Source organism: Pseudoalteromonas sp. SG43-8 (assembly GCF_014164245.1).
In the GTDB taxonomy this organism is placed as follows: Bacteria; Pseudomonadota; Gammaproteobacteria; order Enterobacterales; family Alteromonadaceae; genus Pseudoalteromonas; species Pseudoalteromonas distincta.
The window spans coordinates 118,746-227,317 of record NZ_JACJEX010000006.1; the positions used below are offsets into that span (position 1 = coordinate 118,746).

The 108,572-nt window shown below is 39.4% G+C and carries 98 protein-coding genes, 5 tRNA genes and 1 riboswitch; of the genes, 41 read left to right on the forward strand and 62 right to left on the reverse strand.

Going from position 1 to position 108,572, the window contains the following annotated elements:
* Positions 1 to 111: 111 nt before the first annotated feature.
* From H5122_RS12930 to xerD, 11 genes are all read right to left on the reverse strand, one after another.
* Positions 112 to 188: transfer RNA gene (locus tag H5122_RS12930), tRNA-Arg, on the reverse strand.
* A 115-nt stretch (positions 189 to 303) separates the two neighbouring features.
* Positions 304 to 380 (reverse strand) — tRNA-Arg (locus H5122_RS12935).
* Positions 381 to 458: 78 nt separating this feature from the next.
* A tRNA-Arg gene (locus tag H5122_RS12940) sits at positions 459 to 535 on the reverse strand.
* 45 nt (positions 536 to 580) lie between these two features.
* Positions 581 to 657: transfer RNA gene (locus H5122_RS12945), tRNA-Arg, on the reverse strand.
* Positions 658 to 694: 37 nt separating this feature from the next.
* Positions 695 to 787, reverse strand: a tRNA-Ser gene (locus tag H5122_RS12950).
* A 128-nt stretch (positions 788 to 915) separates the two neighbouring features.
* Complete coding sequence (locus H5122_RS12955) at positions 916 to 1,098, reverse strand: hypothetical protein (protein ID WP_010553261.1); 183 nt, start codon at positions 1,096 to 1,098, stop codon at positions 916 to 918.
* 322 nt (positions 1,099 to 1,420) lie between these two features.
* Complete coding sequence (gene lysS / locus H5122_RS12960) at positions 1,421 to 2,956, reverse strand: lysine--tRNA ligase (RefSeq protein WP_002961420.1); 1,536 nt, start codon at positions 2,954 to 2,956, stop codon at positions 1,421 to 1,423.
* A 26-nt stretch (positions 2,957 to 2,982) separates the two neighbouring features.
* A protein-coding gene (prfB, locus tag H5122_RS12965; protein WP_100218355.1) for a peptide chain release factor 2 occupies positions 2,983 to 4,081 on the reverse strand; the annotation gives its coding sequence in 2 pieces (ribosomal slippage) (positions 2,983 to 4,005 and positions 4,007 to 4,081; 1,098 coding nt in all).
* A gap of 144 nt (positions 4,082 to 4,225) precedes the next feature.
* The gene (gene recJ / locus H5122_RS12970; RefSeq protein WP_182682365.1) at positions 4,226 to 5,947 is read right to left on the reverse strand and encodes a single-stranded-DNA-specific exonuclease RecJ; all 1,722 of its coding nucleotides are present in this window, start codon (positions 5,945 to 5,947) and stop codon (positions 4,226 to 4,228) included.
* Positions 5,948 to 6,025: 78 nt separating this feature from the next.
* On the reverse strand, positions 6,026 to 6,754 hold the full coding sequence (gene dsbC, locus H5122_RS12975; protein WP_002961417.1) for a bifunctional protein-disulfide isomerase/oxidoreductase DsbC: 729 nt from the start codon (positions 6,752 to 6,754) through the stop codon (positions 6,026 to 6,028).
* Positions 6,755 to 6,817: 63 nt separating this feature from the next.
* Positions 6,818 to 7,744, reverse strand: coding sequence for a site-specific tyrosine recombinase XerD (xerD, locus tag H5122_RS12980; protein WP_002961416.1), 927 nt, complete (start codon positions 7,742 to 7,744; stop codon positions 6,818 to 6,820).
* Positions 7,745 to 7,838: 94 nt separating this feature from the next.
* On the opposite strand from xerD, the gene fldB reads away from it, so the two are divergent.
* Positions 7,839 to 8,360 carry a flavodoxin FldB gene (fldB, locus tag H5122_RS12985; protein ID WP_007583764.1) on the forward strand — a complete coding sequence of 174 codons (522 nt, stop codon included), beginning with the start codon at positions 7,839 to 7,841 and terminating at the stop codon, positions 8,358 to 8,360.
* 344 nt (positions 8,361 to 8,704) lie between these two features.
* Here the strand turns inward: fldB and H5122_RS12990 are convergent, their stop codons facing one another.
* The 4 genes from H5122_RS12990 to H5122_RS13005 form a co-directional block, all read right to left on the reverse strand.
* Positions 8,705 to 9,172 (reverse strand): YHS domain-containing (seleno)protein, encoded by a 468-nt coding sequence (locus H5122_RS12990; RefSeq protein WP_182682364.1) that lies wholly within the window; start codon positions 9,170 to 9,172, stop codon positions 8,705 to 8,707.
* 137 nt (positions 9,173 to 9,309) lie between these two features.
* Entirely contained in the window at positions 9,310 to 9,756 is a 447-nt protein-coding gene (locus H5122_RS12995) for a DUF2147 domain-containing protein (protein WP_182682363.1), read from the reverse strand.
* A gap of 164 nt (positions 9,757 to 9,920) precedes the next feature.
* Positions 9,921 to 11,630, reverse strand: coding sequence for a DUF4153 domain-containing protein (locus tag H5122_RS13000; protein WP_182682362.1), 1,710 nt, complete (start codon positions 11,628 to 11,630; stop codon positions 9,921 to 9,923).
* 60 nt (positions 11,631 to 11,690) lie between these two features.
* Positions 11,691 to 12,389: a tRNA1(Val) (adenine(37)-N6)-methyltransferase gene (locus H5122_RS13005; RefSeq protein ID WP_182682361.1), complete on the reverse strand. Its 699-nt coding sequence runs from the start codon at positions 12,387 to 12,389 to the stop codon at positions 11,691 to 11,693.
* Positions 12,390 to 12,464: 75 nt separating this feature from the next.
* On the opposite strand from H5122_RS13005, the gene srmB reads away from it, so the two are divergent.
* Together srmB and H5122_RS13015 are read left to right on the forward strand one after the other, a co-directional pair.
* The gene (srmB, locus tag H5122_RS13010; protein ID WP_002961405.1) at positions 12,465 to 13,691 is read left to right on the forward strand and encodes an ATP-dependent RNA helicase SrmB; all 1,227 of its coding nucleotides are present in this window, start codon (positions 12,465 to 12,467) and stop codon (positions 13,689 to 13,691) included.
* A gap of 273 nt (positions 13,692 to 13,964) precedes the next feature.
* Complete coding sequence (locus tag H5122_RS13015) at positions 13,965 to 14,285, forward strand: BON domain-containing protein (protein ID WP_002961403.1); 321 nt, start codon at positions 13,965 to 13,967, stop codon at positions 14,283 to 14,285.
* 575 nt (positions 14,286 to 14,860) lie between these two features.
* Here H5122_RS13015 and H5122_RS13020 read toward each other — a convergent pair.
* Positions 14,861 to 15,817, reverse strand: coding sequence for a mechanosensitive ion channel family protein (locus tag H5122_RS13020; protein ID WP_182682360.1), 957 nt, complete (start codon positions 15,815 to 15,817; stop codon positions 14,861 to 14,863).
* A gap of 120 nt (positions 15,818 to 15,937) precedes the next feature.
* The gene (gene yaaA, locus H5122_RS13025; protein ID WP_182682359.1) at positions 15,938 to 16,717 is read right to left on the reverse strand and encodes a peroxide stress protein YaaA; all 780 of its coding nucleotides are present in this window, start codon (positions 16,715 to 16,717) and stop codon (positions 15,938 to 15,940) included.
* 225 nt (positions 16,718 to 16,942) lie between these two features.
* Here yaaA and tal point away from each other — a divergent pair, with 225 nt between their 5' ends.
* Entirely contained in the window at positions 16,943 to 17,893 is a 951-nt protein-coding gene (tal, locus tag H5122_RS13030) for a transaldolase (protein ID WP_002961397.1), read from the forward strand.
* A 223-nt stretch (positions 17,894 to 18,116) separates the two neighbouring features.
* Positions 18,117 to 18,305 (forward strand): DUF3545 family protein, encoded by a 189-nt coding sequence (locus H5122_RS13035; protein WP_007583746.1) that lies wholly within the window; start codon positions 18,117 to 18,119, stop codon positions 18,303 to 18,305.
* 107 nt (positions 18,306 to 18,412) lie between these two features.
* On the opposite strand, the gene ung is transcribed toward H5122_RS13035, so the two are convergent.
* From ung to H5122_RS13075, 8 genes are all read right to left on the reverse strand, one after another.
* Positions 18,413 to 19,075, reverse strand: a complete 663-nt coding sequence (gene ung / locus H5122_RS13040; protein WP_182682358.1) for a uracil-DNA glycosylase — start codon at positions 19,073 to 19,075, stop codon at positions 18,413 to 18,415.
* Positions 19,072 to 19,932, reverse strand: a complete 861-nt coding sequence (locus tag H5122_RS13045; protein ID WP_182682357.1) for a cobalamin-binding protein — start codon at positions 19,930 to 19,932, stop codon at positions 19,072 to 19,074. The genes ung and H5122_RS13045 overlap by 4 nt, the downstream gene beginning before the upstream one ends.
* On the reverse strand, positions 19,932 to 20,531 hold the full coding sequence (cobO, locus tag H5122_RS13050; protein ID WP_007376484.1) for a cob(I)yrinic acid a,c-diamide adenosyltransferase: 600 nt from the start codon (positions 20,529 to 20,531) through the stop codon (positions 19,932 to 19,934). The genes H5122_RS13045 and cobO overlap by 1 nt, the downstream gene beginning before the upstream one ends.
* The gene (locus H5122_RS13055; protein WP_182682356.1) at positions 20,524 to 22,008 is read right to left on the reverse strand and encodes a cobyric acid synthase; all 1,485 of its coding nucleotides are present in this window, start codon (positions 22,006 to 22,008) and stop codon (positions 20,524 to 20,526) included. The genes cobO and H5122_RS13055 overlap by 8 nt, the downstream gene beginning before the upstream one ends.
* A gap of 4 nt (positions 22,009 to 22,012) precedes the next feature.
* Positions 22,013 to 23,017, reverse strand: coding sequence for an iron ABC transporter permease (locus H5122_RS13060; protein WP_182682355.1), 1,005 nt, complete (start codon positions 23,015 to 23,017; stop codon positions 22,013 to 22,015).
* 1 nt (position 23,018) lies between these two features.
* On the reverse strand, positions 23,019 to 23,831 hold the full coding sequence (locus H5122_RS13065) for an ABC transporter ATP-binding protein (protein ID WP_182682354.1): 813 nt from the start codon (positions 23,829 to 23,831) through the stop codon (positions 23,019 to 23,021).
* A gap of 246 nt (positions 23,832 to 24,077) precedes the next feature.
* Positions 24,078 to 24,210: riboswitch (cobalamin riboswitch) on the reverse strand.
* Positions 24,211 to 24,271: 61 nt separating this feature from the next.
* Positions 24,272 to 25,204 carry a porin gene (locus H5122_RS13070; protein ID WP_002961381.1) on the reverse strand — a complete coding sequence of 311 codons (933 nt, stop codon included), beginning with the start codon at positions 25,202 to 25,204 and terminating at the stop codon, positions 24,272 to 24,274.
* Positions 25,205 to 25,370: 166 nt separating this feature from the next.
* Complete coding sequence (locus H5122_RS13075; RefSeq protein WP_024596245.1) at positions 25,371 to 26,243, reverse strand: LysR family transcriptional regulator; 873 nt, start codon at positions 26,241 to 26,243, stop codon at positions 25,371 to 25,373.
* A 91-nt stretch (positions 26,244 to 26,334) separates the two neighbouring features.
* Between H5122_RS13075 and H5122_RS13080 the strand changes: the two genes are divergently transcribed.
* Together H5122_RS13080 and H5122_RS13085 are read left to right on the forward strand one after the other, a co-directional pair.
* The gene (locus H5122_RS13080) at positions 26,335 to 26,709 is read left to right on the forward strand and encodes a DUF413 domain-containing protein (protein WP_024596244.1); all 375 of its coding nucleotides are present in this window, start codon (positions 26,335 to 26,337) and stop codon (positions 26,707 to 26,709) included.
* A gap of 86 nt (positions 26,710 to 26,795) precedes the next feature.
* Positions 26,796 to 28,031 carry a response regulator gene (locus H5122_RS13085; protein WP_154903702.1) on the forward strand — a complete coding sequence of 412 codons (1,236 nt, stop codon included), beginning with the start codon at positions 26,796 to 26,798 and terminating at the stop codon, positions 28,029 to 28,031.
* Positions 28,032 to 28,047: 16 nt separating this feature from the next.
* Here the strand turns inward: H5122_RS13085 and rarD are convergent, their stop codons facing one another.
* Positions 28,048 to 28,965: an EamA family transporter RarD gene (rarD, locus tag H5122_RS13090; protein WP_039488332.1), complete on the reverse strand. Its 918-nt coding sequence runs from the start codon at positions 28,963 to 28,965 to the stop codon at positions 28,048 to 28,050.
* Positions 28,966 to 29,016: 51 nt separating this feature from the next.
* A complete protein-coding gene (locus H5122_RS13095) occupies positions 29,017 to 29,472 on the reverse strand; it encodes a thioesterase family protein (RefSeq protein WP_024596241.1) in 456 nt (151 codons plus the stop codon).
* 133 nt (positions 29,473 to 29,605) lie between these two features.
* Between H5122_RS13095 and recQ the strand changes: the two genes are divergently transcribed.
* The 4 genes from recQ to H5122_RS13115 all read left to right on the forward strand — a co-directional run bounded on the left by recQ (position 29,606) and on the right by H5122_RS13115 (position 34,241).
* Positions 29,606 to 31,429 carry a DNA helicase RecQ gene (gene recQ / locus H5122_RS13100; protein ID WP_024603604.1) on the forward strand — a complete coding sequence of 608 codons (1,824 nt, stop codon included), beginning with the start codon at positions 29,606 to 29,608 and terminating at the stop codon, positions 31,427 to 31,429.
* Between the two features lie 7 nt (positions 31,430 to 31,436).
* Positions 31,437 to 31,721 (forward strand): DUF3630 family protein, encoded by a 285-nt coding sequence (locus H5122_RS13105; protein ID WP_002961372.1) that lies wholly within the window; start codon positions 31,437 to 31,439, stop codon positions 31,719 to 31,721.
* A gap of 173 nt (positions 31,722 to 31,894) precedes the next feature.
* Positions 31,895 to 33,604, forward strand: coding sequence for a BamA/TamA family outer membrane protein (locus tag H5122_RS13110; protein ID WP_182682353.1), 1,710 nt, complete (start codon positions 31,895 to 31,897; stop codon positions 33,602 to 33,604).
* A 64-nt stretch (positions 33,605 to 33,668) separates the two neighbouring features.
* A complete protein-coding gene (locus H5122_RS13115) occupies positions 33,669 to 34,241 on the forward strand; it encodes a mechanosensitive ion channel domain-containing protein (RefSeq protein ID WP_182671484.1) in 573 nt (190 codons plus the stop codon).
* 90 nt (positions 34,242 to 34,331) lie between these two features.
* Here the strand turns inward: H5122_RS13115 and H5122_RS13120 are convergent, their stop codons facing one another.
* The 3 genes from H5122_RS13120 to H5122_RS13130 are packed head-to-tail and all read right to left on the reverse strand — an operon-like array spanning position 34,332 to position 36,719.
* The gene (locus H5122_RS13120) at positions 34,332 to 35,390 is read right to left on the reverse strand and encodes a succinylglutamate desuccinylase/aspartoacylase family protein (protein ID WP_182674025.1); all 1,059 of its coding nucleotides are present in this window, start codon (positions 35,388 to 35,390) and stop codon (positions 34,332 to 34,334) included.
* Positions 35,377 to 36,282 (reverse strand): 30S ribosomal protein S6--L-glutamate ligase, encoded by a 906-nt coding sequence (gene rimK / locus H5122_RS13125; protein WP_002961977.1) that lies wholly within the window; start codon positions 36,280 to 36,282, stop codon positions 35,377 to 35,379. The genes H5122_RS13120 and rimK overlap by 14 nt, the downstream gene beginning before the upstream one ends.
* Positions 36,283 to 36,284: 2 nt before the next feature.
* The gene (locus tag H5122_RS13130) at positions 36,285 to 36,719 is read right to left on the reverse strand and encodes an ATP-dependent zinc protease (protein WP_002961974.1); all 435 of its coding nucleotides are present in this window, start codon (positions 36,717 to 36,719) and stop codon (positions 36,285 to 36,287) included.
* Positions 36,720 to 37,006: 287 nt separating this feature from the next.
* Between H5122_RS13130 and H5122_RS13135 the strand changes: the two genes are divergently transcribed.
* Complete coding sequence (locus H5122_RS13135) at positions 37,007 to 37,978, forward strand: zinc transporter ZntB (protein WP_024605062.1); 972 nt, start codon at positions 37,007 to 37,009, stop codon at positions 37,976 to 37,978.
* Positions 37,979 to 38,035: 57 nt separating this feature from the next.
* Here the strand turns inward: H5122_RS13135 and H5122_RS13140 are convergent, their stop codons facing one another.
* The 10 genes from H5122_RS13140 to H5122_RS13185 form a co-directional block, all read right to left on the reverse strand.
* Entirely contained in the window at positions 38,036 to 39,208 is a 1,173-nt protein-coding gene (locus H5122_RS13140) for a polysaccharide lyase family 7 protein (protein WP_024605063.1), read from the reverse strand.
* Positions 39,209 to 39,816: 608 nt separating this feature from the next.
* Positions 39,817 to 40,152 (reverse strand): ribonuclease E inhibitor RraB, encoded by a 336-nt coding sequence (gene rraB, locus H5122_RS13145; RefSeq protein ID WP_002961968.1) that lies wholly within the window; start codon positions 40,150 to 40,152, stop codon positions 39,817 to 39,819.
* A complete protein-coding gene (locus H5122_RS13150; protein ID WP_182671483.1) occupies positions 40,152 to 40,865 on the reverse strand; it encodes a 1-acylglycerol-3-phosphate O-acyltransferase in 714 nt (237 codons plus the stop codon). Before H5122_RS13150 ends, rraB begins: the two co-directional genes overlap by 1 nt.
* A gap of 162 nt (positions 40,866 to 41,027) precedes the next feature.
* Positions 41,028 to 43,322 (reverse strand): DNA topoisomerase IV subunit A, encoded by a 2,295-nt coding sequence (gene parC / locus H5122_RS13155; protein ID WP_002961963.1) that lies wholly within the window; start codon positions 43,320 to 43,322, stop codon positions 41,028 to 41,030.
* A 10-nt stretch (positions 43,323 to 43,332) separates the two neighbouring features.
* Positions 43,333 to 44,427 (reverse strand): sorbosone dehydrogenase family protein, encoded by a 1,095-nt coding sequence (locus tag H5122_RS13160; protein WP_024605067.1) that lies wholly within the window; start codon positions 44,425 to 44,427, stop codon positions 43,333 to 43,335.
* 29 nt (positions 44,428 to 44,456) lie between these two features.
* Positions 44,457 to 46,346, reverse strand: coding sequence for a DNA topoisomerase IV subunit B (parE, locus tag H5122_RS13165; RefSeq protein WP_002961961.1), 1,890 nt, complete (start codon positions 46,344 to 46,346; stop codon positions 44,457 to 44,459).
* A gap of 107 nt (positions 46,347 to 46,453) precedes the next feature.
* Positions 46,454 to 47,014: a YqiA/YcfP family alpha/beta fold hydrolase gene (locus H5122_RS13170; RefSeq protein WP_002961960.1), complete on the reverse strand. Its 561-nt coding sequence runs from the start codon at positions 47,012 to 47,014 to the stop codon at positions 46,454 to 46,456.
* The gene (locus tag H5122_RS13175; protein WP_182675680.1) at positions 46,999 to 47,784 is read right to left on the reverse strand and encodes a metallophosphoesterase; all 786 of its coding nucleotides are present in this window, start codon (positions 47,782 to 47,784) and stop codon (positions 46,999 to 47,001) included. The genes H5122_RS13170 and H5122_RS13175 overlap by 16 nt, the downstream gene beginning before the upstream one ends.
* Positions 47,771 to 48,229 carry a DUF1249 domain-containing protein gene (locus H5122_RS13180; RefSeq protein WP_039488324.1) on the reverse strand — a complete coding sequence of 153 codons (459 nt, stop codon included), beginning with the start codon at positions 48,227 to 48,229 and terminating at the stop codon, positions 47,771 to 47,773. The genes H5122_RS13175 and H5122_RS13180 overlap by 14 nt, the downstream gene beginning before the upstream one ends.
* 26 nt (positions 48,230 to 48,255) lie before the next feature.
* The gene (locus H5122_RS13185; RefSeq protein ID WP_002961957.1) at positions 48,256 to 48,882 is read right to left on the reverse strand and encodes an NUDIX domain-containing protein; all 627 of its coding nucleotides are present in this window, start codon (positions 48,880 to 48,882) and stop codon (positions 48,256 to 48,258) included.
* 151 nt (positions 48,883 to 49,033) lie between these two features.
* Between H5122_RS13185 and tolC the strand changes: the two genes are divergently transcribed.
* From tolC to H5122_RS13200, 3 genes are all read left to right on the forward strand, one after another.
* The gene (tolC, locus tag H5122_RS13190; RefSeq protein WP_182682352.1) at positions 49,034 to 50,389 is read left to right on the forward strand and encodes an outer membrane channel protein TolC; all 1,356 of its coding nucleotides are present in this window, start codon (positions 49,034 to 49,036) and stop codon (positions 50,387 to 50,389) included.
* Between the two features lie 111 nt (positions 50,390 to 50,500).
* Positions 50,501 to 51,430 carry an LpxL/LpxP family Kdo(2)-lipid IV(A) lauroyl/palmitoleoyl acyltransferase gene (lpxL, locus tag H5122_RS13195; protein ID WP_002961955.1) on the forward strand — a complete coding sequence of 310 codons (930 nt, stop codon included), beginning with the start codon at positions 50,501 to 50,503 and terminating at the stop codon, positions 51,428 to 51,430.
* Positions 51,431 to 51,471: 41 nt separating this feature from the next.
* Positions 51,472 to 52,044: a toxin co-regulated pilus biosynthesis Q family protein gene (locus H5122_RS13200; RefSeq protein WP_024596226.1), complete on the forward strand. Its 573-nt coding sequence runs from the start codon at positions 51,472 to 51,474 to the stop codon at positions 52,042 to 52,044.
* A gap of 110 nt (positions 52,045 to 52,154) precedes the next feature.
* Here H5122_RS13200 and glnE read toward each other — a convergent pair whose 3' ends face one another.
* On the reverse strand, positions 52,155 to 54,926 hold the full coding sequence (glnE, locus tag H5122_RS13205) for a bifunctional [glutamate--ammonia ligase]-adenylyl-L-tyrosine phosphorylase/[glutamate--ammonia-ligase] adenylyltransferase (RefSeq protein WP_182712996.1): 2,772 nt from the start codon (positions 54,924 to 54,926) through the stop codon (positions 52,155 to 52,157).
* A 77-nt stretch (positions 54,927 to 55,003) separates the two neighbouring features.
* Between glnE and H5122_RS13210 the strand changes: the two genes are divergently transcribed.
* The 6 genes from H5122_RS13210 to ruvX all read left to right on the forward strand — a co-directional run bounded on the left by H5122_RS13210 (position 55,004) and on the right by ruvX (position 59,432).
* Complete coding sequence (locus H5122_RS13210; RefSeq protein ID WP_002961952.1) at positions 55,004 to 55,897, forward strand: hypothetical protein; 894 nt, start codon at positions 55,004 to 55,006, stop codon at positions 55,895 to 55,897.
* Positions 55,898 to 55,962: 65 nt separating this feature from the next.
* The gene (locus H5122_RS13215; protein ID WP_182682835.1) at positions 55,963 to 56,463 is read left to right on the forward strand and encodes a hypothetical protein; all 501 of its coding nucleotides are present in this window, start codon (positions 55,963 to 55,965) and stop codon (positions 56,461 to 56,463) included.
* A 69-nt stretch (positions 56,464 to 56,532) separates the two neighbouring features.
* The gene (gene rsmE, locus H5122_RS13220; protein WP_002961950.1) at positions 56,533 to 57,267 is read left to right on the forward strand and encodes a 16S rRNA (uracil(1498)-N(3))-methyltransferase; all 735 of its coding nucleotides are present in this window, start codon (positions 56,533 to 56,535) and stop codon (positions 57,265 to 57,267) included.
* A gap of 54 nt (positions 57,268 to 57,321) precedes the next feature.
* Entirely contained in the window at positions 57,322 to 58,272 is a 951-nt protein-coding gene (gene gshB, locus H5122_RS13225; protein ID WP_154903711.1) for a glutathione synthase, read from the forward strand.
* A 115-nt stretch (positions 58,273 to 58,387) separates the two neighbouring features.
* The gene (locus tag H5122_RS13230) at positions 58,388 to 58,945 is read left to right on the forward strand and encodes a YqgE/AlgH family protein (RefSeq protein ID WP_002961948.1); all 558 of its coding nucleotides are present in this window, start codon (positions 58,388 to 58,390) and stop codon (positions 58,943 to 58,945) included.
* A 37-nt stretch (positions 58,946 to 58,982) separates the two neighbouring features.
* Positions 58,983 to 59,432 carry a Holliday junction resolvase RuvX gene (gene ruvX / locus H5122_RS13235; RefSeq protein WP_182682836.1) on the forward strand — a complete coding sequence of 150 codons (450 nt, stop codon included), beginning with the start codon at positions 58,983 to 58,985 and terminating at the stop codon, positions 59,430 to 59,432.
* 74 nt (positions 59,433 to 59,506) lie between these two features.
* On the opposite strand, the gene H5122_RS13240 is transcribed toward ruvX, so the two are convergent.
* Complete coding sequence (locus H5122_RS13240) at positions 59,507 to 60,643, reverse strand: PilT/PilU family type 4a pilus ATPase (protein ID WP_182682837.1); 1,137 nt, start codon at positions 60,641 to 60,643, stop codon at positions 59,507 to 59,509.
* 9 nt (positions 60,644 to 60,652) lie between these two features.
* The gene (locus H5122_RS13245; protein WP_039488318.1) at positions 60,653 to 61,693 is read right to left on the reverse strand and encodes a type IV pilus twitching motility protein PilT; all 1,041 of its coding nucleotides are present in this window, start codon (positions 61,691 to 61,693) and stop codon (positions 60,653 to 60,655) included.
* Positions 61,694 to 61,695: 2 nt separating this feature from the next.
* Here H5122_RS13245 and H5122_RS13250 point away from each other — a divergent pair, with 2 nt between their 5' ends.
* From H5122_RS13250 to H5122_RS13285, 8 genes are all read left to right on the forward strand, one after another.
* Complete coding sequence (locus H5122_RS13250; RefSeq protein WP_182682838.1) at positions 61,696 to 62,409, forward strand: YggS family pyridoxal phosphate-dependent enzyme; 714 nt, start codon at positions 61,696 to 61,698, stop codon at positions 62,407 to 62,409.
* 17 nt (positions 62,410 to 62,426) lie between these two features.
* Positions 62,427 to 63,248, forward strand: a complete 822-nt coding sequence (proC, locus tag H5122_RS13255; RefSeq protein WP_169044305.1) for a pyrroline-5-carboxylate reductase — start codon at positions 62,427 to 62,429, stop codon at positions 63,246 to 63,248.
* A 26-nt stretch (positions 63,249 to 63,274) separates the two neighbouring features.
* Positions 63,275 to 63,808 carry a YggT family protein gene (locus tag H5122_RS13260; protein WP_002962568.1) on the forward strand — a complete coding sequence of 178 codons (534 nt, stop codon included), beginning with the start codon at positions 63,275 to 63,277 and terminating at the stop codon, positions 63,806 to 63,808.
* A 60-nt stretch (positions 63,809 to 63,868) separates the two neighbouring features.
* Positions 63,869 to 64,312, forward strand: a complete 444-nt coding sequence (locus H5122_RS13265; protein WP_165723835.1) for a DUF4426 domain-containing protein — start codon at positions 63,869 to 63,871, stop codon at positions 64,310 to 64,312.
* A 4-nt stretch (positions 64,313 to 64,316) separates the two neighbouring features.
* Positions 64,317 to 64,916 (forward strand): XTP/dITP diphosphatase, encoded by a 600-nt coding sequence (locus H5122_RS13270; RefSeq protein ID WP_002962573.1) that lies wholly within the window; start codon positions 64,317 to 64,319, stop codon positions 64,914 to 64,916.
* On the forward strand, positions 64,913 to 66,049 hold the full coding sequence (hemW, locus tag H5122_RS13275; RefSeq protein ID WP_002962575.1) for a radical SAM family heme chaperone HemW: 1,137 nt from the start codon (positions 64,913 to 64,915) through the stop codon (positions 66,047 to 66,049). Before H5122_RS13270 ends, hemW begins: the two co-directional genes overlap by 4 nt.
* Before the next feature lie 79 nt (positions 66,050 to 66,128).
* Positions 66,129 to 67,964, forward strand: a complete 1,836-nt coding sequence (locus H5122_RS13280) for a DUF885 family protein (RefSeq protein WP_182682839.1) — start codon at positions 66,129 to 66,131, stop codon at positions 67,962 to 67,964.
* Positions 67,965 to 68,054: 90 nt separating this feature from the next.
* On the forward strand, positions 68,055 to 68,723 hold the full coding sequence (locus tag H5122_RS13285; RefSeq protein WP_002962577.1) for a hypothetical protein: 669 nt from the start codon (positions 68,055 to 68,057) through the stop codon (positions 68,721 to 68,723).
* On the opposite strand, the gene H5122_RS13290 is transcribed toward H5122_RS13285, so the two are convergent.
* A complete protein-coding gene (locus H5122_RS13290) occupies positions 68,706 to 69,143 on the reverse strand; it encodes a hypothetical protein (RefSeq protein ID WP_182682840.1) in 438 nt (145 codons plus the stop codon). The genes H5122_RS13285 and H5122_RS13290 overlap by 18 nt on opposite strands.
* An 8-nt stretch (positions 69,144 to 69,151) precedes the next feature.
* Positions 69,152 to 69,868, reverse strand: coding sequence for an SIMPL domain-containing protein (locus H5122_RS13295; protein ID WP_182671393.1), 717 nt, complete (start codon positions 69,866 to 69,868; stop codon positions 69,152 to 69,154).
* Between the two features lie 114 nt (positions 69,869 to 69,982).
* Between H5122_RS13295 and H5122_RS13300 the strand changes: the two genes are divergently transcribed.
* Positions 69,983 to 72,652, forward strand: coding sequence for a bifunctional acetate--CoA ligase family protein/GNAT family N-acetyltransferase (locus tag H5122_RS13300; protein WP_182682841.1), 2,670 nt, complete (start codon positions 69,983 to 69,985; stop codon positions 72,650 to 72,652).
* Complete coding sequence (locus H5122_RS13305; protein WP_182682842.1) at positions 72,652 to 73,605, forward strand: ion transporter; 954 nt, start codon at positions 72,652 to 72,654, stop codon at positions 73,603 to 73,605. The genes H5122_RS13300 and H5122_RS13305 overlap by 1 nt, the downstream gene beginning before the upstream one ends.
* A gap of 16 nt (positions 73,606 to 73,621) precedes the next feature.
* Here the strand turns inward: H5122_RS13305 and H5122_RS13310 are convergent, their stop codons facing one another.
* Genes H5122_RS13310 through H5122_RS13320 form a run of 3 tightly spaced genes read right to left on the reverse strand, consistent with a single transcriptional unit; the run spans position 73,622 to position 78,769 of the window.
* Positions 73,622 to 78,124, reverse strand: a complete 4,503-nt coding sequence (locus H5122_RS13310) for an EAL domain-containing protein (protein WP_182682843.1) — start codon at positions 78,122 to 78,124, stop codon at positions 73,622 to 73,624.
* Between the two features lie 25 nt (positions 78,125 to 78,149).
* A complete protein-coding gene (locus tag H5122_RS13315; RefSeq protein WP_024596205.1) occupies positions 78,150 to 78,551 on the reverse strand; it encodes a GNAT family N-acetyltransferase in 402 nt (133 codons plus the stop codon).
* Positions 78,552 to 78,565: 14 nt separating this feature from the next.
* Positions 78,566 to 78,769, reverse strand: a complete 204-nt coding sequence (locus H5122_RS13320) for a DUF3283 family protein (RefSeq protein ID WP_002962585.1) — start codon at positions 78,767 to 78,769, stop codon at positions 78,566 to 78,568.
* Between the two features lie 119 nt (positions 78,770 to 78,888).
* On the opposite strand from H5122_RS13320, the gene H5122_RS13325 reads away from it, so the two are divergent.
* Entirely contained in the window at positions 78,889 to 79,587 is a 699-nt protein-coding gene (locus H5122_RS13325; protein ID WP_182682844.1) for an ABC transporter substrate-binding protein, read from the forward strand.
* Here the strand turns inward: H5122_RS13325 and H5122_RS13330 are convergent.
* Together H5122_RS13330 and H5122_RS13335 are read right to left on the reverse strand one after the other, a co-directional pair.
* Positions 79,584 to 79,829, reverse strand: coding sequence for a DUF1289 domain-containing protein (locus H5122_RS13330; protein ID WP_008170756.1), 246 nt, complete (start codon positions 79,827 to 79,829; stop codon positions 79,584 to 79,586). The genes H5122_RS13325 and H5122_RS13330 overlap by 4 nt on opposite strands.
* Before the next feature lie 104 nt (positions 79,830 to 79,933).
* Positions 79,934 to 81,067 carry a 1-acyl-sn-glycerol-3-phosphate acyltransferase gene (locus tag H5122_RS13335; RefSeq protein ID WP_154903727.1) on the reverse strand — a complete coding sequence of 378 codons (1,134 nt, stop codon included), beginning with the start codon at positions 81,065 to 81,067 and terminating at the stop codon, positions 79,934 to 79,936.
* Between the two features lie 389 nt (positions 81,068 to 81,456).
* Between H5122_RS13335 and H5122_RS13340 the strand changes: the two genes are divergently transcribed.
* Entirely contained in the window at positions 81,457 to 82,401 is a 945-nt protein-coding gene (locus tag H5122_RS13340; protein ID WP_154903722.1) for a D-2-hydroxyacid dehydrogenase, read from the forward strand.
* A gap of 185 nt (positions 82,402 to 82,586) precedes the next feature.
* Entirely contained in the window at positions 82,587 to 82,967 is a 381-nt protein-coding gene (locus tag H5122_RS13345; RefSeq protein WP_024596200.1) for a DUF3192 domain-containing protein, read from the forward strand.
* A 67-nt stretch (positions 82,968 to 83,034) separates the two neighbouring features.
* Here the strand turns inward: H5122_RS13345 and H5122_RS13350 are convergent, their stop codons facing one another.
* Genes H5122_RS13350 through H5122_RS13360 form a run of 3 tightly spaced genes read right to left on the reverse strand, consistent with a single transcriptional unit; the run spans position 83,035 to position 89,176 of the window.
* Positions 83,035 to 83,934 (reverse strand): diguanylate cyclase, encoded by a 900-nt coding sequence (locus tag H5122_RS13350; protein WP_024605076.1) that lies wholly within the window; start codon positions 83,932 to 83,934, stop codon positions 83,035 to 83,037.
* The gene (locus H5122_RS13355; RefSeq protein ID WP_182682845.1) at positions 83,918 to 87,727 is read right to left on the reverse strand and encodes a PAS domain-containing hybrid sensor histidine kinase/response regulator; all 3,810 of its coding nucleotides are present in this window, start codon (positions 87,725 to 87,727) and stop codon (positions 83,918 to 83,920) included. Before H5122_RS13355 ends, H5122_RS13350 begins: the two co-directional genes overlap by 17 nt.
* Positions 87,728 to 87,778: 51 nt before the next feature.
* The gene (locus H5122_RS13360; RefSeq protein WP_182682846.1) at positions 87,779 to 89,176 is read right to left on the reverse strand and encodes a PhoH family protein; all 1,398 of its coding nucleotides are present in this window, start codon (positions 89,174 to 89,176) and stop codon (positions 87,779 to 87,781) included.
* Between the two features lie 305 nt (positions 89,177 to 89,481).
* On the opposite strand from H5122_RS13360, the gene rapA reads away from it, so the two are divergent.
* Together rapA and H5122_RS13370 are read left to right on the forward strand one after the other, a co-directional pair.
* Positions 89,482 to 92,376: an RNA polymerase-associated protein RapA gene (gene rapA / locus H5122_RS13365; RefSeq protein WP_182682847.1), complete on the forward strand. Its 2,895-nt coding sequence runs from the start codon at positions 89,482 to 89,484 to the stop codon at positions 92,374 to 92,376.
* Between the two features lie 319 nt (positions 92,377 to 92,695).
* Positions 92,696 to 93,469 carry a YggN family protein gene (locus tag H5122_RS13370; RefSeq protein ID WP_024595182.1) on the forward strand — a complete coding sequence of 258 codons (774 nt, stop codon included), beginning with the start codon at positions 92,696 to 92,698 and terminating at the stop codon, positions 93,467 to 93,469.
* Between the two features lie 98 nt (positions 93,470 to 93,567).
* On the opposite strand, the gene H5122_RS13375 is transcribed toward H5122_RS13370, so the two are convergent.
* Complete coding sequence (locus tag H5122_RS13375) at positions 93,568 to 95,997, reverse strand: zinc-dependent metalloprotease (RefSeq protein ID WP_182682848.1); 2,430 nt, start codon at positions 95,995 to 95,997, stop codon at positions 93,568 to 93,570.
* 154 nt (positions 95,998 to 96,151) lie between these two features.
* On the opposite strand from H5122_RS13375, the gene H5122_RS13380 reads away from it, so the two are divergent.
* The gene (locus H5122_RS13380; protein ID WP_182675695.1) at positions 96,152 to 97,120 is read left to right on the forward strand and encodes a class 1 fructose-bisphosphatase; all 969 of its coding nucleotides are present in this window, start codon (positions 96,152 to 96,154) and stop codon (positions 97,118 to 97,120) included.
* A 94-nt stretch (positions 97,121 to 97,214) separates the two neighbouring features.
* On the opposite strand, the gene H5122_RS13385 is transcribed toward H5122_RS13380, so the two are convergent.
* Complete coding sequence (locus H5122_RS13385) at positions 97,215 to 97,541, reverse strand: hypothetical protein (RefSeq protein WP_007581969.1); 327 nt, start codon at positions 97,539 to 97,541, stop codon at positions 97,215 to 97,217.
* 43 nt (positions 97,542 to 97,584) lie between these two features.
* Between H5122_RS13385 and H5122_RS13390 the strand changes: the two genes are divergently transcribed.
* Positions 97,585 to 97,944 (forward strand): DUF5522 domain-containing protein, encoded by a 360-nt coding sequence (locus H5122_RS13390; protein ID WP_182682849.1) that lies wholly within the window; start codon positions 97,585 to 97,587, stop codon positions 97,942 to 97,944.
* A 449-nt stretch (positions 97,945 to 98,393) separates the two neighbouring features.
* On the opposite strand, the gene H5122_RS13395 is transcribed toward H5122_RS13390, so the two are convergent.
* The 7 genes from H5122_RS13395 to H5122_RS13425 all read right to left on the reverse strand — a co-directional run bounded on the left by H5122_RS13395 (position 98,394) and on the right by H5122_RS13425 (position 105,934).
* Complete coding sequence (locus H5122_RS13395) at positions 98,394 to 99,227, reverse strand: sulfurtransferase (protein ID WP_182682850.1); 834 nt, start codon at positions 99,225 to 99,227, stop codon at positions 98,394 to 98,396.
* The gene (locus tag H5122_RS13400; RefSeq protein WP_259395791.1) at positions 99,227 to 100,321 is read right to left on the reverse strand and encodes a capsular biosynthesis protein; all 1,095 of its coding nucleotides are present in this window, start codon (positions 100,319 to 100,321) and stop codon (positions 99,227 to 99,229) included. The genes H5122_RS13395 and H5122_RS13400 overlap by 1 nt, the downstream gene beginning before the upstream one ends.
* A gap of 177 nt (positions 100,322 to 100,498) precedes the next feature.
* The gene (locus H5122_RS13405) at positions 100,499 to 100,918 is read right to left on the reverse strand and encodes a group 1 truncated hemoglobin (protein WP_007581961.1); all 420 of its coding nucleotides are present in this window, start codon (positions 100,916 to 100,918) and stop codon (positions 100,499 to 100,501) included.
* Entirely contained in the window at positions 100,918 to 101,751 is an 834-nt protein-coding gene (locus tag H5122_RS13410; RefSeq protein ID WP_007581959.1) for a DUF3034 family protein, read from the reverse strand. The genes H5122_RS13405 and H5122_RS13410 overlap by 1 nt, the downstream gene beginning before the upstream one ends.
* Positions 101,738 to 104,053, reverse strand: coding sequence for an EAL domain-containing protein (locus H5122_RS13415; protein WP_182682852.1), 2,316 nt, complete (start codon positions 104,051 to 104,053; stop codon positions 101,738 to 101,740). Before H5122_RS13415 ends, H5122_RS13410 begins: the two co-directional genes overlap by 14 nt.
* Positions 104,046 to 104,708, reverse strand: a complete 663-nt coding sequence (locus H5122_RS13420) for a methylamine utilization protein (protein ID WP_004335512.1) — start codon at positions 104,706 to 104,708, stop codon at positions 104,046 to 104,048. Before H5122_RS13420 ends, H5122_RS13415 begins: the two co-directional genes overlap by 8 nt.
* 122 nt (positions 104,709 to 104,830) lie before the next feature.
* Positions 104,831 to 105,934, reverse strand: a complete 1,104-nt coding sequence (locus H5122_RS13425) for a phosphoribosylaminoimidazolesuccinocarboxamide synthase (protein WP_004335513.1) — start codon at positions 105,932 to 105,934, stop codon at positions 104,831 to 104,833.
* Between the two features lie 178 nt (positions 105,935 to 106,112).
* Between H5122_RS13425 and H5122_RS13430 the strand changes: the two genes are divergently transcribed.
* The 3 genes from H5122_RS13430 to H5122_RS13440 form a co-directional block, all read left to right on the forward strand.
* Positions 106,113 to 107,183 (forward strand): CDP-glycerol glycerophosphotransferase family protein, encoded by a 1,071-nt coding sequence (locus H5122_RS13430; RefSeq protein ID WP_182682853.1) that lies wholly within the window; start codon positions 106,113 to 106,115, stop codon positions 107,181 to 107,183.
* A 7-nt stretch (positions 107,184 to 107,190) separates the two neighbouring features.
* The gene (locus tag H5122_RS13435; protein WP_182682854.1) at positions 107,191 to 107,889 is read left to right on the forward strand and encodes an ABC transporter ATP-binding protein; all 699 of its coding nucleotides are present in this window, start codon (positions 107,191 to 107,193) and stop codon (positions 107,887 to 107,889) included.
* The coding region (locus tag H5122_RS13440) for an ABC transporter permease (protein ID WP_182682855.1) at positions 107,886 to 108,572 on the forward strand (687 nt) is incomplete at its 3' end. The genes H5122_RS13435 and H5122_RS13440, both read left to right, overlap by 4 nt.

Consider the following 108,572-nt stretch of genomic DNA (forward strand, 5'->3'; position numbering starts at 1 on the left):
TGTAAGAGTGAACCTCCGACTGCTTGGTTCTCAATTCACCTAAACCTACACTTCACTTCACTTTATTTTAGGCACAAAAAAACCGACTTAATGTCGGCTTGTTTATGAAAGTGGTGGGCGCAGGAGGATTCGAACCTCCGACCGCTCGGTTCGTAGCCGAGTACTCTATCCAGCTGAGCTATGCACCCACTTTCATAGATTGCTTATTTAAACTCTAAGCAGAGCGTATTAATTCAGGCATAAAAAAACCGATTTCCATCGGCTTATTTTTCTTACACTTAAAAGTGTATGAAAACATGAAAGTGGTGGGCGCAGGAGGATTCGAACCTCCGACCGCTCGGTTCGTAGCCGAGTACTCTATCCAGCTGAGCTATGCACCCACTTTCATTTTTACTATTACTTGTTTTTACTCTAAGTGAGAGTTTTACTTATTTATACTCTAAGTAGAGTTTATAAAGTGGTGGGCGCAGGAGGATTCGAACCTCCGACCGCTCGGTTCGTAGCCGAGTACTCTATCCAGCTGAGCTATGCACCCACTTTATAGTTTGCTTATTTAGACTCTAAGCGAGTTATTAAAGTATGGTGGGCGCAGGAGGATTCGAACCTCCGACCGCTCGGTTCGTAGCCGAGTACTCTATCCAGCTGAGCTATGCACCCATACTTTAAAATTTACAAAACACGCCATTAAAAGAAATGGTGGAGAGGGAGGGATTCGAACCCTCGATAGAGCTACAAACTCTATACTCCCTTAGCAGGGGAGCTCCTTCGGCCACTCGGACACCTCTCCGTCTTGTGGGGCGTATAATAAAGATTTCAGAAAATATGTCAAACACTTTTCTACCAAAAACGACTATATGGTTATAGATTGCACATATGCTTGGTTTAAAAGTGTAATTAGTTTGAAATTTAAGCGGGTTACGTATTTTTATTTGAAGGATTAACACCTAGCACGGGAACTAAGTCATCAGTTAACTGAGCCAAATACTGTTCTTGGTAACCTAATTGTTGAAATTCAGCGATACAAGCACGGTAGTAAGCGTTTCGTTCTTGCTCTGATGTGCATTCTTCTGATAAATCATCTACTCGTTTGTCTTTCATACTATTATTCTAAGTCCTTTAAGAATCTATATTTAACTGCTAAATACCAGCAGTGTAAATTTCGTGCGTATTTTAGCTAAAACCTTTGTACAAACACAACATATGTTTAAAAAACAATCATACTAAAAAGTTATAGCACTGTTAGTTTTAATATTAAAAACTTCCAATAACAATAAGTTAGTGAAGCTGAATTGTACATTAATCAGCACTAATAATTACCTTTAATTTTTAGTGTAGTACTTATTAATTAAAACACTAATTATAAGTAAAAAAAACGCCGCTATTAAGCGGCGTTTATTAACTTACTTTGTTTTACTAAAGCTTAGTCAGCTTGTGGACGCATATGTGGGAACAAAATAACGTCTTTAATTGTTGATGAATCAGTAAACAACATAACTAAACGGTCAATACCAATACCTTCACCAGCCGTTGGCGGTAAACCATACTCTAGTGCGCGTATGTAGTCTTCGTCGTAGTGCATTGCTTCATCATCGCCTGCGTCTTTCTCTTCAACTTGACGAGTAAAGCGCTCAGCTTGGTCCTGTGCATCATTAAGCTCAGAGAAACCATTTGCAAGTTCACGGCCGCCAACAAAAAACTCAAAACGGTCGGTAACAAATGGGTTTTCGTCGTTACGGCGTGCAAGTGGTGATACTTCCCACGGGTAACCAGTAATAAACGTAGGTTGAATAAGCATGTGCTCTGCTGTTTCTTCAAATATTTCACAAAGAAACTTACCTGGACCCCAAACACAGTTTTCAGGAATTTTAACGTGCACTTGTTTAGCGTACGCTTTTAACTCTTCAAAGTGGTTTTCTGGGTCGTTAAATACCGCAGCATCAAACTCAGGGTTATATTTTAAGATAGCATCCGCCATACTTAAACGTGTAAACGGTTGGCCAAAGTCGTATTCAACTGAATCGATAACTTCGCCGTTTTCGTCCTTAGTTGTATTAACTACAATTGCACTACCTAGTACGTTTTCTGCAACAGTACGTAGCATATCTTCGGTAATGTTCATCAGGTCGATGTAATCAGCGTATGCTTGGTAAAATTCAATCATTGTAAATTCTGGGTTGTGACGTGTAGATAACCCTTCGTTACGGAAGTTACGGTTAATTTCAAATACACGATCAAAACCACCTACCACTAAGCGCTTTAAGTAAAGCTCTGGCGCAATACGTAAGTACATGTCGATATCAAGCGCGTTATGGTGAGTTACAAACGGACGCGCAGATGCACCGCCAGGTATAACCTGTAGCATAGGTGTTTCTACTTCCATAAAGTCACGGTCTGCTAAAAAGCGACGAATACCTTCAACTACTTGTGAGCGAATGCGGAATGTTTCGCGCGTTGCTTCGTTAGTAATTAAGTCAACATAACGTTGTCGGTACTTTGTTTCTTGATCTGATAAGCCATGGAATTTTTCAGGTAACGGGCGAAGTGACTTAGTTAGTAATTGATACTCAGTCATTTCTACGTATAAATCGCCTTTACCCGATTTATTTAACGCGCCTTTAACACCTATAATATCGCCAGTGTCTAGCTGACCATATTTTTCTTTAAGGTCTTTTTGAACATCTTTAGATGCATACGCTTGTACGCGACCTTTCATGTCTTGAATTACAAAAAACGGTCCACGCTTTGCTAAAATACGTCCAGCAATAGACACAACTTCTTGTAGTTCAACTAATTCTTCTTTGCTCTTATCACCAAACTGGGCTTGCAAATCAGCCGTGTAATGCTCACGACGGAATTGGTTTGGATGACCGTTGGCTGGGCAATTTTCGCGTATCGCGTCTAACTTGCCGCGACGCTCAGCGATTAACTTGTTTTCGTCTTGGATTTTATCAGTCATTTTTTAGCTCTTTATTAGCTTGGTGGTTATAGGCCAGATTTAAGGCTGGCTTCAATAAATTTATCTAAGTTACCGTCAAGTACCGATTGGGTATTGCGGTTTTCAACGCCTGTACGTAAATCTTTAATACGTGCGTCATCAAGTACGTATGAACGTATTTGGCTACCCCAACCTATATCAGATTTAGCGTCTTCTTGCGTTTGTTTTTCAGCATTTTGCTGCTGTAGCTCAAGCTCAAATAATTTAGCTTTTAACTGCTTCATCGCTTGGGCTTTATTTTTATGCTGTGAACGCTCGTTTTGACACTGCACTACGGTATTTGTTGGTACGTGAGTAATACGAACCGCCGATTCGGTGGTGTTAACGTGCTGACCACCCGCGCCTGATGCACGGTAAACGTCTATACGTAGGTCTGACGGATTAATATCAATTTCAATATTATCGTCAATCTCTGGGTATACAAACGCAGAAGCAAATGAGGTATGACGACGACCACTTGAGTCAAACGGGCTTTTACGCACTAAACGGTGAACGCCTGTTTCTGTACGTAACCAACCGTAAGCGTATTCGCCAACAAAGCGAACTGTTGCGCCTTTAATACCGGCAACATCACCGTCGGTTGCTTCAACTAGCTCAACTTTAAAGCCTTTAGCCTCGCCCCAACGTAAATACATACGAAGTAAAATGTTACACCAGTCTTGTGCTTCAGTGCCGCCAGAACCCGATTGTAAATCAAGGTACGCATCGTTTGAGTCATGAGGACCTGAAAACATACGACGAAACTCTAAACCTTCTAACTGCTCGTTTAGATCGCTAAGCTCGCTTTGTGCTTCATCAAAGGTATCTTGATCTTCGGCTTCTACAGCAAGTTCAAGTAGACCTTCAACGTCGTCAGTACCGGCTACAAGGTTGTCGATTGTTTCAACAACAGCCTCTAATGCTGATTTTTCACGGCCAAGCGCTTGTGCGCGTTCAGGCTCATTCCATACGGCTGAATCTTCAAGTTCGGCGTTAACTTCTTCTAGGCGTTCTTGTTTAAGAGCGTAGTCAAAGGTACCCCCGAAGCAATTCAGTACGTTCGCGAATTTCCTTGATTTGGTTAATCACAGGATTCACTTCAAACATGTACATCACTCCAAAATGGCTAGGTAATTGCGCCCCTTTACATGGGATTTTCGCAACAAATTATCGTCAAATGATAAAAACGCCCGATTTTAACAAAAAACCGCGCGCTTTATTAGCCTTTTATGCATGATTTGTGCATATTTTTTAGTGCACTTTTTCAAGCTCTCTAACTATTAATTGCAGCGTAAATTTACCTCTAAACTCATTTATATCGAGTTGGTAGGCTACTTTTACAAACTTCGCTTCTGTGTCGGGCCATTCTTTTACATCAATACCAAAGGCAATGGCGTCAACTAATCGCCCTGATTGATGCTTTAATACAAGTTTTAAGTGCTTTTCGCCGACTATGCGCTGCTGTATTACTTCAAATGTGTGCTCAAACACCGGCTCAGGAAATTGCTGCCCCCACGGGCCCGATTGCTTTAATAGCTGAGCAAACTCCATCGTAAAGCAGTCGTTTGGCAGCTCACCGTCGGTAAATACAATACAGCGCTTACTTTCTTCACTCAGTTGCGCACTCACTGCAGCATCAAATGCCTTTTTAAAGTCGTTAAAGTGTTGCTCATTAATACTTAAACCAGCGGCCATTGCGTGGCCACCAAATTTATTAATTAAGTGTGGCTCAGCAGTATTAAGCCCTTCGAGTAAGTCGCGCATGTGCAACCCTTCTATAGAGCGGCACGAACCTTTTATTTCACCATTTTCGCCACCAGCAAATATAACGGTTGGTCGGTGGTACTTTTCTTTTAAGCGACCAGCCAAAATACCAATAACACCTTGGTGCCAATCGTCTTGAAACAAGCAGATTGCATCAGGGACGTTATCGTCGCTAAATGCGAGTCTATCAAGCACGGCTTGCGCCTCGGCTTGCATGCCTTGTTCTATTTCGCGCCTTGCAAAGTTTAAGCTATCGAGCTCGCTGGCAATACTACGTGCTTGGTTTATATCGGTGCTAAGTAAGCATGCTATACCCAAACTCATGTCGTCTAATCGCCCTGCTGCATTTAAACGCGGGGCAAGTGAAAAGCCAAAGTCGCTTGCGCTTAAGCGCGCAGCATTGCGGTTAGCCACCTCAATAAGCGCGGTAATGCCTGGGCGTGTTTTACCACTGCGAATACGTGCTAAACCTTGATGTACTAAGGTACGATTATTTGCATCAAGTGCGACCACGTCAGCAACCGTACCAAGCGCTACAATGTCGAGCAAGTTAGCTAAATTAGGCGGCGGTTGCTGTTCAAAATAACCAAGGTCTCGCATTACGCTTCTCAGCGCGATTAATAAGTAAAAAGCAACGCCAACGCCTGCTATAGATTTAGACGGGAAGTTACATTCGTGCCTATTTGGATTTACTATTGCATCGGCATTTGGCAGCTGATCACCTTGTAAGTGATGATCTGTTACCAGCACTTTAATACCAACCGCTTTTAAAATATCAATACCAGCAATACACGATATGCCGTTATCTACGGTGATCACTAAATCAGGCTTTATTTGTACTATTTGCTCTGCAAGCGCGGGGCTTAAGCCATAACCTAAACTAAACCGGTCAGGAATTAAGTAATCTAAATGCTTAAAGCCAAACATCTCAAGGCCCTGCATTAATGTTGCAGTGCTTGTTGCACCATCAGCATCAAAATCACCGACTATTAATATTTGGCTTTGCGCCTTTAATGCTTCAATTAGTAAATCGCTGGCTTTGTCGATATCTTTAAACAATTTAAAGTCGTGAAGCGTAGCTACGCTGTTATTTAGCTCGTCGGCATTAAATACATTGCGGTTAGCATAAATTTGTTTAATTACAGGGTGTAAATTACTCGGTAGATGCGAGTCGTCAACGTTTTCACGCGCAATGATTAGTTTTTTCATGCAGAGTTTTAACTTATTGGGTCGTATTAAAAAGACAAAAAAAGGCCATTAAGGCCTTTTTATTAGCTATAAAACGTATTACGACGCTTTGTTAGCATCTAATGCTGCTTTTAGTGCTGCTGCTGGCTGATAACCTGGGATCATCGTACCATCTTCTAAAATAATGGCAGGTGTGCCGCTAATACCAAAGCTTTGACCAAGCTGATAATGCTCTGCAACCGGTGCGCTACAGCCTGCAACTACTTTAGTGCTTGTACCCGACTTAGCTTCTGTTAGTGCTTCTTGCTGATCGCGTGCACACCATACGTTCATTAAATCGGCGTAGCCTGAACCTTGTAAGCCACCACGTGGAAACGCAAGGTACTTAACGGTAATACCCGCATCAAGTAAATCGTCTAACTCGCGATGTAATTTACGACAGTAACCACAGCTAATGTCGGTAAATACGGTAATACTGTGTTTTTCGTTTGGTGCTTTGTACACAATCATCGAATCTTCGTATTCTTTAATGCCCTCAACACGCACGCCGTTTAATGCTTGCTCTGTTAAGTTGTTACGATTATTTAAATCGATTAACGTACCTTGCATTAAAAATTGACCATCTGGACTTGCGTAAAGCACGCCTTTATTAGTAATCAATTCTTTTAAACCCGCTACTGGGCTTGGGTTAATTTGCTTTACAGTTACACCAAGCTCGGCAAATTTAGTAATAATAGGATCATTAGCATCTGGTGTTACAGCAACGCCATTTGCAAATGCACTAATACTTGTGCACAACATGGCACCTGCTAACATTAATTTTTTCATAACTTCTCTCTATCCTAAAAATACTTAATATATTGACCGGCTTAATAATATTTACTTTCAAACTTACGCTCGCGGATGATGCTCTGCGTGTACCGACTTTAACCGTTCATTGGCAACATGGGTATAAATTTGCGTCGTTGATAAATCGCTATGGCCCAACATCATTTGTACCACACGTAAATCTGCCCCATGATTTAATAAGTGCGTAGCAAAAGCATGGCGCATGGTGTGGGGCGATAATGGAGACTCAACTGATGCCAAAATAGCATAGTGTTTAATTCTATGCCAAAAGGTTTGTCGCGTCATGCCTACTCCGCGCTTAGATGGGAACACAAAATCGGTGGCGTGTTTTATCATTTGTGCACGCCCACCCTTTAAAAATTGCTCCAGCCAATACATGGCTTCTTCACCCAATGGCACTAAGCGCTCTTTGTTACCCTTGCCTTTTACAAACACCACCGCTTGGCGCAAATTAATTTGCTCCATACGAAGCCCAACAAGCTCACTTACACGCAACCCCGTTGCATAAAGTAGCTCTAGCATGGCTTTGTCGCGCAGCCCCATCGCTTCTTCTGTGTTGGGCGCATTTAACAATGCCTCAACTTCAGCTTCTGAGAGTGTTTTAGGTAACGACTGCCCTGCTTTTGGTTGAGCAATGTTTAGCATGGGCGAATCACTAATTATTTTTTCGCGTACAAAGTACTGATAAAAACGCTTTAGCGCACTAATGCTACGAGCTGTACTGCGTGGTTTTAAACCTAAATCAACTCGATGCGCTAAGTAGCTTTCTATGTCTAGCCCCGTTACCGTCATTAAATTTTCGCCCTTTAAAAATAGGCAAAACTTATCTAAATCACTGCGATAAGCACTTAATGTGTTTTCGCTTACGCCTTGTTCTAAGTACAGGCTATCTAAAAAGGTTTCTAGGTAGTCGCTATTACTGCTCATACTGCTGTTATTTTCAAAAGAATCGTCAGATAGCGTTGTCACATTATGCTCTCATGCTTTGCTAAGGTATCAATTAAAAATACCTTACGGTAAACTTGAGCCTATCATATCAGGCAATTACACAGTGATAAATACGATGCAAATTGGTTTATTTTTTGGTTCTACTACGTGCTACACCGAAATGGCAGCAGAAAAGATTCGCGACATTATTGGTGCCGATATAGTTACCCTGCACAATATTAAAGACGAGCCACTAAAAAATGCAGAGCAGTACGACTTTATCATCTTTGGTATTTCAACATGGGATTTTGGTGAAATACAAGAAGACTGGGAGTCAAAGTGGGACGACATAGCCGACGTAAACCTAAACGGTAAAACCATTGCTTTATTTGGCATGGGCGATCAACAAGGTTACGGGCAGTGGTTTCAAGATGCGCTAGGCATGCTACACGACGAAATAAATACGCAAACATTTACTCAACTTGGTTTTTGGCCAAACGACAGTAGTTACGAGTTTGAAGCTTCAAAAGCATTAACGCCTGATGGTAAACAGTTTGTAGGACTTGCGCTCGACGAAGACAGTCAATACGAACTAAGCGACGACCGCATTGCAACATGGGTTGAACAGGTAATGACTGAATACGGCGAAACGCTTTAATTAATAAGCTAATAAATAAAAAGCAAAAAGCCCGCAACTAGTTTAGTTGCGGGCTTTTTAACTAGGGTCTGTTGATCTTTTAAGGTTAAATTTGCAGCAGTCTGTTTGGTATTTAGGCAAGGCAGAGCCTATGCAGTGTGGTTATTCCCCATAAATGGGCGATAACGTAGCATTAATGCCAAACAGGCGCTGCCCAAAGGGTTCTTCCTAGGGGCTACTTACTCTTTGTTGCTCGGTTTTTACTTAGCCCACTAGGTTGCAAATCTCGCGCCGCGATTAAATAGCCCCTAGTTTGAACAAATTTTAATCCGAAAAGTTCAACAGACCCTAATAATATGAGTAATTTATTGAAACGTCATCACATTGGTCGTTTGTGGGTAGTACCCATCTGCCATAACAATGTACGGTAGTAAATTACTTAACCATTTTTGTTGTACGCTTTGGCTGTAATTTAAGTAAAGCTTACCTTCGTGAATATAAAATGCTTCTGGGTCTATCCCTACAGCATTCCCCTCATCAGCCATTGCATAAGCGCACCAGCCACCGTATTGCGGAGCATAACGCTTTGGGTTTTCTGCAAATGCCGTTTTGTTTTCTTCACTCGAAAAATGCCAGTCGGCACCTAAATAACTAAACGTATGTTTGTCATTGCCTTTAATGGCTTTATTTTGGGTAAAATAAGCAACACTGTCGTACCCTTTAATAGCCGTGTTATTAAACCAACCCGTGTTTACAGCATCATCCTTTGCGTTTGCCGCACCGCTTATTAACAGTGTGCTAAGCATTATTAAAGCAACTATGTACTTAATCATATTTTACCCTTTTATTTACTCAAAGTTTTATGCCAATTAAATATGGCAGGCTTAGTGAGTAAGAAAGGCAAAGCGCAAAAATGATTTCAGTTAATGCTTAATTATTTAACGTTTAGTAATTAAGTAAGTAGTAAAACTTACTCTACTCTTAGCCAATATTGGTTTCGGTAAAAAAAGCCAATGTAACCGCGCACTTCGAGCTTTTTACCTTCATCTTGCGGGGTTAATTGTAAGGTGTAGGTTTTACCATTTGTTGGGTCGAGTATTTCTCCGTCTCCCCAGGTGCCATCATCTTGTGCTTTTACATCAGTGATTATAGTCATTCCTAAAATAGGCTGATCTTTTAGCTCATCATCACACTTGCTGCATATATCGTTTTGTTTTGCAGGGTCTAGAATAGTTTCAACTTTACCGCTTAAAGTACCATTGGTTTGGCTAATACGTACATACGACTTAGCTTGGTTTGTATCCTCATCAATTGTTTTCCAAAGGCCTACTGGCGTAATAGCAGCAAACACACCTTGGCTTGCAAAAATGGTGGCTGTTAACGTGCTAAGTAATGCTAATTTATTTAACTTTTTCATTGTGTTGTCTTTTAAATTAAGTGGCCAATGGCTAAATCATATCAGGTGATTTATAAACACACTATTAAAGCGCTGTACATAAAATAAAAAACTAAAAGAAAAAACCTAAACTAATAATCATTAGTTTAGGTTTAAGGGGCAGTAGCATAAAAAAAAGTTACGCATTACCTCACTTTAAAAACAACATCCCCTATTTTTAGATTTGAATATTCAGGCTCAACTAAAGATAATTCGTTATTATCAATCATACTTTTAAGGTATCTAATCTCTTCAGGATTTTCGACATTCATATACCTTGAGCGCCACTTACCCATGTCGAATAACCAGAAATATGCGGATATATTTTCATTACTTTCGTCAATCACTATAAAATCGAGTGCATCATCTTTGTTTAAATCCATGCCAATGAAATAGTAAGTATGTTCTTTTAAAGAGTTACGATCGTAAAAATGTTGTTCAGAAAATACTGCCTCTATTAAACCTTGAGGTATTAGCGCTTGTGATGGCCAAAATACACTGCGCTCAATAAAATCATCGACTGTGTGTTCAAGCGTTAAAGCAAACTCATTATTTACATACATCCTATCGATGATAGCGTATTGCTCTGGGTGACTCGTTTCAATTTTCTGTTTTAATAACTGCATAGCTAAATAACCTTGGCGACCTAAGCTGTGCTCAAAATAGTAATAGTCAAACTTTTCTATTGTTACTTTATCTGCATTTAAACGCGCTATTTGGCTGTTTGTAGATAAGCTTTGAAAATTTAATAAAGGGGAGTTAACAGCAAGCATACTAACGAGCACCACCCACCCCATCACAATATTTATTTTGCTAAGCGGCTCTAGCCAATTGTCTCGCTTTGTTATAATTCCAACAAGATAACTAAACGAAAAACACGCCAATAAAAACCAAATTAAAATGCCCCAACAACGATCTACTGTTAGCCCATGCTGCTCTACCCGTAAGTAAATTCCATAGGCAGAAATAACACTATAAACTGGAAGTAACGCAACGCTTATAAAAACGAGTCGGTGCAAGAGCATGTGATAAGGGCGAACTGATGAGTCATCTTTATAAACAGTGTTAACAAAAAACAACGTGAGCACCTGCAGCCACATTACTAATAAACTGCCACTTCCGGTCTCCCATAATTTATTGAGTCCGGTAAAAGGAAGTGTTGCTAAAAAACCGAGAGAAATAACTGATAAAACAGGCAATAAAAACTTAATTAAAGTTTGTAGTAAAAAAGCGATATTATCTTCAATGTTCAAAAGCTTTCTAAATATGACACTCGCAAAGGCAAATGCGAGCGTTAAGGTTGGGATCCAAAACCATTCATTTCTTAGTAGCTCAGAGAAAAATTCTATATCTAAAATATCAAATAAAGCCGCACCTAAATTTAGAATTCCCCAAAAAATAAGTACAAACAGCCAGCATTCTCCAAATATTATAAAATTACGCCAAGAGAGCTTAAATAAACGACTGTAATTAACATTTTCTGAGCTACCAAATTGTTGTATGTACATAAGGCCTTTAAAGCCAGCTATTAAACTAGTAAAAATAAAAACTGACATTAAAGTGTTATTACTTACGTACTCTTGAGGCTCTTGCTGAAAGCCAACATACGCCCCCAATAAAGATAACAACAAGGAAAAAGGAAGGATTAAAAGCAACGACGTTTTTATATTATTTTTATTAACGGTCATTAGCATTAATAAAGGAAAGCTCATAGAAAATGTAATAAGTGAGACTAACCATGTAGGGCTTGTTGCTGGCCACACATTATTTTCTATACTGCTATACAAAAGGGTAAGAGCAATAGCCTGTAATACGGCAAGTATAATTATAAAAGATTTTGGTAACTGACTATCCATATCTGTTCTCAACAATGGTTTTAGTCAGTTTGCGTTATTCGTTCCTATTTTACAATTGCTTCACATTTTCAAATAAAATGCTTTGCATAGGGCTATATAATCAGCAGTGTAGGTATTATCTAAGTTTCTAATACACAGGATTGATGATTCTATATCGCTTTTTACGTAGCTAAATGTCATTAAACTGCGGCTAATATCTTTGTTGGGCGTGGCTTTTACTTGGCAATGAGTATTTAAATAAAGCCCATTTTGAGTAGCAAGCTCAATAAATAATGCGCCTTCAACGCTTGGGAGTATTAAGCTAAAGCGGGAACCACTATGGCTTAAATGTTTAAACGCATTAATTAACTCTTCAAAACTTAGGCCGTCGGTATGGCGTGCGGTATTACGCGCAACATTATCGCCTTTTAAACTGTGATTAAAATACGGTGGATTAGAGATAACCACGTCAAATTTAAGTTCACTACTAAAGCGTTGAATAGTTTGGTGCGTAATACTTATAGTTGGCCACGGGCTATTAGCTACATTTTGTAATGCTTGGGTATAGGCGCTTTCGTCAATTTCTACCGCAGTTATATCAAGCTCATTACTGCGCTGCTTACACATTAATGCTAGTAAGCCGGTGCCTGTGCCTATATCAAGTAATGACTTTGCATCGCTTAAATTAGCCCATGCGCCAAGCAAAATGCCATCGGTAGAAACTTTCATTGCACAGTGGTCGTGTTCAACTTTAAATTGTTTAAATACAAAACCAGACATTTTTTCACCTTTTCATTCACCAAGCGCAGCATAGCGCGTATAATCAGGGTAATTGTCCCTTATTTTAGACACTCTATGCAATTTTCTGAATTTGATCTTGATAACAAGCTACTCGATGCCATTAATAAAATGGGCTACGAGACGCCAACCAGCATTCAACAACAAGCTATTCCTGAAGCACTACAGGGGCGCGATATTTTAGCATCTGCGCCTACTGGTACAGGTAAAACAGCGGCATTTTTAATTCCGGCTATTCAGTACTTACTGGATTTCCCACGTCGTGACCCTGGTTTTGCGCGCGTCCTCGTTATGACCCCGACTCGTGAATTGGCTTATCAAATTCATGAACAATGTGAACTGCTAGCTAAACGCACACACCTAAAAATTGGTGTAGTAACAGGCGGTATTAACTACGGCACGCATAAAGAAATTTTCGAAAAAAATAACGATATTTTAATCGCCACACCAGGTCGATTAATGGAATACCTAGAAACCGAAAACTTTCATGCTGAACACGTAGAAATGCTTATTATCGATGAAGCAGATCGCATGTTAGACATGGGTTTCAAAAAAGAAATGAGCCGTATTTGTGACGAAGCTAAAAATCGTCGCCAATGTTTTTTATTCTCAGCAACACTCGAAGGTGACAGCGTAGAAAGGTTTGCTGAAAAAACATTAAACGACCCTGCACTGCTTGAAGCTGAATCGTCACGTAAAGAAAAAGCTAAAATTCACCAGTGGGTACATTTAGCCGATGACTATCATCACAAACTAGAGCTTTTAGTAAATACCTTAAATGGTCCAGACGTGACTAAAGCAATTGTGTTTGTTAAAACCCGTGAGCGTTTAGAAACACTGATTGGCGAGCTAACCAATAATGGCGTTAAAGCAGCTTGGTTACGCGGCGAAATGCCACAAGACAAACGTATGAAAGCCATGGAAAACTTCCACAGTGGCAAAACACGTATCTTAATTGCTACCGACGTAGCTGCACGTGGTATTGACGTATCTGACATTAGCCACGTTATTAACTTTGATATGCCGCGCACTGCCGACGTATACGTACACCGTATTGGTCGTACTGGCCGTGCTGGTAAAAAAGGGATTGCAATATCATTAGTTGAAGCACACGACATTGGTATTTTGTATAAAGTAGAGCGCTACGTTGAACAAAAACTAAAACGCCGTGTAATTAAAGGTGTTGAGCCACAGCACAAAGAAGCTAAGCCACCGGCTAAAAAGCGTAAAGATCCAGTAAAAATGAAAGCCAAGAAAAAGGCCAAGGTTAAAAAGAAAAAGTAACCTAACATATTTTTATTCTAAGCCGACTTTTGTCGGCTTTTTTAATGCAAGCCTTACAGGCTCTGGTGTTTGTACCTGTTACATATGTAACCCAAGCATGTAACTCATACTCATTTAAATGTAATTTTTGCCCACCTTAATTCCCACTTAATAAAATTACCTTATATTTCATAGCGTTAATATTGGCACCGAAATTGTAACTACAAAGATAACCTAGCCGATGGAATTTCCATTTTGTGGCTGCACTATTCACCGTAATGTAAGGATTAAGTTATGAACCGCTTCAAGTTAACTATCGCTTTAGTATCATTTTGTTGTTTATTTTTATTAGCTTGCGCTACAAAGGTAAGTGCAGCAACCAACATGGCCGTAGTAAGCAGTGTAGCCACTCAACCTAACCTACAACAAACTATCACCAACACCCTACGAACTAACCCTAACCTGGCGTTAAGTGATATTCGTGTGCAGGTAAAAAATGGTGAAGTAGATTTATACGGTGAAGCACAAACTGGTTTTCAGCGCGCACTAGCTCAAAAGTTTTTAGAAAATATAGATGGGGTTAAAATCATTCGTAACAAAATTAGCGTTATTTAATACGCACCACAAAACCTATTTGTATAACTAATTCATAAGCGCGGCTTGTTACTCCAACACAAGCTGCGCTTTTTTATATTCTTTTTAAGGCAAGTTTTACAGCTGTGAAAAAGATAAAATAAAGCCTAAGCAATACGATTATTTCTCACCCTAAAGCGATAGCTCACACTTATACTTTAGAAGATAGATTTAGAATTGATGCTAGCGTGTTTGTCTTTGCTCTTTTAACCCTTAAGTTAACCCAATTGATACTGAAAAAGCTTACACACATTCTTTAGCCGACCTAACTGGCTTAAAAAGGATGATTTATTTAGTTATTGAAATAGATGAGAGCGTTATTTCAGAGTGTGCGGCAAGGCAGTAAAAAAATCGTTGGGTAAACACTACTTTTACTTGTTAATACTCCCATGGCCAAACGCAACTAATCAGAATTGATATTCAATAAACACAAAACTAGGTATTTAAACTTTTAGCTAATAATCCGTTTATACAAAAAGCGCATTTTTACTCTGTAAAAATGCGCTGTTGGTAAGTAACTATTTCCCAATGCTTTTGCCTAATGAGTTTTAACTAAATTACTCACTTTGGCTAGAGTCAGCACCGTCGCTACTGTCTTTATTGGATGACTGCTGGCTTATTTTATCGCTTATCATGGCATCAAGTTTTTCACCCCCTTTAATGCCAAAGTCGAGCGTACGAATTGGGAAAGGAATACTAATATCAGCTTCGTCTAATGCTTGCTTAACGGCAACAACACCTTTGTGGCGTACCGTCATAAAGTCAGGCTCGCCTGGGTATTTAATCCAAAACCACACCAGTAAGTTAATACTGCTGTCGCCAAAACCTTCGGCGTATACGGCGGTTTCGTCTTTGCGTATTACAAAGTCAAATTCGTTAATTTTATCGACTATAACGTCTTTTGCTTTTTCTATGTCGTCACCGTACGAAATGCCCACTGGCACTTCTATGCGCCTAACACCTAAAGTGGTGTAATTTTTGAGTATATTTCTAAATAAGACTTTGTTTGGCACCAGTATTAATTGCCCGTAAAAGCTCTCTATTAGTGTGTTACGTAGGTTTATAGAATGTATTGAACCAAACACATCATCGGTTTCTATTACGTCACCTGTTTTAAATGGCTTACGTACACCCATTGCTATACCTGCAATTAGGTTTTCGGTCATGTCTTGAAACGCAAAACCAATGGCTAAACCCACAATACCCGCACCAGCAAGTAGCGAAGTAACAGTGCCTTTTAAGCCAACAAAATCGAGCGCTATAAATAAACCTATGCACAACACAATAACTTTAAATATTGACGCCATTAAGTCGGCAATTTGCGTTGAATCGAGAGAGCGGCGTAACAAGTTTTTCATCAGCTTGCCAGCAAAGCGCGCCAATATTGAAAATACTATGGCAATTACAATTGCCACTATAAAATTAGGGATATGGCTGATAACAACATCAAACCACCCTCCGAGCTTTTCCTCTATTAGTTTTTCGGCTTCGCCAACTGACGGAATACTGATCATTTTGTTTGCACCTATTTAATTAATAATCTCATTAATATTAGATATAGTTGCAAATATAACGCCAGTATCAAAAAAGCCATGCAATGCATGGCTTTTCAATTGTTTATTTAAGCTTATGACCTAATTTTGTTCGTCACGCATAAATACCGGCTCAAGCTCTTTAACTGTTGCCTCAGGGCTAAAGTAATAACCCGCCACAGTAAACTCTTTAAGCTGACTTAATTGCGTTACTTTATTTTCGATAATGTAGCGCGCCATCATGCCGCGTGCTTTTTTAGCGTAAAAGCTAATTACCTTGTATTTACCGTTTTTACAGTCTTTAAAGTGTGGGGTAATAATTTGTGCATTTAATGCTTTTTTATCTACCGCTTTAAAGTATTCGTTTGAAGCAAGGTTAACTAAGTATTGCGCGTCTTGTGCTTTTAATACTTCGTTTAGTTTGTTCGCTATTACGCTGCCCCAAAACTCGTATAAGTTTTTGCCACGCGAGTTTTCAAGCTTGGTGCCCATTTCAAGACGGTAAGCTTGCATTAAATCAAGTGGTTTTAATAAGCCGTATAAGCCAGAAAGGATACGTAAATGGTTTTGTGCGTAATCAAGCTCGCTAGCTTTAAGCGTGCTTGCATCTAAACCGCCGTATACATCGCCATTAAAGGCAAGCACTGCTTGTTTAGCATTACTTTGTGTAAACGGCTGTGCCCACTCACTAAAGCGTGCTGCGTTAAGCCCAGATAGCTTGTCGCTAATTTTCATTAAACTGCCAATTTGCGCTGGTGTTAGTTCACGGCATACTTTCATGAGCTCTTCGCTGTGCTCTAGTAATTCAGGCTGAGTGAACTTGTCTGTTGCGGGTGGCGTTTCGTAATCAAGATTTTTTGCAGGTGAAATAACAGTGATCATAGTTAGCTATTGACTTGTAATTTATTTAGTGTCAATTTCAACATTAAATGAAACGAAAAGCACGTTTTGTTTAAATAAATCCTCTCTTAATGACCCATGCATTGCCGTTTTTCTATTGATAAGGACATAAGACCTATCAAGCATTGTCACACTGTTGCAGTATGGATTGTATATATTAAGAGTGATTAGATTTTTCTTTTAACTTGCTTGGAATGAGGAAAGCAAATGACTTCAGCTCTACAAAGGCTAAAACAACATTCATCTATCGTAGCCGACACTGGTGATATTGAAGCTATTAAAAAGCATCAACCAGAAGATGCAACTACAAACCCGTCGCTTTTATTAAAAGCGAGCGAGATTGAAGCATATAAGCCTTACCTAGATAAAGCTTGGAGCTATGCAAAAGAAACCGAGCAAGAGCCAGCTAAACAACTTGAACTAGCATGTGATTACTTTGCTGTGTTACTTGGTAAAGAAATTAGTGAGATTGTACCTGGTTATATTTCTACTGAAGTAGATGCACGCCTTTCGTTTAATACGCAAGCGACTATTGATAAAGCACATACTCTACTTAGCCTTTACGAAAAAGAAGGTGTAAGCAAAGATAAAATTTTAATCAAAGTAGCGTCTACGTGGGAAGGTATTAAAGCCGCTGAGCAACTAGAAAAAGAAGGTACTAAATGTAACCTTACTTTATTATTTAGCGATGCCCAAGCTCGCGCATGTGCCGATGCAAACGTATTTCTAATTTCGCCATTTGTAGGGCGTATTTTAGATTGGCACGTTGCTAACGGTATGGAAAAACCAACCGATCCGCTACAAGATCCAGGTGTTCAGTCTGTACGCAGCATTTTTGAATTTTACAAACGCCATGACTACAAAACAGTTGTGATGGGTGCAAGTTTCCGTAATACAGGCGAAATTATTGCTCTTACTGGTTGCGACAAGCTAACAATTAGCCCTAATCTTTTAGAAGATTTAGGTAACCTTGAAGGCGCACAGGAATACTTGCTAGAAACAGATATTCCTAAAGAGCCAAAACCAGAGCCACTTACAGAAGCACAGTTCCGTTGGTTACATAACCAAGATGCTATGGCTACTGAAAAACTAGCTGAAGGCATTCGCTCTTTTGCTGATGCACAAGAACAACTAGAGGCGCGCTTTAAAGCAATGTAATTTGCTATAATCGTGTTTTAAAAACGTCGCAATAGCGGCGTTTTTTTATACCTAAAATACGCTACCCCTGTATATAATCTTCATATCGACTTCATATAATCCTCGTATAAACCTTCATCAATTAATCACACTTATGTAACATAACTGTCACTTTTTTATTCTATTTTAACTAGGCCTGTGGTATAGGTATTCTTGAGGTCAATAAAATCAATAGGAGAAGTTCATGGATAGCCTAAACGATATATTAGAGATATTAGAAGGACCAGATACAACAAGGAAAACCTCTCAGAAAAATAAAAAAAGAAAATGGCGTGAAATAGAAGCAATAAAAGACAAACAGCGCCTACGTAAAGAACTACAAGAACTAGACTACTTTACAGACAGTATTGCAATTGAAGAGCTCGACTTTTAATTCAATACGCCCCAACTAAACAAAAAGGCTTCCGATATATGGAAGCCTTTTTTAATGCGCTGAAAATAGCTGCATGAGATAAATTTATTATTCAGAGCCCAGGTTATTTACACCTGCCAGTTAATCGGTTTTTCATCTTGGGCTTGTAATAGCTCATTCGTTTTTGAAAAATGCTGACAGCCAAAAAAGCCTCTATGCGCCGAAAGCGGCGATGGGTGCGGCCCTTTTAAAACATGATGGCGAGCGCTATCTATGCCTTTACCTTTTTTTTGTGCATGTGCACCCCATAAAATAAATACCACACCTTCGCAGTGTTTATTAATATGCGCTATTACATTATCGGTAAATTGCTCCCATCCTAAATGCTTATGAGAATGCGCTTGCCCTTGCTCAACGGTCAATACTGTATTGAGTAAAAACACGCCCTGATCTGCCCAGCTTTGCAGGTACCCATGCTCAGGAATAATAAACCCGCTGATGTCGACAGCTAACTCTTTGTACATATTTTTAAGCGACGGCGGCAGCTTTTTTACATCAGGCAATACCGAAAAACACAAGCCATGCGCTTGCCCTTCGCCGTGGTATGGGTCTTGTCCTAAAATTACAACGCGGATGTCATTTAGTGCTGTGGCATCAAAAGCACTAAATACTTGAGGTTCAGGCGGATAAACAGCAACACCTTCATTGCGGCGATTAGCCACATACTCTAACGTTTCCTGCATGTAAGGTTGCTGTAATTCACTTTCTAAAAATGTAGCCCAATCGCTCATTGTGTACTCTTAATCTGTTTACGTGATGCGTCTATTTTATCACACATATCCGCGAGTCCATCTAGCATGCGCGGAGTAAAACGATGTAATAAATCGGCATTTACGCTAATAAATTGATCATTTTTAACAGCGGGCACTTCTGGCCACTTTTGCCAATTAACAACCGGCTGTGGTGTTTTTGATTTTTCATCAGGGATAATAATAACTTGTGGCTTAGTAACAATGACATTTTCGATACTAATTTGCGGGTAATCTGTAACGCTCTGTGCAAATACATTACTTACATGGCATGTTTCAATCAGTTGGCTTATCCATGTGTTTTTACCTACCGTCATCATGGGCTCAGCCCATAACTGATAAAATCCGGTAATATTTTTTTTATCTTGCTGGCTTTTAATAATCGCGTTTAGTTTTTGTGTAAATGCGCTTGCCGCTTGTTGGCTTTGCTCAATATTCCCTGTAAATTCACCAAAAGTAAGTAACTCGTCGGCTACACCAGCGATTGTGACGGGGTTACTCAAATACACTTTTATACCTAAACGCTCTATTTGGGCTAAATCTTCGCTTTGGTTTCCGCTTTTCCACGCAATAACTAAGTCGGGTTTAAGCGCCAATACTTTTTCAAGCGAGATGCCGTAATAACCCCCTATGCGCTCAATACTTTGGGCTTCACTTGGGTAGTCGGCGTAATCAACCGTGCCCACAATATTATCGCCCGCCCCGATGGCAAATAGGTTTTCGACTATATGTGGTGCAAGCGCGATTATTCGCAGCTTTTTAGAATCCTTGGTCTGCTCTGCAAGTGCACTGCCCGATACACTAAAAAGCAGCACCCCAATAAAAAACGCTTTAAACATTAGTAATCAAACCCTTCGAGCGCTTTTATGCCTGAGTCGAATGCGTGTTTTACATTACGCACTTCGCTTACTGTGTCGGCAAGGTCGGTTAAAGTACGATGTGCTGCACGCCCTGTAATAATAACTGACTGCATTGGTGGGCGGTTATTAAGCGCTGTTACTACTTCATCTAAATCAACGTAGCCGTATGTCACCATATACGTAAGCTCATCGAGTAATACTAAATCAATACTGCTATCAGCAAGCATGCGTTTTGACTCTTGCCATGTTGCTTGGGCGGCTGCGGTATCGGCTTCTTTATTTTGCGTATCCCAAGTAAAACCGGTGTTCATTACAACAAACTCAACGCCTGCACCTTGTAATAAATTACGCTCGCCACATTCCCAAGTACCTTTAATATATTGGCAAACGGCTGCTTTTTTACCATGCCCTACGCAGCGTGCTACAACGCCAAAGCCTGAGGTTGATTTACCTTTACCGTTACCGGTAATTACCTGAAAAATACCTTTTACATCTTGTGCGGCGGCAACACGTGCATCCACTTGTTCTTTTACTTTTTGTTGGCGCTGCTTGTGCTTATCGTTGTTTTGTTCAGTCATTATTGTGCCCTTCATAAATCGAGATAATTTGCTGTATGTTTAAATGCGTTTCGCACATGGTTGCTAATCGTTCTAACTGCTGCTCGCGATGAGTGGCAATACTAATTGGGTTAATTGAGGCGCTTGGTTTTACCCATTTTAAAATTTGCGATGTAGCATCGGCTTCATCAAATAAGCCATGTAAATAAGTGCCCGCAATGGCGTTATCATCGCTAATAAAGCCATCGAACATAAAACCATGTGGGTGGCTTTTATCAAAGGTTAAAAATGGCTTATTAAGCGCTGCACCTTGGCTAATCCCTGCATGTATTTCGTAACCACTACAGGGTGTTGATTGGTTATTTAAAAGCAGTGTAGCGGTTATTTTAGTTAATACTTTTTGTGTTGTTAGCGTGGTTTCAAAATCGCACAGAGCAAGCCCATTTACTTGCTTTAATGATGACTCAATACCCTCGGGATCGTTGAGCGTATTGCCCAGCATTTGCATGCCGCCACAAATGCCAAGTACTTTACCACCATAGCGTAAGTGGCGTTTAATTTGAGTCTCCCAGCCTTCATTTTTCAAAAAGGTTAAATCGCCCAGCACGTTTTTACTGCCTGGAAGAATTATCAGATCAACGTCTGGGATCGTTTGCGTATGGCGCACGTAATTTATATTAATGTTTGGGTGCAAACGCAGTGCGTCAAAATCGGTGTGGTTACTAATGTGGGGTACAAGCAGCACTGCAATATTAATTGTGGCGTTGGTTACATTATTATCAATTGCGACGGCGTCTTCGGCATCAAGCGCAAGGTCGTGTAAATAAGGTAATACGCCAAGTACGGGTTTGTTTGTGTATTCTTCAAGCCAATCAAGCCCGCCTTGCAGCAAACCTATATCGCCTCTAAAGCGGTTTATAACAAAACCCTTTACGCGCGCTTGTTCTGACTCGCTTAACAACGCAAGCGTACCTACCAAGTGTGCAAATACGCCGCCTTTATCAATATCAGCAATTATAATTACTGGGCAATCTACCTCTTCGGCGTAGCCCATGTTAGCAATATCGTTTTCACGCAGATTTATTTCAGCAGGGCTCCCAGCCCCTTCAACAAGGAGTAAATCAAAGCGTTTAGCTAAGCGGTTATGTGAAGTAATTACTGCATCCATCGCCACTTTTTTATAGTCGTGATATTTGCCCGCTTCCATATTACTAACGGCTTTTCCGTGAATAATCACTTGTGCGCCCGTATCGCTATTAGGTTTAAGTAAAATAGGATTAAAGTCTATTTCGGGCTCTACTTTAGCCGCTATTGCTTGCAAAGCTTGCGCACGACCAATTTCGCCGCCATCTTTTGTTACTGCGCTATTAAGTGCCATATTTTGTGGTTTAAAAGGCGCAACCTTTACCCCTAGCTTAGCAAATACCCTGCAAAGGGCTGCAACTAGGGTACTTTTACCTGCGTCGGAAGTAGTGCCTTGCACCATTAAGGTTTTCATGGAATTACACCCTTCGCTTTCTAAAAAACAATAAACTTAAAAAGAACACGCTACCAATAGCTGCAGTAATAACACCTACGGGCAGTTCTTGGTTTTTCAGCAATGAGCGCGAAAGTACATCAACCCACACCATAAATGTACCGCCTACTAAGCTGGTTACTAGCAACCCCGCGATAGTGCCTTGGGAGATAAAAAAGCGCACAATATGCGGCACCATTAATCCTACAAACCCAATACCACCACACATAGCCACCAGCACAGCGGTAATTAATGAGCTTAAAACCAGCATAAGTATTCTAAAGCGCTGGACTCTAACACCTAATGTAATTGCGCTTTCATCGCCCAGTAACATAGCATTTAGCTGCCTTCTAAAGCTCAGCATTACAAATGTACATAATGTAATTACCAACAAAGGCAACCAAAGCGTTGCCCACTGCGCACGTGCAAAGCTGCCCAGTGTCCAAAATAAAATAGCGGCTACCGCCTGAGGGTCGCTCCAATAAAGCAACAAGCTGGTAAATGCACTAAATAAAAACGACAGAGCAACGCCAGCTAATAACATTGATTCTACCTGTGCACTTTGCTGCCTACCTGCAATAAGTATTAATAAACTCATAGCGAGTAAGCTACCTAATAACGCTGCTGCAGACAGCATAAAGCCTGCGCTAATGCCCGCTAGCGCTATAAGTAACACTACCCCAAATGAGGCACCCGACGATATACCAAATAAGTAAGGATCGGCTAAAGGGTTACGCGTTACCGTTTGTAAAATAAGCCCCGCAATTGCTAAGCCAGAGCCTGCTAAAAAGGCGAGTAATGTGCGTGGCATTCTTAGCTCGTAAATAATACGCGAATTAAAAGACGCCTCATTTGAGAGTAAAAAGCTATTAAATACATCTTGAAGTGAGGTCTCTGCTGCGCCAAAACTAAGTGCTGCAAATAAGCTAAATAAAGCAGCTGCAGCACTGATAAATAGCGCAAGTGATTGGCGAGTATTAACTGCGCTCATATTATTCGTAACCATAAAAGTAAGTGATATGAGGGATGCTATTTCCCGACACCGATATTTGCGGGTGGTTATTTACTTGAGCGCAAACACCAAAAACGTCGCCTAGCATGTTTTCGGTTAATACCTCACTTGGCGTGCCTGTATGTGTAATTTCACCATTTTTAATAACCACTAGTTCATCGCACATTGCAGAAGCTAGGTTTAAATCATGAAACGATGCAAACACCGTTACACCCAACGATTTAGCAAGCTCCATTACCTGTATTTGGTATTTAACATCTAAATGGCTAGTTGGTTCGTCCATTATTAACAGTTGAGGTTGCTGGACTATGGCGCGGGCTATCAAGGCACGTTGCTTTTCACCGCCTGAGAGCGACTCAAAGCTTTGATCGCTATGTTCTGCCAACCCTACAGTGTTGATAGCTTGGGTAATTTTTTGTTTATCAATGTTAGTTACCGAGCTAAATAGCGATTTATGAGGCGTTAGCCCAAGCGCAATAACATCAAATACGCTTAAGTTAAATTGCGACGGGGTTTCTTGCAAAACAACCGCTACTTTTTTTGCGTACTCATCGCTTTTTAGCTGCCAAATATCGGTGTTGTTAAACTCTACAACGCCATCACTGGGTTTATTAAAACGATATAAACAACGCAATAAACTCGATTTACCTGCGCCATTAGGTCCAATTAAACCAACAAATTTACCTGTGGTTATTTTAAGGTTTATTTTTTTGAGGATCGTTTTATTGCCAATACCCCACGATACGTTTTTAACGTTTAGTAATGGTATATTTAATGGCGTTTGAGTGTGCAATAGTCAGTCCTAGATAGGGTTAAACTCACTAAAAATGCGATAAAAATACTAATGCACTACAAGAAAAAATGAGTAAACCCGCTCGTTAAAAGAATTCATACCAATTGCATTAAATTAGTGATTTATTATAGCGACAAATAAATAGCTTAATAACAAGGCGGAAATTATGACATATACTTGTTCTATATGAATAATTTTTAACGAAGTTAGTAAGTTATTTAATTCGCTAGAAAGATCATGTTTTTAATAAAATTGGTATTATACCATTTGTATCTGACTTACAGCTCAGCTGCTTACAGTTGCGGGAACAGTCGAGGACTCGCACCTCATTCCAAATGAAGCTCTATTATGGGCGGCTAAGTAAATAATTTAAAGCAAAAAAAACCGCACTCAAAAGAGCGCGGTTAAAAAGGGAGTGTTTTAACTAATTTAGCGAATAGTTAAAACTTGTATTCCATACCTAAGCCTACGTAGTCTTGGTCAACGTTGTTGTCCATGTCGAAGCTTGAGTAAAAGCCAAATACTTTAATGTTTTTATTTAATTTGTGATCAAGACCAACTGATATTGCTGACTTATCGTCGCTGTCGTCAAAGTCCATGTCTTGGTATTGTACTTTAAATGTGTTGTTACCCATGCTGTAAGCTGCATTTAATAGATAACCATCCGCTTCTGCGCTGCCGTCAACTTTTTCTTGTGTTTGGTACATTGCACCTAACTTAAAGTTTTCAACTTTACCTTGGATTGACGCGCGTACTACATCGTAGCCATTTACTTCACTATCGGCTGCGATAGAGGCGTATACTGCGCTCTTTTTAAGTGCCACGTCACCGTAAGTAACCGCCATTGAGTAACCGTTATCAGCGTCTACATCATCTTCAGCTACAAAAGTAGCAAGTACTTTAAAACCTTCGTATGAGTTTGATGAATAACTAACAGTATTCCCTAAACGGTTTTCACCTTTAAATACATTTTTAATATCGCCTTCAAGGTCGTTAAACAAGTCTAACTTACCTTGAGATTGTTTAAGCGCAGTATCGTTACGACCAATAACCACTTGGCCAAACGCACCTTTTAAACCAACGTATTGGTTACGCGCAGAAATATTGTCGTCGTTATCGCCTTTTGAATCTGCATCAGACACATCAACTTGAAACTCAAACTTATATACCGCTTCTAAACTATCATTTATTTTTTCAGAACCTTTAACACCAAGACGAGATGCATTACTTTTTATCTCAGTAAAAGATCCTTCGCCGTCATCAGATGATTGCACTGTTACATTCGCTTTACCGTAGATGTCTACATCGGCAAGTGCATTAAAAGATAAACCACTTAATAGTGCTAAGCATAAGCTCGATTTTACAAATTTCATGTTATTTCCTTGGATAATCACAAAAGACTAATTTTTAAAACTGCTGCATTTTGTCACCGCTAAATGACAGTAATATTACAATGGAAATATTAATGTCTTTTTTTATTAATAAAAATGCATTAAATTTGAAATCAAAATAACATGAAAGCCTAATAAACGGCCGAACTTACTTACTTTTCTTTAATGACAAGCTAGGGGTCATTTGCGATAGTAAATTAACTAAGGTTTCTATTAACTCTTTTTGCTCGTTGTCTCTGTGATACGCTATAAACACGTCTCGCGAGGTATTTTCTACATCTTTAACATGAAACAGTTCACCTTTTTCTAAATGCCCTTCTACCAATACTTGAGGTATAAATGCACTGCCGCCACATTGCAGTATTAAATCAAGTGCAATACGTCCTGTGCTGGTTCTAAAATAAGGCGGTGTTTTACCGGTAAACTGACGCGCATGCCAAAGTGAGAAAGTAGTTCCCCAATCAACATATACATACTGATTATCAAAAAAGTTTTCGTTCGTTGCAGTGTCGTATCCGCTTACGGGAATGATTGGCAACTCACAGATTCGCTCTACCACTAGCTCGTCTACTTTTGGTGGATCAAACAATATTGCCAAATCAAGCGTGCGTTCTAATAACAGCCGAGTGCTTTCTTGTTGTGCTTTAACTTCTGCGACTAATGACACGCCCGGCATCGCCGATACAATATTTGTTATACCAAACTGTAAAAAAGCATCCCAAATATTAGGCGTTCCTGCTAAGCTAATTTGCTTATGCATATTATCGGCAAGCGCAACATCCACTTTGGCGCGTTGCATGCCCGTAATAATCATTTGTGCATGGGGTAATAAGCGCTCGCCAGGTGCTGTAAGTTGAATGTTATTACGCTGGCGAATAAACAAATTAACACCAAGCCCTTGCTCTAATTGGCGAATTCTAAAGCTCACTGCAGACTGCGTAATATAAAGGTTTTCGGCCGCTTTACCAAAGTGACGCGTACGCACTACCTCAACGAATGTTTTTAATAAATCGATATCCAATTTTTTATCCTCACGATAAAAATAATTTGTTTAATAAATTGCCAAACTTGCATCATACTCCAGCTAATTACTAAGGTATGAGGATAAAGCTATGAGCAATAACATTTCATTACTACGCCAAGCATTTGTTAGCCAACGTCAATTTTATGATGATCAAAACTTTCCACGAGGCTTTAGCCGCAGCGGAAACTTCACCTTATTAGAAGCCAGCATACTTGAACAACACGGAGTTGTTTTAAAAGGCTTATACAGTAAAACAATTGAGCCGCAAAACGAACACCAAGAACAGTTTGTAGCAGTCGTAACTGGCTCACAAGAACCTACCAACCCAATCGAACGAGCTTGGGTAAAATACTTAAAACTAACGACCTGCAAAACTAAGTTTCATACTTTATTTGGCCGTTCAAAAATGTCGAGCCCGGCGCCGATTAGCCAAGAGTATTATTCAGAAGCGGATAATCTGTAAGTATTTAAGTTATTTGCTTTTTTGCGTTTTAACAGTTACAACTTGTATAAGCAAATATTTTTGCAAAATATATATAGGGTTGTTCCGTGACGCGAAAAATACTAATAGTTGAAGATACACCTGCCATGGCGCGAGTGCAAAAGCACATCGCGCTTAAGGCTGGTTATGAAGTTGATATAGCTGAGTCATTAGCGCAAACAAAAGAGCTTATAAGTAAAAATAGCTATTTTTGCGCTGTAGTTGACTTCATATTACCTGATGCCCCATTAGGTGAGGCAATACCTTGTACTATTAATGCAGACATTCCAACTATTGTAATGACGGGCAATATTGATAAAAAAACTCGCGACACTGTAGAAAAATACCCAATCATCGATTACATCATTAAAGAAAATAAACAAGCTTATCAGTACCTCGAAAAACAGTTACAGCGCCTGCCTCGCAACGAAAATGTAAAAGTACTCGTTGTTGACGACTCTAAATCGACCCGACGATACATTTGTAGTTTATTAGTGCGCCATAAGTATCAAATTATTGAAGCGCAAGACGGACAAGAAGCGTTAAACCTGCTTGAAGCTTCACCTGATATTTCAGTTATTATTACTGATAATGAAATGCCCAATATGAATGGCGATGAACTATGTAGCGAGATTCGCCGCTTATATAGCAATGATGAAAAAGCTATTATTGGTATCTCGGGTTCTGACTCTGTAGGGCTTTCTAGTTTATTTTTAAAAAATGGCGCAAACGATTATTTGCACAAACCTTTTAATAGCGAAGAGTTTTACTGCAGGCTTAGTCAAAACGTCGATATGTTAGACCTTATAGCCACCATAAGGCGACAAGCCAACACGGATTATTTAACTAATTTACCAAATCGTCGTTACTTTTTTGAAGAAGCTGAAAAATCATTAAAGCAAATAAAACATACTAAAGGTGACGGTGCTTTAGCTATGCTTGATATTGATCACTTTAAATCAATTAACGATACATACGGACACGATGTTGGCGACGAAGTATTAAAAGGGCTCTCTATTTGCTTCAGTAAATACTTTAAAAAGCACTTAGTAGCGCGCTTAGGTGGTGAAGAGTTTGCAGTTTATTTTATAGATGCAGATAAACAAGAAGCCCTTAAACGCCTTGAAGGCTTTAGGTATTTTATAGAAATGAATAGCCAAGAGTTTAGTAAAGCTAAAATAAAATTCACCATTTCTATTGGCTTTGCAAACGGGCCTGTTTATCAAATTGATGAACTTTTAAAACAGGCCGACTTAAAGCTTTACGACGCTAAAGAATCTGGTCGTAATAAAATAGTTAGTTAACCATTTTATTAGTTAATTATACTTCTGCGGCTGTAATAGCCGCTTTTTTACGTTTGCGTGATTGATGGTAAGAGTCCCAACTAAAAATAGCCAGTGCACTCCAAATACATGCAAATGTTACTACACGCTCTGCATCAAACACTTCACCATAAAACACCACAGCTAGTATAAACATTAAGCTTGGCCCAATGTATTGAAAAAAGCCAAGTGTAGTATATTGCAAACGCTTAGCTGCACCGGTAAAACACAGCAGTGGTAATGTAGTTACAATACCTGCACTAATCAGTAGTACATTAGTATGCCAATCATTAGCTGGCAGGCTTGATGTTGCTGTAGGCACCATTAACCACCAATAAATAAGTGCGACAGGCAGTAATATAAGTGCTTCGAGTAAAATGCCAGGCAAGGCTTCAACCGGTAACTTTTTACGTAATAAACCATAAAGTGCAAATGATATAGCCAGTGAAAAGGCAACTACCGGAAACGAGCCAAAACTAATTAGCTGCAGCACTACACCGCTAAAGGCAAGGGCTACTGCTACGCCTTGGAACTTACGCAGGCGTTCGCCTAAAAAAAGCATACCCAGTAATACATTTAAAAGAGGATTTATGTAATAGCCCAAGCTTGCATCAAGCATGTGGTTATTATTTATAGCCCATATAAATAAACCCCAATTAAACCCAAGCAGTGCAGAGGTGATAACAAGCATAAGCAAAAGCTTAGGTTGAACGATAATGCGTTTAATTTTACCCCAATACCGTAAAACACTTACTACCAATACTAAAAACACAACCGACCAAATAACCCGATGCATTAAAATTTCAAAAGCAGAAACATGCTGAATCAACTTAAAGTATATTGGCGCAAGGCCCCACATTAAAAAAGCAAGACAAGCAAAAATAGCACCTTTACGCTGCTCAGTATCAATCGACATAATACACACTTAGTGATTTAAAAGGCCGCTAGTTTACTTGCCACACGCGTTTTATCCAACTAAATACGTGCCGGTTCCAAAAGCAATTTGAACAGACTGTTCGTTATGTAATTCCATTCTGCATACACATACTTTATTACCTGAACGAATAAGTGTTGCGCTGGCAGTAAAGCTCTCTCCTTTACCAGGGCGCAAATAATCAGTACGTAAGTCGATAGTCCCAAGCGTGGCTAATTTTGTTTGCACACTTGTAATATCTAAATCGGTGAGTTTATCAATTACACTTGCTGCAGCGAGCATACCGCCTACATTATCAAGTACGGCTGAAATAACACCACCATGGAGTATTTTTTGCGCAGGATTACCAATTAGTACATCCTGCCACGGGAACGTAATTTTGGCCTGTTCAGGGCTTAACGACTCAACCGATATTTGTAAAAACTGGTTAAACGGCATGCCATTCACAAACAACGCACCTACTTGTTCAATTAACATTTCTTTATTCATTATTATTCTCTATGTCAAAACAGGTAAGATGAGTAAAACATACATAGTGTAAAACTACGAGACTCCACTTAAATAATTTATCAAGTAACTCAGCTAAAGACATCTCACTAAAAAACCACTAAAATACCCGCCAATGAATACATCAACTCCACCTTCTAGCACCCTTGTGCGTAAACCCGAAACTGTCCTCAAACAAGTGTTTGGCTACAGTGAATTTCGCGACGGTCAAAAAGCAGTTATTGATGCCGCTATTAACGGCCAAGATTCGCTTGTATTACTTCCTACTGGCGGCGGAAAATCGGTGTGCTACCAAATTCCTGCTTTAGTACTCGAAGGCGTAACCATTGTTATATCTCCGCTTATATCGCTAATGCAAGATCAGGTAACGCAACTGCAAGCTCTTGGGGTAAAAGCCGCTTACGTTAATAACAGCTTAGCACGAGAAGAGCAGCAATTGGTGTATCAACAGCTTCATCAGGGGCAAATTAAGCTCTTATATGTGGCGCCTGAAAAAGTATTACAACGCGAATTTTTAGAGCGTTTATCGCATTTAAATGTGAGTTTATTTGCCATTGACGAAGCGCACTGTGTGTCGCATTGGGGTCATGACTTTAGACCTCATTACTTTCGCTTAAACGAATTAAAGCAACGTTTTGCACATGTCCCAATGATGGCATTAACCGCCACCGCCGATAAAGCCACACGGTTTGATATAGTTGAGCAATTAAAACTACAACAGCCTTATATTCATACTGGCAGCTTTGATCGCCCCAATATTCGTTACACCATAGAAGAAAAATTTAAACCTATGGTGCAATTGCTTCGCTACCTAAAGGAGCAAAAAAGCCAAAGCGGTATTATTTATTGCACCAGCCGTAAACGTGTAGACGACATTGCTGAAAAGCTTGCAGATGCAGGACTAAACGCTGCCGCTTATCATGCTGGTATGAGTAACGAGCAACGTCAATTTGTACAAACCGGGTTTGCCCGTGACGATATACAAATAGTGGTCGCAACCGTTGCTTTTGGCATGGGCATAAACAAGCCTAATGTGCGTTTTGTGCTGCATTACGATATTCCAAAAAGTATAGAGTCGTACTATCAAGAAACAGGTCGAGCTGGGCGAGATGGACTTGCCGCAGAAGCTATAATGTACTTTGACCCAGCAGATATTGGTCGCGTAAGGCGCTTTTTTGAAGACATAGACGACGAGCAACGCCGCCGCGTAGAAGAACAACGCTTTAACGCAATGGCAAGCTTTGCCGAAGCGCAAACATGTCGTCGTCAAATATTACTTAACTACTTTAGTGAATATCAACGCGAACCTTGTGGCAACTGCGATATTTGCTTAAATCCGCCAAAAAGCTTTGATGGTACGTTAGTCGCTCAGCAAGCACTTTCGTGTGTGTACAGAGCGGGACAACGTTTTGGACTTGGTTATATTGTTGAATTACTTCGCGGTGCAAACACGAGCCGCATCCGCGATAATAATCATCATGAGTTAAGTACCTACGGCATAGGTAAAGATAAAAGCAGTGAGTTTTGGCTCAGTATTTTACGCCAACTTATTCATCAAGGCTTACTTAGCCAAGATATAACACAAGGTGCGTCACTTAGATTAACAGAAGCCGCGCGTGTAATTTTAAAAGGTGAATACGCACTGCAATTAGCCGAGCCACGCCTGCAAGCCAAACACGTTTATCAAGATAAGTTAGCGCAATTTAATTACGACAAAAAACTCTTTGCTCGCCTGCGCGCACTTCGTAAAGAACTTGCTGATGCCGACGATGTGCCACCTTACGTAGTATTTAATGATAAAACGTTAGCCGAAATGGCGCAGCTTATGCCAACAAACGACAGTGAGTTTTTAAAGGTCTCAGGTGTTGGTTTTACTAAGTTAAATAAATACGGCGGCGAATTTTTAACGGCAATTCGACATTACCTAGCTACTAATTAAGAGCATTATGACCCAAATAGAATATGACCATACACACAAATGTATTTTGATTAATCCCATTGAGCTACCAAACGATGAAGACTTTGAGCTGTGGAGTACATTATTTTTACACTCAGACGAAGTAACACTCAACGAATATTCTGCAGGCGCCGATCGCCATCAAGTTCGCTTTACCTATAATCATCAAACCTTTAATTTAAACTATGAGCATTACAGCCAAAGCATCTGGATTAATGCCGAAGGTCATGAAGCTGAACACTTACTCGCCGCTTTAGCATTTTATTTAAGCTAGCTTTTAATGCCTAGCGCATAGGTCGCTGCAAACCAGCTGGCTATTAACAAAAGTGAATATGGGTAACAATTAATTAATTAATTTCAAAATCCATACCTTTTACTTACATTATAATAACAATGATGTAAGCTGATATTACGATAGTCATTTGCTACGTAGCAGTAAGAGGTTTAATGGTGAGCAAGAAATGGATAGCACAATGTTGTATTAGTTTAACGGTTTTAAGCTTTTATATGCCTAAAACGTTCGCACAACAATCTTCAATGAAAACTGATAACTGCCTTGTAGAACAGACAGATTTAAGCACAAATAAAAACCTACGCCGAGAAGTCCAAGACAAAACAACCCTCACGCACAGTAATAGTAACGCTAAAATAGCCTCAATAAAGCTCAAGCAACTTAATGTATTTAATACTGAGCTTGAAGAGGAAAATAATGCTTTATTCCGTTTTGCTAATCGCGCTCACATTCAAACAGAGCCCGATGTCATTAATAACCTTTTATTATTCTCCCCAGGTGACAAGTACGACGCTAAAAAGCTCGCAGAATCTGAGCGTTTACTTCGTAAAGAAAGCTACTTATATGATGCACAAATTAGTGCTACCGAAAACTGCGACGGCGACGTTAATGTAGAAGTGGTTACCCGTGATTTATGGACACTTTTACCTGAAGTAAACTTTAGTCGAAGCGGTGGAGAAAACAAATCGAGTATAGGCTTTAGAGAATCTAACCTGCTTGGGTGGGGTAAGCGCCTTTCTTTTTCGCGCACCACTGACAGCGATCGCAGCGGTTACTTATTTGTTTACGACGATCCGAATATTTTATCTACTCGCTACCGAGGCCGTTTAGAATACGCCGATAACAGCGACGGCAAGCGCCATTTGCTTGAGCTAACCTATCCATTTTACGCAATTGACACCCCCTTTAGTTACGGTATTTTAAGCTATTCTGAGCAGCGCGAAGAGTCACTATATAAACGCGGCGAAGAGTTTAGCGAATTTGATCAAACTACCGATTTAAATCGTGTATTTATAGGACACTCTAAAGCGCTTAATAATAATTGGACCCAGCGACTAACGTTAGGCTATACCGACGAGCAACATACCTTTGAAGCTATAGACACTACATTTGCACCACTTGCCGATGACAGAAGCTTAAGTTATCCCTTTATAAGCGGCCATTGGTTTGAAGATAACTACATAAAAGTACGCAATTTTGACAGTATATCTCGCACTGAGGATTTAAATTTAGGTTGGAATATTAAAAGCTTAATTGGCTATTCAGATGAGTCCTTAAGTAATGACGACAGCCGCGCGGTGTATTCTTTTAACTTTAAAAAAGCCCACTTTACTAACGATAATACCTTATGGCGTTTTAGTGCTGATATTGATGGCTATTGGAATAAAGAACAGAAAAAACTCGAAAACTTTATGGCCACCAGCCAAGTACAATATTATTTAAATACCAGTGAAGACCAATCTTGGTATGTTAAAGCCCGCGTGCAATACGCCAAAAACCTGACTGCTGATCAACAGCTTACTTTAGGTGGCGAAACAGGCCTGCGTGGTTACCCGATGGATTATCAACATGGCGATCGCAGCTTTTTAGTAAATCTAGAAAAGCGCTATTACTGGGAGTACGATTTACTACAACTATTTAAAGTGGGTGGCGCAGCTTTTGTAGATGTAGGCAGAGCATGGTTTAACGATGAAGATAACGGTGAAAATGCACATGTATTGAAAAATGTAGGCGTTGGTCTGCGTTTGGCACCGAGTCGCGCAAACTCAGGAACCATGATCCACATTGATATTGCCGCCCCTGTTGATAGCTACGACGATGTAGACTCAGTCCAGTGGCTAGTAAGCGTTAAAAACACTTTTTAAATAATACAAACACGTTAAACTAATACCAATTGCATTAAATTGTTATGAAAGTTCAGGACCTAATGTGGAAATAATAGAAGTTTTAGAATTGTTTGCATCACAATATAAGTTGGTTGTAACTATAATCGCTATTTTGGTTTTCCCTCTTCTATTAAAAATAACCAAAAAACTACTCGAAAAAGCGATTAAAGGCAAAGTAGATTTGCACCGAAAATACCGTGCAGAGCTTTTACTAAAAATTATACTCGCCTTTGTAGTACTGTGTTTGGTTTTAGTATTTTGGGGTATAGAGCTGCGTGGTTTATTGGTTTTAGGCTCTTCTTTATTTGCCATGTTAGGGGTAGCACTTTTTGCCGCTTGGTCATTATTGAGTAACCTCACCGCATTTTTACTGATGTTTATTCAAAACGATTGCCGCGTTGGTTATTGGGTACGAATTATTGATGGTGCGAATCATGTTGAAGGGCGCATTGTTGAAATGGGCTTAATGAATGTAGTACTTGAACATGTTGATGGGCACCGTGTAATTTACCCTAACAATTTATTTGTGACCCGTCCTGTCATGGTTTTAAATAAAGAACCAAAGCCAACGAAAACCCCTGTTATAAAGCGTATTATTGGTCCTAAAAAAACATAGTTTAAAAAATCATATTCACAAAAAACCGCAGTAGGCAAAATACCTACTGCGGTTTTTTAATGCTTAGCTAAACAGAATTTAGTTTAGCTATTAGTTATTTAGCTCAGCTGTTTTAAGCTCGTCATCTAAATCATTTATCTCATCAATAAAGTTCTCTAGTTGCTGCTCTACTAAACTATTGTCATTTGCAAAGTAAGCAAGGTGGAATACCGCATCACCTTCATTTACCAATGGCATCGTTTGCTGACCAATAACAATACCGCCTTTAGGCGCTAAAAGCTCAAGCTCAGAATCCCCTAGAGGACTACTTATATATGCAAGCACTTGCCCTTTAGTTACATGCTCCCCTAGTGATACTTGTGCACGCACAATGCCATCAACCTCTGCACGTATCCAACTAGTAGAACCTGCAATAATAGGATCTGGTAACTTTTTAGGGCGCTTGCCACGGACCATTTTTAAATGGCGCATAACATAATCAACGCCCTGCACACCTGCCGCAATAGCGATAGGGTCAAAGCGTAGCGCTTCGCCTGCTTCATAAGTGATAACAGGTATACCTAAATTTGCGGCTTCACTGCGTAATGAACCATTACGAAGGGATGCATTTATAACCGCCGGCGTACCAAATGCTTTAGCCATTTCAGCGGTTGCTTCATCTTCTAGATTAGCGCGAATTTGCGGTAAATTAGTACGATGAATAGCGCCAGTATGCAAATCAATAATATGAGTACAATGTACTGCCACTTGATTAAAAAACATATAAGCCATACGCCCAGCTAATGAACCACGTTCAGAACCTGGGAAGCTGCGATTCATATCGCGTCTATCTGGTAAATAACGCGATTTGTGAATAAAGCCAAACACATTCACAATAGGCACAGCGATTATTGTTCCGCGCAGTTGGCTTGGATCTATTTTAGCAAGTAACTGACGCACAACTTCTACGCCATTTAGCTCATCACCATGAATAGCCGCACACACCATAAGCACAGGGCCTTCCATTACACCGTTAACCACTTCAATAGGAATATTAAGTGGTGAATGGGTGTAAAGCTTAGCTGCTTCTAAGGCAAGCGTTTTACGCTCGCCTACGCCTACATTTTCTCCTAATAAGGAAAAAGGACGGTTAATTTTAACCTTTGCCACGTGTTGCTGTTCCTTTACTTGAGGCATTTTTCTCGATGAAATCAATCACCATACCTGCAATATCTTTACCTGTTGCTATTTCAATGCCCTCTAAACCCGGTGATGAGTTAACTTCCATCACAAGTGGCCCACGAGATGAGCGAAGTAAATCAACTCCCGCTACATTTAAGCCCATTGATTTAGCCGCTGCTACTGCCGTTTTACGTTCCTCTGGAGTAATGCGAACTAATGTAGCGCTACCACCACGGTGAAGGTTAGAGCGGAACTCACCTTCTTGTGCTTGGCGCTTCATTGCTGCGATTACTTTGTCGCCTAGTACAAAACAACGTATGTCTGCACCACCCGCTTCTTTAATATATTCTTGAACCATAATATTGGCTTTTAAGCCCATAAACGCTTCAATAACACTTTCAGCTGCTTTGCGTGTTTCAGCAAGTACAACACCAATGCCTTGTGTGCCTTCAAGTAATTTAATTACAACAGGTGCACCGCCTACCATTTCTAGTAAGTCTTTTACGTCATCGGGTTTGCTGGCAAAACCTGTTACTGGCATACCAACGCCTTTGCGCGAAAGTAACTGAAGTGAACGTAATTTATCGCGCGAACGAGAAATAGCGACTGATTCGTTTACAGGATAAACACCCATCATTTCAAACTGACGAAGTACCGAACAGCCATAAAATGTAACCGATGCACCAATACGCGGGACAATTGCGTCAAATTCTTTTAAGTTTTCACCGCGATAGTGAATTTCTGGTTGCTCAGAGTTGATATTCATATAACAACGCAATGCATCAATCACTTTAACTTCGTGGCCGCGTGCTTCTGCTGCCTCAATTAAGCGACGTGTTGAATATAGCTTTCTGTTACGAGATAAAATACCGATTTTCATAGTTAAACCTTACGACCTAATAGTTGAGATAAAGCCGGGTCAACGACTATACGATTTTCCATGGCTGTACGCCCTAATAACATTCTAAACTTCATTGTTGCACGGCTTGTTAAAGTAAGCTCGATAGGCCAGCTATGCTCGCCTGCATGTAATGTAGTTTCTATAAAGTAGCGTAGCTCTTTTTGCCCACTTGAGCTGGTTACGTACTTCATTTTTTTAACTTTTGCATTGCAAGTGACTTGCGTTTGTTCATCATCTTGCAGTGGTTGGGCCGTAAATTTAACCCATTTTTCTGAGTCAACTTCGTATTCTTCAATGTTAATTGCATGAATACATGAAGTGCGAGCGCCAGTATCAATTTTTGCTTTTATCTCGTTAATACCAAGCTCAGGTAAACTTAACCACTCACGCCAACCAACTGTGATCTTTGCTGTCATAAATGTGCCCTTAATAAAAAAGTGACTTATACGCTACAGACCAAAAAACACCAACGAAATAAATTTATCTAGTCGATTAGTAAATTAAATTGATCTTTTTAAGCAACTGGTCACACAATGCACGCCTTGCTAAGCCGTACTTTAATGCCACTTTGCTCAACACAGAGGCTCTGCATATATTTTGCTATTTAAGCTTAACTTATTAAAAGTAAAGGTAAGCCTGTAAGCAACTAAGTAGATACACTATAGTTAACAGTATTAAAAATACACTATTATGAGAACTAATTATGATTAATGGTTTACTACATGCACTTGTACTTGATGGACAAGGCGGCGCTCGTCCTATTGGAAGCACTAATGAGCTAAATAGCTGGCAACCAAGCCAAGGTAAACTTTGGGTGCACATGGATTATAGCCAAAGTGAGGCAGTTGAATGGCTCAAGGCACAGCCTCATTTAAACGATTACGAACTAGAGTCTTTAATTGCTGACGAAACACGCCCACGTATTACGGCTACAACTAACGGGCACATGTTATTTTTACGTGGTGTAAATTTAAATCCAGCACAAAGCCCTGAAGACATGGTTTCAATTCGTTTATTTATTAGCGAAGACATTCTTATTACTACCCGTAAGCGCCGTTTATTATCGGTGCAAGATACGCTCGCCTGTTTAAATGAAAATAAAGGCCCATGCAATATTTCTGAATTAGTGTGCTCTATTACACAAAAATTAACCTCACGTATGCAAAGCGTTATTGACTCACTAGATGAAACACTCGACGAGTTTGAAGAAGAAATAGATGAACCAAGTAAAAAGTTTGACAACCAGGGCTTATCACAATTGCGACGCCAAACTATTGCCTTAAAACGTTATTTAAAACCGCAAAAAGAAGCCCTTAGCTCAATGGTAAATAACCACTACCTATGGTTATTAGATGACGATAAAGCAAAACTTAATGAAACCACTAACTTATTAATTCGTTATCTTGAAGAGCTAGATAGTTCGATTGAGCGTGCGCAAATTATTCAGCAAACAATCACTAACCAAGTTTCTGAGCAGTTAAACCAGCGAATGTATGTTATGTCTGTAGTGGCAGCACTTTTTTTACCACTGGGCTTTTTAACGGGGCTTTTAGGTGTAAACGTAGGAGGTATTCCTGGTACAGAGAGCCCTTATGCGTTTAGTGCTTTTGTCATATTTTTAATTGTGCTCACTGGCGGTATTGGTGTGTATTTTAAAAATAAAAAATGGCTGTAAATTAAAACGCATATTTAATATGACCACTCAATTGAGTGGCCATAATTAAGTGGCTACTTAGTTTGTTTGACGGGTATAAGTAACATTAGTCATTGTTACTTTTGATTGGGTAATGCCTAAATCTTCAAAGCAATTTTTGAATGAATTAGAGTTACCTGCTTCACCGCATTTATCTAGAGTATTTGGATCTTGAGACTGTAAGTAGTTACCAAACTTAAAGTAAGATTCAGAATCATCTTCTACAGGAATACCAAACGAATTACCTAGTGCACTTACATCTACATCGCCGTAATTATTTACCACTCGCAAGTTAAATGACTCACCGCTTGTGATAGTACCTAGCGCAAATTTTTCTTCATTGCCACTGGTATTACGCAAACGAACATACACATCAAAAATGCCATTACCCGCTACGCTGTCGTTAAAACCTGATTCATCAGTATCTGAAACATACACTTTAGAAATAGTCCCAGTATCGCTGGCGTGGTGCTGTGAAATAATTGTTTTACCGCCATCAGACATTTCAACTTTTACAGTTGCTTCAAATACTTCGTAAGACTGTGTCATGGCAACACGCAAGCTTTCTTTTACCTTGTACTCATGACGCCAGCCATTCCCGTTAGGCGTAATATGCTGTGCCTCCAAAGGTACAAATACTAACGTACTATCGTTCACTAACGGGTTAGGGCTATCCCCTTCTAAATCAAAAACACTACCACTTGTAATGCTGCTTGGAATCGTTGTACCGTCTCCAGATCCTGCTCCATCATCAGTGCCACCGCCATTATTACTGCCCTCAACTAATGTAAAATTATCAAAGCGTACATCACTTGAGCTATTGTAATGCTTAGCAAATACTTGCAGTGAATTGGTATTCGCTGAAGTAAACGTTTTAGTTACCTTAGTCCAAGACGATACATCAAAGGTTTTGTTTTTAAATAAACCGTTTAAGTCGTTAACCCCAATCTGCCCTTTACCAAGTACATAAGCACTTAACGTATATTCAGTGTTTGGCTGAATATTTACTAATTGATAAACACGTGCAGGACTTCCCTGAATTTTTAACGATTTAGATCCGCTATATGCATCAGATGAAATAGCCGCTGGCTCAGTTTCGTTCCAACTACTAAAACCGCTTTCAAAGCCAGGGTTATTAATAGTTGCAGCATGAGATAACGCTGAGGTTGCAGTAATTGCAGTGCAAATAAACAATTTCTTGTGGTTAATCATTATCTTTATTCCTTTAAACCTGAACATAAAAACAACCTAACTACTTAGGTTAGTGAAATTCACTAACACTTAGATCTTACCGCTATACAGGTTTTTAATTGTGTATGAATAGTAATGGTAATTTAAATGGCAAATTAAACTTACCAATTAACATTACCAAAAAGCATGCCAAAAGGCGGAGCAAAGGTTATATTTATTGTTACCAATATGTCAACACAGTGTGGTACAGCAAATAAGTATTACTTCCATCTTTATTACCACTTAAAAAAATTTAATTTTCAATTTAATCAAAACATTAGATTTTATTAAGTGACGAATTAATTTTTAAAAATAAATTTTAATTTCAGACATAAGTACTAAAAAATAAATAACACTGCTTACCAATAATTATGGACAATATTAATTTAGCATGAATAAAAAATAAAAATAGAGATAAATTAAAGACTAATTTCAAATTGGTAATAACAATATTTAAATTGGTAATGTACACTTTTGATTTATATAGAGGCTAATGAGTGTATTTAAAGCTTAAACAGGGAGTAAAACTAAAAAAAGGCGAGCATTGTTAAATGCTCGCCTTTACTATTTTTCTAATGCTGGGTAATTAATTACTCTTGAAAGTAAGTGCCCCAACCGTCGTATTCAACATCGCACTCAACGGCTAGTTGCGCTAGCTTATCAACGTCTTCCATAATAACGTCTACGTCTAGCTCAGCTTCAACTACAATGTCAAAGCTCCAAATTTTACTGCCATCTTCAAGCTCAAGCTCTGCTGGCTCTTCAACATCGTAGCCTAACTTAAAAGCAGCCAATGCAGCTTGCTCTAGTTTAGGGAAGTCTTCACACACAAAATGGTGTTCTACTTCATAAAGTATTTCAGGATCTGATCCATCTTCAAGTAGTGAACTTACGATGTCTTCACTTATTTCACGCCAGTTTTCCATTATTTTTCTCTCACTTGAGCATCTAATTCAGTTATTTTAGCAGCCATAATGCTATGCACGCTTTTAGCATGCTCACGCGCGCTAATTTCTTTATCAAGCGGTATAGGCGCTAACATTTCGATGTAAATTGTACCATTATCCCAACGATTTAGCTTAATGGTTTTATGTGTTGTATTCATACATACCGGAATTATGGGTACATCTGCGCTCATTGCGGTGTGAAAAGCACCTGTTTTGAACGGTAGCAACCCTCTTCCATAGCTTCGTGTGCCTTCTGGAAACATCCATACAGATAAGCCATTATTTTTAATTTTTTCGGCTGCTTTGGAGATAGTTCCCGCTGCTTTGGAGCGATTCGATCTGTCTATTAATATATTACCCGACAACCAATAAAGCTGACCGAAAAATGGGATCCACTTTAAGCTCTTTTTCCCCAAACTTACGCAGTTTTTAGGCACCATTGCAGGCACTGTAAATAAGTCGTAGCTATTTTGATGATTAGCAACATAAACTGCAGGGCCTGCATCAATTGCATCTTCATGACGTGTTAAAACTAATTTAACGCCAATCATTTTAGCCATTGAGCCAAACCAGCCCGCTATAATATGTACATTATTGGGATGAAATGGTCTTACAATCGAAAGTAATAAACCAAAAATACAACTGAATAATATAAACATCAGCATAATAAAAACGCGTATAACAGCTAGCAAATGAGTTTCTCCAAAGATCAATTATGATTATTATAGCGTTATTTTGTGACACAGACGAGTCAATAGCGCACAAGTGTACGCTGAAGTATGCAAGCTCTTTACTTTAAAACAAAAACGGCCTGCAAATGCAGACCGTTTTTATTTATACAAAAAAGTAATTGGTTACTCTTCGTTAATGGCTTCTATTGGTTCATCATCTTGTGGGGTTAGCTCAACAACAGCTTCGTCAACACGCTGTAAGCCGCGCGGTAGTTTATTACCCCTCCGCCCTCGCTCACCATGATAATGCTCTAAATCAGATGGTTTAAGCGTTAGTTTACGCTTACCAGCATGAAGCGTAACACTGCTTCCTTGTGGCACAACAGCAAGCACTTTTACAAACTCTTCACGGGCTTGTACTTTAGCTCCAGGAATAGAAATAATCTTATTCCCTTTACCTTTGCTAAGTTTTGGTAAGTCACGTAGCGGGAATAAAAGCATGCGACCTTCGTTAGAAATAGCCATACAGTAATCGCTAGCAACATCGTTCACCCTAATAGGAGAAAGTAATATTCCACCCTTAGGGACACTTACCAGCGCTTTACCATTTTTATTTTTACTCACTAAGTCTTTAAAGTCAGTAATAAAGCCGTAACCTGCATCTGACGCCATAAGCAATACTTGCTCGTCTTCACTCATTACCACGTGCTCAAAATTAGCACCTGGTGTTAAGTTAAAACGACCTGTCATTGGTTCACCTTGGCTCCGCGCCGAAGGCAGACTGTGCGCATCGGTTGCAAATGCCCGCCCTGCTGAATCTAAAAATACAGCAGGTTGATTGCTCTTACCCCGAGCCGAGGCTCTAAAGCCATCACCTGAACGGTAATTTAAGCCTTGTACATCTAAATCATGGCCTTTACCAACGCGTGCCCAGCCTTTATCAGATAGCACAACAGTGACTGACTCTGATGGAATTAAATCTTTTTCGTTAAGTGCTTTCGCTTCTGAACGCTCAATCACTGGCGAGCGACGATCGTCACCGTACATTTCAGCGGCTTCTTGAATTTCTTTTTTAAGCAGTGTCGACATACGACGTTCTGAGCCCAAAATTTGCGCTAATTTATCACGCTCTTTGGCTAGTTCATCTTGCTCACCGCGAATTTTAAACTCTTCAAGTTTTGCTAAATGACGAAGTTTTAATTCTAAAATTGCTTCTGCTTGAGTATCAGTTAAATCAAAGCGCTCCATTAATACAGGCTTTGGTTTGTCTTCGCTGCGAATGATTTCAATCACTTCATCAATATTTAAAAAGGCGGCTAATAAACCTTCTAAAATATGCAAACGTGCTAATACTTTATCTAAACGATACTGCAAACGACGACGCACTGTTTCGCGTCTAAATGTTAGCCACTCACTTAAAATACAGCGCAAGTCTTTAACTTGCGGGCGACCATCTAGGCCTAGCATGTTTAAGTTTACGCGGTAATTTTTTTCAAGATCGGTGGTTGCAAATAAGTGAGCCATTAATGGCTCAGCTTTAATGCGGTTTGAGCGCGGAATAATTACAATGCGCGTTGGATTTTCATGATCTGACTCGTCACGTAAATCAGCAATCATAGGTAATTTTTTAGCGTTCATTTGCGCTGCAATTTGCTCAAGTACTTTACCACCTGAACACTGATGCGGCAGCGCTGTAATAACAATATCGCCATGCTCTTCGGTGTAAACCGCACGCATTTTGATAGACCCACGACCGGTTTTATATATTTTATGAATATCGGCTTTTGGGGTAATTATTTCAGCATCTGTTGGGTAATCTGGTGCATGTACAAGCTCAAGTAATTCTTCAAGCTCTGTTTTTGGTTTATCAAGTAATAAACAACATGCGCTAGCCACTTCACGTACGTTATGTGGAGGAATATCTGTTGCCATACCTACGGCGATACCCGTTATACCATTGAGTAAAATATGCGGTAAACGAGAAGGCAATACTACAGGTTCATCCATGGTGCCATCAAAGTTTGGTGTCCAATCAACGGTGCCTTGGCCAAGCTCTTTCAGCAGTACTTCTGAAAATTTAGATAAACGCGCTTCTGTATAACGCATTGCTGCAAACGATTTAGGGTCATCTGCCGCACCCCAGTTTCCTTGTCCATCTACCAAAGGATAGCGATAAGAAAACGGCTGCGCCATTAATACCATAGCTTCGTAACAGGCACTGTCGCCGTGTGGATGGTACTTACCGAGTACGTCACCCACTGTACGGGCTGATTTTTTGTACTTAGCGTTAGCTGACAAGCCCAGTTCGCTCATCGCATAAATAATACGACGCTGCACTGGTTTTAAGCCATCACCTACATGAGGTAGGGCACGATCCATGATTACGTACATGGAATAATTTAAATAGGCGTCTTCGGTAAAGCGCCCCATTGTTTGTTGCTCAATTCCTTGCATTAGCAAGGTATCTGTATCACTCATTAAAGCTTACCTAGTTTTTCTTATAGCTTACACGGTAGATTACATTGGCGTAATCATCGCTTACTAACAGACTGCCGTCACCTAATTCTGCAAATGCAACAGGGCGTCCAAATGTTGTTTCGTCTTTCATAAAGCCAGTAATAAATGGCGTATATTTAGTTACCCGACCTACTTCGATTGTTGCAAGGCCTACTTTATAGCCTGACTTTTTAGAACGGTTCCATGAGCCATGTTCAGCAACAAATAATTGTTGCTTATAACTTGCTGGAAATTGCTTACCGTTATAAAAATGAATACCTAGTGGCGCTACATGCGCTGGAAGTGCAAGTGCTGGCGATGTGTAATCGGCAATGTTTTTACCTTCCCCAAACTCAGGGTCAATAATTGCGCCAGCATGAACATACGGAAAACCAAAATGCTCACCTTCTTGCGTTGCACGGTTTAACTCATCAGGCGGAATATCATCGCCCATCATGTCGCGACCATTATCGCTAAACCATAAGGCTTGAGTAGCAGGATGAAAATCAAAACCCACTGTGTTTCTAACGCCTTTAGCTATTGTTTTTATTTGTTTTGTTTCTACATTAAGGGCAAAAATACGACCAAAACGCTCATCCTCAGCACAAATATTACACGGTACACCCACCGGAATGATTAATTCTCCCGTTGGTGCAAAACGTAAAAATTTCCAACCATGATGACGCTCACTCGGTAGTTTGTTATAGACAACATCAAACTTTGGATCTTTTAATTGGGTATCAATATTTTTAAAGCGAATAATACGATGCACTTCGCCTACATATAAATCGCCATCTTTAATTGCTATGCCAGAGGGCATGTTTAAGCCTTTAGCCACAACAATTTTTTTATCTGCTACGCCGTCGCTATTGTGATCAATAAGCGCATATACGTTGCCTGCTTTACGAGAGCCAACATACACAATACCTTTTTTTGAAACGGCTATTTGACGTGCATTTTCTACATCATTTGCAAATAAACTAATTTCAAACCCAGGTGCTACGGTGAGCTTATCAAGTATATTTTTAGCCATTGCAGGAGCGCTAGTCAGCCCAAGTAACAGCAAACTTCCTAGTAATTTTTTCATTCGTCTCTCCTAGTGTTAGGCACAAGCAATTAAACGAGTGCCTTGTTACCATGATCTTCTAACCATTGACGACGATCAGGCGATCGTTTTTTAGCAAGTAGCATATCCATCATTTCCATGGTTTCTACTTCTTCATCAAGCGTAAGCTGCACTAAGCGTCGTGTATTAGGATCCATAGTGGTTTCACGAAGCTGTAACGGATTCATTTCACCCAGACCTTTGAATCGTTGTACGTTTACTTTTCCGCGTTTTTTCTCGGCTTCTATGCGCGCCAAAATAGCGGTTTTCTCTTCTTCATCTAGGGCGTAATAAACTTCTTTGCCAATATCTATTCTAAATAATGGCGGCATTGCAACATACACATGCCCTGTTTTTACTAACTCTGGAAAATGACGAACAAACAGTGCACATAACAATGTTGCAATGTGTAATCCATCCGAGTCAGCATCGGCCAGTATACAAATCTTATTGTAACGCAGTCCCGACATATCTGTTGATTCTGGGTCAATACCCAGTGCCACTGAAATATCATGTACTTCTTGTGATGCTAGTATTTGCCCCGACTCTACTTCCCAGGTATTTAAAATTTTACCACGTAGCGGCATAATTGCCTGAAATTCACGGTCTCGCGCTTGTTTAGCAGAACCACCAGCAGAATCACCTTCCACTAAAAACAGCTCGGTTCGGTCATTATCGGCAGCACTACAATCGGTCAATTTACCTGGTAATGCAGGCCCTGCAGTAACTCGTTTACGTACAACTTTTTTAGCTGCACGCAAACGGCTTTGCGCGTTTGAAATACATAACTCAGCTAATAATTCTGCGGTATCGGTATGTTCATTTAGCCATAAACTAAACGAATCTTTTACAACACCCGATACAAATGCGGCACATGAACGTGATGAAAGTTTTTCTTTGGTTTGCCCTGCAAATTGTGGATCTTGCATTTTAACCGACAATACGTAACTACAGCGTTCCCAAATATCATCCGGTGTTAGCTTTACGCCACGAGGTAGTAAATTTCTAAACTCACAAAACTCTCGCATTGCTTCAAGCAAGCCTTGGCGCAGACCATTTACATGTGTACCACCTTGCGCGGTAGGAATTAAGTTTACGTAGCTTTCCGCTATAGATTCGCCACCTTCAGGTAGCCATACAACAGCCCAATCAGCGCCTTCAATTGAGCTTTTAAATTCACCTACAAATGGGTCTTGCGGTAATGTTTCAAACCCTTTAACGGCTTCAATTAGATAATCTTTTAAGCCAGTTTCGTAAAACCATTCTTTGGTTTCTTTCGTTTGCTTATTAACAAACTTAATACGCAGTCCTGGGCATAAAACCGCTTTGGCTTTTAATAAATGATTAAGCTTGGTAATTGAGTAGTTTGGTGAATCAAAGTAGCTAACATCAGCCCAAAAACGAACGGTGGTACCTGTATTGCGCTTACCAACAGTACCAATTACGCTCAAATCTTCTACTTTATCGCCATTTTCAAATGCCATTCTGTATTGTTGAGCGTCGCGCCTTACGGTTACTTCTACACGTGTAGATAACGCATTTACTACAGAGATACCTACACCGTGTAAACCACCTGAAAATTGGTAGTTTTTATTAGAAAACTTACCACCGGCGTGTAACTTAGTGAAGATTAGTTCAACCCCAGGGATACCTTCCTCAGGATGAATATCAATAGGCATACCACGTCCGTCATCGCTCACTTCGAGCGAGTTATCTTCGTGGAGTATTACGTCAATACGAGTAGCATGACCCGCCATAGCTTCATCGACACTGTTATCGATAACCTCTTGGCCTAAATGGTTTGGGCGTACGGTATCGGTGTACATCCCTGGGCGTCGTTTTACCGGATCTAATCCATTAAGTACTTCAATGGCTTCGGCGTTATAATTTTGATCACTCATAGTTTTTGTCTTTATATCCGCTAAGGCTCTAATACGTTTACTAGTTTTATTGTTATATGCGCTAAAGCGTTAATATAGTAACTAACCTCAGTTCAGGCTAACTAGTTTTACGTGATTTTAAGAAAATCTACAATACTTGCAAAGGTGCGTTCAAATTCAACGTAGCTATGATCGCCACCAAACTCTATCAATTGCTTGCATTGCGAATAATATTTTACTGCGTGTTGAAAGTTCAACACTTCATCGCCTGTTTGCTGTAATAAATACAGTAACTCAGGATGTGCTAATTTATCTACAGCGAGTAATTTCAGCGCCTCAATATGACTGTTATTTAAATCGTAATGATAATCTTGATACGGATTATAATTAGGCCCAAGTAACGACTGTAATAAATTATAAGGTGCGACCGCGGGATTAATGACCACTGCAGGAATTTGATAACGCTGCGATAAATACGTGGCAAAAAAACCACCTAACGAGCTACCTAATAAAACGGTATCTGGCGTTAGTAATTGTTCAAGCTCAATTATAGCTTGTAGGGGCTCGTGGTTTAAGTTCGGTACACAATAATCAACGTCATAGTTTGCCATAAGCTCACCAAAGCGCACAGCTTTATATGATTTTTGTGAACTATTAAAGCCATGAATATAAATTACGCGCTTAGCCATACCACTTCCGTTTTTACTTCAACTTTATCTTTTTTACTCTTTATATTTAGCATTCTGTAAGCAGGCCCTGCATTTTTTTGCTCCCACTTTGGAGTGTATTTTACAAACTGGACTGAACTGGCAGGACTTGCATATATAGGCAAGCCTCTAAAATTTTGTTCATAATCGTTGTGTACATGACCATGAAAAAGCGCAGATACATTATTACTATTAACTAAAATATTTAAAAGCTGTGGACCATTTTCTAATAAGTGCTTATCAAGATAGCCATTTATTGGCAGCGGATTATGATGGCAAAAGATAACTTTACTATTATTCGAGTTGACTAAAGTATCAGTTATTTCATCTAAATGCGCGCCAGTAACCCATCCTGCGGGCGTGGGTCCTTTAGAATTAATAAGAAGCAGCTCAACCCCGTTAGCAATAATATGTTTAGCCGAATTTATTTTTCCGCCACTTATGCGATTAAGCATTACTAGTTCATCATGATTACCTGGTACCCAAAATACAGGGCAAGTGATGTCACTGGCATTTATAAGTTCACTAAATAATAAGTACGATTCAAAACTATGGTCTTGTGTTAAATCACCACCAAAAATTACGCAATCTACTGGCTGCTCAGCGATGTGCGCCAAAGCTTGTTCAAAATGAGCTGCAGTATTTACATTAAAATATTCACCATTTTTATCTGCAAATAAATGGCTGTCGGTAATATGCGCAATGCACAAAGATGATTTATCAAATGTATATGTATCATCAAACCAAGCCATTATTTACATCCCAATTTAATGTTGCTTGCCCGTGCTCTACACAGGCCACTAACCAGTCGTATAAAAAAGCATTAAGTTGATACTTTTCATCTTTTTGATGCATTTTAGGGTTGGGGTATCCGTACGATGGTTTTATGCGTTGATGGTAATCGTGATGAATAATTTCAGCTACTTTCGCATCGTGATACAAACGCACCGTTAAATACAGCGGCGCTATCCCTTTAACCATTCCTGTTAGCTGCTTAATTGAAATATCCATAGTGTATTTTGCGCTGCCATCAATTTTTGTAGCAAATTCACTGTTGCCAAGTTTTACTTCACGAATGCTTCCTATATTGCGCTCGCTCGGTAACAACTTTAATAGTCGCACATAGTTATGCTCACAAAGTGTTAAATACTTTGGGAGGCTTTGAATATATCGATTTGTTGCTAATTGTGCTGTCAAAGTTCCGCCATAATATTAGTAAGAGTTTATGCCCATTTGCTTGCCATTTTTTCGCGATTTAGCGCAAGCCACTGCATACAAATAACCGTTGCCGCATTATCCATTTCACCGTTATTGAGGCGCATTAGCGCATCATCAACCGATAAAATATGAGTTTTTATATCCTCGCCTTCAGTTTCAAGACCATATACACCTGATTTCACTTGGCTTAAATCAGCACGCGCTAAATATAAATGTAAGCGCTCAGTTGTACCACCAGGGCTTGATAGATATGAAAGCATAAATTCAAGCTCGGTTAATTCAAGCCCAGCTTCTTCATACGCTTCTTTTTTTACAACTGATTCGTAATCCGTACTGCCGTCAGTCATTCCGGCTATACATTCTAGTAGCCACGGCGAGTGCTTACTTTTAATAGCGCCAATACGTATTTGCTCAATTAAAAGAACAGTATCTGATATTGGGTCATAAGGGAGTACTGCAATTGCATCGCCACGTTCTAATATTTCTCGGCTAATTAGCTCTGATTTTCCACCCGCAAAAAGAGCATGTTCAAACTGGTATAAATCAACCTGAAAAAAACCTTTATAAAGGTTTTTTATTGGCTTTAAATTTACATCTTTATGTGTAAATTGAACGAGCTTTTTATCAACCACGTGCCTACCTCCTACTTATCTAAAGCTTTAAAATGCGTTAATATATTCTGTTACACTTGAACATACTGTTTTACTAATTATTTTTTTTGTTATGCAGTAAAACAGGTTAACATGCTTTTAGTACAAAAATTGTCTAAGGACCGAACCCCACATGAAAAAGAACATTCTTGCGGCGCTAGTTAGTTTATCATGCGCACTAGGTGCAACAGCAGTGAAAGCTGAAGATTTACTACAAGTTTTTGAAATAGCAACAGCTAACGATCCTACTGTTTTAAAAGCAAAAGCCCAAGCCGATGCGCAGTCTTACCAAAGCGATTTGGCGATGAGTGCACTATTACCTCAAATTGGTTTAACTATGGGTTATACGAAAAGCGATGCAACGTCGTACCAAAGCGTTGGCGACTTATCTAACCAAGTTAAAGTTGAAAGTGACACAGACCAATTCTCTCGTGGTGTAAGTTTAAGCCAAACATTATTTGATCTAGGTGCTTGGAACACTTTAGATATTGCCGATAAGCAAGCTCTACAAGCAAGCGGCCTATATGATGCAGCTAAACAAAATTTAATTGTACGCGTTGCTGAAGGTTATTTTAACGTATTAAGTGCCAGTGATAACCTTGAATTTGTCGAAGCTGAAAAACGTGCCATTGCACGTCAACTTGAGCAAACAAAACAACGTTATGCAGTAGGTTTAACAGCTATAACAGACGTACACGAAGCACAAGCTCAGTTTGATAACTCAGTAGCCCAAGAAATTATTGCCAGTAATGCTGTAGAAACTGCACGCGAGCAACTTCGTGAGATAACTGGTAAATATCACGAAAAATTAGACTTTTTAAATACAGATACTTTCTCAACAACTAAGCCAACGAAGCGCTCAAGCGACTTTGTTAAAGTAGCTGAAGATAAAAATATCAACTTACAAGTTTCTAAAGTAACGGTTGATATTGCAAAAGATCAAATTGAATTAGCAAAAGCGGGTCATTATCCAAAGCTAACTCTAAGTGCAAGTTATGGTGACTCCCTTACAGACGCTCAAAGAAATGGCGCTAATTTTGATGACCAACCGCGTTCAGACTCAAGTTCTGTTGGGCTTAACTTTAGCGTACCTTTATATTCAGGTGGCGCAACGGTTGCTGCAACAAACCAAGCGCGTGCGTTTTACGTATCAGCGAGCCAAGATTATGAAACAAATTACCGCGCAGTCACTCGCACAGTAATTACATCTTATAATCAAGTTGTTTCAGATATTGCGACTTACAAAGCGCTAGAGCAAGCGGTTGTTTCAGCTCAAAGTGCCCTTAAAGCAACTGAAGCCGGTTTTGAAGTAGGTACTCGTACCATTGTTGACGTACTAGTGAGTACGCAAAACTTATACGATGCAAAACGTAACCTTGCTGATGTGCGTTACCGTTATGTGTTATCTACCCTTCGCTTAAAACAAGCTGCGGGTACACTAACAAGTGAAGATTTAGTTGCTATAAACCAAGGTTTAAAATCAGCTTAACTTTTACAGCTAAACATAATATAGATTTATTCAAAGCCAGCATGTAGCTGGCTTTTTGTATTTTATAGCGCTTAGCGTTAAACTATCGTTTTTATTCTCAGAGAGATTTTTGTGGTCACCTCATCTCCTTTTAAAGCATCTTTTTTAGGCCCTCGATACTGGCTAACGTGGGTTGGCGTTTTATTTTTATACTTAATTTCTTGGCTACCACAAAAGCTACAGCTGGCAATGGGTAAGCAACTTGGCCGCTTAGTCCATAAATTTATGAAGCGCCGTCGCCATATTGCAGAAGTAAATATTAAGCTGTGTTTTCCTGATATGAGCGAAGCAGATCAAAAAGACCTTGTACTCAAAAATATGGAAAACACCGGCATTGCAATGGTTGAAACCGGCATGGCTTGGTGGTGGCCGCAGTGGCGAGTAAAAAGTGTATATGGCTCAATCAAAGGTTTGGAGCATTTTGAGCGCGTACAGGCATCTGGTAAAGGTGTTTTATTACTTGTACCTCATATTCTGCATCTTGAAATGGCGAGTCGTGTAATGGGATTAAAATGCCAAGGTTTAGGCTTTTACCGCCCTCATAACAACGCTCTAATGGAATACTTTACAACGAATGGCCGCCTTCGTTCTAACGAATACTTAATTGGCCGAAAAGATGTAAAAGGCTTACTAAAATCATTAAAAAACAAAAAAGTATGCTATTACTTACCTGACCAAGATTACGGACGTAACCGCTGTGAGTTTGTGCCATTTTACGCCGTCCCTGACACTGCAACGACAACAGGTACTCTTATGTTTGCTGGCAGTAAAAACTGCGAAACTATGAGCTTAATCTCGCGTCGCGACGAAAATGGTAAGTATCATTTAGAGGTAGTACCTGAGCTTGAAAACTTCCCAAGTGGTGATGATAAGGCTGATGTAACACGTGTAAATCAACGCATGGAACAATCTGTTAATGCCGCTCCAGAGCAATACATGTGGCTTCACCGTCGCTTTAAAACTCGACCGGATAAAAATACCCCTTCTTTTTATAAAAAGTAATGGTATAACAATAATAGGAACAAATAAGGTGGTTAATAATCATGTGGTTTTGGATTAGACATTTATCATTTGCAGCCGTGCTAATAGCACTCGCCGTATACTTCTTAGTGGGTGATGGTTCTGTATTTGATATTAAAAAATCTAAAAATGCAGCCGCCGAAGGATTATCACGCTTTTACTCCTCCATTCGTAACCAAGTAAAAAGTAATAAAGAACGAGATCAATTTGTTTTAAAACTTAAAACACCAGAACAAACCTTGGATAGAGTATTGGCTGAACGTGCGCGAACAGTAGATCCAATGCCGACCACTTGGACTGGAGAGGTTGAACCTAGGCGCTTTGAAAATGGCACAACCCTTAAAGATGTACTTAATCAATATGCTAAAAACGAGGGAATTGAGCTCTACTGGTACTTAAGTAAAGATTACGTAGTTAAAGATCATTTTAGAGTAGACAGTAACTTTACTTCAGCACTGTACCAAATTGGACGCGCTATAAATGATGACTTTGAGCATGAGGTTTATACTTACTTTTGCCATAAACAAAGAGCAGCGGTTATTACCGAGTTACCATCAGAATTTGTACGTACAAACTGTTTAAAACTAAAGGTTTAAGGGTTTACACATACAAAAACCCAAGCAAGCGCTTGGGTTTTTCAATTCAATTCAATGAAGTTCTAGTCAATTCAATACAATACAAGTCAAATCAATTCAAAAATACGATTCTAATGATTAGTGACGTTAGTAATATCTAGTAAAATCGTTTGTCGTGTGATCGGTTTGCCTATTTGCGCCAAGCTCAATACGTGATAACACGAGCGGTAATCAATATACGCTTTTATCAACTGCTGCTTTTGCTCTTTAGTAATACAACCTATATTTGCCGCATCCGTTAATATTCTTACGTTGTCTGAGTAAACTGTAAGCTGTTCAAACTCGTTTGCGTGTTTAAGTACTAAATATTGCGTAATAAACTCAATATCAGCCATGCCACCAACATCTTGTTTTAAATCAAATTGATCAATATTTCCCTTCGCTAGATGGTCGCGCATTTTTTCGCGCATTTTTATTACATCAGCTTTTAGCACGGTATCATCGCGCTGCTGGCAAAGTATATTTTTACGAATTTGTGAAAAACGATCTATCAGATCGTTTTGACCTAAAATTAATCGAGCCCGAACAAGTGCTTGATGCTCCCACGTCCATGCTTGAGTTTGCTGATAGTGATTAAAGCTCTCTAAATTGATAGCCAATAAACCAGAGGCTCCTTCAGGACGTAATCGCGTATCAAGCTCGTATAAAATGCCCGATGCAGTACGGGTATTAAATAAATGCATTAAGCGCTGAGCGAGCTTTAAATAAAACTGACGAGAATCTATCGGTTTTTCACCATTAGTTAGGCTTGAGCCATCATGATTATGCACAAACACCAAATCTAGATCTGAGTCGTACCCGACTTCTAAACCACCTGTTTTACCATATGCAATAACAGCAAAACCTTTATTCTCATCATCTGTGCCAGGGGGCATCCCAAAGCGCTTAACAGTGTTATGCCATGCAATATTAACGGCTTGGTCAACAATCGCCTCTGCCAGTACGGTTAAATGATCGCTTACTTTCATTACGTCAAGAACACCGGTTGCATCGGCGGCAGCAATTCGTAATTGATGAGTTTGCTTAAATTGCCTAAGCGACTCCATTTGCAGTTCTAAATCGTCATGCTCTATTCGTAAAAAATACTGTCTTATTTCATCTTTATACGCTGTGAGCGGGGTCGGCTTATAAAGAACTGCGGGGTCTATTAGTTCATCAAGTAATATGGGGTAGCGAGAAATATGCTCCCCTATCCATTTGCTATGACAACACAGTAAAACAAGTTGCTTTAATGCACCTTGGTTTTCGTAAAGCAATTCTAAATAGGCAGTACGCGAAATTATCTTATTAAAAATTTGGCAAACCATTGTGAAAGCTGCTGCACTGGCATTAAAGTCATTTAATTGATTTAGTAAAACAGGCATTAACTTATCAAGAGTGTCACGCCCTCGGTTACCTATATTTACCTTAGACAGCCTTAATTTAAAATCGTTAAGGGGTGCTTGCCATTCATCTCTGGCCTCTTTTAAAAAGCTCACATCACCATGATCCCAAGCACTAATAAATGCGCCTTCACAGGTATCAAGTGGCACGGTTTCCTCGCCAATCACAAGTGCAAACTCACCGTTAACTTGTTTCATCACCTTTTCTATAGTGTTTAAAGTGGCAGAAAAATCAGCTTGTTCTAATAATAAATTTAAGCGTTGCTGATTCAATTCATCATCGGGGAGTGTTTGCGTTTGCTGATCGTCAAATATTTGAAGGTACTGCTCAACTTTACGTAAATAAAGGTAATTGCGCCTCAGCTCGCTTGCTTCTTGCTCATCTATAACTTGGTTAAGTGCCAACTCATTTAATGCTTTGAGTAAAGATTGGGTTTGTAAATTAGCCTCTCGCCCACCTCTTACCATTTGCAGGGCTTGCACTATAAATTCAACTTCACGAATACCACCAGCGCCTAGTTTTATATTATTAGTTAAGCGTTTACGGCGAACCTCTTGTGCAATCATTAACTTCATTTTACGCAAGGATTCAATCACCGAAAAATCTATATACCGGCGGTAAACAAACGGCTTTAAAAGCTTAATAAATTCATCCCAATACTTATTAGGAGTGCCAATTAAGCGCCCTTTTAACATGGCGTAGCGTTCCCAGTCGCGCCCTTGTTCTTGGTAGTAATCTTCAATGGCATTAAAGCTCATAACCAAAGGGCCGCTTTCGCCAAACGGACGCAACCGCATGTCTACTCTAAATACTTGCCCATCACCGGTGGCTTGGTTAAGTGCTGCAATCAGTTTTTGTGCAACTTTGGTATAAAATACTTGGGCCTCAAGGCTTCTGCGGCCACCTTGGGTTTTTGTGCTGCGTGGATACGCAAAAATAAGATCAATATCAGAGGAATAATTTAGCTCCTGTCCGCCAAGCTTCCCCATCCCCAATACCATTAGCGGCATTGCTTGGTTTTGCTCATCAAGCGGTTCACCATTTACTTTTGCCACCTGTGCATGCGCCCATTGGTTGGCGCTATTAATTAGCATGTCAGCCAGTTGGCTTATATAATTAATACTATCGGCAATGGGGTTATTACAGCATAAATCTAAAAAGGCGACTTTAAGCCAGTACTTTTCACGATATTGACGAAGTACTTTATGGCACTGTGCTTCATCAAGGTCAGCTAAATTCAGGTTTTTAAAAGGAGAATCTATTACTCTATTTTGTATTTCGTCTTTGCATAATAGCCAGGTATTTAAATCAGGTTGTGACTCTAAACTGCGCCAAGCAAAGTCGCTTAATGCTAATAACCTTACAACTTCACTTTGTTTACTTTGCTGCGGGTATAACTGTTCAAAGCGCATCAAGCCAAGTTTTTGTAATTGAATAGGAAGTTGCTTTACGTTACTCATCAATCCTCTCTTTTATATCATCAATAACCGTACTAGAATGATTAAAACCTAGAAAGGTTAACTTAATTAGGATCACCATGTCATATTTGTCTTTATCTAACACTAGTTTTATTGCGATTGCCATTAGTTTTGCGGTTATTTGCATAACTATTTTTTGTTTACGAGTTGTCACTCAAATCAAAGCAAAACAAGCGCTTAAAGATGAGTTAGCGCAACACGACAACTTTGCCATGGGTATTAGTTTTGCATCTGAAATATCGGTTGTTATAGCCACTATAGCCTTTTTATTTGACGAAATAAGCGTAAGCACTGCACAGTCAAACCCGTTAAAAGTGTTAATTATTATTGTTCTCTTATTCACTTTTATAAAAGTGGGCCATTTAATTCACAGAAAATGGATACTCCACAGATTTAATGAAGAAGCTGCCATACTAAAACAAAATGTATGTGCTGCATTGGTAGACTCAGGAATGTTAATCGCTAACTGTATTATTGCTCTGGGCTTGTACACGTGGACGCACACCCAAGGGTTTAGCAACTTACTTATTGCTTGCGTTAGCTTTTTTACACTTCAGGGGATGTTTGCACTTGATAGCAAAATACGAGAACACCGTTTTGCAAAAGCAAACCAAGGTGCGTCACTACAAAGTAACTTTAACCTAGAAAATACATCTATTGGTATAAGATATGCTGGAAAATCAATTGGCTTAGCGTTGGCTGTATATGCTGGTTTATCTAGCGCAGCATTTCAAAACGGTAAAATGGTTGAAAACATATTTACACTTGTAATGCATTGCGGTGTAATGTGGATACTACTTTACGGCTTAACGTATGTGATAAAAGTTATCTCTTTACCAAATATTGATACGGCTCTTGAAATAGACCATCAAGATAATATTGGGGTAGCATGCATAGAATTTGCTGTTTTTTGTGCTATTGGTTATTTACTTATTAGTATGTTTTCTCTTTAGACCTTTTTTACTGAAAATACAGCAATTAAAACGTCTGCATTTAAGTAATAATGGTAATTACTTAGATGCAACAAGGTCCTAGCTCTATGCCGCCTGAAATAACGAACTATTTGTTAATTGACATAGACAACGAATTTAGCCGCGCATTTGCCGAATACTATGTAAATAGTAATGGCATAACAAAAGCGAGTACACTTATTGCTGCAGGGAGTAATACCCGCCAATTGGTAAAAATGATGTTTGACGAGCTTATTAAAGACTATAGTTATTGCGATCTTGAAAACGAAATAAGCGTTTCTGAGTTAATTAATTATTTAAAAGATCATCACGATTTACACGGAGTCCTTTTCAATAGCACCGATTATTTACTCGCAAGTGATAAGCAGCGCTTTATTTATAACTCCTTGCATAAACAACGCTTTTTAATAAATCTTGATGATACAGGCTATACACTCAGCCGGGTTACCGATGAGACGTTAACGGAACCTTCGCAAAATTATCACGATATAGCGCACACCCCACAAGATTTAATAGATCTCGCCGAACAACTTAATAAAAATAAATAATTGCGCACAGCCCCCAGCTTACTTACCATAGCAATATATATTTTTACGCTATGTAGTAAGTGACGCCCTATGCGAGTTCCTCATATTTATCAAACATCGAGTATTGCCCTAAACACCCCTGTAACTTTAGATGACGATGCTGCAGGGCATATTGGCAGAGTACTGCGCATGAAAGTAGGCGAGCATGTATCTATTTTTAATGGCGAAGGTGGCGAATACCTTAGTGAAATAATTGAGGTAACAAAAAAAACAGTCGTCGTAATGCCATTAGAACTTAACCCTCACGATGTAGAATCTCCACTTAAAATTCATTTAGGTCAGTGTGTATCCCGTGGTGATAAAATGGATTTTACAATTCAAAAGTCAGTTGAACTAGGTATTACCGAAATCACCCCTATTTTTAGTCAGCGCTGTGGGGTGAAACTAATGGGCGATCGTCTTGAGAAAAAACACCAACAATGGCAAAAAATTGCAATTGCAGCGGCTGAGCAGTCAGGGCGTAATTTTGTGCCAATTATTCACCCACCTATAGATTTAAAACAATGGCTTGCACAACAAACCGATGCAATTAAGCTCACTCTTCACCCTCGTGCTGAGCACAGCATTAAAACCATTACGGTACCTAAAGATGGCGTACGCTTTTTAGTAGGCCCAGAAGGTGGCTTTACCGACGATGAAATGGCACTAACCAAACAACTAGAATTTGTAGATATTCGCTTAGGCCCGCGCGTTTTACGAACGGAAACAGCCGCTTTAACGGTCTTAAGTGCATTACAACTTCAATTTGGCGATTTAGCTAATTGAAATAACTAAAAGCACCCTCATATAAACAGTAACATTTATAGTAAGGCACAGCGCATGGCAATTAAGTTAGGTATTATTTCAGATCCTATTAGTGGATTTAACATCAAAAAAGACACCGGTTTTGCAATGATGATGCAAGCGCAAGAACGTGGCTACGAAATTTATTATATGGAGATGGACGATTTATCTCTTCGTAAAGGCAAGTCGTACGCTACAGCGTCTAAAGCGCAAGTGTTTAATAATGCAGAAAAATGGTATGAGCTTGAAGAAAAAGCCACTATAGCCCTTGCCGATCTTGACGTAATTTTAATGCGTAAAGACCCTCCTTTTGATACTGAATACATTTACGCGACGTATATTTTAGAGCGTGCTGAACAAGAAGGTACGTTAATAATTAACAAGCCACAAAGCCTTCGCGATGCTAACGAAAAGCTGTTTACAGCATGGTTTAGCGAGCATACGCCTGACACACTTGTTACACGTAGCCAAAAACAAATTCGTGAATTTTTAGCACAGCATAAAGACATTATTTTAAAGCCGCTTGATGGCATGGGTGGCGCATCGATTTTTCGCATCAGAGAAGACGATGCCAACATTGGTGTAATTTGTGAAACGTTAACCGAGCACGGCAGCCGCTTCGCAATGGTGCAAAATTACATTCCAGAGATCAAACAAGGCGATAAGCGCGTACTAGTAGTTGATGGCGAAGTTATTCCATATTGTTTAGCGCGTATACCACAAAATGGTGAAACACGCGGTAATTTGGCTGCAGGCGGTCGAGGTGAAGCCCGTCCACTTAGCGAATCAGATTTAAAAATAGCGCAAGCTGTTGCACCAACGCTCAAAGAAAAAGGCTTAATATTTGTAGGTTTAGATATTATTGGCGATAAATTAACTGAAATTAACGTAACTGCACCAACGTGCGTACGCGAAATTGAAGCTGCTTATGATATTTCTATCACAGGTATTTTATTTGATGCAATTGAGCGTAAATTAGGTAAGTAATTACCACAATAAAAAGCCCATTAGTTTAAGCCTTTCATGCAATTAATGGGCTTTTTATGTCAATTTAAATAACTATGCCATACTCAAAGTTCATTAACTAAAAAGGGTGAAATCTATGCAGTCATTAGAAAATCATTTTTTAATCGCGATGCCGTCAATGCAAGACCCTTTTTTTAAACGTGCTGTTACCTATATTTGTGAGCACAATGAAGATGGGGCTATGGGCTTGGTAATAAACCAACCTATTGATGTTACTGTTGGCGAACTTTTAGATAAAATAGAAATTGATAACGACAAAACGCAAAACGCAGCAAAAGTAAGTGTGTTTGCAGGTGGACCCGTTAAAACTGACCGTGGTTTTGTACTGCACTCTCCCCAATCGGGTTATTCAGCAAGTCAAAAACTCAGTAGCGATATTATGATCACTACCTCAAAAGACGTTCTAGCAAACTTAACCACTGCACAAGCACCAGAGCAGTTTATTATTACACTTGGTTATTCAGGGTGGGAGCAAGGACAACTCGAACAAGAGTTACTTGATAACAGCTGGTTGATCATAGAAGCCGATCCGAAGATCATTTTTGATACCCCCGTTGAAAAACGATGGGAAAAAGCAGTTTCAATGTTGGGCTTTGATATTAGCCAACTCAGCCCTGAAGCTGGTCACGCATAATAGTAACTAACCCTTAGCAAACTTAAACAAGATACACATGACAAAAAAATCGCTTAAGCCGCAAGGCGAACGCACTGTAATGGGCTTTGACTTTGGCACCAAAAGTATTGGTATTGCTATTGGGCAAGAGTTAACCGGCAGTGCGTCTAGCCTTAAGGCTGTAAAAGCACAAGATGGTATTCCTAATTGGGACCATATCGCCGTACAAGTAGCCGAGTGGCAGCCTGACTTAATGGTTGTTGGTTTACCACTAAATATGGATGGAACATCACAAGAGGTTACCTTTAAAGCAAAAAAGTTTGCCAACAGATTGCATAATTATTATGGCATTCCTGTGCAAACACAGGATGAGCGTTTAACAACAGCGGACGCTAAAGCGCGACTTTTTGAAAGTGGCGGCTATAAAAACTTAGGTAAAGGTAACGTAGATAATATGTCTGCGGTTATTATTTTAGAAAGCTTTTTTGAATCTAGTTACGGTGAATAAACTGGCTATATAAACAACCCTTTATACAAATAAAAAAAGCGCCAATTGGCGCTTTTTTATTGATTACTTTTAAATTATTGATCGCTATTTTTATCATCAAGGCCATCAATAGTAACGCCCTGTAAAAAGCCCGCACCTTGTTGTTCGTTATTGCGCAGTTTTATCATTAAGCGTAAATCATTTGGCGAGTCAGCATGGTGCAGTGCATCAGCGTAGTTAATTCGCTGCTGTCTGTACAACTCAAATAACGCTTGGTCAAAGGTTTGCATGCCCATTTCTTTCGACTTAGCCATTGCCTCTTTAATTCCGCCAATATCACCATTTTTTATCAGTTCAGCGACCATTGGTGAGTTAAGCAATATTTCAATAGCTGCAACACGGCTTTCACCATCAGCAGTCGGTACTAATTGCTGAGCAACAATGGCGCGTAAGTTAAGTGCTAAGTCGTACTTAAGCTTATCGTGTTTTTCTTTTGGTACTAAATGCATAATACGGTCAATCGCTTGGTTCGCATTATTAGCATGTAGTGTTGCAACACATAGGTGTCCGGTTTCAGCAAAGCTTAGGGCGTATTCCATGGTTTCTTGCGATCGAATTTCACCAATCAAAATAACATCTGGAGCTTGGCGTAATGAGCTTTTAAGTGCCGACTCAAAGCTTTCTGTATCAAGCCCTACTTCGCGCTGAGTAATAATACTTTTACGATGCTCATGAACAAATTCAATCGGATCTTCAATGGTCAGTATATGACCTCGTTGATTACGGTTTCGATAACCAATAAGTGCAGCTAGTGAGGTCGATTTACCCGTACCTGTACCACCTACAAACAAGACAAGACCGCGTTTAGACATAATTACATCTGTCAGTGTAGACGGCAGACCTAAATCACTCACATCAGGAATTTGCGTCACAATACGGCGAATAACCATACCTGCTCTATCGCGCTGCCAAAAAGCAGAAATACGAAAACGCCCTTCGTCGGTAGCAATCGCAAAGTTACATTCTTTCGTTGTATGAAACTCTGCTTTTTGCTTTTCGCTCATTGCAGATTCTACTAACTCAAGCGATTGCTCATCAGTCAGTCTATCGTCACTGAGAGCTATTAGCTCGCCGTTTATTTTTGCACTTACAGGTAACTGACTCGATACAAATAGGTCAGAACCCTTTTTCTCAATCATTATGATTAAAAAGTCGTTTAAAGATAAAGCCATAATAATTTCTTACCCACCAAATTGTGTTTTGTCTTGCGCTTTTTCTTTCGCTGCCGCATTTGTAACAATACCGTGATTAACTAAATTAGTTAAACACTGATCCATTGTTTGCATGCCCACAGACGCACCGGTTTGAATAGACGAATACATTTGTGCAATTTTATCTTCACGAATTAAGTTACGAATAGCAGGAACTGCAATCATAATTTCGTGTGCTGCAACTCGCCCACCACCAATTTTTTTAAGCAGCGTTTGTGAAATTACCGCACGTAAAGATTCAGATAACATTGAGCGCACCATAGCTTTTTCTTCACCTGGGAATACATCAATAATACGGTCAATAGTTTTTGGTGCAGATGTTGTATGTAGCGTGCCAAACACTAAGTGACCCGTTTCGGCAGCGGTCATTGCAAGACGAATTGTTTCTAAATCTCGTAACTCACCCACAAGTATTACATCAGGGTCTTCACGCAATGCACTACGTAGCGCGTTTGAAAAGCTATGTGTATCGCGGTGAACTTCACGTTGGTTAATTAAACTTAATTTATTATCGTGAACAAACTCGATTGGATCTTCTATTGTTAGAATATGGTGATGTTTATTTTGATTTATATAATCGACCATAGCGGCAAGTGTTGTTGATTTACCAGAACCCGTTGGCCCTGTTACTAACACGAGTCCACGTGGGGTATCAGAGATTGTTTTAAAAATATCTGGCGCACCTAAATCATCAAGCGTTAACACTTCACTTGGTATGGTACGAAATACCGCAGCAGGCCCGCGATTAGAGTTAAACGCATTCACACGAAAACGCGCTAAATTAGGCACTTCAAACGAAAAATCCACTTCGAGGTTTTGTTCGTAGTCCTTGCGTTGATTATCGTTCATAATATCGTAAACCAGACTGTTTACGTCTTTGTCTGCAAGGGCTGGTATATTAATGCGGCGAACATCACCGTCTACGCGTATCATAGGTGAAACACCCGACGATAAATGTAAATCGGATGCTTTGTGTTGCACACTAAACGCTAATAATTCGGTAATATCCATTTATGACTCCACAACTAACTGATAAATATATGGTTACAATAGCAGAACGACTCACATCCGCCTACGCTAGAATTGCAGACGCGGCAAAAAACACACAGCGAAACACTAACGAAGTTACTCTACTAGCAGTGTCTAAAACTAAACCAAGCGAAGATATTATTGCAGCTTATGAGCATGGTCAGCGCGAATTTGGTGAATCTTATGTTCAAGAGGCTATAGATAAAATAGCTCAACTACAGTCATATAGCGACATCATTTGGCATTTCATTGGCCCTATTCAATCAAATAAAAGTGCATTAGTAGCTGCTAACTTTGATTGGGTGCAAAGTGTTGATCGCATAAAAATAGCAAAGCGATTAGATTCCCAGCGCCCAGACGATAAACCACCTCTTAATATACTTATTCAAGTAAATATAAGTAATGAGGAAGCAAAGTCAGGTTGCCGCCGTGATGAAATAGATGAACTTGCCAATTTTATTAACCAATGTGAGCACTTAACACTTCGAGGTTTAATGGCAATTCCCGCTAAAAGCAACGATCTGGATACGCAAATTCAATCTTTTGAGCAATTACAAACTTGCTTTGATAAACTAAAGACCCAATATCCTCAAGTAGATACTTTGTCGATGGGTATGAGTAACGATGTTGAAGCTGCCATTAGCGCAGGCTCAACCATGGTAAGGATCGGCACAGACATTTTTGGAACACGAACTTAAAAGGTGATAACAGATTTATGTCAGATAAAAAAATCGCATTTATAGGCACAGGTAATATGAGCTACGCCATTATTGGTGGCATGGTAAAAAACGGCTTTAACGCAAGTAACATAATTGCGACTAACCGCAACCAAGAAAAGCTTGAAAAGGTAGCATTTGATTTCAAGGTGCAAACCACCAGTGACAATAACGAAGCCCTGCGCGATGCTGATGTAATTGTTTTGTCTGTTAAACCACAAATGATGGGCGATTTATGTAAATCGTTTCAAGAGTCAGGCGTAGACTTTAGCGATAAACTGTTTATTTCTGTTGCTGCGGGCTTAACTGTAAAACGTTTGCGTGAAATGCTAGGCCAAGACGTTAAAATGGTACGCTGCATGCCAAACACGCCATCTTTATTAGGTCGCGGAGTATCAGGTTTATATGGTGCGGGCGAAACACAAAGCGAACACGAATTTGTACAACAAGTTTTTGAATGTACGGGCATTGTTGTATGGGTGGAAAAAGAGTCACAAATTAACGATATTATTGCTGTAACCGGCTCATCACCTGCTTACTTTTTCTTATTTATGGAAGCCATAGAAGAAAAAGCTAAAGCGCTGGGCTTTAACGATGAAGACGCTCGTCGCCTGGTACAACAAACAGCCCTTGGCGCTGCCGAAATGGCACTTAGCCAGCCTGATATTAGTATTTCGCAACTACGTTCAAACGTAACATCTAAAGGCGGCACTACTCACGCAGCTGTTGAGCACTTAAAAGATGAAGGCTTAACTAAAACCGTTGGCGATGCAATGGATGCGTGTATTGCGCGTGCGATGCAAATGGAAAAAGAACTTTAAAACCACTTTTTATTGAAGGTTACACTATGAATGCCATGCAATTTTTAATCAGTACCCTGTTTGATTTGTTTTTAATGGTGGTATTACTGCGCTTTTGGCTGCAGTGGGCAAAAGCCGACTTTTACAATCCAATGAGCCAGTTTGTGGTTAAAGCCACTTCGTTTGCGGTAAAACCACTGCGTAAAATCATTCCGGGGTTTGGCGGACTTGATCTAGCATCTCTGTTGCTGGCATTTATAGTGGCTGTAGCCAAAATTAGTACTTTAATGCTTGTTATATATAATGCGTGGGCAATACAGCCTGTGCTTATTCAAGCACTTATAACGGTACTAAAAGAAGGCCTTAATTTAGTATTTTGGGTACTTATTATTCGCGCTATTTTAAGTTGGGTTAGCCAAGGCTATAACCCTATAGAAGCGGTTTTCCACCAGCTTACTGAACCAATGCTAAAACCAATTCGTAAAATATTGCCATCAATGGGTGGCTTAGATTTATCAGTTTTAGTGCTTATTATTGGTATTCAGTTTTTGCAAATGCTGCTTATGGATTTTTTAGTCTAATATGGATTTTTTAATTAGAGGCCCAAAGGCCTCTTTTTTATATGTTTTGAGGAATACATAATGAACCGTTTAATTAAGTTTTGTTTTATTGCTTGTTTAGCATTTGCATTTAACGCGCAAAGCGAAGAAATGCAGGGCGCACAATACAAGGAGCTTGGCCCTTGGCAAGTCCATTACATCGCCTTTCCTTCTACTTTTATTCAGCCAAAAATAGCAAAAGCATACAACCTTGAGCGCAGTGGCTACAAAGGGGTTGTAAACATTTCTATATTAAAAAATGATGCCGATAAAACAGCACAAACGGCAAAGCTTACAGGCACAGCTAAAAACCTACTTGGCAACAAACAAACACTTACTTTTAAAGAAGTAAAAGAAGGTGAGTCAATTTATTACCTTGCCCAAGTTGATTACACCAACGAAGAGATTTTACGCTTTGAGATTGAGATACAACAAAATAATCAATTTCAAAAATTACAGTTTCAGCAAAAATTTTACGTAGATTAATAACATGACCAAAACTTTAGTACTTGCTACAGGTAACCCTGGCAAAGTAAAAGAGCTAGCTAACATGCTAAGCTCTCTGAATATTAATGTAGTTCCACAGAGCGATTTTAACGTAGGTGAAGTTGCCGAAACCGGCACTACCTTTGTTGAAAATGCCATTATTAAAGCGCGCCATGCCGCTAAAATTACTGGTATGCCTGCTATTGCCGATGACTCAGGTTTAGAAGTTGATGGCTTAAATGGCGCGCCCGGTGTTTACTCAGCCCGTTTTGCAGGCCCAGGTGCCAGCGATCAAGATAACATTGATAAGTTACTTGTAGATTTAGGTGATAACCCTATTCGCAGTGCACGCTTTTGGTGTGTACTGGTGTTAATGCGCCACGCAGACGACCCTACTCCGCTTATTTGTAGTGCTAGTTGGGAGGGCGAAATTACGCTCACTCAAAATGGCAATGGTGGATTTGGTTACGATCCTGTGTTTTTTGTAGCAGAGAAAAATTGTACGAGTGCTGAGCTTACAAAAGAGCAAAAAAATGCAGTGAGTCATCGCGGACAAGCGCTGCAAAAATTATTACTAGAACTACAGCAAAAAGGCGGCCTGTGAACCTTCCACCACTGAGCTTATATGTGCACGTGCCTTGGTGCGTACAAAAATGCCCGTACTGCGATTTTAATAGCCACGGACAAAAAGGTGAAATACCTGAAGCTGAATATGTTCAACACTTAATTGATGACTTAAAAGCAGATTTGCACTTAGTGCAAGGACGTAAAATTCATAGCATTTTTATTGGTGGCGGCACTCCGAGCCTATTAACTGGTGCAGCTTATACCCGTTTATTAAATGAAGTCGACAACCTAATTGGGCTTGAAGAACACTGCGAAATAACCCTTGAAGCCAACCCTGGTACAGTAGAAACAGGTCGCTTTAAAGATTACGTAAAAGCAGGCATTAACCGTATTTCTATTGGCGTGCAAAGCATGCAAAACGACAAGTTAAAAGCACTTGGTCGGATTCATGGCAGCGACGAGGCAAACTATGCAGCGCAACAAGCTAAGGAAGCCGGTTTAAATAGCTTTAACCTTGATTTAATGCATGGCTTACCTGGGCAAACACTTGATGATGCACTGAGTGATTTAAAACAAATAATAGCGCTCGATCCACCGCATATATCTTGGTATCAACTAACTATTGAACCCAATACTCAGTTTGCTTCAAAACCCCCCACCTTGCCACAAGATGAAACACTGTGGGACATTCAAGAGCAAGGGGTTGAGTTACTCGCGCAAGCAGGTTACGTGCAATACGAAATATCGGGCTATGCAAAACCGGGCTATCAATGCCAACATAACTTAAATTATTGGCGTTTTGGCGATTATCTCGGTATTGGCTGCGGCGCACATGGTAAGGTTACTGATGCAAATACAGGGCTTATAACGCGTACCGAAAAGGTTAAACATCCACGCGGCTATATGGATTTAATTAAACCGTATATGTATAAAAGCTGGCATGTAGAGCAAGACGATTTAGCGTTTGAATTTTTTATGAATCGCTTTCGCCTTGTTGAGCCTTGCCCAATTAATGACTTTAATAAACTAACAACACTGCCGCTGCAAAGTCAGCAAAGTGCATTAAACCAAGCAATAAATAAAGGTTTATTGACTCAAACAGACAGCCATTGGCAGGTAACCTTAAAAGGTCATCGCTTTTTAAATGACCTGCTAGAATTGTTTGTGTAGCGCTAAGGCACTGCACAACAATATAAAACTAATAAATATAAATCACCCTAATGGGTTTCTAACAACAAAAGGGAAAACAATGCGTAAACTCACTTTTATTGCGGCCGCAGTAAGCGTTGCACTACTTGCTGGTTGCCAGCAAACAACACAACAATCTACTTCAGCCCCTATTGCACAAGCAGTTCAATCACAACAAAGTGAAATAGACAAAGCCAATGCATTTTTTGAAGATACATTTAACCGCGATGTAATGAGCAGCCCTGTATATCAAACATACATGGGGATTAAGCAAGATTACGATAAATGGGACGATGGCAGCGAAGAAAGAAAGCTTAAAGATTTAGCACAAACAAAAGCTGACCTAGTTGCATTAAAAGCAATTAATCGTGATCTATTAGATGATGCAACAAAAGTTAGCTACGACTTAAAAAAACAGGATCTTGAAAGCTCAATTGCTGACTTTAAATGGCGCTACCATAATTACCCTGTGAACCAAATGTTTGGTACGCATTCTATGATCCCTGCGTTTTTAATTAATCAGCACTCAATTAGTAATGTAAAAGAAGCTAAAGACTACATTTCACGCCTAAATGGTGTAACTGGTGTTATTGATCAGCTTATCGTTGATTTAACTGTACGTGCAGAAAAAGGCATCATAGCCCCTAAATTTGTATTCCCGCATGTTATTGATTCAAGCAAAAACATTATTCACGGTGCACCGTTTGAAAAAGGCGCTGATTCTACATTGCTTGCTGACTTTAAACGAAAAGTAACAGCGCTTGAAATTAGCCAAGGCGAAAAAGACTCGTTAATCAGCGATGCATCAGATGCATTAAAATCGGCTGTTAAACCATCTTACTCTAAGCTAATTAATTACCTAGCGCAGCTTGAGAAACGTGCTGATGATCGCGATGGCGCATGGAAATTACCAGATGGCGAAGCGTTTTATAACAACGCACTTAAGCGCACTACAACAACAGATTTAACGGCTAAAGAAATTCATGCAATTGGTTTATCTGAAGTGACACGTATTCATGATGAAATGCGTGAAATTAAAGATAAAGTAGGCTTTAAAGGCGACTTAAAAGCGTTTATGCAGTTTATGAAAACTGACAAACAATTTTACTACCCTAATGATGCACAAGGTAAGCAACGCTACCTTGATGAAGCCACTGGACTTATTGATACAATGAAAACACGCTTAGATGAGTTATTCATTGTTAAACCAAAAGCTGATTTAAAAGTAAAAGCAGTTGAAGCATTCCGTGAAAAAGCTGCGGGCAAGGCATTTTACCAACAGCCAGCTCCAGATGGTTCACGCCCAGGCATTTACTACGCTAACCTTTATGACATGGAAGCTATGCCAACATATCAAATGGAAGCACTTGCTTACCACGAAGGTATTCCGGGTCACCACATGCAAATCGCTATTTCGCAAGAACTAGAAGGCGTTCCTAAGTTCCGTAAATTTGGTGGTTACACAGCGTATATTGAAGGTTGGGGTTTATACTCAGAGTTCATTCCTAAAGAAATGGGCATGTACTCAGACCCTTACTCAGATTTTGGTCGTCTTTCAATGGAGCTATGGCGCGCATGTCGTCTAGTGGTTGATACGGGTATTCACGCGATGAAGTGGACTCGTCAAGAAGGTATTGATTACTACGTAAATAACACGCCTAATGCAACATCTGACGGTGTTAAAATGGTTGAGCGTCACATTGTAATGCCTTCACAAGCAACGGCTTATAAAGTGGGTATGCTTAAGATTTTAGAGCTTCGTGAAGACGCTAAAAAGCAACTGGGTGATAAGTTTGATATTCGCCAGTTCCACGACGTAGTACTTAAAAATGGTCCTGTACCACTAAATGTACTAGAGAACTTTGTTAATGAATGGGTAGCAAGCAAAAAAGCTTAAAACCAATTTAAACAATTGCTTTAAATATGAAAGGTCGCATTTGCGGCCTTTTTTGTTTTATAGTAGTAAAAAAGAATTTTGGAAATAATAATGGATTTAAGCATACAACTACTTAATGCGCGTATTTCAAAGCAACAGTTAAATGAGCTCGATAACGACTTTAAGCAGTTAAGCCCTGCTCAGCAAACTTTGCAGCTTAACCATTTATATGACAGCGCCCAACGGTTGAGTGTTAAGTATGACTTTATGCAAAACATAGCAACGCGGATATTAAGCTCTAACACAGCGCCTTCTCCATTTATTAATCAACTCACTAATATTGACGCATTGAGCTTTTTTACCCCTGCGCTGAAAGTAAATAAAGGCTTTTTAGTACAAGATACACAAGGAAATAACGTACTGCACAATGTGTTTAAGCATGCCGATGCTACAAAGCTGCCATTTAACTATGTGCGCTCTTTGATGTTGTTTGAATCAAATGATGAGTTAGCTAAAGCGCTGGCGCAGCCCAACTCTCATGGCTTAACACCGGTTGCCTGCTACATAGCCTATGCAAATAAACCTAGCACACCGGTAAAGCATGAATTTTCAGCTTTGTTAGCATTAATGGAAATAGAGCAAAAACAAAACCCTAACGCAAAACAACAGCTTGCCAACGTAATAAAAGGGCAAAAAGTTAACGAGACCACAATTTTACTGAGCGCCGCTTACTTGCAACGCTCAACGGCGCAAGTTGCTCACTTAATCAAGGCGCTTTAATTCACTCACAACTTCTGTACGCACACTGTCTATGGCATGTGTAATAGATTGCGCAGCACTTTCGTGATCAACCATATTTGGCCAATTTGTTTGCCAGACCTTTTGTAAGTCTTTTGTTTTTAAATGTACTTTATCAACGGCTAAGTAGCTTAAGTCATGAATTAAGTTAACTTTAACCCAGCCTTTTCTAGGGCTGCCATCTATTTTGTTATTATCGTAATGTGCCGCAAATACAATAAGCTCGGCTAGTTCTTGTAAAATTTGAAAGCTAGCAATGCGTGTATTATTGTTATCTTCACTTGCCTCCATCCGCCATGCATTATAACTAAAGCCTATAAACGCAAATACTACGCTCGCTATAGCAGTGAAAAAATACGAACGGGGCGCCAGTACAAACTGACCATATTTAGACTCTGACATATTATTTCCTAGTCATTTAAATAATATTCAACACTGGTTACCACTCTTATATTTTTTATTTGCGGTGTGTTTGAATCTCGATTACTGATACTAAATTGCCCTTGGCGAGCTGTTTTTATTTTGCCTAATTTTGAATTAGAGTCTTTAGCAAATTTATTAGCGACTTCACGCGCTTTTTCAGTTGCTTCTTGCACCATCGCAGGCTTTACATCATTGAGGCCAGTAAAGATGTATTCAACTTTTGTTTCGTAGCTATCTTGCACTATTGCGATATCTTGTTTAGCAAGCTGGCTTACTTTACTCAGCGCGTTTTGCACTTTATCTGGCGCAGCAGAATAAACAATAATATTTGAGCGCACTATGTATCTAAATTGTTGATTTTCATTACTGTATTCACGTGCTTGCTTATCAATAACTGACTGGCTACCTATTGTTATTTCATCGTCGTCAAAACCATGGAGTTTTAAAAAAGCAGTTACCGCATCATTTTTTTTCTCAACCCGGCTTACTAATTTTTCAAGGTTATTGTCGGCATCACTAAATTGCAGAGGCCAAATTACCGTATCGGCTATTACTTCTCGCTCGGCCAATCCCTTAACCTGCACAGTACGTTCCATCCCTTTCACACTCAAAGCGGTACTTTTTAAAATAAACCCTAAGCTAATTAAGCCTATACTTAAACAAATAGCCGCTATAACAATGTAAAAACCGGGGTTTTTATTCACAATAATCTCCTTGATTGATATCAATAATAAGCATCGAGACGCTCGAAATAACACAGTAAACAGGGTACATTGAGACAATAAATAACGCAAAATTTAATCAGCCTAGGAAAAACCATGAGCCTTAAGCGTATAACCCAATTTTTTAACCCAAGCTCAGTGGCCGTTATTGGCGCCTCTAACATATCAACTCGGGCTGGTTTTGTGGTTATGCGCAACTTACTTCAGGGCGGTTTTAAAGGGCCGATAATGCCTGTTACTCCAAGCCATAGCGCAGTACATGGCGTACTTGCTTACCCCTCTATTGCTGACTTACCAAAAGTACCCGACCTTGCTGTTATTTGTACTAACAAAAACACCTTAATTGATATTATTGAGCAGCTTGGAGAGCTTGGCTGTAAAACCGCTATTATTATTGCCGATGGGCTGTCTGGGGAGCAAAAAAGCGCGCTTAAAGCATGCGCTCAAGCCAAACAAGTTACTTTGCTTGGACCCAACTGTTTAGGCTTGCTGATCCCTCATATTGGGTTAAATGCGAGCTTTTCACATACCGTGGCAAGCCCAGGTAAAATAGCATTTTTATCGCAATCAGCAGCAGTATGCTCAACCATTTTAGATTGGGCTAAAAACAAAGAAATTGGCTTTTCATATTTTGTATCAGTAGGCGATTGCCTTGATATAAACTTCAATGAGCTACTCGACTTTTTAGGTCGTGATGCTAAAACAAAAGCTATTTTACTCTACATAGATAACATTGAAGATATTCGTGGCTTTATATCAGCAGCAAGAGCCGCGGCCTTTAGTAAACCTGTAATTGCGATTAAAACAGGTAAAACAACTGCAGGCGCACTTGCAGCCGAAATTCACACCGGCGGAAAGCAAAGCTCTGACGCTGTTTACGATGCGTTATTTCAACGAGCGGGTATGCTGCGTGTAAATGATTTACGAGAGCTATTTGCAGCGACACAAACACTCGCCATGCATCCAAAATTATTAAAAGTAGAACAACTGACAATTTTAACTAATGGTGGCGGCCCAGGTGTTATGGCCGTTGATGAGCTAATTCAAAGCTCCGGTAAATTAGCAGAACTAAGCATTGAAACCCGAAATGCACTAAATAAAGTAATTCCGCAATCAGAAACCACCTCAAACCCTGTGGATATTTTTGGCGACTCAGCACCTGCGCGTTATAAGCAAGCATTAGAAATTTTACTGCACGCAAAAGAAGTTAAAAACTTACTGATTATCCATACTCCCTCAGCGCTTGCGCCCAGCGAAGACTACGCCAACATTATTGTAGAAACCTTACAAACATTACCTAAAATGGCACGCCCTTACGTTATAACTAACTTTATGGGTGAAGACGCATCTTACGCTGCCAGAAAAGTGTGCTCAAACAACGCAATACCCACTTATCGTACGCCCGAAGGGGCTGTAGGCGCGTTTATGCACTTGGTAACGTATCGTCGTAACCAAAAGCATTTAACGCAAACACCTGAGTCGAATACTGATGACGCTAAAATAAATAAGGTGGCAGCTAGAACCCTTATTAATGAGTTTTTAGATGATGGACAAAGCTACTTACCTACTCATCAGGCAAGCCAAGTATTGAACCACTATGGTATTAAATGCATTCAAACTGAAGTGGCTTACACCCCAACAGAAGCCAAAGAGCAAGCCATAGAGCTTGGTTTTCCAGTCGCGCTGAAACTTATTAGCCCAAGTATTGCTTCAAAGTCTGAGGTAGGTGGGGTGGTGCTTAATTTAAACGACGCCAACGAAGTTGAACAAACTGCTTTTGCGATGCTTATCCGTATTAAAAATACGTATCCGGATGCTGTTATTGAAGGGTTTTCATTACAAAAAATGGCGCCGCGAGCAGGCGCTAATGAGCTGCGAATTGCTATTAAAACCGAGCCTAATTTTGGCCCAGTTATATTATTAGGTGAAGCAGGCACTGGCCTTGAATATGCACAAGCCGCCGTTGCTCTGCCTCCACTAAATATGAATTTAGCAAAGTATTTAATTGCTGCAGCGCACGATAAAGGCGTACTAAAGGAGCGCATACTCCCAGAAAAGGTTGATAAGTATCGTTTATGTGCACTGCTAACGCGTATTTCTCAGTTAGTTATTGATCAACCCGATATAATCTCAATGGAACTAAATCCTATACTTGCCAGCAATGGGCAGTTTTTAGTGCTCGATGCCACCATGACACTTAGCCGCTATCAAGCTCAGAGCAATCGTAAGCGCTTATCTATTCGTCCCTACCCTATTGAACTCGTTGAAGTGGTAACACTTAAAAACAACACTCAAGCTACGCTCAGACCGATAAAACCGGAAGATGAACAAGCTCATAAAGTATTTGACGAGTCACTTAACAAAGAAGACAGATATAAACGCTTTTTTGGCGAGCTTCCACAGTTTAACCACGATCAACTCGCTAAAATGACGCAAATTGATTACGACCGTGAAATGGCGTTTATTGTGTGCCAACGCTTTGAAGGTAAAACCCGTACACTGGGTGTGTCTCGCGTCATTATGGACCCCGATAACCTACATGCTGAGTTTGCTATTGTAGTACGCTCAGACTGCCAAGGCTTAGGGCTTGGTCGTATACTAATGAGCGCTGCAATTAATCACTGCAAACGCCAAGGTGTAGAGTCGATTGAAGGCATAACCTTACCAGAGAATACAGGGATGATTGAACTTGCCCGTAAGCTAGGTTTTAAAATTAGTCGCGACTTTGAAGAAGGCAGTATTAACATGGTACTTAAACTTAAATAATGAATGAACCGCAAACTTTACGCCAAAAAATGGCTTGCCTGTTTGAAGGTACAGGTCAATATCAACGTTCAGGGCATATTCTTGATATTGCACTCATTAGCTTAATAATGATTAACGTTGTAGCCATTGTTATTGAATCAATTCCAAGTGTGGCAGAGCAGTATTACAACGAATTCTTAGTTTTAGAAATTGTCTCGGTCGCTATTTTTGCTATTGAGTACTTAGCCAGGCTTTGGGCTTGCGTAGATAAAACACGATATGCAGCAATGGAAGGCTCGAACAGTAAACGCAGATTAAAGTATTTTTTATCACCACTTGCGTTAATCGACTTAATAGCGATTTTGCCAAGCTTAATGATGTTTTTATTTCCTCTCGATTTACGTTTTTTACGCATACTCAGATTATTAAGGGTATTTAAACTCACTCGCTACTCACGCGCCATGCAGCTACTTTTAAAAGCCTTTAACGATGAAGGTAGTTCATTAATGGCTGCTTTTTTTATTATGGCCGTCGTGCTTATTTTAGCTTCATGCGGAATTTACTTAATTGAGCACGACATACAACCCGATAAATTTGGCTCTATTCCTGCGGCTATGTGGTGGGCAATGGCAACACTAACAACCGTTGGTTATGGCGATGTAGTACCTATAACGCCATTGGGTAAGTTTTTCGGCGGGGTTATTACACTACTGAGCATGGGAATGGTTGCAATACCTACCGGTTTACTGGCGTCTAGTTTTTCAGAACAAATACGTAAACGCCGCCAATTTTTTGAAGACGCTGTGCACGAGTCAATTCAAGATGGCACACTTAATGACACCCAACAAGTACACCTAGAAGAGCTACGCCATAAGCTAGGCTTGAGTAAACTTGAAGCTAATAAGGCCATTAAAACGCAGTTAAATGAGCATAACAGCCATTTGTTTTGCAGACACTGCGGTAAAAGGCCCTAAATCCGTGCGACTATTCTCAATTAAATATATCACTCCAATTGCGATTAATAAGCGGGAGTACTTCGGTATTAGGTACCGGTTTACTAAATAAGTACCCTTGAAAATGCATGCATCCTCGCGCCTTTAAAAAGGCGAGTTGGTGCGAGCTTTCTACGCCTTCAGCTACACATTCTTTACCTAAACTATCCGCAAGCGCGAGTATTGATTGAATAATAGCTTCATCGTCAGAATCTATGCCTATGTCTTGTACAAAGCTTCTATCTATTTTTAGTACATCAATAGGAAAACGTTTTAAATACGTAAGTGATGCGTAACCTGTACCAAAATCATCCATGTACAATCTACAACCCAACTTTTTAAGTTGTTCCATGCTATGCAGCGCTTCTTTTGAATCACGCATTAATATTGATTCGGTTATTTCAAAAACAATTGCCTCAGACGATACACCCGCTTTACTTAACGCTCTTCTAATTTCAGGAACAAGGTCTTTAAACTCAAAATCTAGTGCTGATAAGTTAATAGATAAATACAGGTTAGGTGAGGCTTTTCGCCACTCTTTTAACTCCAATAAAGCGCGCGCAAAGGTCTGCAGCATAATTTTTGTGATTAAGCCTATTCCCTCTGCTGCCATCGAAAACTCTTGAGTTTGTACTAGTTTATTTTCGGGCCAACGCAGTAGTACTTCAAAGCCTTCTGTTTTTTGGCTCTTAGCATTAATAATAGGCTGATAGTAATTACAAAACTCTTCTTCTCGATACGCTCTAGTAAGCTGAGATTCAAGATGCAGCGCTCTTTGAACATGCTGGTTCATCTCTTGCTTATAAAACTGGTAGCGCCCTTCTAAAGAGTCTTTTGCATGATATAACGCTATACTCGCAGCTTTTAAAAGTGCGGGGCCTTGCTCTGCGTCATCTGGCGATATCGACACACCAATACTTAAATTAACGTTTACAACTTGACCATTAATCGTAATATTTTGATTCACGCAATCCATCAACTTAGTACATATTATAAGTACTTGCTCTATCTGATGAATATCCTCTACTAACACAACAAACTCATCGCCACCAAATCGCGCAACACTATCCGATGGTCGCAAAGAGCACTTTAAGCGCTCAGCAACTTCTTTAATTAGCTCATCAGCCGCTTCGTGCCCTAATGAGTCATTAAAGTATTTAAAACGTTTAATATTGATATGTAACAAAGCCACTTTGCATCCATGCAGTTTTGCTTGTTCAAGGGCATGTTCAACGCGGTCATTAAATAATGTACGATTTGGCAGCCCAGTTAAGGCATCATAGTTGGCCAATAAGTGCAGCTCATTTTCAGCTGATTTTTGTGCGTTTATATCGGTTAAAATAATGACATAACTATTAAGGCGCTGCTCGTTATCGGCCACTGCACTTATTTTCACAAGTACATGACGCGATTCACCATTAGCTAGAACCACACTGTCTTCACACGAAAAATGCTCCCCAACAGATAGCTTTTGCATAATACGTAAATAATCAAAACGATTGCTGCGCGATATACCTAAATTTAAAGTCCGGCTAGATAACGACTCTGCGGAGAAATTAAAGGCGGTTTGCAGTGATTTATTAGAAGCCCGAATATTTAAGTTTTTATCGAGTATAAACACCCAATCACGTGTTTGCTCAAATGCTGCCGTAAATAGTAAAGCGTGTTCTTCAAACACCATCTCACGGGTCATATTTGTATAAGTACCCGCTACTTTTTGTGGAGTTTTATCATCCCACTCAACTACTTTTCCAAAGTCCTTATACCAGCGCCAATAGCCTTTTGCATGGCGCAGGCGGTAGGTACAATTAAAGTAACCTTTATCGGTAGATAAAAACTCAAGCCACTCTAAGCGAAATAGCTGTTTGTCCTGCGGATGAATTTTAGATAAATATTCATCAAGGCTTACGGTTTCATTTTCGTAGCTTAACTCACTCGCTAAGCGAGGTTGGTAAATGCTTGGGTTGCTCGACTCCCAATCCCAGACACCCGATTCGCTGCCTTCAAGTGCTAATTTTAAACGCGCTTCGCTTTCTTTACTTTCTTTATTTGCTGCCAATAAAATACGCTGAATTTTATTACGGCGCATAACCCACATAGCAACAAAACCAATAAACAGCATGGCGTAAAGCACCATAAAATAAGGTGCACGCCAAAGCGGATACTTTACTTTTATTTTTAAAATAGCAGGCGAGGTATATTCGCCAGTCAGCGGATCTTTAGCCCAAACTTTTAATTGATAATTACCGGGATTCAATTTTGGAAACAATACGCGGTTGTTATTTCGAGTATAACTTTTTTGTCCGTTATCGAGTTGATACTCATAAATGATGCGTTCTTGGTTACTAAATGCCATAGCCGAAAATGCCACTTCAAGCCCAATATCATCATGGTTTAACACAACCTCGTTAAGAGGCTGTTTTAAATCAAGCGATAGATCTCGTGACATTAAATCAACTCGCGTAATATTTACGTGATCAATAAGTGACTGGTAATTTTGGTTTTCCATTGGGTGAAAATAAGTGAAACCTTTTAAGCTACCATACGCAATATGGCCATCTTTAAGCTGTGCCATGGCGTTACTATTAAACTCAGCAGAGAGTAGCCCTTCTGACGTAGAAAATTGTTGAAAATGAAGTGTTTCTGGGTTTAATCGCCAAATGCCTTTATGGCTACTCATCCAGATCATGCCATCATCATCTAGCACCATATCGTAAAGCAATGTGCCTAATTTATTCTTCTCTAAATCGATTGTATGTACTAATTGATAAGTAGATGCGTCAAGGCCTATCAAGCCAAAATTAGAAAGTGATATCCACAATATATTGTTGTTATCAATTAAATAAGAAAGCACGCTAATGGCTACGTTTTCGTGCTGCTTTGGCACTTTGTAAATCATTTTAAGTGCTAAATCACTTGGGTTTACTTGATATAAAATTCCAGCATTAAAAAATAGTGGCGAGTCTGGCTTATTGCTCAACGCGGGTAAAAAGCCATGAGCTAAAAAGGGTTCAAACTGGTCAAACTGGCCACCCAGACGCGTTATTACTTGAGAATCAATATTGTATATAAATACCCCATGATCTGAGTGCACAAAGTATAGATCGCCATTTGGCATGAGTGTAACGCCATGCACTCTACCAGTAATCAGCTCTTGATCAGCAGGGTTATGCACTTTTGGTTCGCTAACTTGATGCGTTACAGGGTCAAAAATAAATAAACCACGGTTTGTATAAAGCCATAAATTATCTTTATAGGGCGTTATTTCATATACGGTAAACTCAGTGGTGAGTAAGTCGACTTTGTAGTCTTTTAAATAAGCTTTACCAATATTTGTTTTTAAATCAACCTCGGTAATACCGTTATGCGTTGCAAGCCAAAGCTTGTCTTTATATTCGGTAATCCCCCAGATAGAGTGATGTGATAAACCATCCCCTCCGAGCAAAGTGCCATCGACATTATTAAAATGATAGCTGTCGTGAGATAAGTAAAACGCTCCATCAGTCTTAGTCGCAACCCATGTACCACCCGATTTATCTTTAGCCATATCAATAATACTGGTATCGGCAAGTGTGTACTTACTTTTGGCTATTCGAGTATTTTTAATCATCTCTTTTGTGTTTAAATCAAATTTAAACAAGCCTTTGTCGGTAGCTAAATCTATTGTTCCGTGTTCGTTTACTATGCTCCAAACATTTAAGTCACTTAGTAATACTTTACTTTTAAAAGGTAAATCTGGGCGTTCAAACATTTTTGATAAGTTACTAATATCAACTTCGTATAAGCCTTGTACCGCCCCTACTAACAACTGTTTATTTTCACCTAATGCGAAAGACTTCACATTATTTTGGTAAATATGTTCAGCTTCACCTTTTAAATGCTGTAGAGGTCTAACTTGCTCGGTGGCAATATCAAATACGTATGCACCATGGCTTGTACCTATAAATATATAACCATTGTAGGCAAACAGCTTTCTCACAAGAGTATTTTTATATTTAGCCGGAAGCTCAAAAATAGTTGTTATTTTTCCGGTTGCTATATCAAGCTTTGCAAAATCGCGGCCTCGCCCAATCCAAAGTGTTTTTTTATCAACGGCCACCATACTAAAAACAGACTGATTGATAATTTCTTCTTCACTGGTCGGTTTTTCTAGAAATTGCTGATATGAATCTGTTACGGGGTCGTATCTAAACAGGCCTGCAAGTAAAGAGGCTATCCAAATGTGCCCTTGAGGGTCTTGGTAAATACGATCGATGATCGCCTCTTCTAACTCACCATTAGGGCCGTTTATTGGAATAACTTGATAGCCATCATAACGATTAAGCCCGGCCTCTGTCGAAAGCCAAAGGTAACCGTTAGTGTCTATAAGCATTGTATTAACGTAGCTTTGCGATAAGCCTTCGCTAGGAGATAAACGTTTTACTTGTGCCCCTACTTGGCAACTTAGAATAGTTATTAAAACTACAAAGCAACTAATGATCCCATTAACGTATTTACTCATGCTTATTCCATATTATTATTTATTATTATGGGTACTCTAGAGCGACTATATTTCGATGTTTGTAAGTATCAAAAAGTACTTGTAAAGCAAGAGTATATGTTAACACCTGGTTAAAACCAATAGCACAATATAAATCAGCTACGTTTTCATATGCGAAGGTCTTTATCTCTCTATTTTGCGACTTTAAGAGTGTTGAAAGCAATTGTTTTGCAATCCCTTTACCGCGATGTTCCAGCGCAACAAACATGGTAGATAAAAATAAAAACTCTGTTTTATCTTGTAACCTACATGCTGCCACTATTTCATTATTATAGTAAGTAACCCATACCTTATCTTGTTTATTAGCACGCCCTCTTACGCTGTGCTTTTTGTAGAATTTATTCACAAGTGGGGTTTTTAGTTCATTTAACACTTCAACTTTATACATTTTTATATCGATATTTAGCTAAGCATTAGCGCTAAATACTGTTCAAATTTTTGTTTCAAAACCATTTGCTCTGCCATTGGGCGGCTGTGGATTGTGTTGTAAACTTGCTCTCTCGTTTTTTTATTACGCTTAATTTGATACGCCCAAAAAGACGCTTCATAATCTAACTGAATTTGATATTTTTCTTCACGTGGTAATAGGCATAAATTAAAACTCACAATACTTCCTCATTCGCTTTTAAGATTATTTGATTCCCCCTCTAAACTGGGCAAGAGGTAATCTCCTTGTTATTATACGCGTCTTATTTTATTTATTTCTGTAGTAATTGGAACTGATAATGAATAGACATTTTAGTATCTTGTTATTATTGGTAAATTTATTTTTTAGTGCCTCTTGTTTTAGTCATCAATACAACCTCACTTTTAATCGTCCGCAAAGTACACCTCAAGCTGATTATGCCTTAGAGCTATTAAAGTTAGCATACGCAGATATCGGTTTTAAAATACATATAATCGATTTTAGTCACCAAAATGCTTTGCTCGCTGCAAATAATGGCGTACTTGATGGCCAGTTAGGAAGAGATGCAAGCGTTGAAGAAAATTACGAAAACTTAATTAGAGTCGATTATGAGCTATTTAAGTTTGACTTAGTATTATATAAAAACTGTTTACCTAACAGTTTAGAACAGCTCGATAGCGTCGCAATCGTTGATGGCTACCCTGTGCAAGAACATTATTTAGCAAGCACACAGTTTGCAGGGAATATTATTAAAGTTAAAAGCATGAATACCCAACTTAATTTGCTTGCTCAGAAAAAAGTACAGGGAGCCTTAATGATTAACTTTATAATGCAAAATAATGAGCTCCCGTCACCTCAAGGCTGTTTTGTAAAAGAAGTGTTGAATACTTATCCGCTTTATCATTATTTAAATAAACGTAATGAAAACTTAGTAGAAAAGCTTAAAATGTCATTAATTAACCTAACTAACAATGGCACTGTGTACGCACTAAGAGCTAAATATGGATTAAGCTTTTAAAAGTCGAACCCTTGCTGCTGCGCCTGCGTGCTTGGCACTGCATTTTGCTGCTTTTTTTGAAGGTAGCGCTTGTAGCGCTGCTGGCACAAACTAAGCACTTTCTTTTTTTGGTCGTTCGATAAGGTATTCCACGAAAAGCGCTCATCGCGACTACGATAACACCCTTTGCAATACCCTCTGTTGTTAACTAAGCAAATACTTTTGCAAGGGCTTGGAATATCAAATATTTCAATTTGTTGCATGCATAAGTACCGCCCAGTTGAAGAGGAGGTATTAGTATAGCGTTATTTTTGAGCAAAAAAAAAGCAGCAATTTAATTGCTGCTTAGTTTTTTGAGCTGGGATTATTAATACTCACAGCTATTGGTATTTATCTCTGTTTTACGGTGAAATGGCTTAGCGTACATGGCCAGCACTAACGGTTTTAACTCTTCTGGTACACAGGCTAAACGCTGTTCAAACGTCGCTGTATCTGGAGAGTCTATTACCGCCTCTTTACAGCCACCAGCAATGTAATTACCTGGGTGCAAATAAAACGAATCTACAATTTGCCTATCAATTGTTTTAGCAAGCTCTTCAGCACTATCACATTTAGATTCGATTGGTTGTCCAAATGCTAAATGCACATGCCCTTTAGCTGAACTAAAACCTTCAACAATACTGGCAATATCTTCACCCGCTGACTTAATATATTCACCATGATGCTGTTTATGATAAAGCTCTTTAGCCTTAGCAATTGCACACGGTTCATATTGATAAGAAATAGAAACAGGCACTATTTTTAACTCTTTAATATAATCGCCAAATTCTTTCTTTTGTTTACGTCCATTTAATTGCAACATTTTTAAAAGGGCAGGATCTGTTTGATCAAAACCGTCTTTTGCACGCCCTTCTTTTTGTGCAATCCAAATAGAATTTCCACCGATTAAAGAGTCATAGATATATGACGATAACTGGGTTAATGCTTTTAACATTTCTTTTGGTGCTTTAGCAGAGCGCTTAACAATAAAACTTTTATTTAAACGCATAAGCTCAGTAATGTAAGGTATTTGCAATAAATTATCGCCAATAGCAATACGCACTGTTTTCATTTTATGCTGATATAAACCCCAATTAACTAATGCAGGATCAAGCACTATGTCTCTGTGGTTTGAAATAAATAAATAGGCCTGGTTAGCATCTAACTGATCTAGCCCAGAAAAGGTAACTTTTGATGTGGTGCGCTTCACTAGTTTATCTAAGTATTGCGCCACTTCATTTTGCACATCTTCAACGGTGCTTACTTTGCCCCATTTTTTGCGTAACTGACTTCTTACCATTGGACGTGCAATAAAAGGCACTGCCGATAAAAAGCGCGGTAAATTATACTTTGCTATTACATCAATAAACGCATCATCGTTAATCAAACGTGTAAGCGACGCCGCAACTTCGTCGTCGTTGTATGGGCGTATATCTGCGTATTTATCTTCTAATTCACTCATTACTACATCTACAATGTTAAAAAACGGCACGCTAAAGCGCACCGTTTATGTCTATATCCGATTATAACTCAGCCAATCTAAAATGCGAAATAACCAAAAAAACGATTTTTTATTTTAGCAACTTGCTTTAAAGCCGAGTTTAATTACCTTCTATGACCATAGGCTTGCTTATAAGTGCAATAAAACTGATCAGTCTAGCAAAATACCATGTTCTCAATCTGCTAGTGGGCAGACCACTACTACATAGACCTCTAATCATTTGGTAGTAATGCCATTAACAAAGCCTTTCTTTCGTAGTACCTTAAGCTCATATTTTAGATTTTTGATGGATCGTAAGCCTCTTTTTTACGATTTTAACTCTTTCAGATCCACTTATTTTAGGGCTCATAATGAACATTACTATTCTTGATAACGCAACGTTAGCTAAAACATCTCTTTCGTGTATAGAACAACTTGGTAAATTAACGACTTATGAACTTACCAGCCCAGAGCAAGTTATTGAGCATTGCCAAGGCGCTGATGTATTAATCACTAATAAAGCAGTTTTGAATCGCGATACGATTAGTCAGCTAACACAGCTGAAATTAATTTGCGTAAGTGCAACCGGTACTAATAATGTTGATTTAGAAGCCGCTAAAGAATTTGGTATTGCCGTAACTAATGTAGCTGGCTACTCAACCCCTTCAGTTGTTCAACATACATTTTCTTTAATTACTAACTTACTGGGTAACACCCACCGCTATCAGGCAGATTGCCAGCAAGGCGCATGGCAAAAAAGTGAAATGTTTTGCATACTCGATTACAGCTTTAACGACTTACATGGTAAAACATTTGCCATTATAGGCGGCGGTACACTAGGCAAAGGCGTTGCTAAAGTGGCTGAGGCATTTGGCGCTAATGTTATTGTTGCAGAGCGCAAAGGGGTTAAATGTCGTGATGGTCGTACGCCTTTTGAAGACGTCATTAAAACAGCCGATATAATCAGCGTACACTGCCCGCTTACAGATGAAACACGTGATTTAATTGCACTTAATGAGCTTAAAATGATGAAGCCAAGCGCTATAATTATTAATACAGCACGTGGTGGTATTATTAACGAAGCCGACTTAGCAACAGCGCTTGAGCAAAACCTAATTGCTGGAGCGGGTGTTGATGTACTAACTAAAGAACCTGCTGAAGCTTCAAATCCACTTGCTAATTACACAGGCAATAACTTATTACTTACTCCACATATTGCATGGGCAAGTACTGAATCTATTGTGCGTTTAATTAATGAAGTAAGTTTAAATATTGCGGCATTTACTAAAGGTGAATCACGCAACCGCTTGGTTTAATCATTTTATTGTAGTAATCAAATAAGCTAAAAAATGGCTGTTTTTACTAATATATTTAATATTTTATTAGATAAAAACAGCTTAACTCACTTAACAAACTGATTCATAACAACTTATTAATATGGTCTACTCTTTGCTTTAATACAGTTAATAACCAATTAAAAATCTTATTAAGGTAAATAAAAATGAAAAAATCACTTTTAGCAGCCGCTTTAATCGCTCCATTTTTAACAGGCTGTGTTATTGCCGTGTCAGATGGCGAAGCTGAGACTCATTGGGCAGGGAAAAACTCATCAAGCTGGCAAGCACAGCATAAAAATAATCGTGAAGTGATATCAGAGCTAAAAATGGATAGCAGCTACCAGTCTGTTTTAACGCAATTAAAAACGCCTAATTTCACTGAGCTATTAAAAAAAGATGACGATGTATACCAAGTACTTTTTTATGTAACGCATAGCAAGCATTCAGATTCAAAAACAACAAAAGATGAATGTACGCCACTAGTATTTAAAAATGATAAGTTAGTGGGCATTGGTGACACCGCTTTAGGTATGATCACGCAGTAACCAATAAAAAATGTTTGATACAAAAACGCCAATATATGAATATTGGCGTTTTTTGTATATTAAGTTTTTAGCGTGCGACTATTCTATCTCTCCCTGCGTCTTTAGCGGCATATAAGCCTAAATCGGCCTCTTCTAATAATGCTTGCTCAGCATACACTTTACCACTTTGTGTAGTGGCAATACCTATACTTATAGTGATGTGGTCTGCATTTAATGAAGCTTTATGTTCTATATTCAAAGCATTTACAGCATTGCGTAATTTATTAGCAAACTCCATAGCTTCATGCTTATCAATTCCTGGTAGCACAGCAGCAAATTCTTCTCCGCCATAACGAGCAATAAAGTCACTGCCACGTTCACATTGAGCCGCAAGTGCTTGCGCAACATTCTTTAAACACTCATCGCCAGCACGGTGTCCGTAGCAATCGTTGTAACGTTTAAAGTGGTCTATATCCATAAGTAACACCGATAGCGGTGTTCCACTTCGCTTGCTGCGGCGCCATTCTCGAGATAAGTTTTCATCAAGGTAGCGTCTATTTGGTATTTCAGTTAAGCCATCTATCGAAGCTAGCATTTCTAGCAAATCATTTTTTTGCTTTATGAGGAGTTGGTTGCGCACTCTAACGCGAACAATAGAAGGACTAAATGGCTTGGTTATGTAGTCCATTGCACCGAGCTCTAAGCCCTTTGCTTCATCATCATGGCTACGATTGGCTGATATAAATATAATAGGAATAGACTGAGTTATTGGGTTTTCTTTAAGCTCCACAAGTACTTGATAGCCGTCAATTCCAGGCATAATTACATCAAGGATTATTAAATCAACTTGCGCTGTTTTTACAAAGGTCAGTGCTTTTTCGCCACTTTCAACTAAGAACACGTCATGTTCTGCTTTGAGTGTTTTTTCAAGTACTAATCTATTGATTGGATCATCATCCACAATAAGTACTTTAGCTCTTTTCGACATCCCTAACCCCTAGCCCTTTTATAAAAACAATTACCTGTTCTAGCTGTATGATAAGCTCTTGTAGTGTAATCTCAATAGGCTTATTAGTTGTTTTAAGCGTTCTTTCACACAATAAAGCACAATGTGATAATCGTCTAAAACCTAAATTACCTGCTACACCCTTGATACTATGCACTAAACGTACCAAATCATCCTTATTGGTTGTTTCTTCTAGTTGCGATAACTGGGTTTCGCACAAGCTAGCAAACTTATCAATCATCGTATTAAGCAGTTTTTCATCCATACTAAACTGCGTTAAAGCAAATGATTTTTCAAAAAAGCTTGGTTTAACTAAGTTTAAATCAGCAATTGCATCAATAAGTACTTTAGCAACAACCGGTTTAGTTAAATGTTTATTCATGCCGCACTTTAAAGAACGTTCAACATCAGCAGGTTCACAATGAGCCGTTAAAGCAAAAATAGGCAATTGCTTTGCGTCAAACTGTTGACGAATCAAAGCGGTTGCTTGACAGCCATCTATTTTCGGCATTTGCACATCCATTAATATTAAGTCAGGCTTTAAAACTTGCAATAATTCCATACCAATTGATGCGCTCAAAGCCGTGACAACATTTACGTTTGCTTGGCGCAGAACACTGCTAATTATTTCTAAATTAAGCTGATTATCATCAATTGCTAATACAAGTAGACCCGATATATCAGCTTTACTTTCAGTTGCACTGTGTTCTACGGCATTTTTATTAGCTATGGGCTTTTGCTGAGAGTTCAAGCTAAATAGCCTTTGCCCTAATGCCGATGCTTTAACGTGATGCGCAGCTAAGTGCTCGCTTGTCGGTAAATTAAGTGTGTGCTGATGATTAATAATAATTACCGATGTTTCTTTAGCTGATAACGAATCATTAATCGCTTCAACATTTAAAAGTGCAGGTAAGTCAGCTGCATCAATTATTATTTTTTGAGTATTAGAGAGCTTAATTGGGTATTTTAGTACCTCATCTAAATTAATATTAGCAAGTTCGTTATATGCATTTGTCACCTGCTTAAGCTCTTTACTTTGATCAGATAAAATAGCCAATGTATTAGTCGGTAACACTGTGTTTTTAGTGGTATCAACTAAAAAGCTAATACTGAAATAAAATTCGCTGCCGTGGCCTTTTTTACTCTTTAAAGCAATCTCCCCACCCATTAACGATACTGCATGTTTAACAATAGCTAAACCTAGCCCAACCCCTTGGTGTATACGGGTTGAAGATTCATCACCTTGAGTAAAAGCGTCGAATAAGCGACTTTGATCAGCTTCATCTATACCCATGCCAGTATCAATTACTTTAAAGCAAATATGCTGTTGCTCTAGGCTATCGCTTTCAATAAGTTCCATTTTTAAAGTAATGGAACCTGTTTTTGTAAACTTAACGGCATTAGTTAATAAGTTACCTAATATTTGCTGCAAACGTATACTGTCGCATATCAAATCAGGTGCTATTAGCGGGTCAATATCAATAAAAAATTCAATACCTTTTCCTTCGCACAATGGAGCCGTTAAGCTTTCACAAATATCCACCAGCTCAACCATACTAAAAGACGCTTGTTTTAAATCGGTTTGCGAACCTTCAATACGTGCAAAATCAAGCATTCTATTAAGCATTAATAACAAGCTTTGTGCTGCATGCTTAGCTTGATCTGTTTGTTGTAATTGCTTTTGCGTTAAGCCTTGCTCAATTAACATATCAAGCAACCCTAAAACAGCGTTCAAAGGGGTACGTATTTCATGACTTAAATTGGCTATAAAGCGGCTTTTAGCTAGGGTTGCTCGTTCGGCATCTAGTTTTGATTTAGTTAAGGCACTTACATCCTGAATGTGTATAACATAATAAGCTGGATCGCGGTTTTCATCCCAGACAAGCGATACACTTAGTTGCAACCAGCTTGTTAAGCCCCCTTGAGAAAGCGTTAAATGGTAAACGCGTTTTTTGTCATCTAGCAATTGCGCTAAAGTGCTTTTTATTTGCTGCCATTGGGAGTCATCAAATAATGCTTTTAACTGCTCCCCAACTAGTACTGGCTGATCAGAAAACTGCTTTCTTGCTGCTTTATTTACTTGCAATATGGTGTGCTCAAGCGAGAGTAAAACCACGCAGTTAGCCGCAAATTCAATGGCACTTCTAAATTTAGATTCAGATGACTTTAAGGCCAATAATGTTTGTTGCTGCTCGGTAATATCGCGGCCAATACCCATGGTTCCTAACAGGTGTTGGTGCTCGTTATAAAAAGGTGCAATAGTAAGTTGATACGATTTTGTATCGGTTTCTATTCGCTGTTCAACACTATTTCTGTTTTGTAATACTTGTTTTTCAAGCGCATTTATTTGCTGATCATTGTCACCTAAATCATCTACATATTTACCAACTAATGCAGTTTGATCTTTACCAATATACGCCTCAAATGCTTTATTGCATCCTAAGAATGAACCATCAATATTTTTAAAGTAAATAAGGTCTGGCACACTGTTTAGCATAGTGTTGAGCAAAGCTAAGTGGCGCTCTTTCGCTTCGTAACTGCGGCTTAGTTTTTCTGATTGCAGCTGAACTTGGTCGTCCAGAGCTTTATTTGCACTTTGTAATGAATCAACTAACTGTTTGTTTTTAGTAAATACACGCTTCACTTTAGAAAACCAAGGTTGCCAGCTCAGTGGTACTTTGTAATTTAGCTGCTCTTCTTGCTGTGTACCGTTACTCTCAAGGTATGACATTAAGTGAGTCATCGGCTTTATAAAAATGCGCTGACTTAACCAAAAAAACACGCCAAACATAATACTTAAAAATAGCGTTAAAAAAGTAAACTCTAGTAATATCTCATACTTAATTGAGCTTATTAATTGGGGTTTGTGCTCGTAAAATGCGGCGTGAATAGGTAACTCATCCATAGGCTGCATAAAGTAATTACTATCACTAGTTAATACTGTTTTTTGACTCTGATAATTGGCCAAGTCTGGCCAATAATTTTTTAACGCAGTCGCTTGCTCTATTATCTGTTTAGAGCTGGCGATAATTTGATGCGATTGGTTCATAAAAACGTATTCACCACTGTTCGGTGACACCTTTTTTAACCATCCAGAAATTGCTTGAACATCATAAATTAAAATAATGTAATCGGCTGAGCCAGTGCTTCGTTGTCGACCAATAGCAAAATACGAATTGTCATTCACTTTAACAATAGGACTTGAAGTAAGTTTGTTCTGCGCAAATTTTGGCTTAAATTTTCCATTTAAAATTTCAGTAAGCATTAAACTTTGGCTTTTGTTGTGCCTGCTTACATAAGCAAAACCATTATCATCAACATAGGCTACAGCAGATAACGACTGCATTAACGCAAGCGTTGTATTAAACGAAGGCCCTAATGTAATAGCCTGCTGCCACTGCATTAATGCCTTAGCAGATAACGCAAACTCACCTTTACCCACTATTTCAGTACTTTGATCAATAAAATGACGATAATAGTAACCGTCATATTGATTTATGCCTTCGAGCAAATCTTGGTTTATTTTGGGATAAGTCGCTTGCTCGTATAAGTTAAACATAGTGGTAAGTAGATTACTCACCGAGTCCATGCCGTGGGTAACTTGCGCTGAAACATTTGTAAAATCAGCTTGGCGTTTTTCAACCGTCCGCTCAAGCTTTATATTATATAAGTGCAAGCACAGTAAAAAAGCGACAATCAATGGCACTAACAACGCAATAAATAATGAACGATAATAATGCTTCAGAGGTAAAAAATTCAATGTACTGCCTGCCATTTGGCTCGAAAATCAATCGATAGACTATCGAGCCAATTTGTTAAGCGCAAGTTATAAATTTTCTTCTGCAAATGACGCTAAGCGACTACGCACAACACCGTTGAGGTTTATTGTTGCGCTGCCTTCAAAGTTTTTAAAGCGCTCTACTATGTACGTCAAGCCCGATGTTACTGGCGTTAAATAGTTACTATCTATTTGCGCCAAGTTACCTGTACAAATTAATTTAGTACCTTCGCCGCAGCGAGTAATAATCGTTTTAAGCTGAGATGCCGTTAAATTTTGGCTCTCATCTAAAATTACCACTGCATTTTGAATGCTACGCCCGCGCATAAAGTTAACCGATTTAAACTGTACATTAGCCTTCTCCATTATGTAATTTCGACTCGATATTGGATTTTCGTCGCCTTTGTGCAATACCTCCAGCGTATCAGTGATAGCTGCAAGCCATGGCGCCATTTTTTCCTCCTCCGTGCCTGGTAAAAACCCAATAGACTCTGCTATTTCTGGCGTATTGCGGGTAACTATTACTTTATCGTAAATACCTTTTTCGATGACCATTTCAAGGGCGCTGGCAAGTGCTAACAAGGTTTTACCACACCCTGCTGGTCCTGTTAAAATAACAAGCTCAATACTTGTATCCAGTAGTGCATCTAATGCCATCCCTTGATAAATATTTTTGGGCTTAACGCCCCATGCTTGTTGATGCATTAAACGCTCAACACCAATATCTTTTAGCGTTATGTGCTCGTCATCGTACGATTTAACACGCGCCGCAAACTGCTCCCCTCCATCAAGTAAATATTCATTACAAAATACATCAGGTATTAAGTTTTTAGGCACATGATGAAACGTATCGCGTCCGTGCTGCTGCGTATTACACTCCCCTACATGATCCCAAAAATCCCCTTCAATTTTTTTATAACCACTAGTGAGCAAGCTTATATCGTCAATAAGTTGATCGGTGCGGTAATCCTCAACATATTTAAGCCCGGCGCCTTTGGCTTTTAAACGCATGTTTATGTCTTTTGTAACAAGTATTACTTTTGAATCACTGTGCTGCTTTTGTAAGTACACGGCGCAATTGATAATACGGTGGTCGTTTTCGTTACCAGGCAAACCAGAAATGGAGTCGGCAAATAAATGATCATTTACTATAATGAGGGTACCTGCAGAGCTCACTTTTGCCTTTTTGTTACTCGGCAGCGCCACGCCTTGTAGCATTTGTTCGGGCGTTGCATTTTTAAGAACTTCATCTAATCCACGAATAGCGACGCGCGCATCACGGCTTACGTCGTGTTTCCTATCTTTTATATGGTCAAGTTCTTCAAGCACCGTCATCGGAATTACAACGTCATGCTCTTGAAAAGACAAATAAGCGAGTGGTTCGTGAAGTAGTACGTTGGTATCTAGCACATACATTTTACTTTCAAGGTTCGAAGCTTTTTCCATAGCACTTTCCTTACGTTTTATGATTTCTATGCTATACCAAAATAACTAAGTAAAACGGGCAAAACTTAAACCTGCAATACTTAATTGCTAAGGCATAATGTAAGTTTAGTCTATTTGTCATAAAAGTCCGTTTTATTACAAACTGTAATTAGTTTTGATTTACCTAAAAAAGAGTCATAAACAAGCTGTTTTAATAGTAATAATTAACACTTACAAAATTAATTAAAAGTGAGCCAAATAGCGCCTTGCAGTGGTGTTAGCTTACAGGTAACATAGCCGCCTTTTTCATCATAGACGAGACATACATGAATTTTTCCTTAGGTCAGCGTTGGATCAGTGATACAGAGTCAGATTTAGGATTAGGCACCGTTGTTGCCATTGAAGGCCGTCAGGTCAGCATATTATTTCCTGCCAGTGGTGAAAACCGTGTTTATTCTAGTGCAGAGGCACCTGTTACCCGTGTGGCATTTAATCCTGGCGATGTGATCAAAAGCGTTGAAGAATGGGAATTAGAAGTAGAGTCTATTGAAGTACAAGGCGAGTTACTTTGTTATCACGGCACCCGTGTTGATAATGGCGAAACAGCCAAGTTAAAAGAGACCTTTTTAGATCATTTTATTAAGTTTAATAAACCACAAGATCGTTTATTTGCAGGCCAAGTCGATCGTTTTGATCGCTACACACTTCGCTACCAAACGTGGTTACATAAATTTGAACGTGAGCAATCGCCTATTAAAGGCTTAATTGGTCAGCGTGCTAATCTTATTCCGCACCAACTTTATATTGCCCAAGAAGTGGGTAAACGTTTTGCCCCACGCGTACTTTTATCAGATGAAGTAGGCCTTGGTAAAACAATTGAAGCGGGCATGATACTCCATCAACAAATTATTAGTGGCCGTGCAAGCCGCGTACTGATTGTGGTGCCTGAAAACTTACAGCACCAATGGTTAGTAGAAATGCTACGCCGCTTTAACTTACGTTTTTCTATTTTTGATGAAGAGCGCTGCGACGAAGCGTTTGCAGATTCTCCAAACGTATTTGATACAGAGCAACTAGTACTTACCAGCCTTGAGTTTTTAACCAAGAAAAAACGTTGGTTTGAACAAGCAACGCTTGCTGATTGGGACCTTTTAGTAATAGATGAAGCCCATCACCTAAGTATCAATAACGGCAAGCCAAGCTCAGAGTATCAACGTATGGCAGAGCTTAGCCAAGATATTCCGGGCCTTATTTTGCTTACAGCAACGCCTGATCAACTTGGTCACAGCAGTCACTTTGCGCGTTTACAATTACTCGATCCAGATCGTTTTTACGACTACGACGTGTTTAAAGAAGAAGAAGCAAATTATAAAGACGTAGCGCAAGCGGCAAATCAATTACTGCAAGAGCAAGCTCTGGACGACGCAGCCAAAGCCACGCTAATTGAGCTATTAAAAGAAACCGATATTACTGATATTCTTGAAAAAGCACAGCAAGGTGATTTACCAGCGCGTAAAGAAATACTTAACATGCTACTCGATCGCCACGGCACAGGTCGTATATTATTCAGAAATAGCCGCAGCGGCATTGACGGCTACCCAAGCCGTCAATTACACGCCTACCCAATGGCATTACCAAAGCAGTATAAAACGGCTATGTCGGTTCTTGGTAACATGGGCGGCATTCAAAACCCTGAACTAAGTGCACACCGTGCTCTGTTTCCTGAAAAAATATTTCAAGAATTTGAAGGCGAAAGCGCAAGCTGGGGTTTATTCGATCCACGTGTAGATTGGTTAATCGACACCCTTAAAACTCTTAAGCGCGAAAAAGTACTGCTTATATGTGCTAAAGCTGAAACAGCTATCAGCCTTGAGCAAATACTGCGTGAACGCGAAGCTATTAAAGCGTCGGTATTTCACGAAGGCATGTCGATTATTGAGCGTGACCGCGCTGCTGCATTTTTTGCAGACGAGTACGATAATGCACAAATATTACTGTGTTCAGAAATTGGCTCAGAAGGTCGTAACTTCCAGTTCTCGCATCACTTAGTGTTGTTTGATTTACCACTAAACCCAGATTTGCTCGAGCAACGTATTGGTCGATTAGACCGTATAGGCCAAACACAAGATGTGAACATTCATGTGCCATATTTTGAAAACACCGCTCAAGAAGTACTGCTACGTTGGTATAACGAAGGTCTAGATGCATTCGAATCTACATCAACAACTGGGCAAATGCTTTATAAAGAGTTCCGTGATGACCTACTTGAATATATTTCTGCGCATAACTGCGATGAAGACGAACTCGATCCATTACTTGAGCAAGTAGCACAACAAAATGCGGTACTGCGTAAAAAAATGGAAAGCGGACGAGATCGTTTACTAGAGCTACATTCATCGGGTCAAGGTGCTGCTGACTCGCTTGTGACTGATATCGAAAAACTCGATAACCAGTTTGAATTGCCAAGCTACATGATCAATGTGTTTGACACATTTGGCGTAAGCCAAGAAGATAAAGGCGAAAACACCATTATCTTAAAGCCAACGGAACATATGTTAAATGCATCGTTCCCATCGCTTAAAGAAGACGGTATGACCGTTACCTTTGATCGCGATACGGCACTTTCGCAAGAAGATGTACACTTTATCAGCTGGGATCACCCTATGGTGCAAGGCACCATGGATATGATTTGTGACGACGACTTTGGTAGCGCATCGGTGGCTTTACTTAAAAACAAAAAGTTACCGCCTGGTACCTTTTTTGTTGAGCTTATTTTTGTTGCAGAAGCAATGGCACCAAAAGTATTACAAGTTGGTCGCTTTTTACCGCCTACACCAATTCGTATATTGCTCGATAAAGCAGGTAATAACCTAGGTGAAAACGTGGCATTTGAAGGCTTTAATCAGCAGTTATCAGCCGTAGGCCGCCAAACAGCAAGTAAACTTGCCGGTGCACTACAAAGCGCTGTTCACCCGATGATCACTACCGCTAAAGATATGGCACAAGAAAAACTTGAAGTTATTCGCGCAGCGTCACTTGCTAAAATGCAAACGTCACTCAGTGAAGAGCAAGAACGACTTGTTGCCCTTAAGCAAATTAATCCGAATATTCGCCAAGAAGAAATTACCTTCTACGATAAGCAACGTAACGACCTAACTACGTATATTGAAAAAACGCAGTTACAACTTGATGCAATTCGCTTAATAGTGGTTTCACACTAAATATTTAGTTTTTTGAGCCGACTCCAGAGTGAATTTAGAGTCGGCTATTAAGCTTAATTGATATAAATAACTGTACCTTTTTAAACTTCATTTAAAAACGACGTGTTCTTATTTTACTATGAGCCAATTCTACCCTCTCCAGCTATATATTAAGCCCTTTGTTGGACTGTTGATTTTGCCCAACATAACCGTATCTAAAAACTCAAGCTGCACTCTATACAACTATTCTGTGAGATAGTTGATAGGTTTATTTTCCCTTGCATAAAGTTGTTTTTTTGTTAACCTACTCGACTTCCATTTTAGTCTTTTTGAGGTGTTTATGGCGTTTCTATCTCGTTCGATATTGGCGTTGTCCATGGCGCTCTCAAGCACTAGTGTCTTTGCTCAAGCCCAATGCGATGTTGAATTACGTCATGGTTTAATTATTACTGACGATGCAATTCGCATATTAGATAAAGGCCAAACTCGTGTCCAAATTAATAACAATAACCAACTGTTTATTCGCGGTTATTGGGTTGATTTAAGCGATGACGAAAGCAAAGTACTCGAACAGTTTAGTAATGGTATTCGCCACACAGTCCCCGAATTAGTAAACCTTGCTACCGATGGTGTTAACTTAGGTTTAAGCGCTATTGAACACGTAGTTGAAGGTATGTCAGACAAAGAACCTGAAGTACTTAAAACACAATTGCAGTATGTAGAGCGCGCGCTAATGGATAAGTTTAAGCGCGGAGATGACTTCTTTTTTATAGCCCCTCAATCACTTTCGCAAATAGATGACTTTTTTACTAAAGAGATCAGCCAGCAAATTCACTCTGCTGTGCATGGATCGTTAGGTGCTATTTTGGTATCACTTGGAGATGCGTTTAAATCGCGTGAAGGTAATATAGAAGATCGCATTAACGACATGGGGCAACGCATGGATATTATCTCAAGAGAAATTGATAAATCGCTACAAAAAAAGGCACATCAATTAGAGCTTAAGGCTTCTGAGTATTGCGAATGTTTAAATGCACTCGATGTAACCGAATCTCGCTTACAGGCAATAGTACCTGGTATGGCCGATTACGATTTAGTGCAAATAAAGTCTTAGAGTACGTATTCGGTTTTAGAATAAAATAACACCGAGTATAAATATACTCGGTGTTTTGCTTTGTAATTGATTAAAACTAAGCGCTTCTACTTTTTATTCTAAATTGGTGAGCCCGGTGGGATTGGCAGCACTTTAAAGTTGTTTGGCCATTGTCCTTTAATTAAAAACTGATTTACTTGCTCAGCTAAATATTGCTTAAACGCACTCTCGCCAGTACTTGTATGGCTCAGCATTGAGTTTTGGTTAAAGTCTTCACTCAACTTAACTAAGTAGTAACGTAACTGCGCTTGCACTTCAGGGCTTGCACTATCGCTTGCTACTAAATCAGCCATAGCTTTTGCTGTTAAAAATTGCACGCGCTGAGTGATTTTACCTGTCATTGTATTAGGTGATGACACGTTAAACACTTGGCTATATAGCTCCTCAAGTAACTCATCTAAACTATAAAAGTCATTACTACGCGCTTGTTGCTGCGCTAAGCGATTTAAACGCTGTGCATTTAATAAAAGCGACAAGCTGTGCTGCACTGCAACCTCGGGTAATGCCATTGCATCGAGCGTTAACCCTGTGCGCCCAACTATGCTCTCGCGCGATTTAGACTCGCCATATGCTTTTGGCGGAATTAGCGATAACACAGATTCAGGAAGTAATAAGTTACTGGGCTTAAGCGTTGCAAAAATAGCGTTTACCGCTTCTTGCTGTGTTTTTTTATTAACGACTTGTGCACCTTTTATGGGTGAATCACCACGTGTTTCGTATTCGTAATCAACACCGGCTATAAGCTTAACCGCAGCCTCAACCTGAAAACGGTGAAACAGATAAAGCGGAACTAGTTTTTCCTCTAATTGCGATAATGAATCGCCCGTTTTAATATTATTAATACCAAACTGCGAAAGCGCTTTTTTACGTACGTCGAGTACTCTTAAAAGTTCCTGCGAAGGATTAGTGCCGTTATCCCATAAATGAGCTGTTGGATGCGCGCCACCTTTAGCACGAGCGTCGCTATCTGATATAAACTCAAGGCCTTTGGCTTTATTTTCTTTTAAAATAGCAGCGAGTTCTGCGCTTTCATCTTGGTTAGTAAAATCGCTATAGCCATATTTAATTACCTGGGTATCCCACACGCCCATGCCTGTTGCATAGCCGCGCGTTACATCAAGCTTACCTTGTTCATTAAAACTAAGTAGCGGATGTGGGTAGTCCATTACAGAAGCTCTATCACCTACCGATGCAGCAAAGTTATGAGAAATACCTAACGTGTGACCAATTTCATGCGCGCTTAATTGGCGAATGCGATCAAGCGCCATTGCTTGTAAGTTTTTAGCAACTTCATTACCTTTTAAATAAGGAGCAGCGAGTGCTTCAGCTATTAAAATATCTTGGCGAACACGCAATGAGCCGAGTGTTACATGCCCTTTAAGTATTTCACCTGTACGTGGGTCGATTACAGAACTTCCGTATGACCAACCACGCGTTGCACGGTGTACCCATTGAATGACGTTGTAACGAATATCCATAGGGTCGGCACTACTTGGCAGCACTTTTACTGTAAATGCATTTTTATATCCTGCAGCCGTAAATGCGTCGTTCCACCACTTTCCACCTTCAAGCAAAGCGCTTTTAACGGGCTCTGGAACGCCAGGATCTAGGTAATAAACAATTGGTTTAACAGGCTCACTAATAGGTAAGCTTGAATCCTTTTTAGTTAAACGATGGCGCGGTATATAACGCACATACATAGACTCACCAAGTGGCGCTGCGTAATCTTTATGTTCTATACTCCAAAAACCTGATTGCGGATTAAACTTACGAGGTGTGTAGTTATCATCTGGTAATTGAATAAGTGAATGATGCATATGAACAGTAAGCGCATAAGGGTCAGCACTTACTTGGCGAACAAATTCACCTGGTTTTGTGCCTTTAAATGTAAGTACAGCTTCAAGCTCGGTGTTTTTTACAAATGCTTTTGAGCGATTCATATAAACGGCGCTACGTGATTCATCAAGGCTAAAGCTCCCTTGCTTACGTGCAGCAAGCTTGCGACTTACGCCATGTACATCACTTAATAAATAAGGCGTGTAATCAATAAGTGCTGTAGCTTTATCTTCTGCAACCACTTTAAAACCAGCAAGTATACTTGATGCAAACGCTTCTTTAATACTTTGCTGTTCAGCCTTGTTACTTGTATTAGCACGATAGTAAGTATTTACAGCCCGCAGCATTACTTTGTCGCCAAAACGCTCAAACTGCACAAGGTGAGTATTACCAAGCTGACCTCTATCAAGGCCTATATCGTTAGAGCCAATACCGTAAGGCAAGCTTTGTTGCAGTAAAAATTGCTGTTCAAACTTATCAACCTTTAAATATACTTTTCCGTTTTGGGTATCGTAAAAAAACGAATAGTAGCCCGGAAAATGATTCATTTGCGTAGTAAATTCATCAATTGACTTAATTGCTGCGTGCGCTTGAGTTATGATAGAGCACAGCACAGTAAAGAATATGTAACTTAGTAGTGGTATTTTTTTCATAATCTTATCTTTGTTATTTGTGTTTTAAGTACGATTAGGTGGTCCCATTATAGGGTGCTATTTAAACAATACAGTTATTTAAGACGAATTTCAGCGCTATAAGCTAATCTCTCTCACATTATGATTGGTTTTAACACGTTATCAGGAAAATAGAATGCGTAGACTCCCTCCAGTATTACTAGAAGACGGTTGTTCAAGAGAACTTTTATCATTAATTCGAACAGTTCTAGCGGCATGTAAAGAAATTTCGTTTCGCGTTGGTCAAGGTGCACTTTCTGGCGTATTAGGCTCAACCCTTGATGAAAACATTCAAGGCGAAACTCAAAAAAAGCTCGATGTATTATCTAATCAGCTGTTAAAAGATATTTTACTGGAATCAGGTACGGTTAAAGCAATCGCGTCTGAAGAAGAAGACTACACAGTAGCAGGTAACCCAGACGCTAAATTTATAGTGGCATTTGACCCACTCGATGGCTCGTCAAATACCGATATTAACTCACTTGTGGGTACTATATTTTCTATAATGGAAGCACCAGAAGGCTCTGACGCTGCTGATCAAAGTATATTTATGCAGCCCGGCCATAAGCAAGTTGCAGCAGGTTACGTACTTTACGGGCCATCAACAATGCTTGCACTGACTACAGGTAAAGGCACGCGCATGTTTACCCTTGATAAAACACAAGGCAGCTTTTTACTTACACAAGATTTTGCCGAAATTCCTGCTGATACAAACGAATTTGCCATTAATACGTCTAACCAACGCCATTGGCAGCCAGCTATGCAAAACTACATCGATGATTTGCTAGCAGGCGATACAGGCCCGCGCGCTAAAAACTTTAATATGCGCTGGATTGCAGCAATGGTGGGCGATGTGCATCGCGTACTTAGCCGTGGTGGTTTGTTTACTTACCCTACAGACACTAAAGATCCTAAAAAGCCAAATAAATTACGCCTACTTTACGAAGCAAATCCAATGGCTATGTTAGTAGAGCAAGCTGGCGGTATCGCATCAACCGGTACTGAGCGTATTATGGATATTCAGCCTGATGCAATCCACCAGCGAGTAGCCGTTATTTTAGGTTCTAAAAACGAAGTCGAAACGTGCTTGGGATATCATAAATAATCGCTTAAAACGATTGTCTTCAACTTAAAAAACCGCATTCAATTGAAGTGCGGTTTTTTGTAGGTGAGGTTTTACACCTCGCTTTTTAAACAAATCAAATTTTTACTAACGCAACTATTTGAGCAAGCTTTTGATGATTAAGCTCTCCCATTTGCTCGCTATTACTGAGCGCATAAATAAAACCTTCATGCTCAGCACAATCAATGTCATCTCGCGATTCAATTACGTTTGCCCAAAGCTCTAAATCATCTAAGTCTATTTCGTTACTTAAACAGCGTTTAAGCACATCAATTAAAACCTCGGTTGAGAGAGTATAATGAGTTTTATTGCTATCAGCAGGGCTTGAAACGATAACCGATATAGCTTCGTCCCTTTGCTCACCAAATGTAATAAATTCAGCTAATGCTTTTTGTGTATTCATAATATTTGTTATTCTTGGCTCACTGTTACTAAAAAGAATTATAATGACTGAACTTAACTGCACTCAATGCCACAGTACTTTAACGTGTAATGTAGACGATATATCAGCATGTTGGTGCAATGAGCTGCCGGCTATTTTACCGCTTGATATCACAGCAACAAGTTGTTTATGCCGCAAGTGCACGCTTAATAAAATAAATACTTTTTTAGAGGGTGTTTATACACAACCTATTAAAACCCAAATAGACTTTGCAAAACAATTTAGAGGTAACGACAATTTAATTGAAGGGCTCGACTACACCATGCAAAGTGGTTACATGATATTTAGTAAGTGGTTTTTTTTAAAGCGTGGTTCGTGCTGCAAAAATGGTTGTAAAAATTGCCCTTATGGTTTTAGAAAATAAAAACCATTTAATACAAATACGAGCAAACATTGGTTTTTACCCTCTCATTTCCTTCACTTTCACTTCTCCTTGTGAGTAATATTTTTAAGTACCGTTATTCAGAAAGAGGTTCAGAGGCGCTGCGCTTTTAGAGTAAGTGATTGTATAAAAATAGTATTCAAATACGAGTAAGCACTGGTTTTTACCTTCTCATTTTCTTCTCTTTCACTTCTCCTTGTGAGTAATATTTTTAAGTACTGTTATTCACAAAGAGGTTTAGAGGCGCTGCGCTTTTAGAGTAAGTGATTGTATAAAAATAGTATTCAAATACGAGTAGGCACTGGTTTTTACTTTCTCATTTTCTTCTCTTTCACTTCTCCTTGTAAATAATATTTTTAAGTACTGTTATTCACAAAGAGGTTTAGAGGCGCTGCGTTTTAACGTGAGCAAGCTTTACATATCCAACACGTCTACTTTTCTCCCGTGGCGATGGGCAATGAATCACTTGCGCCCCACTCACTCCACGAGCCATCAAAAACACTTAAATTACTGTAACCACATTCAGTAGCAAATAACGCTAAAACACAGGCTGTAATACCTGAGCCACAGCTAAATTGTAGCTGCTGTGCATCCCCGACCACGTCATTAAATATCGCTTTAATTTCAGTAAGTGGTTTTGCTTCACCTTTATTAAGTAAATCCATAAAAGGTAACGAGCGACTATTTGGGATATGCCCGCTACGCATGCCTTTTCGGGGTTCACTTTCTTCGCCTGTAAAACGCTTATAAGCACGTGCATCTAGCAATGCAGTGCTGGGCTCATCGATTACGTCAACCACTTGTTGGCTATTAATAAAATACGCAGAGTTATAGTTTGCCGTAAAATCACCTTTACCTGACGCTTTGCTATAACCTTGTTGTGTGGCGTAATCGCTCTCTAACCACTTTTTAAGGCCACCACTGAGTACTTTTACATTGTGGTGCCCCATAGCTTTAAACATCCACCACGCCCTTGCCGCGCTAAATAAACCGCCATCTTCGTATACAACTATAAACGAATCGTTATTTACTCCTGCATTTTGCATCATGTGGGTAAACTGCTGCTCGCTGCATACCGTACTTGGTAAGGGATTTGATCTATCGGCCAACTCGTTTTTTATGTCAAAACGTTTAGCGTTGGGCAGCATTGCTTGCGGCGAATAAGTACCCAAAACACCTGGGCGCAGCATACCCGCATCAAATATCACTAATGCAGGATTATTAAGTTGCTCGTGTAATTGCTGACAGCTAATTAGGTTTTTCACTACGATTCCTTATCACCATGATACTTAGCAAACTCGTCATTACCCGTAAAACGCGCTTCAATCGCTTTAATGTGTTTATCTTCAGTGTGTTTCCAAACGCCAGGAATACAATATACATGTTCAATAAAGCTAAAAAACTTATCCTTTAATAATGTATTTGGTTGCCAGCCCTGCATTACTTCGTTCAGATTTGCTGCAAGTTGCTCTGCAGTGCTTGCATGCTTTACCAAACCCTCAATGTTGTAACAGGCTTGTCCAAGAGTTAAAACTCGTTTATTTAGCAGTAATGCTTCTAAGCCGACCGTTGAATTAATCGTTAATACGGCTTCAGCGCACTTAATCAAATCACTTGTTTGATTTCCATTAGCAAAAATTGCAATCGGATCTTTTTCATAAAGATGAGCGTAATGTTTATGCCACGACGGATGCTCTTTAAAAACCACTTTTAAACTTGGATCGTTTAAGCTTTTGACCGCTTTAATCACCTCGTCGTAAAACATGTCCATAGAGTTTATCCACGGAGAAAAGCTAGCTAATTGAGTATCGTGAGGTACTTGAAAAGGCGCAAATATATAGCGTTCTGGCACATCGGCGCATTCAAATTCACAGCGCTTTTTATGATCAGCTCTTGGAATTAAATCCGGCGCATAAAAGTTTAGCTTATTTTGTGGGTCAAAATTTAGGTAAAAAGAAGGGTCACGGCTTAACGACGCATTATAGTTAATACCATTAGGGTCTAAACTGCTTGTACCGGGTAGTAAACCATTTTCATAATAAAACTGCTTAACACCTAATGCTTTTGCAGCCATAGCAACGGTCGTATTTGGAAGTTTATTGCCGTTCCAAATAACAATGCAGTCAGGATTAGTCTCGGTTAATAAGGCTAAATACTTAGCGTATCGTAATCGTTCAAATAAAACTAACCCAGCACTGTAAACAGCAGTAATAATAGGACTATTCCAGATAGCATTACGTGCTCTTTTGCGTTTTAGCTGAGAGTTAACTACATCAGTAAAATTAACTTGAAACGCATCTTTTAAATACTTAACAGCAGAAAGCTTAGGGGCTCCCATGATATGTAATTGGCAATCCATCGACAATTTTTTGATTATTTTTCTATAGTATTTTGCGTGTACATTTTTGCGAGAGATAAATAGGTAAGCCATACAAGCTATATTTGCCAATTATTGTTTTTATGAAATAATTCTAAGTGGACAATGACATCAAAGCAAGGTTCCCTTTACTTAATAATTACTTTAAAGCCTTTATGGCTACATTTTTATAATTTCACCACGAAGTGGTGCCATTCTAGAGAGAATATCGTTTTGCAAACTATGGCTAATGTTCTGCTCATTCATTGCATTTATAAGTAAATCAACCACATGATTAAAGTCTTTCTCTGTAATATGCATACCTGTATGGATTGCTACCATAGAGTCGCCATCGTATGTACATGGGCCTTCTACTAACATACACATATGAGTAATAAACCCTTGGCGAAAGTACGCTATATTGCTGTGTTCAAAGTAATGAATTATCTGCTCGTCATTACCTATTTGATAGATAAAGCTATCAACAATTCTGCCTATCCCCGCTTTACCATCGAGCTTTTGATAAAGCGATAATTGTGTTGAGCTAGCACAACTACAAAGCAATCCTACGCATACTATAAAAATACCAACGCTTTTCATTACCAATATCCTGTTACCGATAAATACCAACCTGTTTGATCGTCAGCTCCTGCAATGCTTCCTAAATCAAGGTAAGCCGCTGTCACACTTACGTGCTTATTAGGCATCCATGCTACAAATAAGTCTTTCCAATCTTGTTCGCCTAAGTTTAAGTTATTTGATTTTTGACGATACTCAACACCTACGGCGACTTCACGACTAAAAAATAGTGCTGTGCTGCCTTCAAATAGCACTTTACCACTACCATTTTCTCCACCGTAGCCAAGCAAACCAAGTTGATTAGCTTCGCTGTATCGTGTGGTTACGTTCCAAAACCAGTTATAACCAGCAATAGCCCCCAAATGTAACTTACTAGCAGCGAGGTAGTAGTCAGTGCCGCTGGTATCTTCTGCACCTACAAGTGTTGCAATACTGCCATCATCCAGTGATTTATGCTGAATACCTAAGCTAAGTTGTGGCCAATCACTGTAAACAATATCGCCATATAAACGTATTTTAGCACCTGTAATTGACTGCTCTATTTCAGCATCAAGTGCTGGTACATCAAAGCGCTGTTGGGCATAACTGAGCTCAACGCGATTAAATAAATTAAGTTGTGCACCACATACGTCAAGTGTGTAGTCGGTTACATCTGCGCGGCTACAAAAGCCATTTACCGAAAATTCGTCATCACTTGCGTACCCAGCAAGTTGTGCCCACGGTACAATACCACCGCCGCCACTGCCTTCAATTTGAGAAACTCCCGGCGTAGCTAGCAGTTTTCCATTGCTTGCAATGCTCGGTACACTAATTATTAAAAACAAACTTGCTAATAAGTATTTAATTTTTTTCATAGTATTCCTCCAGCCATTCTTCTAATAGTTCTGCTTTTAAAGGCCGACTTAAGTAATAGCCTTGTGCATGGTCACACTGCATACCTCTAAGTAAATTTAATGAGCCAAGTGTTTCAACCCCCTCAGCTACAACCGAGAAACCTAGCTGATGCCCCAACGTAATTGATGATTGCACTATAAATTGATCTTTTTGCGATTCATCAAGTTTTAGGATAAAGCACTTATCTAGCTTAAGCTCATCAATAGGCAGCATTTTTAATCTACCAAGTGATGTTTGCCCTACACCATAATCATCTAATGATATTTTAACGCCAATTGCCTTTAGGTTTTCGAGCGCTTTAATACCTTTTTCTTCGTTTTCGATCATATCGCGCTCAGTAAGCTCAATAGTGATCAGCTTAGAATCTACTTTGTACTTTTTAAGCGTACGAACTAATGCTGCATGAAAGCCCTGAAATGCTATGTCTTGCGCAGATACATTTATTGCAGCCTGTAAGTTTATATTTTTAGACTGCCAATCAGCTACTTGTGCTACAACCGTATTAACAACCCACCCAGTAAGTTCAACAATAAGACCCGACTGCTCAGCTAAGTCAATAAATAGTTCAGGATTGACCCAGCTACCATCTTTTCGCTGCCAGCGAATAAGCGACTCAACTTTATCTATTTTTTGCGATTTCAAATGTAATTTTGGCTGATAAGTCATAAACAATTGACCATCGTCATCACTAATAGCCTGCTTTAATTCATCAAGCATTATTAAGCGATCTAAGTGCGCTTCGTCTTCGCCATTTTGATAGTAATGTATGCTCTCTTGTGTGTTTGCAGCACTTTCAACTGCAATTAGCACACGGCGCATTAAGTCATCACTTGCAATACCTTGGGTAGGATACTGCACAATGCCTGCACTAAAGTGTAAATTAATTTTTAGTTTTTGAATGGTGTAGCACGCTTGTAATTGTGCCATTAAGCCAACAATACCGCTTTTGTGTTCACGTGCTGCCGCAGTCGGAAACACAGTTAAAAACTCATCGCCGCCAATACGGGCATGAAAGCCCCCTAACTCATCCGAAAACTCACTTATTCTGCAAGCAACGGCCTTTAGGCAGTCATCACCAATGCGCGGACCGAGCTTATCGTTTATATGGCGAAGACCTTTTATGTCTATTGCAACGAGCGTGTACTCGGCTGATGAATCTAACTCATCATCAAGCACCTCAAGCATTGCTGAGCGGTTATAAAAGCCTGTTAGGGAGTCGTGACGGGCTTGAAAGCTAATTTGTTGCTCGCGCTGATTAATATCATTACCCATGCTATCAAACGCTGCGACTAGCGTGTCTATTTCGGTACTTTGCCTTCGCCCTTTGAATTCAAATGCATAATTACCTTGTGCAAATTGCCTTGCTATTACAGCTAGTTGAGTAAGTGGCGTAGTTAAATTATTTGCAAATATGCTACTTGTAATAACACCCACTAGCATAGTTAAAATAGCTAAAATAATAAGTGTAAAAAGAAGTTTTTCGAAGTCACTATAACTTTGTGTTAAATCGGCGCTCAGTAAAATAATTATGGGATGGGTCAACAACGATGGTAAATCTATATCTCGGTTACGATACACTAAATACTCACCAAAAAACCGCGATGTGGTTACGGTACTAAAATAGCTAACAGGTTCAAATTGCTCAGGGCGGTTAGCTAATGAGCTAATAACAATATCGTCAGCGCTGCCTATAAAGCTTACATCCATGCCTGTTAAGCTTTTTAGTTCATGGGCTACATTGTCATCAATTTTAAAGCCCACCAAGCTATAGGCTACTGTACGTGGCGCTTTTACAGGTAATAAAATAATTTGATACAGTTCGTTATTAAGCACCACAAAGCTAGACTCTTCTGGCGCACTTAAAAGCTCTTCCATCAAGGGCTTTAAGTTGTGTGCAAAAACGTCTTCGTCAGTATTAGCGGAAATTAGCTTACCCGATAAATCAAGTAACAACATTAATTCGGCATCAATACGCTGACTGTGATTAAACAACACGCTGCTGATTGTACCTGCATCTCGCGTTGCTACAGCTTGCTTAAAACCAAAATCGGAGGTGAGTACTTTTGCAGCGGTTAACAGTAGGCTTTCTTTTGACTTTAAATATTGCTTATAAACATTTTGCGCTACGGTAATATCTTGATTTACTTTTTCTTCTTGAAATTTACTCGTAGACCACCAAAAACTAAACAAGCTGACCATAGTGGTTAATAACACTAAGCCAACACATAAAATGGTTATGCGATTTCGTAAACTATTAGTCATTACCAGCCTTAAACTTACTACCAAAGGTATTTCTAGGTGCTGGAGTCGATGTGTTTACTGTTATCTGTAACTGTTTTTGAGAATTAATTGTTATCATTTTTTTATTCTCCAATGGTGCTGTTTGTAATGGATGCCACACACTCACTTGTGCAGGCAGTGTATTAATAGGCAAATTTACATAGCCTTTTTTATCTGTTTTATATACGAATTCGCTGTTAGCTACATAAATATAGCCAACCATAGAGTCATGTATATTACACCCCAAAACAACAACTCCTTGTTGCTCAAACGTAATGGGCTCTTTTGGTTGGCCTGAATATAATCTTAGTTGAAAAGGCTTAGCTTGTGAAAAAGAATAAACATGATGGCGAATATTATCGCTGTTAGGAAAGTTAACTTTTTGACCCTGTTGTACAACTAATAATTCGGGTAAAAACTGCTTATGGACTTGATCCATTATAGCAATGGGCAAATTTGATGGTGTGGCTTGTTTACCAGCAATATTAAGCTCAACCACTGCACCTGATAACTTTTGGCCGTGTTGATCTTCTATTACTAATTCAATATTTGCACTTAAAGCAAACTGACTAAAAAACAAACCTATAGCTAAAAAGTAATGACTTTTAGCAAACTTTTGCAATGCCCGTTCAAACATAACAATACCTAAACATTAATGTTAGGTTAAGTTAATTAGAGACGAGCACTAATTGCAAGAATTATAGCCCAGTAACTAAAAATAAAGATTTAGTTACTGGCTTTATTAGCACTTAAGTACTGTTATTTAACAATTAATCCGTAATCATTATCTAAAATAGTAATAACTTCTTGACGAGGATCTTCAGGGATCACAATATCTCGGCCAACAATTTTACTCGCTATGCCAACATAGGTATTTGACACTTCAAGCATTACTGATTCTGGTAAAATATAATCTTTAGCTAACTGCTCACGCTCACTCATGCGATCTTTATTTAATAATACGTCGCTCTCTGGCACGTTATTAATCAGTAATTGACGAAAGCCTTCTTTAGAATTTTCAACAATTTTACCGTCTTTGTAAGCAGCTTCATCCCAAATACGTGACGAATCAGGCGTGCCTACTTCATCAATATATATAAGCTGTTGCGCGCCATTTAAATCCTCTACATAACCAAACTCAAATTTAGTATCTACAAAAATTTGGTCAAGCTTCGCTAGTTCATCACTAATTAATTTAAAACCTTCAACTAACAGTTTTTCGTATTTGGTTACGTCATCTGCCGATTTAAAGTTAAATACATCTAAGTTATTAGTAATATTAGCGCGAGTAATATTTACATCATCAACAGGCGGAATATCAGCAACGCCTTCAATAATACCTTTTGTTGACGGCGTAATTAAAACGTTATCAAGCTTTTGGTTCGCTTTTAAACCCTCTGGTAATTCAATACCACAAAAGTTACGTATGCCTTTAGCGTAATCGCGCCACATGCTACCCGTAATATATTGGCGAGCAATTGCCTCTACCTTTACTGTACTGGCTTTACGTACAATCCACACATACGGATGCGGAATATCTACAATATGATTGCCCGCAAGACCCGCTTTATCAAATAACTTAAACCAATGGGCTGCCACTGAGTTTAGCGCTATACCTTTACCTGGTACGCCATTTAAACCGTTTTCGCCCTGCCAAATGCAATCAAATGCAGAAATTCGGTCTGAAATAACCATAATAGCAAGCTCAGTACCAGTCGGTACTTGATAGCCTTTATCTTTAATTAATCGAGCGCTGTCTTCATCAGTTAACCAATAAACTGAACGAACTTTACCGCTGTGTACTTCACCTTTGGTACGAATGGGTAAATCATCGTTTACGTCTAAAACTTTATAGCTAGTCATGCTATCTCCGGGGTTAGGGATGCTCTTTGAGCAAAGTATGGTATGGGGTTATATGGGCTGTATAATAATCTAGCCAACCTCAAAGCTCAATCGGATGCTTAAAACAAATAAAGGCATATATTTATAAGCGAGTCGCAATGGGGTAAACTTAATGTGCTAACCAGCCTGAGGAGATAGCTTGAACTACTTAACTGCCACTAAAAATAAAAAATACTTAATGTATATTTCTCAGAATTATTCATACGCTATCTTGAGACCTTTGCAGGCGCAAATATTGGCACATGGTGGTGAAGTACGCTGGTTTTTAGCGGGTAGCGAAGTAAACCCCGATTTTTTAACCACAGACGAGCCACGTTTGCATACCATAAAAGATGTAAAAAGCTGGGCTCCAAACATTACATTTATACCGGGTAATATAGTACCTAGCTTTATTCCAGGTAAAAAAGTAGCTGTATTTCATGGTTTTAATTCTGAAAAGCGCAGCTCTGAAGGTAATCGTGGTCATTTTACTATTCGTGGTTGTTACGATTTATATTGTACGCAAGGCCCAAATACAACAACCCGATTTAAAGAGCTAGCTAAGCAGCATGGTTTCTTTAAAGTAACTGAAACTGGCTGGCCAACACTCGATCCACTTTTTAGTAATACTTCAAATAATCCTTATGTAAGCGACGACCCTCGCCCTACTTTACTTATATGCTCTACTTTCTCACGAAAGCTATCACTTGCTCCTAAATTATATAAGCAAATAAAACATTTTAGTGAACAAGGCAAGTGGCGTATTTTGATGCAGTTTCATCCTAAAATGCCTGCCGAATGGGTTAATAAATATAAAGCGCTGAGTAACGAAAATCTAACATTTATTGAAACCGATAACGTTTTGCCGTTACTGAAAGCTGCTGATGTTATGCTGTGCGATACATCGTCAGTTCTTTTAATGTTTTTACTACTACGTAAACCGGTAGTCACGTTTTGTAATCAAAAACCACTTCCTCATTTACTTGATATTACCGACGCAGATGAAGTAGAAGCAGCTATTGAACACGCGCTTACTAAACCTAGTGATTTAATGCAAAATATTGAAAGCTATTGCCAGGAACTTCATCCGTATACTGATGGCCAATCTAGCCAACGCGTATTAAATGCAGCTAATGAATTTTTACAAAGTAACGAAAAACTAAAACCCAAGCCATTAAATATAATAAGACAGCTAAAAATGCGTAAAGATCTAAACTACTGGGGTTGGTAATCGGATAATGATAAACCTGAAAAACGTAACTTTTAAGTGGCATAAAAGCGATAGCTCACCCACGCTCAACATAAAAGAGTTAGTTATAGAAAAAGGTGAGCATATTTTTTTACACGGTCCTAGTGGCTCAGGTAAATCGACCTTATTAGCGATTCTTGCTGGCATTAATACAGCCACTAGCGGTGAGGTATCAATTTTAAACCAAAACCTAACTAAATTAAGCAATACCACCCGTGATGTTTTTAGAGCGGATCACATTGGTTACATTTTTCAAAACTTTAACCTGCTTCCTTATTTAACTCCTATTGAAAATATAACGCTTGGGTGTGAGTTTTCAAAAAACCGAAAACAAAAAATATTAAAGCAATCATCAAATAAAAACTCTGCCTTACAAAAAGAAGCGATACGGTTATTAAATGCTTTAGGCCTTACTGCCCAGTATCACCATAAAGATGTAGCGACACTGAGTATTGGACAGCAACAGCGCGTTGCTGCCGCTCGCGCATTTATAGGCAGCCCTGAACTAATAATTGCCGATGAGCCCACATCAGCACTCGATACAAATAACCGTGAGAGCTTTATAAACCTACTGTTTGAACAAGCAAAGTTATCTAATAGTACGCTGGTATTTGTGAGCCACGATGAAACACTAAAGCCTTTATTTAACCGCTCCATTGATCTTATAAATTTGCAGGAGCAGGTATGATTCTCGCTAAACTTGCTTACAAAAGCTTATTAAATCGCCGCGCAAGTGTACTGCTTACATTATTTACTATCGCAATTAGTGTAATGCTACTTTTGAGTATTGAACGCGTACGAATTGATGCTAAAAGTAGTTTTAGTAATACTATTTCGGGCACTGATTTAATTGTTGGTGCGCGTACCGGCGATATACAGTTGCTGCTTTCGTCAGTATTTAGAATTGGCCATACTAATAACGGCGTAAGTTGGAAAAGTTATCAATACATAACAAGTCAGCGAGGCGTAAAATGGAGCATACCTATAAGCCTAGGCGACAGCCATAAAGGCCAAGCGGTACTAGGCACAACACTTGATTACTTTAGCCATTATCGCTTTGCAAAAAAACAAAACCTAACCTTTAATAAAGGCCACCCTTTTTCCGCAATTAACGAAGTGGTGCTAGGTAGCGAAGTTGCAAATAAATTAGGCTACAAACTTAACGACTCTATAGTTATATCGCACGGCATGGGGAACACCAGTTTTCATCATCATGACGATAACCCATTTAAAGTTGTCGGCATTTTAAACCCAACAGGCACGCCAGTTGATAAAACGCTGCACATTCCTTTGGCTGCAATCGATTTAATTCACGGCGGTAAAGCGAGCCATGAGCATGAGCATGAGCATGAGCATGAGCATGAGCATGAG

Excerpts from the sequence above, each read along its gene's own strand:
- H5122_RS13375 (WP_182682848.1), bottom strand. The coding sequence starts at position 95,997 with ATGAAAAAAATACCACTACTAAGTTACATATTCTTTACTGTGCTGTGC.
- H5122_RS13385 (WP_007581969.1), bottom strand. The coding sequence starts at position 97,541 with ATGAATACACAAAAAGCATTAGCTGAATTTATTACATTTGGTGAGCAA.
- tal (WP_002961397.1), top strand. The coding sequence starts at position 16,943 with ATGACTTCAGCTCTACAAAGGCTAAAACAACATTCATCTATCGTAGCC.
- H5122_RS13325 (WP_182682844.1), top strand. The coding sequence starts at position 78,889 with ATGAATAGACATTTTAGTATCTTGTTATTATTGGTAAATTTATTTTTT.
- H5122_RS12990 (WP_182682364.1), bottom strand. The coding sequence starts at position 9,172 with ATGATTAAGTACATAGTTGCTTTAATAATGCTTAGCACACTGTTAATA.
- H5122_RS13005 (WP_182682361.1), bottom strand. The coding sequence starts at position 12,389 with ATGTCTGGTTTTGTATTTAAACAATTTAAAGTTGAACACGACCACTGT.
- H5122_RS13380 (WP_182675695.1), top strand. The coding sequence starts at position 96,152 with ATGCGTAGACTCCCTCCAGTATTACTAGAAGACGGTTGTTCAAGAGAA.
- H5122_RS13210 (WP_002961952.1), top strand. The coding sequence starts at position 55,004 with ATGTCATATTTGTCTTTATCTAACACTAGTTTTATTGCGATTGCCATT.
- H5122_RS13095 (WP_024596241.1), bottom strand. The coding sequence starts at position 29,472 with ATGAATAAAGAAATGTTAATTGAACAAGTAGGTGCGTTGTTTGTGAAT.
- H5122_RS13045 (WP_182682357.1), bottom strand. The coding sequence starts at position 19,932 with ATGTTTAAAGCGTTTTTTATTGGGGTGCTGCTTTTTAGTGTATCGGGC.
- H5122_RS13420 (WP_004335512.1), bottom strand. The coding sequence starts at position 104,708 with ATGTTTGAACGGGCATTGCAAAAGTTTGCTAAAAGTCATTACTTTTTA.
- H5122_RS12995 (WP_182682363.1), bottom strand. The coding sequence starts at position 9,756 with ATGAAAAAGTTAAATAAATTAGCATTACTTAGCACGTTAACAGCCACC.
- H5122_RS13330 (WP_008170756.1), bottom strand. The coding sequence starts at position 79,829 with ATGCAACAAATTGAAATATTTGATATTCCAAGCCCTTGCAAAAGTATT.
- H5122_RS13415 (WP_182682852.1), bottom strand. The coding sequence starts at position 104,053 with ATGACTAATAGTTTACGAAATCGCATAACCATTTTATGTGTTGGCTTA.
- H5122_RS13240 (WP_182682837.1), bottom strand. The coding sequence starts at position 60,643 with ATGGCTTTATCTTTAAACGACTTTTTAATCATAATGATTGAGAAAAAG.
- H5122_RS13390 (WP_182682849.1), top strand. The coding sequence starts at position 97,585 with ATGACTGAACTTAACTGCACTCAATGCCACAGTACTTTAACGTGTAAT.
- rsmE (WP_002961950.1), top strand. The coding sequence starts at position 56,533 with ATGCGAGTTCCTCATATTTATCAAACATCGAGTATTGCCCTAAACACC.
- H5122_RS13020 (WP_182682360.1), bottom strand. The coding sequence starts at position 15,817 with ATGATCAGTATTCCGTCAGTTGGCGAAGCCGAAAAACTAATAGAGGAA.
- H5122_RS13105 (WP_002961372.1), top strand. The coding sequence starts at position 31,437 with ATGACCCAAATAGAATATGACCATACACACAAATGTATTTTGATTAAT.
- H5122_RS13400 (WP_259395791.1), bottom strand. The coding sequence starts at position 100,321 with ATGGATTGCCAATTACATATCATGGGAGCCCCTAAGCTTTCTGCTGTT.
- H5122_RS13290 (WP_182682840.1), bottom strand. The coding sequence starts at position 69,143 with ATGTCAGAGTCTAAATATGGTCAGTTTGTACTGGCGCCCCGTTCGTAT.
- H5122_RS13270 (WP_002962573.1), top strand. The coding sequence starts at position 64,317 with ATGACCAAAACTTTAGTACTTGCTACAGGTAACCCTGGCAAAGTAAAA.
- H5122_RS13285 (WP_002962577.1), top strand. The coding sequence starts at position 68,055 with ATGGATTTAAGCATACAACTACTTAATGCGCGTATTTCAAAGCAACAG.
- proC (WP_169044305.1), top strand. The coding sequence starts at position 62,427 with ATGTCAGATAAAAAAATCGCATTTATAGGCACAGGTAATATGAGCTAC.
- H5122_RS13200 (WP_024596226.1), top strand. The coding sequence starts at position 51,472 with ATGTGGTTTTGGATTAGACATTTATCATTTGCAGCCGTGCTAATAGCA.
- ruvX (WP_182682836.1), top strand. The coding sequence starts at position 58,983 with ATGACAAAAAAATCGCTTAAGCCGCAAGGCGAACGCACTGTAATGGGC.
- H5122_RS13300 (WP_182682841.1), top strand. The coding sequence starts at position 69,983 with ATGAGCCTTAAGCGTATAACCCAATTTTTTAACCCAAGCTCAGTGGCC.
- H5122_RS13080 (WP_024596244.1), top strand. The coding sequence starts at position 26,335 with ATGAGCAATAACATTTCATTACTACGCCAAGCATTTGTTAGCCAACGT.
- H5122_RS12955 (WP_010553261.1), bottom strand. The coding sequence starts at position 1,098 with ATGAAAGACAAACGAGTAGATGATTTATCAGAAGAATGCACATCAGAG.
- H5122_RS13410 (WP_007581959.1), bottom strand. The coding sequence starts at position 101,751 with ATGAAAAAAATTAAATACTTATTAGCAAGTTTGTTTTTAATAATTAGT.
- H5122_RS13215 (WP_182682835.1), top strand. The coding sequence starts at position 55,963 with ATGCAACAAGGTCCTAGCTCTATGCCGCCTGAAATAACGAACTATTTG.
- yaaA (WP_182682359.1), bottom strand. The coding sequence starts at position 16,717 with ATGATCACTGTTATTTCACCTGCAAAAAATCTTGATTACGAAACGCCA.
- H5122_RS13335 (WP_154903727.1), bottom strand. The coding sequence starts at position 81,067 with ATGAGTGAATTAGAAGATAAATACGCAGATATACGCCCATACAACGAC.
- H5122_RS13035 (WP_007583746.1), top strand. The coding sequence starts at position 18,117 with ATGGATAGCCTAAACGATATATTAGAGATATTAGAAGGACCAGATACA.
- H5122_RS13260 (WP_002962568.1), top strand. The coding sequence starts at position 63,275 with ATGAATGCCATGCAATTTTTAATCAGTACCCTGTTTGATTTGTTTTTA.
- H5122_RS13250 (WP_182682838.1), top strand. The coding sequence starts at position 61,696 with ATGACTCCACAACTAACTGATAAATATATGGTTACAATAGCAGAACGA.
- fldB (WP_007583764.1), top strand. The coding sequence starts at position 7,839 with ATGCAAATTGGTTTATTTTTTGGTTCTACTACGTGCTACACCGAAATG.
- dsbC (WP_002961417.1), bottom strand. The coding sequence starts at position 6,754 with ATGAAAAAATTAATGTTAGCAGGTGCCATGTTGTGCACAAGTATTAGT.
- H5122_RS13265 (WP_165723835.1), top strand. The coding sequence starts at position 63,869 with ATGAACCGTTTAATTAAGTTTTGTTTTATTGCTTGTTTAGCATTTGCA.
- rarD (WP_039488332.1), bottom strand. The coding sequence starts at position 28,965 with ATGTCGATTGATACTGAGCAGCGTAAAGGTGCTATTTTTGCTTGTCTT.
- H5122_RS13355 (WP_182682845.1), bottom strand. The coding sequence starts at position 87,727 with ATGGCAGGCAGTACATTGAATTTTTTACCTCTGAAGCATTATTATCGT.
- H5122_RS13160 (WP_024605067.1), bottom strand. The coding sequence starts at position 44,427 with ATGAAAAAATTACTAGGAAGTTTGCTGTTACTTGGGCTGACTAGCGCT.
- H5122_RS13435 (WP_182682854.1), top strand. The coding sequence starts at position 107,191 with ATGATAAACCTGAAAAACGTAACTTTTAAGTGGCATAAAAGCGATAGC.
- H5122_RS13175 (WP_182675680.1), bottom strand. The coding sequence starts at position 47,784 with ATGGCTTGGTTTGATGATACATATACATTTGATAAATCATCTTTGTGC.
- cobO (WP_007376484.1), bottom strand. The coding sequence starts at position 20,531 with ATGACTGAACAAAACAACGATAAGCACAAGCAGCGCCAACAAAAAGTA.
- rraB (WP_002961968.1), bottom strand. The coding sequence starts at position 40,152 with ATGGAAAACTGGCGTGAAATAAGTGAAGACATCGTAAGTTCACTACTT.
- rimK (WP_002961977.1), bottom strand. The coding sequence starts at position 36,282 with ATGAAAATCGGTATTTTATCTCGTAACAGAAAGCTATATTCAACACGT.
- H5122_RS13345 (WP_024596200.1), top strand. The coding sequence starts at position 82,587 with ATGAAAAAATCACTTTTAGCAGCCGCTTTAATCGCTCCATTTTTAACA.
- recJ (WP_182682365.1), bottom strand. The coding sequence starts at position 5,947 with ATGAAAAAACTAATCATTGCGCGTGAAAACGTTGACGACTCGCATCTA.
- H5122_RS13130 (WP_002961974.1), bottom strand. The coding sequence starts at position 36,719 with ATGACAGCAAAGATCACAGTTGGTTGGCGTGAGTGGTTAAGTTTACCT.
- H5122_RS13070 (WP_002961381.1), bottom strand. The coding sequence starts at position 25,204 with ATGAAATTTGTAAAATCGAGCTTATGCTTAGCACTATTAAGTGGTTTA.
- H5122_RS13170 (WP_002961960.1), bottom strand. The coding sequence starts at position 47,014 with ATGGCTAAGCGCGTAATTTATATTCATGGCTTTAATAGTTCACAAAAA.
- H5122_RS13280 (WP_182682839.1), top strand. The coding sequence starts at position 66,129 with ATGCGTAAACTCACTTTTATTGCGGCCGCAGTAAGCGTTGCACTACTT.
- tolC (WP_182682352.1), top strand. The coding sequence starts at position 49,034 with ATGAAAAAGAACATTCTTGCGGCGCTAGTTAGTTTATCATGCGCACTA.
- parC (WP_002961963.1), bottom strand. The coding sequence starts at position 43,322 with ATGAGTGATACAGATACCTTGCTAATGCAAGGAATTGAGCAACAAACA.
- H5122_RS13425 (WP_004335513.1), bottom strand. The coding sequence starts at position 105,934 with ATGACTAGCTATAAAGTTTTAGACGTAAACGATGATTTACCCATTCGT.
- H5122_RS13230 (WP_002961948.1), top strand. The coding sequence starts at position 58,388 with ATGCAGTCATTAGAAAATCATTTTTTAATCGCGATGCCGTCAATGCAA.
- H5122_RS13060 (WP_182682355.1), bottom strand. The coding sequence starts at position 23,017 with ATGAGCGCAGTTAATACTCGCCAATCACTTGCGCTATTTATCAGTGCT.
- srmB (WP_002961405.1), top strand. The coding sequence starts at position 12,465 with ATGCAATTTTCTGAATTTGATCTTGATAACAAGCTACTCGATGCCATT.
- H5122_RS13245 (WP_039488318.1), bottom strand. The coding sequence starts at position 61,693 with ATGGATATTACCGAATTATTAGCGTTTAGTGTGCAACACAAAGCATCC.
- H5122_RS13315 (WP_024596205.1), bottom strand. The coding sequence starts at position 78,551 with ATGTATAAAGTTGAAGTGTTAAATGAACTAAAAACCCCACTTGTGAAT.
- gshB (WP_154903711.1), top strand. The coding sequence starts at position 57,322 with ATGGCAATTAAGTTAGGTATTATTTCAGATCCTATTAGTGGATTTAAC.
- H5122_RS13135 (WP_024605062.1), top strand. The coding sequence starts at position 37,007 with ATGATTAATGGTTTACTACATGCACTTGTACTTGATGGACAAGGCGGC.
- H5122_RS13140 (WP_024605063.1), bottom strand. The coding sequence starts at position 39,208 with ATGATTAACCACAAGAAATTGTTTATTTGCACTGCAATTACTGCAACC.
- recQ (WP_024603604.1), top strand. The coding sequence starts at position 29,606 with ATGAATACATCAACTCCACCTTCTAGCACCCTTGTGCGTAAACCCGAA.
- H5122_RS13350 (WP_024605076.1), bottom strand. The coding sequence starts at position 83,934 with ATGTCGAAAAGAGCTAAAGTACTTATTGTGGATGATGATCCAATCAAT.
- rapA (WP_182682847.1), top strand. The coding sequence starts at position 89,482 with ATGAATTTTTCCTTAGGTCAGCGTTGGATCAGTGATACAGAGTCAGAT.
- H5122_RS13370 (WP_024595182.1), top strand. The coding sequence starts at position 92,696 with ATGGCGTTTCTATCTCGTTCGATATTGGCGTTGTCCATGGCGCTCTCA.
- parE (WP_002961961.1), bottom strand. The coding sequence starts at position 46,346 with ATGAGTGATCAAAATTATAACGCCGAAGCCATTGAAGTACTTAATGGA.
- H5122_RS13310 (WP_182682843.1), bottom strand. The coding sequence starts at position 78,124 with ATGAGTAAATACGTTAATGGGATCATTAGTTGCTTTGTAGTTTTAATA.
- ung (WP_182682358.1), bottom strand. The coding sequence starts at position 19,075 with ATGAGCGATTGGGCTACATTTTTAGAAAGTGAATTACAGCAACCTTAC.
- H5122_RS13015 (WP_002961403.1), top strand. The coding sequence starts at position 13,965 with ATGAACCGCTTCAAGTTAACTATCGCTTTAGTATCATTTTGTTGTTTA.
- H5122_RS13000 (WP_182682362.1), bottom strand. The coding sequence starts at position 11,630 with ATGGATAGTCAGTTACCAAAATCTTTTATAATTATACTTGCCGTATTA.
- H5122_RS13360 (WP_182682846.1), bottom strand. The coding sequence starts at position 89,176 with ATGGAAAAAGCTTCGAACCTTGAAAGTAAAATGTATGTGCTAGATACC.
- H5122_RS13340 (WP_154903722.1), top strand. The coding sequence starts at position 81,457 with ATGAACATTACTATTCTTGATAACGCAACGTTAGCTAAAACATCTCTT.
- lysS (WP_002961420.1), bottom strand. The coding sequence starts at position 2,956 with ATGACTGATAAAATCCAAGACGAAAACAAGTTAATCGCTGAGCGTCGC.
- H5122_RS13055 (WP_182682356.1), bottom strand. The coding sequence starts at position 22,008 with ATGAAAACCTTAATGGTGCAAGGCACTACTTCCGACGCAGGTAAAAGT.
- H5122_RS13110 (WP_182682353.1), top strand. The coding sequence starts at position 31,895 with ATGGTGAGCAAGAAATGGATAGCACAATGTTGTATTAGTTTAACGGTT.
- H5122_RS13405 (WP_007581961.1), bottom strand. The coding sequence starts at position 100,918 with ATGAAAAGCGTTGGTATTTTTATAGTATGCGTAGGATTGCTTTGTAGT.
- glnE (WP_182712996.1), bottom strand. The coding sequence starts at position 54,926 with ATGAGTAACGTAAAGCAACTTCCTATTCAATTACAAAAACTTGGCTTG.
- H5122_RS13305 (WP_182682842.1), top strand. The coding sequence starts at position 72,652 with ATGAATGAACCGCAAACTTTACGCCAAAAAATGGCTTGCCTGTTTGAA.